The organism is Actinoplanes sp. NPDC049598, from assembly GCF_040675435.1.
Taxonomy (GTDB): Bacteria; Actinomycetota; Actinomycetes; order Mycobacteriales; family Micromonosporaceae; genus Actinoplanes.
In genome coordinates, this window is the sequence record NZ_JBFAOX010000036.1 from 1 (window position 1) to 93,826 (window position 93,826).

The following is a 93,826-nucleotide window of genomic DNA, read 5'->3' on the forward strand; positions in this document are numbered from 1 at the left end:
AGGAACGTCACCAGGAAGCCGATCGCGAACATCATCGGCGTCTCGAAGCTGATCTGGCCGCGCCACATCGTGCCGATCCACACGAAGAACTTCATGCCCGTGGGGACCGCGATGAGGAAGCTCAGGAAGCTGAAGAACGGCAGCAGGACCTGGCCGGTGACGAACATGTGGTGGGCCCACACGGACATCGACAGCGCGGCGATGAGCAGGGTGGCCGCGACGAGGCCCTTGTAGCCGAAGACCGGCTTGCGGCTGAAGACCGGGATGACCTCGGTGATGATGCCGAAGAACGGCAGCGCCACGATGTACACCTCGGGATGGCCGAAGAACCAGAACAGGTGCTGCCACAGCATCGGCCCACCGGTCTGCACGTCGAAGACGTGCGCCCCGAGGACGCGGTCGGCGGCGAGCGCGAACAGCGCGGCGGCCAGGAACGGGAACACCATCACCACCAGCAGGCTGGTGACCAGGATGTTCCACGTCATGATGGGCATCCGGAACATGGTCATGCCGGGCGCGCGCAGGGTCAGGATCGTGGTGATCAGGTTGACACCACCGAGGATGGTGCCCAGGCCGGACAGGGCCAGGCCGACCACCCACATGTTGCCGCCGACGCCCGGCGAGTGCAGCGAGTCGCTCAGCGGGGTGTAGGCGAACCAGCCGAAGTCGGCCGCGCCGCCCGGCGTGATGAAGCCGCTGATCGTGATCGTGCCGCCGAACAGGTACAGCCAGTAGGCGAACGCGTTCAGTCGCGGGAACGCCACGTCGGGGGCGCCGATCTGGATCGGGACCACGAAGTTGGCGAAGGCGAAGACGATCGGCGTCGCGAAGAACAGCAGCATGATCGTGCCGTGCATGGTGAACAGCTGGTTGTACTGCTCGGGCGAGAGCAGCTGCATGCCCGGGCGCGCCAGCTCGGTGCGCATCAGCAGGGCCATCAGGCCGCCGAGCATGTAGAACACGAAGGCCGTGATCATGTACATGATCCCGATCTGCTTCGCGTCCGTCGTGCGCAGGATTCTGGCGAGTGCCGAACCCTTCACCTGCCGCCGGACCGGGTAGGGCCGGGTCACGATCGGCTTGGGCGCAACGGTCGTCACGAATAGCCTCCGTTGTCTCGTACGTACCGCTCAGTGCGCCCATAGTCAAAGGCGTACCTCGCAGGCAGAATAGTCCCCCGCCGACCCCTCACGGGCGCGGGGTGACCAAAGAGGCCACCTAGATCACGCGGGCGACACCAGCGGGCGGTAGTGATCGGTGAAGATCCGCAGGCCGCGCCGACGCAGCATCGGGTCACGCAGTGCGGGCGGCACGTCACGGGTGCGGTCGCGCTCACGCGTACGGTCGCGGACGGCCTCGCAGCGGGGCCGGCGGCGGGTTTCGTACGCCGAGAGCGCGGTCGCCACGTCACCGGAGGACGCGCGCAGCTCCTCGCCGAGCACGACCGCGTCCTCGAACGACATGGCCGCGCCCTGGGCGAGCGTCGGGGCGGTGGCGTGCGCCGCGTCGCCGACGAGCAGGACGGGGCCACGTGACCAGCTTGGCAGAACAACCTCGTCGGTGCGGGCGACCTGGACCTTTTCGATGGCGTCGAGAATGGCCGGCACCGGGCCGCCGAAGGTGCCGAACAGCTCCCGCAGGTGGGCCTTGGGGTCCTCGGGGTTCGGGGCGTCGGGCGCGGTCTCGTCGGCGTAGCAGTAGATCTTGCGGCCGCCCATGGGCATGGCGACGAACGAGGACCGGCGGCCGAGCAGGGCGGTCCAGTCGCTCAGGGGCGGGCCGCCGGTGACCACCGAGCGGTAGACGATCTGGCCGGTGGGGTCGGCCGCGGCGCCGAGCCCGGCCTTGGCCCGGATCGTCGAGCGGCGGCCGTCGGCCCCGACGACCAGGTCGTACTCCGCGACGCGGCCGTCGCCGAACTCGACCTTGGCCGCGCCCTCGAAGATCTCCAGGTCGCGCACGGCCGTGTCGTAGCGCACCTCGCCGCCGACACCGGTGAGCAGCACCTGCTGCAGGTCGGCCCGGGACAGCGCCCGCGACTCGCCCACCCCGGCCCAGAGCCCGGCGACGTCCATCTCGAACAGCTCGCGGCCGCGGGCGTCCAGGAAGACCTGCCGGAAGATCAGATCGCCCAGCGGCCTCAGCGGCGCGTCCAGCCCCAGCTGGCGCAGCGCGCGGGAGGCGTTGCCGGGCAGATAGATGCCGGCGCCGGGCAGCATGGTCGCGGGCAGCTCCTCCACCACGTCGGGCCGGAAGCCGGCCAGGCGCAGGGCTCGAGCGGCGGCGAGCCCGGCGATTCCGGCGCCCACCACGAGGATGCGCAACGTCATCGCAGCACTGCCTCCCACCGGTCGGACACGCGTTGGAGCCAAGACACTACCCCGCGCCACCGATCGGGGAAACCCGCGATCATCGACGCGCCCGAATTGGTGGTGAGCCCGGCCATGCGGTTCACCCTCGCACGGGCGTATGACAAATTACATCCGTGTATTTCCGGTCACCGCGGGAAAAATCAGGGGCATGACGGATCGTCTGGCGCAGTACCGCAGCAAGCGGGACGCCCGGCGCACGCCGGAGCCCGTCCCGCGCCAGGTCAAGCGCGGGGGCAGGGACGGCAACCGCTTCGTCATCCAGCAGCACCACGCCCGCAGTCTGCACTGGGACGTCCGGCTCGAGCGCGACGGCGTGCTCGTCTCGTTCGCCGTCCCCCGTGGCCTGCCCAAGGAGCAGGCCCGCAACAACCTGGCCAAACACACCGAGGACCACCCGCTGGAATACCTCGACTTCCACGGCGAGATCCCGGCCGGTGAGTACGGCGGCGGCCGGATGACCATCTTCGACCACGGCACGTACGAGGCCGACAAGTGGCACGACGACGAGATAGGTGTGACGTTTCACGGCGACCGCACGAACGGGCGGTACGTGTTCTTCCAGACCGACGGCAACGACTGGATGGTCCGCCGGATGGACCCGCCCGAGCCGGGCTGGGAGTCCATGCCGGACGAGGTCGCGCCGATGCTGCCCGTCCCGGCGGCCCAGCTGCCCAGCGACGACGCCGACTGGGGCTACGAGCTCGCGTGGGGCGGCCGGCGCGTCCAGGCGTACGTCTCCGGAGGGCGCGTACGGCTGATGGCCGAGACCGATGTGACCAGCTGGTATCCGGAGGTCCGAGGCCTCGGGCCGGCGCTGGCGCCGGTCGAGGCGGTGCTGGACGGCGAGATCGTCGCCTTCGACGGGCCGCACCCCTCGCCCGAGCTGCTGGCCCGCCGCAAGGCGCCGAAGGACAGCGCGGCGGCCAAGCGGGCGGCGGAGCGGACGCCGGTTCACTTCCTGGCGTACGACCTCTTGTGGCTCGACGGGCACAGCACGCTCGAGCTCGTCCGCTACGCGGAGCGCCGGGAGCTGCTCGAGGGGCTGTCGATCGCCGGTGACCACTGGCAGACGCCGCCCTACTTCCCCGGCGGGGGCGAGTTCGCGCTGGAGACGGCCCTCGCGCAAGGGCTGCCCGGCGTGGTGGCCAAGCGGCTCGACTCGCCGTACCTCCCGGGGCGGCGCAGCCGGCTCTGGCTTTCTGTTATCGCCCGCTGAGCCGGCCGTCTCCCTGTCGTGGCGAACACGACGATCCCCCAGCACCGCCGCCGTTCCTCCCGGGCGGTGACCGCCCTCGGCGCCGGCATCGCGGTGGCCGCTGTCGCCGTCACGGTGACTATCGTCTCTCTGCGCGGCGGCGATCCCGCTCCCTCACAGGCGGTCGCGGCGACGGCTTCGGCGCCCGCCCCGGCGACCCCGTCGACCGCGGCGACGACCCCGGCGCGGCCGTCCCCATCCGCCTCCCCCACGGCCGCGGCCTCGGCGAAGCCCCGGGTCACCACGAAAGCACCCGCCCCACAGCAGGAACCGGCGAAGGCGGGCTGGATCCCGGTCGACGCCGCTACGTGGCAGGCGCAGGTCACCGCGTACGAGGCCCGCAAGATCGATCCCGTCCCGGCCGGCGTGGGGAACCTCCCCGAGTTCCGCGCCGACTGCCAGTACAGTCACCGGCTGGCCGACGACCCGATCGTCCTGCCCGGGCTGCCGGGGGCCTCGCACATGCACTCGTTCGTCGGCAACAAGGCCGTCGACGCGGACACCACCGCCGGCGACCTGACGAAGTTCACCGCCACCACCTGCAAGCCGGTGCAGGACCACTCCGCGTACTGGGTCCCGACGCTCTATGACAACGCGACCGGGAAACCCGTCGAGACCACCGGCTTCCGCGTGTACTACCGCTCGCTGCGCGCCGGCTCGCAGGACGTGATGCCGCTCCCCAACGGCCTGCGCATGGTGGCCGGCGACGCCAAGAAGAAGGTGCCCACCCCGCGCGGCGCGCAGGGACAGTTCTATTGCGCCTTCTACGGCCCGGGCGACCTCGACGGCGTCGCCCGCAGCACCAACGGCAACTGGCCCATCTGCGGCGGCGACGCCACCCTGCACTTCATGCTGCAGTTCCCCGACTGCTGGGACGGCCGGCACCTGGACAGCCCCAACCACAAGGACCACGTCGCCTTCGGCACCGGGCAGGGTTGCCCGGCCGGCCATCCGGTCCGCATCCCGGCCATCACCTTCGACATCCAGTACGGCGTGAAAGGCACCCCCGCCGGCTACTACCTCAGCTCCGACAAGGACCTGAAGAGCGCCTCCTCGATGCACGGCGACGCCTTCGTCATGTGGGACCAGGACGCGATGAACAAGCGCACCAAGGACTGCATCCAGCAGCGCCGCACCTGCGACAACTTCGGCTACCTGAAGTGAGGTCTCGCACCGCGGGTCCGTGAACCACGGGCGAACAGGGGGTTCCCTTCAGGGGTTTACCGGCGTCTGAAGCGGAAAGGTCTTCTGGTTAGATGCACCCCGACCCACCCCTGATCCCACCTGTGACTGAGATGTCTGCCGAACTCTGGAACTCCGCCGCCGGCGTCCTCGAGACGAACTGGGCCGGCGATCACATGGTGCCCTCCCGCCGCCTCTACCCTCACCAGTGGAGCTGGGACGCCGCCTTCATCGCGGTGGGTCTGGCCTACGTCAACCCGACCCGGGCCTGGCGTGACCTGCGCAGCCTGTTCGAGGCGCAGTGGCCGGACGGCCGGGTGCCGCACATCGTCTTCGACCCGGCCATGGCCGAGGCCGACTACTTCCCGGGGCCCGCGTTCTGGGGCGTTCCGGCGTACGGGAGCCGGCCCGCCCACGGCAGCACCGGCATCGTCCAGCCGCCGCTGCACGCGGTCGCGGCCTGGGAGGTCTACCGGCGGGCGGCCGGGCACGGGGCCCACGAGGCGCTGCGGGCCCGGACCGAGCTGGAGTGGCTCTACCCGCGGCTGGTCGCGCAGCAGGAGTACCTGGCCGACCGGCGCGACCTGGGTGGCGGCGGGCTGGCCAGCATCGTGCACCCCTGGGAGTCGGGTCTGGACAACAGCCCGGCCTGGGACGAGGCGATGGCCAACGTCCCGGCCGACCTCTCACTGCTCAACATCTACCGGCGCCGGGACCTGGCCGTCTCGGAGGCCGCGCACCGCCCCACCGACACCGACTACGCGCGGTACGTGGGCCTGGTGCTCAGCTACCGCGCCGCCGACTACTCGGACACCGGGCTGCTGGAGCGGCACGCGTTCGCGGTCGAGTGCCCGTCGTTCAACGCGATCCTGGGCGCGGCCGAGCTGGCCCTGGCCCAGATCGCCGGGGAACTGGGGCATGCCGCCGCGGCCGGCGCGCACCGTGAGCGCGCGCAGCGGATCACCTCGGCCATCGCGGCCCGGCTGTGGAACCCCGCGACGGGCATGTTCCACGCGCGGGACGTACGCACCGGCAAGCTCACCCCGGCCCGGTGCGTCAGCGGCCTGATCCCGCTGATGCTGCCCGACCTGCCCGCTGAGCAGGTCGAGGGGGTCCTGGCCGCGCGGCGCTCGGACCGGTTCGGCACACCGGTGCCGAGCTACGACCGGACGGCGGCCGACTTCGACACCATGCGGTACTGGCGCGGCCCGGTCTGGATCAACGTGAACTGGCTGCTGCGCCGGGGCCTGCTCGTGCACGGCCGCCGCGACGAGGCCGAGGACCTGCGGGCGGCCATGGTCCGGCTGGTGCACCGCAACGGGCACTACGAGTACTTCCACCCGGAGACCGGCGAGGGCCTGGGCGCGCCCACCTTCAGCTGGACCGCCGCCCTGGCCCTCGACCTGCTCGCCGACCGCTCCGTGCCGGCCTACGCCAAAGCGGCCTAGAACAGAACCACCGAGCGCAGCACGCCACCGGTGTGCATCTTCTCGAAGGCGGCCTCGACGTCGCCCAGGCCGATCTCCTCGGTCACGAAGGCGTCGAGGTCGAGCCGGCCCTGCAGGTACAGCTCGGTCAGCATGGGGAAGTCGCGGCTGGGCAGGCAGTCGCCGTACCAGCTGGACTTGAGCGCGCCCCCGCGCCCGAACACCTCGAGCAGCGGCAGCTCGATCTTCATCTCCGGGGTCGGCACGCCGACCAGGACCACCGTGCCGGCCAGGTCACGGGCATAGAAGGCCGTCTCGTACGTCTCGGGGCGGCCGACCGCCTCGATGACCACGTCGGCCCCGAACCCGCCGGTCAGCTCCTTCACTTTTTCGACGACGTCGGCGCCGCGGGCGTTGATCGTGTGGGTGGCCCCGAAGCCCTTGGCCCACTCGAGCTTCTGCTCGTCGGTGTCGATCGCGATGATCGTGGTGGCGCCGGCCAGGGCCGCCCCGGCCACCGCGCCGTCGCCGACCCCGCCGCAGCCGATCACCGCGACCGAGTCGCCGCGGGTCACCCCGCCGGTGTTCACGGCCGCGCCGATGCCGGCCATCACGCCACAGCCGAGCAGGCCGACCGCGGCCGGGCGGGCCCGCGGATCGACCTTTGTGCACTGTCCGGCCGCGACCAGGGTCTTCTCCACGAAGGCGCCGATGCCCAGCGCCGGGGAGAGCTCGGTGCCGTCCTCCAGGGTCATCTTCTGGGTGGCGTTGTGGGTGGCGAAGCAGTACCACGGCTTGCCCTTGCGGCAGGCCCGGCACTCGCCGCAGACGGCCCGCCAGTTGAGCACCACGAAGTCGCCCGGCGCGACCTCGGTGACGCCGGCCCCGACCGACTCGACCACGCCCGCGGCCTCGTGGCCGAGCAGGAACGGGAAGTCGTCGTTGATGCCGCCCTCGCGATAGTGCAGATCGGTATGGCAGACACCGCACGCCTGGATCTTCACCACGGCCTCGCCCGGACCGGGGTCGGGAACGACGATGGTGGTCAATTCGACCGGAGCACCCTTGCTGCGGGCGATGACGCCCTGCACTCGCTGACTCATCGGCCCAGCGTAGGACCCATCGGGCCGCCAGTCAGCGGTCGGCGGGAACCCGCACCTCGAGCGGCGCCTCGAGCAGCGCGGCGGCGACCTTGGCCAGCTGGCGCACCTGGGACGGGCTGAGGCGGTCGAAGACGAGCTGCTGGACGGCCTCGGCGTGTCCGGGGGCGGTCTCGGCCACCTTCGCGAACCCCTGATCGGTGAGCACGGCGATCTGCACCCGGCCGTCGTCGGAATCCCGCTCGCGGCGGACCCAGCCCTGACCCTCGAGGCGGGCCACGACGTGCGAGAGGCGGGAGAGGGAGGCGCTGACCGACTTGGCCAGGCGGCTCATGGCCAGCCGGTGGCCGGGCTGCTCGGACAGGTAGACCAGGACGATGTACCCCATGTGGGTCAGGCCGGCATCGCGCTGGAGCTGGGCCTCGAGCGCGGCGGGGACCCGGATCAGCACTTCGACGAAGCGGCGCCACGTCTGCTGCTGCTCGTCGCTCAACCACCGCGGCGCGGGCTCTGTCATGCAGGAAGGTTAGTAGCGTGCCCGGCAAAGGTCACGATCCGGGTCAGGAGATCGACGCTCGGCTCTGCCTTGGGTACGCTGCGCGGATACTTTGCCCTGATCGGCTCGGCGCCGGGGCCGGCTGGCTGGGGGGCCACGGCCGGTCCCGGTGCCGCGCCCTCCGCTACGACTGCGGCGGCTCGTCCTTGCCCTGCTCCTCGAGGCGGTCGGCCTCTTCCTTCGTCTTGTGCACGGCGCCGTCGGCGTGCTCCGGCGGGCCGTAGACGGTGTAGAGGACCATTGGGTTCGGGCCGGTGTTGAGGAAGTTGTGCTTGTGCCCGGCCGGGACCACGACGAGATCACCCTGGGCGACGTTGCGGGTCTGGCCCGACACGATGGCCTTGCCGGTGCCGCTGACGAAGGTGAGGATCTGGTCCACCTCGTGGACCTCCTCGCCGATCTCCCCGTCCGGCGGGATCGTCATGATCACGAGCTGGGTGTGCTTCCCGGTCCAGAGCACGCGGCGGAAGTCCGGGCTCTTCTCGGCGACAGTGGCGATGGTGAAGTGCTCCATGCACCGATCTATACCCCGGTCACGGCGTGTGCAATCGGCCGCCGACGACCGGGGCCGGGCGGCCGATCAGGTAGCCCTGCACGTAGTCGACGCCGAGCTCGCGCAGCAGCCGCAGGGTGGCCTCGTCCTGGACGAACTCGGCCACGGTGTGGATCCCGTACGCCTGGCAGACCTGGACCAGCGCCCTCACCAGGACCTGGTCCTGGGGGTTGTCGACCAGATCGACCACGTACTCGCCGTCGATCTTGACGAGGTCGATCGGGAAGATCCGCAGGTAGCGGAACGAGGCGTAGCCGGAGCCGAAGTCGTCGAGGGCGAGCCCGCAGCCGAGGTCGCGGATCCGGTCGGCGAACCGGCGGGCCTCGCTCAGGTTGCCGATCAGGGCGGTCTCGGTGATCTCGAAGGTGAGCTGCTCGGGTTTCACCCTGTACTGCCCGATGAGCCGCTCGACCTCGTCGGTCAGGCGCGGATCGCCGACCGAGCGGCCCGACAGGTTGATCTGCAGACAGGTCGAGGGCTGCTCGGCGGCGAGCTGCATGGCCTTCTCGACCACCCACAGGTCGATGTCGAAGACCGCGTCCAGGCGCTCGGCCGTGTCGAGCACCTGGATCGGCGACTGCGGGCCGTCCGCGTCGTCCAGGACCCGCAGCAGCAGCTCGTGCCGGGTCACCGTGTTGGTCTGCAGCTCCAGGATCGGCTGGGCGTAAAGGGTGAACCGGTCGGTGTCGAGGGCGTCGGCGACCCGGATGCGGTACGAGCCCTGGCGATCACGGGCCGGCACCGGATGGGCGACATGAGTGAGCGGCCGGTCGTTGTCGCGCGACTGCCGCCACGCCTGCTCGGCGTCGATCAGCAACTCGTGGCTGCCGGCGTCACCGTCCGGGGTGAACCGCACGAGCCCGCCCCACGCCTCGGCCCGCAGCCAGGTGTCGGTCAGCACGAAGGTCTGCGACCGCAGCGCCTGGACCAGCAGCTCGGCCTCGCGGCGGGCCATCGGCCAGGAGGTGCCGGCCAGCAACAGGGCGATCTCGTTGGGACCGACCCGGCCGAGCAGCGCGCCCGTCTCCACGACTCCTTCGAGGACGCGGGCGGCGCGGTGCAACAGGTCGGCGTTGCGCTCCGGGCGGCTGCCGCTTTCCGGCTGTACGCGGATGACCAGCACCGCTCCGCCACCCCGGCGCAACGCCCGGTCGATCTCGTCGGCGAACCGGGCCCGGGTCAGCAGGCCGGTTGCCGGGTCGGGCTCGATCAGCGAATCCTGCACCGTCTCGCCCCGGCGGGCCAGCCGGTCGAGCTCACGCCGGGCGCGCTCGCGGGCCGAGACATCGGTCACCGTGCCGCGGATGCCCCGGACCGTCCCGTCCGGGCTCTTGACCGGCTCGATCCGGCAGTCCACGTCGAACCAGCCGCCGTCGGCCCGCATGAGGCGCAGGGTGGTACGCACCGTGGCGCCGCTCGTCCACGCCTGAGTGATGGCGCCGAGCGCGGCCGCGTGGTCGTCCCGGTGCACATAGCGCACAAGGACCTTGCGGCTCACCTCGTCCTGGGCCGGCGGATGCCCGAGCATCGCGCGCAGCGCGGCCGACCAGACGATGCGGTCGCCGCTGGCCGTGTAGGAGAACCAGGCCGAGCGCTCACCCAGGTCGTCGTCGGCGGGTGTGCGCTGCTCCGGAAGCCTCGGCGGGACATGCCGGTGCTCGTCCGGTGCCACCATCGCGCACGCCACCTCCCCCGGACTCTCCCCAGCCCCCTGAACTATTACGACCCGTCACGGGGTCGATATAACAGTGGACGGCCGCCCCAATGTTTTCCGCGGCTTGCCAACAAAACCACGAGCTGCCGTTTCTCGCCCGATCAGAGTAGGGAATTAGCCGATCGGTTGACCACTGCGCTGCGTAATTGTTGCCGGGCAATACCGTCAGTTCCATGACAGACAGTCACTACGCGTGCCGATCGTGGAACCTACCGCTATTGCTACCCGTCTAGATGGATCGGCATGCACGCTGAGCACTCTGAGGGGAACGCCACGTAACCAGATCCGGAAAGGATGGATATGGTGGCGAACGGACCTGACGAGTGAGGGAAGAGGCAAAGGGCAGGGCATGGGCATCATTCGGAACATGCAGCGGGTGCACGCCACCCAGGCGGCGGCCGAGTACCGGTCGAACACCGCCGCGGCGCAGCAGCGCGATCTGATCCGGCGCAATGCCGACCTGGCCATAGCGGCCGCGCAGCAGGCCGCCGCCGACACCGACCGGCAGCGCGAACGCCGCCGGCTCTACATCGAGGCCCGCAACGCCGACGCGGCCGCGGCCAACGCCGAGATCCGGGCGCGGCTCAGTGACCTCGACGCGCTGCTGCTCTCCACGCTGGACGTCGACGACCACATCGACCTTCAGATCTTCAAGAAGCCGGTGGTCGTGCCGCCGTTCGACCCGGGGCCGCTGGGCCGCCCGGTGCCGGAGCCGCGCTGGGACAGCTACGTGCCGCCGCAGCCGCGCGGCGTCGGCAAGATCATCGGTGGGGACCGGCTGCGGCAGCAGCAGACGGCCAGCGCCCGGCGGGCGTACGAGGACGCGCGCGCCCGGTGGCAGGAGGCCGAGCAGCGGCGCCACCGCCAACTGCAGGCCCGCCGGCGCCAGTACGAGGAGAGCATCCGCAAGTACGAGGAGCAGATGGCCGCCTACAACGCCGAGGTGGACCGTTTCGCCAGCGCGGTGGCCGAGGCGGACCCGGCGTCGGTGGTCGAGTACTTCGCGATGGTGCTCGGCAACTCCGTCTACCCGGACGACTTCCCGCAGCACTTCCGGCTCGCGTTCCTGCCCAAGCAGAAGCACCTGCTGGTCGAGTACCACCTGCCGCCGATCGAAGTGGTGCCGATCGTGAAGGAGTACCGCTACGACCGCACCCGCGACGACCTGACCGCGGTGCCGCGCGACGAGGGCGAGATCCGCCGCCGGTACGTGGAGGTGATCGCCCGGGTGACCCTGCGCACCATCCACGAGATCATCGAGGCCGACCGCGGCGGGCTGATCCGCCAGGTGTCGTTCAACGGCATCGTGGACAGCATCGACCGGCGCACCGGCCAGTTCGTCCGGCCGTGCCTGGTCTCGGTCAAGACCGAGCGGGACAAGTTCGCCGCCATCAAGCTGCGCCGGGTCGACCCGGTGGCCTGCGTGAAGCACCTAGAAGGGGTGCTCTCCCCGAGCCCGGACGAGCTCGCCGGCATCTCCCCCAAGATCGATTTCGATCGGGACGCCGACCGGGACTACACCGAGGAGTTCAACGTCCTGGCCGAGATCGACGAGCGGCCCAACCTGGTCACCCTGCCCGACGCGGCCTGGGAGCACCAGCTGACGGACCTCTTCGGGGTGATGGGCCTGCAGATGGGCACCCCGGCCCGCACCGGCGCCGGCACCCGCTGGCTGGCCACCGACCCCCGCCCGATCTTCGGCGGCCCGGTGGTCGTCTTCGCCACGCGCGGCCCCGCCGTGGGCGCCGCCGCGGTGCACGCCCTGGCCGGCGCGGTCAGCGCGGCCGGCGCCACCAAGGGCATCCTGGTCTCGCTCGGCGGCATCGAGCCGGAGGCGTACGACGCCCTGGCCGGCCGCCCGCTCGAGCTGATCGACGGCCCGGCCCTGGTCACCCTGCTGGCCAACTACTGCCGGGTGAAGGCCCGCATCGAGTTGACCGAGACGGTCACCGCGTAGACGTCGCCGGCGTTCGCCTCGTGCGGGAGCCCGGCCAGATGGTCGCGCATCTGCCCGGCGGTGACCCACCGGCCGAGGCCGAGCGCCATGGTCTCGGCCAGTGAGAGGTCGAAACCGGTGAAGCCGAGCTCGGCCAGCCGGTCGAGGCAGCGCGCGGCCACGCCCCGGGCGATCGTGGTGAACTCGAACGACACCGCGGGCACGGCCCGGCCGAGCCCCGCCAGCACGGCGTCCTCGAACCCCTCGACGTCGATCTTGATGAAGGACGGCTCGCCGAACTGGCCGATGAGGGCGTCGAGGGTCACCGTGCGCACCGAGACCTCGGCGTCCCACGTCTGCCGCTCCCAGCCGCCGGCGCCGTCCGCGGCCCGCACGAAGCGCTCGGAGATGGTGGAGACGGTCGGATTGCCGGAGTTGACGTGCAGGGCGGCATGACCCGTCCGGTCCGAGCACGCCGCCTCGACGATCTCGACCTGATCGTGGCCGTAGAGGGCCCGCAACGCGCGCACGCAGGGCGGCTGAGGTTCCACGGCGACCACGCGGGCCCCCAGCCGGAGGAAGCTGGCAATCCGGTCGCCGACGTGCGCGCCGACGTCGAAGACGAGGTTGCCGGGGCGCACGAAGCGGCGGTAGAACCGGTCCATGGCGGCGGCCCGGTCCGCGTCGCCGTAGTAGTAGTCGAGCGAGGGCCCGAGCATGGCCAGGCTCGGGTCGGCTCGCAGCTCACCGAGCAGCCGAACGGTGTCGTCGATCATGGTGGCCTCCGGCCCGTGGACCCGCCGCATGCCCGCACCGGCCGACTTCATTCCCGGCATGTCCCGCGCCGCGGCGGGTAACGGACCGGGAATGGTCTTCCGCCGCCACTGGACCCTCGTGCGAGGGCTACGGATCCACGACATGACCGCGGCGGAGGCGACGGGCCTGCCGGTCGTCTTCGTGCACGGCCTGGCCGTCTCGCACCGTTACCTGCTGCCGGCGGGGCGGGCGCTGGCCGCCCGGCACCCCGTCTTCGTTCCCGACCTGCCCGGCTTCGGTCTCAGCGGCAAACCACCCCGGGCGTACGACGTGGGCGAGCACGCCGAGACGCTGGCCGTCTGGCTCGGCGAACGCGGCGTGGGCCCGTGCTGCCTGGTCGGCCACTCGTTCGGCGTCGAGGTCGCCGCCCGGCTCGCCGCCCGCCACCCGGCCGCGGTGGCGGCTCTGGTGCTGGCCGGCCCCACCACCGACCCGCGGGCCCGCAGCCGGCGCGGGCTGATCGGCCGCTGGCTGGCCGACACGCTGGTCGAGGCCCCCTGGCAGGCCCCGATCCTGGCCCGCGACATCGTCGACGCCAAACCGTGGCGCGTGCTGGCCACCGTCGGCCACTCCGTCCACAACGAGGTCGAGAAGGACCTGCTCCGCCTGCCCGCGCCGCCCCTGGTCCTCGGCGGCGAACTCGACACCGTCGCCCCACTGAGCTGGCGCACCGCCGTAGCCGAGATGACCGGCGGCACCTCCGTCACCATCCCCGGCGCCGCCCACAACGTGCTCACCACCTCACCCCGCCGCTCCGCCACCGCCATCGCGGCGTACTTGCGCTCCCACTGACCAACTCGCCCGCCGCGCCCCTCGGCGGGCGGCGGGCGGGGTCAGAGGATGGTGCGGATCAGGTCGGCGAGGACCTCCTGGTCGGCCGGGTCGTTCGGCTCGTACTCGGTGATGCCCAGGCCGGCCAGGGGGAAGCGCTCGATCAAGCCCCGGACCGCCGACCCGAGCTGCCGCGGCGTGACGCCACCGGGCGCCGGGCTGCCGACCGACGAGAAGGTGGACGGATCGAGCACGTCGAGGTCGATGTGGAGGTACAGGGCCCGCGCCCCGGCCACGGCGGACGGCAGATCGTCGAGCTCCGCCGACATTACGGAATTGTCGGCAATGTACTCGACCTCGGCCGGATCCAGCGCCCGCACGCCGGCCAGGACCACCTGGCTCGGCTTCAGGGTCCGCCGCGGCTTGAGCTCGGCCGGCCCTTCGCCGAGCAGGGCCCGCAGCACCATCCCGTGGAACGCGCCCGACGGCGACGACTCCGGCGTGTTGAGGTCGCCGTGCGCGTCGAACCACACCACCACGAGCCCGTCGCCGTACCGCTCCAGCGCCGCCTCGATCGGCGCCAGCTCGACCCCGCAGTCGCCGCCGGCGGTGACCGTCGGCGGGTCGGTGATCGCGGCCCGGACCGCGGCCAGGTTGTCCGCGAGCGACTCGGTCACCGGCACCCGGACGCGCCGATCGCCCGGGATCATCCGGGCCAGCGCCGCCGCCCCCTCGGCCAGCCGGGCCGCCGTCGCCGAGCCCGAACCCTGCCACTGCCCCACCTCGAGGACCGTGCGGCGCGGGGGCGGCACGATGCCGAGCTCGTCGACCCGCTGCCAGACCGGGCTCATCGCCGCCTCCGGCTCGCGGGCGAAGATGCTGCCCCGGATCCGCACGAAGACGCAGTTGCCGACCCGCTCCAGCACGGCCTGCCGGCGCATGTCGCTCTCCCACTGCTCCGGCCCGTGATAGGCGTCGCCGTCGCACTCGATGGCCAGCCGGCGCCCGTCCGGCGCGTTCAGCACGAAGTCGATGCGGTAGGCGCCGATGCGGAACTGCGGGATCGGCCGGTACCCGCGGGCCAGCAGGCGCTTGAGCACCTCGCGTTCGAAGTCGCTCTCGCAGCGCCCGGCCAGGTCGGCCGCCTCCTCGGCCGGGGTCAGATTCAGGGCGTACGTCAGCAGCAGCCCCCGCGCGTCGTCGGCCAGCAGCGAGCCCGGCCGCACCGAGTGGAAGATCCAGAGCTGGTCGCGCGCCCGGGACGCGGCCACGTTGATCCGGCGGTGGTACTCCCGCTTGGTGAAGGCCGCGATCCGCGGGTCGTTGTCGGAGACCACCATGGTCACGAGCACGACGTCACGCTCGTCGCCCTGGAAGGTGTACGCGTCGCCGACCCGCAGCCGCCGGGCCTGGATCTCGTCCTCCCCGATCGTGTCCCGCAGCAGACTCAGCAGATAGGAGGCCTGCCCGCTGGTGCTGAGCAGCGAGATCACCCCGAGGGTCCGGCCCGCGTAGGCCGGGTCGCGGACTATCGCCGCCACCTGGTCGACCAGCGCGTGCGCCTCGGCCGTGTTCACGTCGCCGAAGCCGGCGACCGGCTGGCGTACCCCGTCGGGCAGGAAGACCGTGCGGATCGGGGCCAGCGACGGCCGGTCCGCCCGCAGCGGCATGATCTTGCCGTCGTAGTAGTGACGCGACGAGAACTCGATGATCTGGGGCACGCACCGGAAGTGCTCGGTGAGCAGGATCCGCTCGGGTGACCGCCGCACCGCGTGGTCGTAGAGCGACGACTCCGGGTCGAAGTGCTCGGCCGACGGCACGTCGTCCAGGTGACTGTGGATCAGCCCGCTGACCGCCCCGACAAAGCCGAGCTGGGGACCGATCTGCTGGTCGTCGCCGACCACCACGGCCCGCTCGGCCAGCGACAGCACCGGCAGCGCGAACAGGTCGGCCTGCGAGGCCTCGTCGACGATCACCACGTCGAACCGGGCCCCGCCGGCGAACTGCTCGATCGCCCGGTCGACCGACATGACCCAGACCGGGACGGCGTCGACCGCCTGCTCCATGGCCCGCTGGGCGTGCGCCTGCCACGCGGCCGCCGTCCGGCCGGTGCCCTTGCCGATCTTGCGGAGGGCCGTGGTCCAGTCGGCCAGCGCGGCCCGCCGCCGGTCGTCCAGGCCGCGTGACACCTCGAGCCAGGCCGACGCCACGACCAGCTCCGCCGTCCGCCGCCGGATCTTCTCGCGGGCGTTCTCGACCCGTTTGGCCAGCACGGCCGGGTCGACGCTGCCGATCACCTCGTCGAACCAGGTCTGCGCGCGCCGCCACTGCCACGCGTCCAGGCAGGCCTTCCCGGAGACCGCCGGCACCCGGCCGGCCTCGATGGACGCCATCCACTCGGGAGTCACCGGGGCCAGCCGGTCCCGCAACGCCGCGTACCGCTGGACCTCCGGTCGCAGCCCCTCGAGCCGGCGGACCTCGGCCAGCTCCTCGTCCCAGCCGTCCAGGGCGGCCCACGCCGCGGCCAGGCGCGGCCAGGCCGCCACCCGCCCGGCGATCTCGTTGCGCCGCCGGTCGAGCGCGTCGAGCTCGGCCACCGCGCCGGCCGCGTCGAGCAACTCCGCGACCTCGGCCAGCCGGGCCGAGTCGAGCTCGAGGTCGTGCTGCGGAACGAGCCGGGCCAGCCGCTCGGCCAGCACCGGCCAGTGGCGCACGTCCCAGTCGAGGGACTGCCCGGCCTCGGCCAGCAGCGAGCCGGCCCAGATCTCCGGGTCGCCGGCCGGGGCCGGGACGGCCAGCCGGGTGATCCACTCCGACCAGTGGGCGCCGAGCCGCTGCCGGGCCCGGGCCCGGCGCACCCATGCGGCGGCGACGTCGACGTCCTCGACGGTGCGCAGCGGCTCACCGTCCACTCGCACCTCGTCGGCCAGCCGGAACAGCCCGGCCTGGAGCAACCGGCTCAGCCCGCGGCCGCTCGCGAACCGCTGGCGGATCTCGTCGAGCTGGGCGAGCAGCTTCTTCGGCTCCGCCGCCCAGGACGCGGGCACGGTCACCGCCTGGCCGGCCAGCGTCCGGGTCAGGGCGGCCAGCTCGGCCAGCAGCGCCTCGGTGGCGCCGACGTGATCGGCCCAGACCGTCCGCCAGTGCGGGTCGTTGAGCAGCCGGCCGAGCCGGTCGGTCCAGGCCCCCTCGCGGCGGCGCAGCCAGGTCAGCGCGTCGTGCAGGCCGGTCCGTACGGCCGTGAGGTCCTCACCCCGTACGGCCTGGAGGTCGAGACCGGCCGAGGCCAGGCCGGACACGCGCTCGGCGAGGGAGTCGCGCGAAGCTCGCGCCGAGGCCGCCTCGGCCGCCGCCGGAAGATCACCGGTCGCCGGAAGCGGCCGGAGGGCGGCGTCCCGGTCGGCCGGTGAGAGGCGCGCGGCGGTCGCCAGCAGGGTCTGGAACTCGGCGCCGTCGAGGGGCGGCGGCGTGTCGATGGGATCGGGAATGCCGCTGCGGGTGGCCGCCCGCTCCCGCAACCAGGCGCCGACCTCGACCGGAGTCAGCGGAGCGCCGTCGACCGGGTAGGTGACGGCCTCGTTCTCGGCGATCGCGCGCAGGCCGCCCAGGGCCGCCGCCAGTTCACGCTCGGCCTCCTCGAGCAGCCCGGTCAGCCGCTCGACCCGGCGGGCCTCGGCCTCGCGGTCCAGCGTGGCGGCCCGGTCGGCCAGCTCGCGGGCGGCCAGCTGGAGCTGGACGAGCTGGTCGGTGGTGCGGCCGAGCACGGCCAGGCAGAGCGCCTGGATCTCCGCGGGCAGACCGTCCCGGAGGACGCGCAGCGGGTCCTCCTTCTGGGCGACGACGAGCACCCGCTTGCCGTTGGCCATGAGATGGCAGATCAGGTTGCGGATGGTGTGGGTCTTGCCGGTGCCGGGCGGGCCCTGCACGGCGACGTTGCGGTGCTGGGCCAGGCGGCGGGCGATCGACTCCTGCGCCTCGTTGGTCGGCAGCGGCATGAGCAGGCGCTCGCCGACCCGCTGCCAGCTTTCCGGCCGGTCGTCGGGCATCCGCAGCTTGCTGGGCTCGTGGGCGACGATCGCGGCCAGCGCGCCGACGCTGGCGGTGTCGCCGGCCAGCAGCCGGTTGCGCAGATTTTCTAGGAAGCCCCGCAGCAGCCGCTGCTTGGGCCGCGCGAAGAGCACGCCGAGGTCGTTGACGTGCGGTTGCGAGGTCTGCTCGGCGGTGATCAGCCGGTCGTAGCCGAGCCGGCCCAGCGCCCGCTCGAACAGCTCGCGCCGCTCCAGGTCGTTCCAGAGGTCGACCTCGAGCGTGCCGGCCGGGCCGGCCAGGCCCAGGAGCTGACTCAGGTAGCGCTCGTCGAGCCCGGCCAGGGCGTCGGTCTGCAGCCGGGGCGGGCCGGCGGGCGAGACGGTGATCAGCGATCGGTCCGGCTCGTACTCGATCAGCACGGGCGTGGCGACCAGCGGATAGCGGACCCGTTCGCCGTTCACGACGGTCTCGAGCAGGCCGTGGCCCCAGACGAGCTCGGTGGTGGCGGCGGTCATGTCGATCTGGTGCATGAGGTCGAACAGCTGCCGGTGCAGCGCGCGGGTCTTCTCGGCCTCGGCCGTCGCGTGCGCCCACGGGCGCCAGACCTGGTCGCGCCAGATCTCGAAATCGTCCCCGGCCTCCTCGGACGACGGCTCCTCATCCGCCGTCACGTCGCCCCGCAGGCGCCGGCGCAGGGCCGCGGGCACCGTCACGGGAGGCGGCAGGGCGGGCAGCCCCACCCGCAGCCACGAGGTGCCGTCGGCGGCCGGCCCGGCCTGGCAGTCGGGGTGATCGGGCAGGGCGTCCAGGCGGTACGCGTCGGCGGGCAGGACCCGCGCCGGCCGATCCATCTGGGCCCGGACGGCGAGCAGATAGTCGGCGACCGCGACGGCCCTGTCCCGGATCGTCGTGGGCGACTCGAGCTGCTCGGACATCTTCCGAAGTCTAGGACGCCGCGTCCCGTCGCGGCCGGGCCACGCCCGCGCGCCGGAACCGCTAGGGTGACCGCCGCCGATCTTGGAGCGGAGCGTGGCAGCGTGACCGACATTCCCCCGGGCGACAACCGACCCGAACCTCATGATGATCTACCTCCGTCTTCTGACCCCTCTACTCAGAGGACGCCTCAAGACGGGCCATCCGCTTACCGTTCGGCGGGGAATGTCCGGCCCCCGATCCCGGCGGGCTCGCAGCCGCCGCCCGGCTACCCGCCGCCGCCCGGCTATCTCCCGCCACCCTGGACCCCCGGCGCCCGCGCCGCCGCTCACGCCGGCCCCTACGACCCGCTGGTCAGCGCCGACTACAGCGGCTGGTGGCAGCGCAGCATCGCCCTGCTCCGGGCCGCCTGGCGCCCGATGGCGGTGGTCCAGCTGATCGGCAGCGCCCCGCTGGTGGTCTTCGGCATCGTGACCGCGGTGCTGCTCCTCACGACCGACCTCGCCGACCGGCTCGACGAGCCCGCCGTCGCCGTGCCGGTCATCCTCCCCATCGGGCTGATCGCGGTCCTGCTCACGCTGATCACCCAGCTCGCCACGCTGGAGACCGCGGTTCAGCGAGCGACCGGCCGCCCGGTCTCGGCCGCCGCCGCGTTCCGGGCCGGCCTGCGCCGCTCGCCGGCCTACATCGGCTGGGGCATCCCGGCCGGTCTGCTCTTCCTGGTCGGCGTCATCTGCTGCATCCTGCCCGCCTTCTATGTCGGCGCGGTGATGACGATCCTGCCGGTGATCGTCCTGGTGGAACGCGGGGGCGTCCTCAAGCGCGCCTTCGCCCTGTTCCACGGCGACCTCGGCTCCTCGGTGGCCCGGGTCGCCACCCTGGCCGCCCTGCAGACCGTGGTCGGCGTCGCCGCGAATCTCGGCAGCATCCTGGTCTTCATCGACCCGACCGGGGTCAGCGCCGGGCTGCTGTCCGTCGTCTTCTCCATCGCCACCGGCGTCCTCGTGACGCCGTTCCTGCTCACCACCTACGCCGACATGCGGGCCCGCGTAGAGCCGTTCTCGACCGCCGACCTGGCCCGTTAAGCCTCTTCGGGGTCGCGTCCCACCGCGGACCGGCCGCCGTCGACCGGGATGACGGCGCCGTTGATGAAGGCGGCCTGATCGGAGAGGAGGAAGGCCGCGGCCTCGGCCACCTCCTCGGCCCGGCCCATCCGGCCGAGCGGCTGGAGCAGCCGGATCTCGTGGTCGAAGGCGTCGCGCTCCTCCGGCGACCGGGCGGCCAGGTAGGACGCCGAGCGCTCGGTGGCTATCGAGCCCAGGGCCAGCGCGTTCACACGTACCCCCGAAGGCCCGTAGTCGACCGCGAGCGCACGCGTCAGTCCTTCGACGGCGGCCTTGGCCGTCGCGTAAGCGAGGGCGCCCCGAACCGGGCGCTGGGCCTGGTGGGACGAGATGTTGACGATGGCGCCACCGTTGCGGAAGCCGCGGATCGCCGCCGCGCACCCCGTCAGGACCGGATCGAGGTTGCGGGCGATCCGGGCGCTCATCTCGGCCGCCGGTGTCTCGTGGAGCCAGGCGTCGGCGAAGATCGCGGCGTTGTTCACCCAGCCCCGCAACGGTCCGGCCGCCTCGGCCGCCTCCTGGGCCACCTTCTCGTCCCGGGCGTCGCCGATGATCGGCACGACCTGCTCGTCGGCGGCGGCCCAGCTCAGCGTGTCGGCCTCGAACTCGACGACCGCCACGGTCGCGCCCGTCGCCCGCAGGCGCTCGACGATCGCGCGGCCGATGCCGCGGCCGCCACCGGTGACCACATAGCTCATGGCCCCACGCTGCCAGAAAGAACGCCCCGGTGGTGACCGGGGCGTTCGCGTCAGGGGAACTGCATGCGACGTGGGCGGGGGATGACCGGGGGCGGCAGGGGCAGATCGTCGAGGTGGCTCCAGTTGAGCGAGCCGTTGTCGGTCGACTTGACCTCGCCCAGGCAGGCCCGCAACAGGCCCAGGTTGGGCGCGCCCGCGAAGCCCGCGATGATCACCTCGGGCTTGGGCTCGATCGTCGCGATGGCCGCGCAGATCTTGGCCACCTCACGCTCGTCGACCGCGTCGAGCGGGAGCGGGGCCTCGGCCTGCGAGCGCCGCCAGGGCGGGCCGAACCGGCGCAGAAGCTCACGGGCGAGCCGGCCGAAGGAGCGCCCGACCGCCGCGTCGCGCATCGAGTCGCGGGCCGACTGGCCGTAGCACCACGGCACGACGACGTGACCGTTGAGCACGACGAGCTGATAGACCGACTTCGGCACGCTGATGATCTCGGCACCGGGCAGCGTGCCCAGGAAGAGCACCAATTCCTCGTAGGGGAGCGGCCACCGCGGGTTGGCGAGCACTCGTTCCGTAGTCTGCGTCATGGCGGGGTGTGCGTGAACCTCGCGATCGATCGCGGTGCTCAACGCCTCGGGCACCCGGGTCCACAGCTCGCCGGCAACCTTGTCGCCGAACTGTTCGACCACCCACTCGCTCGGACCGACCAGAACGTCTGGGCGCATTCGTTACCACCACCGTCCGTGTCGCTGGCGTTACTGCTGGCTAGAAGAGTTCCACTTCCGGTGATCGACTGGAAGAGTCCGCTTTGCTAGATCCCAGAAACGCCCGTGAATGAAATCGGGAGCGACGATCAAAAGGGTGCCACGACGACGGAGCAGCAGGTCGGAACACTGCGAAACATGCAACTTGCACGGCGAACCGCTCATGCAAGTTGCATGCCGGCTTCGCAATTCGACCCGTGCGGACAGTCAATCACCCGGATATTTCAAAGCCATGACCAGCAGGCAAACATCCACTCACAGTGACGATCAACAATGCCGTCACCTGCACTACTACTGAGCCGCCGTAAGGGGCGCCGATCACCGCGCCGAAATTTGTGAACGCTCCCAATATCATCCGGCCGCCGGCCCTCATGATCAAGTCCGGCGCAACTCTCGACGGCCGGCCGATTACTAGACCATCGGCGACTGCCGCGCTGTCAGATTTCCGTCAGTGCCACCTTCGCCGCCGAGCCCAAAACCTAAGACCGATCGCGGATCCGGCCCTGCACTGTCCACATAGTGGTATGCCGCGGCCGCGATACGGTGCCCGGGTGACTTTGCTCAGCCCGGCCGCCGAGGCCGCCCGTGTCATCGACGCCGTCCTGCGTGACCTGCGCGAGGGCGACCACCGCGGCGTCGTGGTGGACTCGCCCCCGGGCGCCGGCAAGTCGACGCTCGTGGTGCGCGCGGCCGGCGAGCTGGCCGCGACGGGCGAGCCGCTGATGATCGTGGCGCAGACCAACGAGCAGGTCGACGACCTCATCGAACGGCTCGGGGCCCGCTCGCCCGAGGTCACGGTGGGCCGGCTCTCCGCCGTCGACTACGAGCCGAGCGAACGGGTCCGCGACCACCCGCAGTGCCGGGTCGGGGCCAAGGTGGCCGAGCTCAACTCCCCCGCCGTGACCATCGGCACCGCCGCCAAGTGGGCCACCGTGACCGAGGGCTCCTGGCCGTGGGCCATCGTCGACGAGGCCTACCAAATGCGCTCCGACGCGTTGCTGCGGGTGGCCCCCCGCTTCGTCAGGGCCTTGTTTGTGGGCGATCCGGGACAGCTCGACCCGTTCTCCACCGTGGAGACCGAGCGCTGGACCGGGCTGTCCTGGGATCCGATGAAGAGCGCCGTCGCCGTGCTGCTCGACCACAACCCCGGCCTCCCCGTGCACCGGCTTCCGGTCTCCTGGCGCCTGCCGTCGACGGCCGCCCCGATCATCGCCGAGGCCTTCTACCCGTTCACCGGCTTCCGCTCGGGCACCGGGCCGGGCGACCGCGCGCTGAGCTTCACCCGGGCCGCGAGCGCGCCGCTGGACGAGGTGCTCGACGTGGCCGCCGAGACCGGCTGGGGCCTGCACGAGCTGCCGGCCCGCTTCACGGTCCGTACCGACGCCGAGGCCGCCTCGGCCTGCGCCGCGCTGGCCGTACGGGCCCTGGAGCGGCACGCCGTGGCCTCCTCCGAGTCGGGCACCGGCCCGCTGACCGCCGACCGGATCGCCATCGGCGCCGCCCACCGCGACCAGGTCGCGGTCATCCGCTCGCTGCTGCCGCCCGCGGCCACCGGCGTCACCGTCGACACGGCCAACCGCCTCCAGGGCCGCGAGTACGACCTGACCATCGTGCTGCACCCGCTCTCCGGCCGGCAGGACGCGACCGCGTTCCACCTGGAGTCGGGCCGGCTGTGCGTGCTCACGTCACGCCATCGGCACGCCTGCGTAGTGGTGGCCCGGGCCGGCATCGACGAGCTGCTCGACGCGCACCCCTCGACCGAGCCGGTGCACCTCAACGTGCCCGTGAAATTTCCCGATGGATGGGAAGCGAATCAGGCGATTCTCGCCCATCTCCATCGAGAAATGTCTTACTTTAAGTGAATGGCGGTCCTCACCCCGGCGGCCGTGTACCGGCCCATCCTGCGCCCACGCCGCGGCGAACTGGCCGCGCTCGCCCACCTGGCCCCGGGCGACGCCACCCGGGTTCTGCCGATCCTCGAGCTCGACGACAGCCCCGCCCTCCTGCCGCTGCTCCGCGAGCTGCCACCACGCACCGGGGCCATCGCCGTCGACGGCCCGACTTCTGACCTCGCCGAACGGCTGGCCGAACTGGGCGTGGCCATGTTGCCGGTGCTGCGCGCCCACGAGAGCCGCCACCGGCTGGCCGCCCACGGCCGGGCCGCCCGCCTGCACCTGGGCCGGGCCGTGCTCCGCCTCCAGCCGCACGTCGACGCGGCCAACCCGGCCCAGGCCGACGAGGTCACCACCTGGATGCTGCGCGGCGCCGGCCTCCAGGCCGAGGACGTCGACCTGCTGATCGACCTCGCCGAGACCGCCTGCGCCGCCCACGCCGACCGGGTCGAGGAGCAGTGCCGCCGGGTGCTGCGCTGGTCCCGCGCGACGCCGTGGCGCTCGGTCAGCGTGGCCGCCGGCGCCATGCCGCCCAACCTCGACGACCTGCCCACCGACCAGCCGGTCACCGTGGGCCGGCTCGACGCCCGGGTCTGGCAGCGCCTGCGCCTCGCCGAGCCCGGCGTGGGCTACGCCGACTACGGCGTCACCTCCCCGGTCCGCCGTCACGGCGTCCAACGACACCGCCAACTGCCCACCCTGCGCTACACCGACGAGAACCACTGGTGGATCTACCGCTGGTCCCGCCGCGGCACCCGCAGCGACGACCGCTGCCACGACCTCTGCCGCACCGTGGTCACCTCCCCCCACTGGCCGGTCACCGGCGCCCGCTTCTCCTGGGGCGACGCCGAACTGGCCCGCCGCGCCCGCACCGCCCGCGGCGCCGGCAGCCCCGCCAGCTGGATCTCCTGGAGCACGTCCCACCACATCGCCCACGTCCTGCAGACCCTCGTCCACTAGACCCGCGGCTCCCTCCAGGCCGTCCTGGCTTACGCCTGGTGGAAGTACGGATGCACGATCGGCACCCGCTCCTCCGCCCGGCTCCGGCGTGGTCACCCTCCCTGCCGCCGCTACCGGGTTGTCCTGCCAGCCGCGCTGCCCTGCGCCCCGCCGCCCATCCGGCCTCGCCGGGCCGAAATATTGTCGTACGCTTGTTCTAATGTTGCTGACAGCCGCGTTGGCCTACGCCCGGCACGGGATTCCCGTCCTGCCGGTGCATACGGCTGGTCCCGACGGCTGTTCCTGCGACAGAGGAGTCCGATGCGAGCGCCCCGGCAAGCACCCCCACCTGCGGCACGGCCTGACCGACGCCACCACCGACCCGCACCAGATCGATCTCTGGTGGCATCACTGGCCGGCGGCCAACGTCGGCTTGCGCACCGGAGTCGTGATGGATGTGGCCGACGTCGACTCCGAGGAGGGCTGGCACGGCTTGTGTCATGTGCTCGGCGGCTCCTGGCCCGACGGCCCGGTGGTCCGCACGGGCAGCGGCGGCTGGCATTTCTGGTTCCGCCCGACCGGCTTCGGCAACCGGGTGCGCCTGCTCCCCGGCCTCGACTGGCGTGGCTCCGGCGGCTATGTGGTGGCCCCACCCTCCCGCCACGCGAGCGGCGGCGACTACCGCTGGGTCCGCCGCCCCGGCGACACCCTGCCGGCCGGCCCACCAGCCCTGCGCGAGCTCATCGACGGCCCGGTCCCCGGCGCGGGGAGCTCCGATCGCCGCGCCGGCCCGCCGCGCCCGATAGCCCATCCCGACCGATACGCGCAGGCTGCCCTGAGAGCCGAGACCGACCGGGTGGCGCGCGCCCCGGTCGGCACCCGCAACGACACTCTCAACCGCGCGGCCTTCGCGCTGGGCCGGCTCGTCGGCGCCGGCCTGCTCGGCACGGCCGAGGCGACACGCGAGCTCGAGGCGGCCGCCCGCTTCGCCGGCCTGGGCCGAGCCGAGATCCGCGGCACGATCCGCTCGGGCATGACCGCCGGCCGGCGCACCCCACTCACCTCCGACCCGGCCCGCCACGTGGCGTGACCGCCGCCCGGCGCAGCCCGTTCACCGCCGACCCGGTGCAGCGTGGCGTGATCGCGGCATAACGCGAAAGATGGGGTGATGACCGACGTGACTGCAGCCGGGGGCCCGGCATGACCGACCGGCGCCCGCTCAAGCCCTATGACGTGGAGATCGCCGTGCCGGTGGGGCGCGACCAGGTATGGGAGGCCATCACTCAGCCGGAGGTGCTCCATCAGTGGTTCGGGTGGGACTACGACGGGCTGGCCGCGGAGATCCGCCAGATCTTCGTCGACGAGGCGACGCTCTGGGCGCCGGAGCGGATGGGATGGGCCGACGGGTCCTCTTTGGAGGTCGACGGCGATGACGATCGGGCGCGCGTGCGGGTGGCCCGGGAGGGTTCCGGTCCGGGCGGGCCGGAGGTGTACGACGCGATCGAGGAGGGGTGGCGTGCTTTCCTGACCCAGCTTTCGTTCCTGCTGCGCGAGCGCCCCACGGGCCGGCGGCGCACGGTCTACCTGACCGGCGAGACCACCGGCCGTCAGGCGCTGACCCTGGCTCCCGGCGACTGGGAGCGCTTCGGCCCGCGGGTGGCGTCCACCGTCGACCCCGACGGTCATCTCGTCGTGGTCGCCGGCCATCTGCCGCTGGACAGCCCCGACGCGTCCCGCCTCGAAGTCACCGTCTCCACGTTCGGCCTGGACGACCCCGCCTTCGAGACCGTCCGCGAAACCTGGGCCAAACGCTGGGCTCCCCTGGCCGCCGACGCCAACCTGACCACCGCCGAGAACCCCGCCCCGACCGGCTGACCCCTTCCCGCCGGCCATACCGGCCCGCCGAGCCAGCCCGGCCAGCTCACCCGAACCGAGTGGGTGCGCCGGGCCGGTAGGTGCGCCGCGCAGGCGGATCGACCGGGCAGGCGGGTCGACCGGGCAGGCGGGTCGACCGGGCAGGCGGGCGGAGGGCCGGGCAGGCGGGCGGCAGCTCGGGCGAGCGGGCAGGCCCGGCCGAGCGGCGGCGCCGGCGAGACACAGGCCAACCCGGCGGCGCTGCGGGTTCCCGCGCGGAGTCGGTTCGGGTGGGCGGGTTGGTAAAGCCGGGATGGCGGATGGTGCGGGATGTGTGACGACGGGCTCGGAGGTCGTTGGGCGGGCCTGGGGCCGGTAGCCTGACAGGTCCGACCTGCTAGCAAGGCGGTCCTGGTTCGGGAGCGATGGTGCTGCGCGAAGAATTGGCCGCGGGCGCGCCGAACGGTGTGATCGGTGATCCCGCGCGGCTGCGGGCGGTTTCGCGGCTGGGGCTGGGCTCGGGGGCCGATCCGGCGTTCGATCGGATCGCGGCCATCGTCGAGCGGCTGATCGACGCGCCGGTGGCGCTGGTGACGGTGCTGACCGGGGATCGGCAGCGGCTGCCGGGGCAGGTCGGGCTGCCGGAGCCGTTCGCCGCGCGGCGGGAGATGGGGCTCGGGCATTCGTTCAGCCGGCATGTGGTCGAGGCCGGGGAGCCGATCATCGTGCCGGATGTTCGGCGCGATGACCGCATGCGGGGCAATCTGTCCATTCGCGACCTGGGGGCGATCGCCTACGCGGGGGTGCCGCTCACCGATTCGGGCGGGCTGGTGCTGGGCACGCTCGCCGTGATGGACCGGGAGCCGCGCCAGTGGACGGCCAGCGAGGTCGCCCTGCTGACCGAGCTGGGCGAGGTCTGCTCGTCGGAGCTGCGCCTGCGGATCGAGCGGGAGATCGCCGACGAGGCCCGCCGGCACGCCGAGTCGGCCCACGACCAGCTCATTCTGCTCGGCGAGCTGACCGCGGCGCTGGCCGCGACGATGGACATCGACGCCGCGCTGACGGAGCTCGGCCATCTGGTCGCCGGGCGCCTGGCCGACTGGTGTTTCATCACGCTCACCGACCCGGCCGGCGCCGTCCGGCACGTTTCCGCGGCCCACCACGATCCGCCCCGCGCCGAGCAGGCCGCCCGTCTGACCGGCCTGGCCCGCCGGACCGACCTGAGGTCGCTGCTCCGTTCGGCGCACGTGAAGGGCCGGCGCCACGACACCGGGGCCGGGCTGCTGAGCCGGCACGTCCCGGAGCTGGCCGAGGCCGCCGCCGCGCTGGGTGCCGCGTTCGTGCTGGTCGTGCCGATCACCGCGCCGGTCACCAACCGAGTCCTCGGCCTGGTCCTGCTGGGCAACGGCCGGGTCGCCTTCACCGCGCCCGAGGAGCAGACCGCGGCCGAGGTGGGCCGCCGGGCCGGCATGGCCGTCGACAACAGCCGTCTCTACGGTCGTCAGCGGCACATGGCCGAGGTTCTCCAGCAGAGCATGCTGACCGATCTGCCCCATGTGGAGGGTGTAGAGCTACATGGCCGTTATCTCCCGGCTCAGGCCGGGGCCGCGGTCGGCGGCGACTGGTATGACGCTTTCTCTCAGCCCGACGGCAGTCTGATGCTGGCGGTCGGTGACGTCTCGGGCCACGACATCGAGGCCGCCGCGACCATGGGGCAGGTCCGCAATCTGGTGCGCGGCGACGCGTACGGCCGGGAAGATGCTCCTGGTCCTTTACTGGCCCAACTGGACCGCGCGCTGCACGGCCTGCACGTCCCGGCCGCCGCGACCGCCGTCCTGGCCCGCCTGCGCCGCGACGGCGGCGACTACGTGGTGTCGTTCGCCAACGCCGGCCACCCCCCGCCGATCCTGCTGCGGCCCGACGGCGAGGTGGAGATCTGGTGGGAGACGCCCGAGCCTCTACTGGGCCTGCTCCCCCGCGACCAGCGGACCACCCATCGCCGCCGCGTCCCGGCCGGCTCCACGCTGCTGCTTTACACCGACGGCCTGGTCGAGGATCCCGCTCATCTCATCGACGAGGGCATCGCCCGCCTCCGCGCGGTCCTGCAGGGCGCCCCCACGGCCCCCGCCGACGAGCTCTGCACCAACCTCATCAAGACCGCCTCGCGCCGCGACGACGACATCGCGCTCCTACTGGCCCGACTTCGCTAAGACCCAAGACCCGGAGGTACGGATCCTCGGCCCGCACCCGCTTCGAAGGCCCGGCGCCGTCGTGGTCACCCTCCCTGCCGCGGCTGCCGGGTTGTCCTGCAACGTCCCAACGAAAGCCCCCGGCCCACCGAAGCGTGACAAAAGCACATACGGTGGCCTTCATGGACCTTCACAAGTTGCAGGAGCGGGCCCTGGCCGTCGCCGACCTCTACGACGAGAACCACCGCGCGTCCGGGCGGCCGCCGTGGGGCCCCGAGCAGTTCATGGCCGGCTTCGTCGGTGACGTGGGCGACCTGTCCAAGCTGGTGCTGGCCGCCGAGGGCCGGCTGGACCGGGGCGACGTCCGCGACAAGCTGGGCCACGAGCTGGCCGACTGCTTGTGGTCCGTGCTGGTGCTGGCCAAGCACTACGACATCGACCTGGTCACCGAGTTCGGCCGGATGACCGACGGCATCGAGGAGCACCTGGAGTCACTCCGGGCGTAGGTCTTCCAGGGCTCTTTCCAGATTGCGGCAGACGCGTTCGAAGTCGCCCTTGTCGGTTGTCGAGTAGAGCTCGACCGGCCGGTCGTGAAAATCGGCTCGGAGCGTGTAGACCGGGTTGGCCATCCGCAGCACGAACACGCTCGCGACGAGGACCGCGAACGCCACCGGCAATCCCCAGATGTTGCCGAGGGCGAGCGCCAGCGCGATCCCGGCCAGCACCACCGCGACCGCGGCCGCCAGCATCGCCACGAACCAGGGGCCGCGGCGGCGCACCCGCATGATGTTACGAAGGTCGTTCAGGTCGTACGCCGAGCCATCCGGAGAGTGCGTCACGAAGTGACTTTCCGTCACCGTGCCCGCCGGTCCGCGATAGTAGACCGTCATAAATCCACCGAGCCCGACACCGTTGTGGACCACACGGCGTCACCTTATCGACGCCACTCCATGATCGACACCGCCTGACGGGTGCGTGTTACGCGGATGTTACGGCTGCCTCCGGCGGCACGACCTCCGATGGCAGCGCGGCGGCCGGCGGCCCGCCATGTGTCCATGGGGTGTCGGCCGGGTCGGGGAAAGCCGCCCCCGGCCGGTAGGCCTCGCTCAAGGTGGTCAGCAACAACCGTTCGCCGACCGCGGGGACGCTGCCGGGCTCGGCCACGAGCTTGCGCCCCATCCCGCCGGAGAGCTCGAGCAGCACCTCGCACCCGTCGGCGGTCGGCGTCACCGAGATGACTTTCGCCTTCTGCGACGGCCGGGCCGGCGACGTGAGAGTGGCCCCCGCTTCGACGCGTACCGGCTCCGTGGTGGCCACCATGATGCGCGGGCGCAGGACCGGCCGCTTGCCGCTGTCGTCGATCCGGTCGGCCTTGGCCAGCGTGACCACCCCGCCGAAGGCGGCCCCGTTGAGCCGGTACTCGGCCATGACGAGCGGATCGTCGAACGCCTTCTGCACCGCGTACCGGGCCGCCGCGTTCTCCAGCCGCTGCAGCCGGGCCGCGGCCGACACCGCCCCGTCGCGGCGCGGCTGCGGGGCGCCGTCCTCGGCCAGGTGCTCGACGAACGCCGAGTAGGTGTCCCGGTCGCTGTCCCACCGGGAGGCGACCCGGCTGCCGGCCGGCAGCGCCTGCAACAGTCGCAGCGAGCCCCACATCCGCTCCCACGTCGGCCGCAGCAGTTCCTCGAGCACCCCCGGCAGATCCGGCGAGGAGTCGGCGATCAGCGGAGCCAGGATCTTGTTGTCGAACTCGGGGTCGGTCGCGGGCCCGGCCACCGGCCCGTTCTCGGCTTCGCGGGCCGCCGCCGCGCCCGCCGTGATCCAGGCGTACAGCGAGCCGAGCTGGGCGTCCTCGGCCGCGCTCTGCCCGGTCGCCCAGTGCATGCCGAGCGCCTGCACCGCGTTGGCCAGCAGCGCCGACCCGGGCATCTCGGCCGAGGCGGCGAGGAAGGTCAGCCACTGCCCGAGCAGCGGGACCGCCGGCGGCACCGGGTGCTCGCCGTCCGTACGGCGGAAGCGGGTCGACCGCCCGAGCAGGCGCAGAAAGTCCACGCCCCCGGGGTTGGGCACCCAGACCTGGGGCGCGTCGACGTAGCGGTACCGCACGTCGCGGCCCCGATCGACCGCCACCGCCTCGGTCTCGGTGGCGAAGGACTCGAGGTACGGCAGGAGCTGCTCGGCCAGGGCGGCCGTGAACGCGAACCGCTCGTCCCGGTTGCGCGGCTGCGCCACGAACAGCAGGCGCGGCGCGGCCGCCGAGGTGCCGATCATCGCCGCCAGCGGGGCGTTGGCCTCACCCGCCATCGCGAGCGGGATCAGCACCAGCGGATCGTCGTGCACATGCAGGTGGCGCACGGTGGCGATGGGTTGCGCCTTGCCGGCCGCGTAGGCCTGCGCCCGGGCCAGCGCGACAAGTGTGCTCACGAAAGGGCTTCGTTCCGCAGTCGTGCCGCCGCGGCCAGCAGGGCCGCCGCCTCGGTCTGCTCGACAGCGGGCACGACCGTCCCGGCGGCCAGCCCGAGGGCCTCGTCGACCGTGGCCACCCCGCCGAGGGCGTCGCGCACCGGCCGGCCCAGCGCGGCCGTCGACCCGGTCGCCTCGTGCCGGCAGTAGACCGACAGCTCGCAGGTCGACAAGCATTCCGGCGCGTACCGGGCGTCCACCGCGGCCAGCGACTGGAGCAGGGCCGGCACGGGCTGGGCCACGTCGAAGGTCACTCCCGCGGGCAGCGCGTCGATCAGCGACGACACCGACGACAGCCGGGAGAGCTGCCGCTTGAGCGTCGACAGCTGCTTGCGTACGTCCAGCACGACAGCCACCGGCTGGAGCGAGAAGTTCTCGGGGCAGACCAGGACCACCTCGTGGCTGACCCGGTCGTCGCCGAGCAGCCGGCGCAGCGCGAGCACGTAGACCGCGGCCTGGACGGCGGCCGAGGAGACGGCCGCGCTGTCGGCCTGCCCGTCCACGATCGCGAAGGACTTGATCTCGACGACCTGCAGGACGTCGCCGCGCTGGGCCGCGATCAGGTCGGGCTCCAGGAAGACGGTCTGCCCGGCCACCGAAAGAGTGAGCAGCGGATGGTCGAGCAGCCCGGCCTCGCCGGTCGCCAGCACGTCCCTCGTCCGGGTGTGCCGCGCGGTCAGCGTGTCGTCGCTGTCCTCGCCGAGATCCTCGTAAGCGCCCGCGCCGAGGGAGAGGACCTCCCGCAGCAGCGCGCAGTCGTCGGCCTTGAGCATCGCCTCGAACGCGTTGCCCCGGGCCAGCGCGAACCGCGACTGCCCGAAGCGGCCGGGGAAGCCGATCGTCTCGGCCAGCCGGGGCTTGTCGACCCCGGCCGCGTCGAGCACGGCCCGCCGGGTGCACCCGGGGTTGCCGGTCAGGGCGGCGATCGTACGGGCGTTGTGCCTCTTCCGCGGCCCGGAGCCACGCAGCTCGTCAACCCGGCTCACTAGTGTCCTCTCGCCAGGGGCAGATCTTCGTACACCACGTGGGCGATCTGCCGACAGATCGCCCACTTTCACTCCCAGTAGCGATAAACATCTGCGTATCGGACGACCGGCCTGGTCCGCGCTACGTTCGGACTATGCCTAAGGCCATCTGGAACGACGAAGTTATCGCCGAGAGCGACGACACCGTGGTTGTCGAGGGACATCACTACTTCCCGCGCACCTCGCTGCGCGAGGACGTGCTGACGCCCTCCGACACCCACACCGTCTGCCCTTGGAAGGGCAAGGCGTCCTATTACACGCTGAGCGCCAACGGGCACACCACCCCCGACGCGGTCTTCTTCTACCCGGAGCCCAAGCCCGACGCCAAGGCCGTGCGCGACCGCGTCGCCTTCTGGAAGGACGTCCGGGTCGAGGCCTGATCTTTCACCGGGGGCCCGCTCACGCTATGCGCGGGTGGGCCTCCTCGATCGTGGCCACCTCGAGATAATCCAGCATGTCCCGCTGCTCGGCCGGGTCGAGCGCGCCGAAGGCCTGGTAGGCCTCGTCCCGCGAGTGCTCGGTCTCGCCCGCGAGCAGCGCGATGATCCCCGACCAGGCCAGCGAGACCCGGTCGAAGAGCCGGGCCCGCCGCAGCGAGGTGAGCCGGCTGAGCATCGCGACCTTGGTCGCCGCGTCGTCGTCGAGCGCGATCCGGTCGCAGAGCTCGAACAGCGCCTTGCCGCGGTACGGATGTTCGGACTCGACCATCCGGGCCAGCTCGGCGTTGGTCATCCGGTCGACGGCCGGCGCCGGGCCGCGCTGCGGGAGCCGGGGCTTGTCAGCGGGCACGGCTGTCACGCCCGCTCTCGAACCCGTTGCCGGGCGCCTGGTGCGGCAGTGACGGCTTGTTCGCGAACGTGGGGAAGGGCGGCGCCGCGGGCATCACCGGCGCCGGCGGCTCTTGCTCTTCGGTCGAGAAGTCCTGCGTGTAGCTGTCCAACAGTGCCTTACCGTCCTCGGTCTCCACGCCAACCGTCTCCTCGACCGTGGCGGTCACCCGTTCCGCGAGCGCGGCCTGCGCCTGGCGCATGGTCCGCAGGATCTCCGTCGAGAGCGCCGCGCCACTGAGCTGCCGCACCCGGTCGTCGAGCCGCAGACCGGTCAGGACGCCGGGACCGGCGACCGTCACCGTGACGACACCGTCGTCGTCCGTCGCGGTCGCGCTGAGCGTGGCGAGCCGCTCCGCGAGATTTCCACTCGGCACAGTTTGTCCTCCGTTGCCGACATTCGTGCTGTTGGCGTTCTATGAGATCACGGTGACGCAACGTCGCGCCGCACACCCCTACCCCGCCTGTCCTGCGGTCACTCGACCTGACGACCACCGTAACGTGCACGCAACATATCGACCGCCATTGGTCGCACCGAAGGGTTACGTGACTCTGCTCAACTCCTCCGGCGGCCCGCCGATGGAACAGCCATGGTTCGTTCCAGCAAGGCTATGGACAGGGTGCGCCGCGGTGTCGACGACGCCCTGATCTTCGCTTCGCTCCTGGCGCTCGCCTGGCCGTTCGTCTTCGAACGGCTGACCGAGGACGACGCGAGCGTGGCCGGCTGGATCCTCCCGATCGTGGGAGTGGTCCTGGTCGGCGCCGCCATCGCGCGGTTGGCCGACGCCTGGCCGCTGGTGCAGTACGCGCCGGTCGCGGCCGCCGTCGTCACGGCCGGGGTGCAGCACGGCGCGCTCGGCGGGGCCGACCACGAGCTGACCTGGTTGATCATCCTCGTGGCCGGGATCATCCTGATCCGGCAGTTCCTCGGTTCGCACACGAACGAGGGCCTGATGCGCGACCTCACCCGGCAGCGCGCCATCCTGGCCCGGCAGGCCTTCCGCGATCCGCTGACCCAGCTCGGCAACCGGGCCATGTTCATGGACCACGCCCAGGACGCGCTGGCCGACGACGACCAGACGACGACGGCGGTCGTGCTCTTCGACCTCGACGGTTTCAAGGGCGTCAACGACACGTACGGCCACGCGGCCGGCGACGAGCTGCTCAAGGTGACGGCCGAACGGCTGAACGCGAACGTGCGCGCCAACGACACCGTGTCCCGCCTCGGCGGCGACGAGTTCGTGGTGCTGCTCCCCCGGCTGATCGACGACGGCATCGCCGACACGGTGGCCGGGCGCATCCTGCGCGACCTGGAGCAGCCGCTGGCCATCGGCGAGGTGGTGCTGACCATCCGGGCCAGCGCCGGCATCGCCATCACCAAGGGCGGCGAGCACGACGTCGACACCCTGCTGCGCGAGGCCGACGAGGCCCTCTATCAGGCGAAGGAGGATGGCAAGGGCGTCGTACGCCGCTTCGACCCGGCCCGGTTCGCCGAGATGGAGCAGCGCCGCCGGGACGAGGCCGACCTGCGCCGGGCGTTCCTGGAGGGCCAGTTCGAGGTCTTCTACCAGCCCATCGTCGACCTGGACGGCGAGCACACGGTCGGCGTCGAGGCGCTCATCCGCTGGCAGCACCCGAACCGCGGCCTGCTGCCGCCGGCCGCCTTCCTCGAGCTGGCCGAGACGATCGGCATGATGCCCAAGCTGGGCCTGTGGATCCTGCGCGAGGCCTGCCTGCGCGCGGTCGAGTGGCAGCGCGAGAACCCCGGCTTCGAGCTGAACGTCAACCTGTCGGCCTCGCAGCTGGCCAACCCGGAGCTGACCGACGAGATCCGGGCGGTCATCGAGGACACCGGCATCCCGTCCGGGCTGCTCGTGCTGGAGCTGACCGAGACGGTGGCGCTGACCGACCTCAAGGAGTCGGCCCGCGTGCTGGCCTCGCTCAAGACGCTGGGCGTGCGGATCGCGCTGGACGACTTCGGCACCGGCTTCTCCTCGCTGAGCCACCTGGGCGCCCTGCCGGTGGACGTGGTGAAGATCGACAAGTCGTTCGTGCAGGCGATGCACGACACTTCGACCGGCGCTTCGGTGGCCGAGGCGGTGCTGCAGATCGCCCGCACCTTCAACCTGTCCCCGGTGGCCGAGGGCGTCGAGGACCGGGAGCAGGCCGACCGCCTGCGCGAGCTGGACTGCGTGCACGCGCAGGGCTACCACTTCGCCCGCCCGATGCCGGCCGGCGAGCTGACCGGCCTGCTGTCCAAGCAGTCGGCCGCGGCCCGGCCGTGACCAAGCTCAGGCCTTGACCAAGCTCAGGCCTTGACCAAGCTCAGGCCTTGACCAAAGCTCAGGCCTTGACCAAGCTCAGGCCTTGACCAAAGCTCAGGCCTTGACCAAGCTCAGGCTTTGACCGGCGCCGCGGCCAGGCCGATCCCCGGGGCGATCGGCTTGAGCCGCTTCCCGGCGAACAGCATGAGGCTGAGCAGGCTGGCCAGCACGGCCAGCGCCCCGGCCCCGTACCAGGCCCAGGTGTAGGCCCCGAGCTGGTCACGGACCAGACCGGCGGCGGTGGCGGCGGCCGCCGCGCCGAACTGGTGCGAGGCGAAGACCCAGCCGAAGACCACCGCGCCCCGATCGCCGAAGTACTCCCGGCACAGCGTCACCGTGGGCGGCACGGTGGCCACCCAGTCGAGGCCGTAGAAGAGGATGAACAGCACCATGCTCGGGTGTGCAGTCGCCGCGAACAGCGACGGCAGCACCAGCAGCGACATCCCCCGCAGGAAGTAGTACCCACCGAGCAGGATCCGGCTGTCGACCCGGTCGGTCAGCCAGCCGGACGCGATCGTGCCGACGATGTCGAACAGGCCGACCAGCGCCAGCAGGCTCGCGGCGGTGGTCTCGGCCATCCCGTGGTCGTGCGCGGCCGGGATGAAGTGGGTGCCGACGAGCCCGTTGGTGGTCGCCCCGCAGATCGCGAAACCGCCCGCGAGCAGCCAGAACGGCCGGGTCTTGGCCGCGTCCCGCAGCGCCCGGAGGGCGATCCGGGCCGCGCCCTGAGGCGCGATCGGCTTGGGCTGTTCGTACGAGCCGCCCAGCGGCCCGATGCCGAGGGCGGCCGGATGGTCGCGCAGCCGCCACCAGACCAGCGGCACCACCAGCAGCGCGGCGCCGGTCACGGTCAGCGCGGCGGTCCGCCAGCCGTGGTTCTCGGTCAGGGTGGCCAGCACCGGCAGGAAGACCAGGTTGCCGGCCGCCCCGCCGGCGGTGAGGATGCCGGTGACCAGGCCCCGGTGCTTGACGAACCAGCGGCCGGTGATGGTGGCCACGAAGCCGAGCGCCATGGCGCCGGTGCCCAGGCCGACGAGCACACCCCAGAGCAGGATCAATTGCCAGGACGTACGCATGAAGACCGTCAGCCCGGACCCCGTGGCGACCAGCACGAGAGCCGCCATGATCACGCGCCGGATGCCGAAGCGCTCCATGAGAGCGGCCGCGAACGGCGCCGTGAGCCCGTAGAGCAGCAGGTTGACCGAGACCGCGGCCGAGATCGTGCCGAGCGACCAGCCGAACTCGTCGTGCAGCGGGCGGAGCATGACGGAGGGCGTGGCCCGGAAGCCGGCCGCGCCGACCAGGGCCACGAAGGCGACGACGGCGACGAACCAGGCCGGATGAATGCGGTACTTGGACACGTACACATTCTGCGAATCCGTGACCGAAGCAACGAGTGGCCGAGAGGCCATCATGCGCAAGAATCGAGCCATGCCCCGTCCGACCACCCCGCCAGCCGCCCTTGACTCGACTGAAGGCCTTCCCGACCGCCACCGAGTCGCCGTTCTCGTCCTCGACGGACTGGTCCCCTTCGATCTAGGCACCGCCGTCCAGGTTTTCCGCGCCGCCCGCGACGCGGACCTCCGGCGGTTCTACAAAGTGCTGGTCTGCGGGCCCGGCCCGGTGCGCAGCGCGGCCGGCTTCACCATCACGCCTGATCACGATCTGTCCGTGCTGGAAACGGCCGACACGATCGTCGTCCCGGGCGTCGACGCGGGCACCACCGTGACCGACGGGACGCTGCGGGAAGATGTGCGGACGGCGTTGAGAGCCGCCGCCGAGCGTGGTGCCCGGATCGTCTCGATCTGCACGGGGGCGTCGGTGCTGGCGGCGGCCGGCCTGCTCGACGGCCGCCCGGCGGCCACCCACTGGGCCTGGGGCGAGACCGTGGCCCGGCTCTACCCCCAGGTGCGCTGGAACCTCGACGTCCTTTTCGTCGACGACGGCGACGTCCTCACCTCGGCCGGCGTCGGGGCCGGGGTCGACCTGTGCCTGCACATCGTGCGCAGCGACCACGGCGCCGAGGTGGCCAACCGGGCCGCCCGCCGCTGCGTGCTCCCACCCTGGCGCGAGGGCGGCCAGGCCCAGTACATCGAGCGGCCGGTCCCGGCCGCCACCGACACCGGCACCGCCCCGACCCGGGCCTGGACCCTCGACCGCCTGGCCGAGCCGGTCAGCCTGGAGGAGATGGCCGCCCACGCCAGCATGAGCGTGCGCACCTTCACCCGCCGCTTCCGCGAGGAGACCGGCACGAGCCCGCGGCAGTGGCTGCTGCAGCAGCGGGTCGCCCACGCTCAGGTGCTGCTTGAATCGACCGATCTGGGCGTCGAGACGGTCGCCCGCCGGGCCGGCCTGGGCAGCGCCACCGCCCTGCGGCAGCACTTCCAGCAGACGATCGGGGTGGCGCCGACCGCGTACCGGCGAACCTTCCGGCAACCGGCGCCTAACCAGGTGGCGCTCAGCTAGGTCCGCGTACGTCCGATTTTGCAGAGGCAAGCACTTGTAAGCCGATGCAAAGGACCTCATGGACCAGACCTTCCGCCCGCTGCTGGACGCGCTCAAGCAGATCGGGATCGATCCGCGCGCCGTCGACGCGGCCGCCGAGGTCGCCCAGAGCAGCGGCCGGTCCGTCCGGGCCGTCCTGATCAACGACAACGTCGTCACCGAGGAGCAGCTCACCGCCGCGGCCGCCGCGGCCTTCGGCATCAACACGGTCGACCTGGTCAGCTTCACCCCCGACCCGGCCGCCCTCAAGCGCATCCCGCTGCCGGTCGTGCTCCGGCACCGCGTGATCGGCCTGTCGATGGCCAACGGCGAGCTCGTGGTCGGCGTGACCGACCCGGGTGACGTGGTCGCCCTGGACGACGTCCGGGCCGCCACCGGCATGACCGTACGCCCGGCCGTGGTCGCCCGCAGCGAGGTCCGCCGGATCATCGAGCGGCTCCAGCGCGAGAACAGCGACCTGGGCGACATGGTCGGCGAGCAGGACGACCAGTCGGCCATGGCGGCCCAGGCGACCAGCGCCGACGACGCCCCGATCGTGCGCTACGTGAACAGCCTGATCGAGCAGGCCGTCATGAACCGCGCCTCCGACCTGCACCTGGAGCCGACCGAGGACGACATGCGGGTGCGCTATCGCATCGACGGCGTCCTGCACGAGGTCGACCTGGTGCCGCGCGGCGTGATGGCCGCCCTGACCTCACGCATCAAGATCATGTCGGGCGTCGACATCACCGAGCGGCGGGTGCCGCAGAACGGCCGCATCACGGCGCTGATCCGCGACCGCACGGTCGATCTCCGCGTCGCCACGCTGCCCACGGTCTGGGGCGAGAAGATCGTCCTGCGGGTGCTCGACACCGGCGGCATCGACCTCGACATGGACAAGCTGGGCTTCACCAAGCACAACCTCGACCGCTTCGCCGGCTCGTTCACCAAGCCGCACGGCATGGTGCTGGTGACCGGCCCGACCGGTTCCGGCAAGTCGACCACGCTTTACGCCACCCTGGGCCGGATCAGCAAGCCCGAGGTCAACGTGATCACGGTCGAGGACCCGGTCGAGTACCGCCTCCGCGGGGTCAACCAGGTCCAGGTCAACGCCAAGGCCGGTCTGACCTTCGCCGCGGTGCTGCCGGCCATTCTGCGCTCCGACCCGGACGTGGTGCTGATCGGCGAGATCCGGGACGCGGACACCGCGCAGATCGCGGTCGAGGCGTCGCTCACCGGTCACCTCGTGCTCTCGACCCTGCACACCAACGACGCGCCGGGCGCGGTCACCCGCCTGACCGAGATGGGCATCGAGCCCTTCCTGGTCGGCTCGTCGCTGGACTGCGTGCTGGCCCAGCGGCTCGCGCGGCGGCTCTGCGACTGGTGCAAGGAGGCCTACAAGCCGACCGAGGCCGAGCTGATCGGCGCCCGCTGGCCGTTCGAGGACCTGGCCATGCCCGAGGTGCTGTACGCGCCCAAGGGCTGCCGCAACTGCGCCAACACGGGCTACCGGGGCCGGATCGCCGTGCACGAGGTCATGCCGATCAGCCCGGAGATCGAGTCGCTGACGATCCGCCGCGCCTCGGCCAACGAGATCCGCGAGGTCGCGCTCTACCAGGGGATGTACGACCTGCGGGCGGACGGCCTGGCCAAGGCGTCGGGCGGGTTGACCTCGATCCGCGAGGTCTCCCGGGTGGCCGTCTAGCTTAACCGGTTTTTGAGCACTTCACCCGAATAGCCGGAAAGAGCCCCTCAACCGGCCCCGCCGAGTGCCGAATACAGATGGCGCCACCCAACGAAAAGGATGCCGCAGCAGATGTACACGACCCAGCAGGTGCCGCAGCAGGCGGCGCCCATCGAGCCGGACGCTCCCGCGCCGGGCGACCTGGCCGTGCTCAACCAGATGCTCGTCACCCTGGTCGAGTCCCGCGGCTCCGATCTGCACCTGACCGTCGGCAGCCCGCCGATGATCCGGGTCAACGGCTCGCTGCGGCCGCTGCAGGGCTACGGCAACCTGAACTCCGCCGACACCGCCCTGCTGGCCCGCGCCTCGATCACGGGCGATCAGTGGCGGGAGTTCCAGGACAAGCAGGAGCTGGACTTCGCGCACAGCATCGCCGGCGTCTCCCGCTTCCGCGGCAACCTCTACGTGCAGCGCAACTCGTGCGGGGCGGTCTTCCGGGCCATCCCGCACGAGATCAAGCCGCTCGACGAGCTCGGCATGCCGGACTCGGTCGCCCGCTTCGCCCACCTGCCCCGCGGCCTGGTGCTGGTCACCGGCCCGACCGGCTCCGGCAAGACCACCACCCTGGCCTCGATTCTCGACCTGATCAACCGCACCCGGGCCGCGCACATCATCACCATCGAGGACCCGATCGAGTTCCTGCACCCGCACAAGCGCAGCGTGGTCAACCAGCGTGAGGTCGGCTCGGACACCGAGGACTTCTCGAGCGCGCTCAAGCACGCCCTGCGGCAGGACCCGGACGTCATCCTCGTCGGCGAGCTGCGCGACCTGGAGACCACGGCCACCGCGCTGACCGCGGCCGAGACCGGCCACCTGGTGCTGGCCACCCTGCACACGCAGAGCGCGACCCAGACCATCGACCGCGTCATCGACATCTTCCCGCCGCACCAGCAGCTGCAGATCCGGGCCCAGCTGGCCGCCTCGCTGCAGGGTGTGGTGACCCAGGCCCTGGCGCCCAAGGCCGACAACAAGGGCCGCGTGGTGGTGGCCGAGATCCTGACCGCCACCCCGGCCATCCGCAGCCTGATCCGCGAGGGCAAGTCGCACCAGATCCCCTCCTTCATGCAGGCCGGCGCCGGTGACGGCATGCTCGCCTTCGACCAGCACCTGGCCGAGAAGGTGCGCGAGCAGACCGTGACCATGGCGACGGCCCTCGAGCTCTGCCACTCCCAGGAAGAGCTCAAGCGGCTCGTGGGACGGATGTGATCACATGCCGGTCACCAAGGTCTTCCGGTACAGCAGCATCGACGCTGCCGGCCATCGGGGGAAGGGCACCGTCGAGGCGCCGGACGAGGCCGCCGCCGGGCACCTGCTCCGCCAGCGCGGCGAGACGCCGCTCGAGCTGAGCGAGGCCGGCAAGGGCCTCGACCGGGAGCTCAAGATCCCGGGCCTGGGCGGCCGGGTCAAGCTCAAGGACCTGGCGGTCTTCGCACGGCAGTTCGCCACGATGACCGCGTCCGGCATGTCGCTGCTGCGGTCGCTGGCCATCCTCGAGGAGCAGACCTCGTCCGCGCCGCTCAAGAAGGCGCTGGGCGACCTGCGCTCCGAGGTCTCGGCCGGCGCATCCCTGTCCGGCTCGATGGCCAAGCACGACCGGGTCTTCCCGCGCCTGATGATCGCCATGGTCCGGGCCGGTGAGACCGGCGGCATGATCGACCAGGCTCTCGAGCAGATCGCGGAGAGCCTGGAGAAGGACACCGCGCTCCGCGGCAAGATCAAAGGCGCGATGACCTATCCGGCCATCGTGCTGTCGTTCACCTTCATCATGATCGCCGCGGTGCTGATCTTCATCGTGCCGATCTTCGAGAACATGTTCGCCAGCCTCGGCGGCGAACTGCCGGCGCCCACGCAGTTCCTGGTCACGGCCAGCCACAACATGGTGTGGATCGGGCCGCTCGTGATCATCCTGGGCGTCGCCGGCAGCATCACCTACAAGCAGCAGATGCGTACCAGCGTGGACTTCCGCCTGAAGGTCGACAAGCTCAAGGTGCGGATGCCGGTCTTCGGGCCCCTGCTGCGCAAGCTCGCGATGAGCCGCTTCTCCCGCAACCTGGGTCTGCTGCTCAACGTCGGCGTGCCGGTGATGCAGGCGCTGACCGTGGTCGGCGAGACCACCGGCAACGAGGTCATCAACGCCGCCATGAAGGACGTGCAGGACGCCGTCCGGGACGGCAACACCATGTCCTCGGCCCTGCGCAACCACCCGATCTTCCCGCCCATGGTCACCCAGATGATCGAGGTCGGCGAAGAAAGCGGTCAAATCAGTCAGATGCTCGACAAGGTTGCCGATTTCTACGACAGAGAGGTCGACAGCGCCGCCGAGTCCCTGACCGCCTCGATCGAACCGATCATGGTCCTGGTCATGGGCACGGTCGTGGGCTCGATGGTGGTCTGTCTCTACCTCCCCATGTTCACCATCGGCCAGCAGATCCAGACGAATTGACGGACCCCGCCGTCACTACCCACCCCATCGCCATGGAGGCACCCCCTATGCACGAGGTCATCACCCGGCTCCGCTCCAAGAAGGCGGACGAGGGCTTCACCCTCATCGAGCTGCTCGTCGTCGTGGTCATCATCGGCATCCTGGTGGCCATCGCCGTGCCGGTGTACTTGAACTACCGCAAGGGCGCGGCCGACAAGTCGGCTCAGTCCGACGTCCGGGGTGCGGTGAGCACGATCGAGCAGTACTACACCGACAACAACAACTCGTACCCGACCACCGTGATCGCCAGCGTCAAGGCGAGCTTCAGCGTCAAGGACGGCACCACCACCGGCAGCGCCGGCACGGCCGGCTGGATCACGCTCTCCGACGGTACCGAGATGGCCTACAAGCCGGCCGTGACCGGCGCCGCCGGCTCCCAGACGGCCGCGTCGTACAAGGTCTGTGCCCGCAACAACAACGGCACCCAGAAGATCTACGCCTACGACAGCTCGGTCGGCGGCTCGGTCAAGGCCCTGGGCAGCAGCGCGGTCCTGGCCGACTGCGCCTGATCCGCACCTGTTCCACCGGCTGTGAGAGGAGGGCGACGACGATGCTGCTGATCGTGGTGGCCCTCCTCGGCCTGGCCGTCGGCTCGTTCCTCAACGTGGTCATCTACCGGGTGCCGCGGGACGAGTCGCTGATCCACCCGCGCTCACACTGCCCGGCCTGCGGCAACGAGGTCCGTAACCGGCACAACGTGCCGGTGCTGGGCTGGCTGATGCTGCGGGGCCGGTGCGCCGACTGCGACACGCCGATCAGCCCGCGCTACCCGTTCGTGGAGACGCTGACCGCCCTCCTGTTCGTGGCCGTGACCGCGAAGTTCGGGCTCAGCTGGGAACTGCCGGCGTATCTCTACCTGGCGGCGATCGCGATCGCCCTGGCCGTCATCGACCTCGACGTCATGCGGCTGCCCGACAAGATCGTCCTCCCCTCGTACGCGGTGGCCCTGGTCCTGATCGCGCCGGCCGTGATCGCCGACCACGGCTGGGGCCAGGCCGGTCGCGGCCTGATCGCGGCGGCCGTGCTCTACGCGATCTACTTCGTCTTCGCCCTGCTGCCCAGCGGGATGGGCGGCGGCGACGTCAAACTGGCCCCGCTGCTCGGCTTCTACCTGGGCTGGCTCGGCTGGAGCTCGGTGCTGATCGGCGCGTTTGCCGCGTTCCTGCTCGGCGGCGTGGTCGGCGCGGCGCTGATGGCGTTGCGCCGGGCCGGCCGCAAGTCCCGCATCCCCTTCGGGCCCTACATGCTGGCGGGCGCCTTCCTCGCGGTCTTCGCGGGGGCGCCGATCGCCGACTGGTACTCGTCCCTCCTCGTACCCTCCGCCTGAAAGGACTCTGATGGCAGGCGCACCCCCGATCGGGCTGGACATCGGCTCGTCCTCCATCCGGGCCGTCGAGGTCCGCCGCGGCAAGGACGACTACTCGCTGAACAACTTCGGCCAGGTGCCGCTGCCCCCGGGCGCGGTCAACGGCGGCGTGGTGCAGGACCCGATGATGGTCACCTCGGCCATCAAGCAGCTCTGGACGGCCTGCAAGTTCGGCTCCAAGAACGTCAGCATCGCGGTGACCAGCCCACAGCTGGTGGTCCGCGAGATGAGCCTGCAGAAGCTCCCGCCCAAGGAGATGAAGCTGGCCCTGCCGTTCCAGGTCAAGGACGCGCTGCCGCTGGCCGTCGAGCGCTCGCTGCTCGACTTCTACCCGCTCGAGGACCCGGGCGACAATCCGAACGTGCGCGGCCTGCTCATCGCCATGCCCAAGGACGCCGTGCTGAGCTCGGTGGCCGCCGTCGAGAAGGCCGGCCTGCACGTCAAGGCGGTCGACCTGGCCTCGTTCGCGATGCTGCGGGCCGCCTCCCGGCTGGACACCCAGGTCGAGGCGATCGTCGACGTCGGCTACGACGTGACCAGCGTGATCGTGCACGCCGACGGCGAGCCGCTGATCGTGCGGACCGTGCCCCGGGGCGGCCAGGAGATCACCGATGCCATGGCCACCCGGCTCGGCGTCCCGCCCGGCGAGGCCGAGATGATCAAGTGCCGCTACGGCCTGCACGGCGACGGCAGCCCGGAGTCGGTCGAGGCCGCCATCGAGGCGGTCCGTCCGCTGGTCAACGAGCTGCGCAGCTCGTTCACGTACCTGGCCTCGGGCGAGCGGCAGAAGCAGGTCACCCGCCTCGCCCTGTGCGGTGGCAGCGCCCTCATGCCGGGCCTGGCCGAGCACCTGCAGGACCAGCTGCGGATCACCGTGATGTACGCGGACAGCGCCAGCCGCCTCCGCGACACCCGCAAGGGCCGCGAGCGCGGCTTCGACAGTTTCGTGCCGTCGGCCGCCGTGTCGATCGGCCTGACGTTGGGAGCGGCAGCCTGATGGCGACCTCGACGACGACCCTGATGCCGATCGACACCGCGGTCTCCCCCGAGCAGGCGGCGCGGATCCTGCCGATCCGGGCCAACCTGCTGCCGGGCGAGCTGACCGCCGGCCGCAACGCCCGCCGCACCCGCTTCCTGCTGATCGCCGCCGTCGTCCTGGTCGTCGGCGTGATGGCCGCCTGGTATGTCTACGCCCGCCAGACCTGGAACGACGCCGACTTCAATTTGACCACGGCCAACGAGCAGGTCAGCGATCTCACCCGGACCAAGAACAAGACTTACGCCGAGGTGACCCAGTTGCTCAACGACCGGGACCGGGTCAAAGGCGAACTCAAGTCGCTGCTGGCGACCGACACGTCCTGGACGGCCGACTTCGGCTACGTCAGCACCGACGCCTTGACCTCCGGCGTCACCCTCCTGCAACTGGTGGGCACGCTCACCAAACAGGACACCGGGGCCAAGAGCGACGTCGTCGCCACGATCGCGGTCAGCGGCACCGGGCCGGACCGCCGGACGATCGCCGCGTTCATCGACAAGCTCGCGGCCCGGGAGCAGCTGACGCAGCCGTATGCCACCACCGTGACCTACAGCGAGGGCGACAAGAACTACGCCTTCAGCCTGACCGTCGGACTCACCAGCAAGGCCCTGTGCGGTCGTTACACCACCACCTGCGGGACGGGAGACTGATGGACGCGCGCCGCTTGAATCAGATCTGGATCGCCGGCGGGATCGCGGCCATCATCCTGCTCGTCGCGGGCACCTGGCTGCTGCTGATCTCCCCCAAGCTTTCCGACGCCGACTCGCTGCAGTCACAGGCCGACGACGTCAACATCCAGCTGCTGCGACTGCGCAAGGACGTGGCCACGCTCAAGGCCGAGGAGGCCAAGAAGAGCACCACCCAGGCCGAGGTCAACGACCTCGCCGACAACCTGCCGGAGACCTACGGCGAGCCCGACTTCCTGCGCATGCTGCACTCCGTCGGCGCCGTCACGAACGTCGCGGTGAGTGGCTTCACCATGGGCAGCCCGGCCGCGTCGGGCACTGTGACGACCGCCGCCGAGCTGCCGATCTCGCTGGTCGCCACCGGCACCGCGACCAACATCTACCTGTTCATCACCGCGCTCCAGAACGTGCAGGACCGCGCCGTGCTGGTCCAGTCGGTGAGTCTTTCCGGCGAGGCGGGGTCGGACAAAGCCACCGCCAACCTGACCATGAACGCGTTCTGCACGACGTCCACTATCACCGACAAGCCGGACAAGGCGAAGGGCCGCAACGACATGTGCAAGACCGGCAACTGACGTTCACAGTGGGTACAACGGGTGAACCCGGTGGGTAGGCCCGCCACCCTGTTGTCACCCTGAGTACCCTGCCCGTATGTCTTACGCGGTCCCGCCGACCCGCACCGCCGCAGTCGCCCGCCAGCTGCGCAACGAGATAGTCACCGGAGAGCTGTCCCCGGGCACCCTGATCAAGGATGCTGAGCTGGCCCAGCGCCTGGGCGTGAGCATCACGCCGGTGCGCGAGGCGATCGCCCAGCTCTCGGTCGAGGGCCTGATCGACATCGCCCCCAACCGGACCCGGCACGTCACCCGGGTCACCCAGAAGAACGCCCTCGAGCTGATCGACGTGATGAGCGTCCTCGCCTGCGCGGGCTTCGAGTGGGGCGTCGACAACCTGACCACCACCCACATCGAGCTGATGCGCCAGCGGCAGCGCGAGTTCGTGGAGGCGCTGCGGGCCGGCAACGTGCTCGCGGCCAGCGCGGCCGGTGGCGACTTCAGCAGCATCGTGATCCTGGCCAGCGGCAACCGCGAGCTGCAGTCCATGGTGGATCTGGTCGTGGCCCGCACGATGCGGATCCTCGCCATGACCGCCGAGAGCAACATCTGGGGCACCTGGATCGAGGGCCACGACGCGATCCTGGGCCGGCTCGAGGCCGGCGACCGCAAGGGCGCCCTGACCCGGTACCGCGAGATCTACGTCGAGTACCGGGCCCGGGTCGAGCGCGAGCTCTTCGACTAACCGCCGAAGACCTGGGCCGCCGCCGTCGTGCGTACGGCAAATCGCTTGATCCCCCACCGCCGCTCGATCTCCGCCAGCTTGGCGACGATCTCACTCTTGGTGCCGATCAGGGCGTACGGCGCCGCGATCAGTTCCGCCTCGTCCATCTCCACCTCTTTGGCGTACGCGGCATAGCCTGCCCCGGCGTCGTCGGTGATCTCGAAGCGCTGGACCAGGGCCTCGGTCGGCGTGTCACCGCAGAGCTCGATCTGCGCGTCGATCTCCGGGCCGGTCCACCGGGTCTCGTGCGAGTGACCGTCGGCCAGCGTGCGGCCCAGGCCGGAGAGGCCGATCAGGTCGGCGTGCCCGGCGGCCCACTTCAGCAATCGGCTGTTGCCGCCGCCGATCAGCAGCGGCACCTCCTCCTGCACCGGTCGCGGCTTGGTCAGACCGTCCCCGGCCAGGATGCGTCGAGTCGCCTCGGCCACGGCGATGCAGTGGTCGACCCGCTCCCGCACGCCGGGACGCACCTTCCCGACCGCCTCCCACTCGGCCGGCGTGTGCCCGGCGCCGAGACCGAGGACGGCCCGGCCGCCCGAGACGACGTCGAGGGTCGCGACATCCGTGGCGAGCAGGATCGGCTCGCGGACGCCGGCGTTGGAGACGTAGGAGCCCAGCCGCAACCGCGAGGTGACCGCGGCGGCCGCGGCCAGCGCGACGAACGGCGCCGCGCAGACGCCCGGATGGTCGGCGACATAGAGGGATTCGAAGCCGAGTCGCTCGGCCTCGCGGGCCAGCTCCGGCCATTGGGTCGCGGAGGTGGGCTGGGCCTGAAGGGAAAAGGTCGCCATGGCTCCGACCCTGCTGGTTGATCTTGGGTGCTGGGAAGGCTTTTTCGCGATCGGCGAAGGCGCTACCGGTCTGCAACCCGGTTCTCCCTGGAGGTCACCCCGGCCCGGCCGATGAGGCGGGTGTCCGGAGAGAAAGGCCTCCCCCCATGGCCCAGCGTCAAGACCTCATCCTCATCGCCGAGGACGACCCCGACACCCGCGACCTGCTCACGGTCACGTTGGAAGCGGCCGGATTCCGGTCCGTGGCCGCCAAGGACGGCAACACGGCGGCCCGGATCCTCAAGGTGGCCCGGCCGATCGGCCTGATCACGGACGTACGGATGCCCGCCCTCAACGGAATGGAGCTCGCACAGATCGCCCGGCTCGACCCGGCGAGCCGCCACACCGCGATCCTCATGATCTCGGCCAGCACCCACCCGCACGACATCGATGCCGGCCTCGGCGCCGGCGCCGACCGCTACCTGCCCAAACCGCTCCAGCCGCTCCGGGTCGTCGCCGAACTGCGCGACCTGATCGCGTCCCGCTTCTAGGAGGAATTGACCATGACCGCGCTTCTCGACCGCCCCACGGACCTCGACGCGTTCACCCTGGCGATGACCTCCCGGCCGATCACCATGCCGGCCGCCCCCAGCATCCTCATCGCGGACGACGACGACGAGGTCCGCGACGTCATCGAGTACCGCCTGCAGGTGGCCGGCTTCCGCACGCTCACCGCCGACAACGGCCTTACGGCCCTGACCCTGGCCGTCGAGCGCCGCCCCCAGGTGATCATCCTCGACGTGACGATGCCCCAGCTCGACGGTCTGACGGTCTGCTCCGAGCTGCACGCCACGGCCGCCACGGCCGAGATCCCGGTCCTCATGATCAGCGGCCACGCCGACCAGGCCCGCCTGCTCGCCGCCGGCGCCGACGACTTCCTGCCCAAGCCGTTCAGCTCCCGCGAGATGATGCGCCGCGTCAACTGGCTGCTTTTGTCTTCATAACTTTCGGTCCACGTTTGCGGGTGTTCTCCGGGGGTAGGCGCAGGACCAGCCCTATAGTTTCCGCTCGTGCCCCCGGAACTGCGCACCGCAGAGGCCGACGACCCCCCTGGAGAGCAGGAGGGGCTCGTCATGCCCGCAGTAGGGACGTGGCTACGCCGCGTGCGGCGCCGGGACGGCGTCCGGCTCCGGCCGGAGGACTTCGGCGCCGTCGCATATGTCGCCGCAATCGACCGCTTCGTCGCCCTCGATCACGCGGCCGCGGCCTTCGTGGCCGGGCTCGGCCCGCGCGGAACGGCGGTGGATCACGCTCGGGAGCCGATGGCGGCCCGGCTCGCCGCCGCCGGCCTGATCGAGCCGGTGGCCGACCGCCCGCTGGCCGGCCGCTCCTTGATCGGCGACTTCACCGAGATGCCCCCGCTCGGGGACCCCCTGGTGGTGAACGTCTTCGCCACGGCCTGGTGCCCGCTGCGCTGCCGCTACTGCCACGCCGACGACCTCATGCAGCCCTTCCGCGCCGACCCCGGTGACATCGAGCGGGTGGCGGCGACAGCCGCCGCCGTGCCGGCCATGGTCGCGGTGGTGACCGGCGGCGACCCGATCCTCGACCCGGCGCGCACCCAGCGGCTGATCGCCCGGCTGGCCGAGACGAAGGCGATCGTCGTCGACACGTCCGGCGCGGGTGACATCACGCCCCTGATCCCGCTGCTCAAGCAGGTTCAGGGCCACCTTCGGGTGTCGCTCGACAGCGCCGGGGCCGCCCTGCACGACCGGCTGCGCCCGATCAATCCGCGCCTGCTCCCCCGCGGGACCAGCTCCCACGAGCAGGCCTGGGCCACGATCCAGCACGCCGTCACGGCCGACATCGGCACCACCGTGCAAACGGTCGTGTCGCGGGCCAACCAGCGGGAGGACGAGCTGATCGCACTGGCCCGGAAACTCGTCGGCGCCGGCGTCCGGAACTGGGTGTTGCACCTGGCCGTGGCCGCCGGAAAAGCGGCGCAGGGCCCCGGCCGTCAGCTGCTGCCCACCGACGACGCCCGCGCGGTGGTCGACCGGCTGGTCGCCCGGCTCGAGACCGAGGACGAGTTCCGCCCGCTACGGGTCCGGGTGACGGCCACCAACGCGAGACCGAACGCGGTCCTGCTGGTCGGCAGCCAGGGCGAGCTCTACGTCGAGCGAGGCCCCACCGGCAAGGTCCAGCTGGCGTCCGCGGCCCACGACACCGACGAGGTGCGGCGCCTCTTCCGCACCAACGTCGACCTGCAGGCACACGCCGACCGCTACTTGGGCGGCACCGCACCCATCTGAGCGGCCCTCATCGAGGCGGCTCAGGCGACGGCGGGCGCCCGGCCGGCTGAGGCGTGGCGCAGGGCCAACTGGTTGAGCCGCGGGCGGATCGCGGTCGTGGTGGACAAGTGCAGGGCGGTCGCGGGCGAAATGTCGCCCAGCTCGGGGCGGGGGTCGCGGAACCACGCGGCCATCTGCTCGCGGGCCAGGGCGGGCTTGAGCAGAGCGATGATGTGGCAGGCGGCCTGCAGCCGCTCCCGGGCCAGCAGGCTCGACCCGTCCCACTCGGCAGCCCATCGCTCCAGGTCGTGGACGCGCTGGGCCCCACCGACATACGCGGTGAGCTCGCGCCCGATCGACGTGGCGCACTCGAACACGAGCAGGCCGATCTCCTCAGCCCACTTCTTGGCCTCGGTTGTCCCGTGCGGCATGCCTTCAATCTAACCCGCCGCGACCAGGACGGCGACCGGCCGACAGGTCAGTCGTGCTCGGCCAGGAACCAGGCCGAGATCCGCTGGGCCAGCGGATCGGCCAGCGCGGGGTCGTCGGCCAGGGCGGCCACCACGTCCGGCCACACGGTGAAGTTGCGCCCGGCGAGCTCGGCCCCGCCGCCGAAGCGCAGGTAGGCGGGGAGCAGGAAGGCGTTCTCGACCAGCCACGGCAGGTAGCGGCCGCGCCGGCGCCAGTGTTCGCGGGTCATGACCCGCTCGATGGCCCGGTGCAGGTCCTGGTGGTGGTCCCAGCGGATCAGCCCGGAGTCCTGTGTCAGATTGTCGATCCGGGGGTGGTAGAGGTGCCGGGTCTGCTCCCCGCTCACCTTCTGCCGGTGCTGCCAGAAGAACAGCTCGTCCACGCCGGCCAGCGTCATCACCTCGCCGATCCGCCGGTCGAGCAGTTTCGCGTGGTAGAGGGACCAGATGGCGGGCGCGGTGAGCAGCCGCCGGGCGCTGCGGGTGCGCAGCAGGTCGAGGATCTGCGTGGCGTCCTGGGGGCGGTTCTCCAGCTCCTCGTCGGGCAGGATCTTGGCCGCCCGCAGGGTGTCGTAGACGCTGGGCTTGCGCTGGCCGTAGTACTCCTGCAGCACCGGCCAGGGCCGGGTCGGCCGTTCGCGCAGCGGCCGCTGGCGGGTCTCCTCCTCCTCGATCCAGGATCGCAGCGGCACGATCTCCGGGCGCTGCGCCTGCGGGATGAGGCCGAACCAGGCGTTCACCCGCTCCTCGAACAGGTCCTGAATCGCCGGCTGGTAGTCGCCGAAGTCGTCCAGCGCCAGCACCACGTGCACGCCGTGGGCGGACAGGGCGGCCGCGGCCAGGGCCTGCACCATGTGGATGACCGAGGGCTCGCGCAGCCGGACCGGCCAGAACAGCAGTGTCGGCGGCGGCGAGGCCGGCCGCTCGAGCCGCCACTGGAACCGCTTGTCGAGCTGGCGGAGCAGATCGACGGTGCTCTCGGCGGGGGCCCGCAGCGGCACCGCGCCCAGCACGCGCAGCAGGGCGGGCTGCTCGTGGAACCGGGGCTGGGGCACCGGCGGCGGCGCCCCGGGCTCGCCCGGCACGAGCGCGAGCTGGACGGCCAGCTTCTGCAGCAGCAGATCACTGTCCACTCCGGAGTAGACGGTGACCGAGTCGCCGCCGCCGATCCGCTCGCCGAGGTTGCGGATCCGCGGTTCGCGGTTGCCGTGCTCGTCGGGCACGGCCCACAGGACCCGGGCCCCGTCCAGCACGGCCGCCTGCAGGGCCCGCACGATGATCGGATCGCCGTCGCGCACCCCGAGCACGCAGACGGTGCTCTCGGCGAGCAGCTGCCGGAGCCGCTCGGCCGCCACGGCGGGCAGGCGCGCGTCGCGGTAGTCCACGATCTGCGGCCGTCGCTGCGCCCGGTCGAGCGGCCGCCAGAAGCCGAGCACGTGCAGGACCCGTACGCCTCCGTTGCGTGTCGGCCCTCCCGGGCCGAGAAGGGCCGGTTCGGCGTCCTTGCCGAGCTGTCCCAGCGCCACCTCGACCGCCGGGTCGAGCCGCGTGGTCAGCAGGCCGTCGCCGAAGCGCTCGGGAAAGTGGGCGACGAGCCGCCCCAGGGCCTGAAGGCCCGCGTCGATCCGCCAGGACTCCCGGTCCAGCTCCAGGATCCGGCCCGACTCCACATTGATCGCGCCGCTCGGCTCGGCGTCGGCCGGCTGCCCGTCGCCGGGCGAGTGGTACGACTCCAGCACCGCCCGCTGGAAGACGACGTCGAACTCGCGCGGGCCGAGAAAATCGTCGAAGGCCGCGCGGTACGCCACGTAGCGGTCGGCCGGGTCGGTGATGGTGCGCCGGACGCGGGTGATCTCGTCCTGCAGCTCGTCGTTGCGCAGGCGCCGGACATGCTCCTCGGCCGCCCGCAGGACCCGGGTCAGCCAGGGCGGCGACGCCCGCGGGAGATCGGGACCGATGATCAGCCGGAGTGGGCGGGCAGGCTCGCGCAGTTCGCGACTCAGCCGTTCGAGCAGTTCGCTCTCGCCGGCGAACCGGGCCACCGCTACTCCCTACTCTCGACAGAACTCCCGGTAAGCATGCTTACACCATTTGTTCATACCCGAGCGCGCCGGGCGTCACGGGTCCACGATCGACGAGTCGGCCATCCGACAGCTCGGCCTCCAACTGACCCGGCCCCCACCCGAAGTACCCGACGAACAGCCGCAGCCGGACCCCGCCGGTCCGGGCGTGCCGCGGGTTCGCCACCAGGTTGAGCACCCCGACCCGGCCGGCCACCGGGCGGAACTCGGGTGGGGCGCTGCCACTGTCCTCGGGCACGACGGCGACCCCGATCGCCTCGAGTTTGCTGAGCGGGCCGCCGTCGTACAGCACCCGGGGTTCGGTCGTGGTGTCCGCCCACTCCTCGAGGAAGCGGTGCACCGGGCGGTCGGTGGGGGCGTTGATGCGTACGGCCACCGCCCCGACGTCGATCTGGTGCTCGAGCACCAGCAGTACCGCCGGGGCCTCGGCGTCGGAGTCGATCGAGCCGTCCGTGCTGTGCAGGAGGTGACCGACCAGCCCGTGACTGGTCCGATGGGCCGCGTTGCGCACCAGGTACAAGCCGGCGTTGTGCTCACGGAACTCCGGGGCCGGCCGGTTGCGGGCGGCGAGCGCCTCCCGCAGGGCGAGCATGACGGTCCGCAGGTCGAGCGGGTTGGGCCCGTCCGGCAGACCGGCCCGGATGGTACGGATCAGCTCGCCGGTGAAGGCCGTGTACTCCTCGTCGGCCGGGGCGAAGGCGGTGCTGGTGCGCGAGGTCGCGGCGACCACGGCCGCCTGGTCGATGCGGAGCAGCACGCCGTCGCCGCCGGCCATGACCTCCAGCGCGCGGGCGGCGTAGCAGCAGTCGAGGATCACCATCCGGCGCGGGGCCGAGCTCTCGGCCAGCCGGCGGCGGACCAGGGAGTACGGAAAAGAGGTCGTGCTGAGCAGCGACTCGTCGGTGGCCCGCAACGCGAGCTGGAGCGTGCCGTCGTCGTGGACGATCCCGTGCCCGGCGAAATAGATCAGCAGCTGGCCGTCCGGCCCGACCGCGCCGGCCGCGTCGCGCAGGGCGATGTCCACGTCGCTGGGCTGCCCCGGGTTGAGCAGCACCTGGCAGCGCTCCTCGGGCAGTCCCCAGTAGATCTCGTCGGTCAGCAGCTTGCGGAGCTCACGCAGATTACGCTCGACGGAGGGCAGATCGGCCAGCTGATCGTTGTCGTAGACGGCCGAGCCGATCAGTACGGCGTACGACTCACCGGGGTCCGGCATGGACGGGGCCGTCACGGGAGTGCCCACCATCCCGTCAGGGTAAGCCCCACCCGCGCCGTCACGACTCGTCCGACTGACCGTCCGGCTCCAACTGCCGGCGCAGCCAGACCGCGAGCTCGTCCGGGTCGCGGAAGCGGGCGGTGTCCACCTCGGCCTCCCGGTCGCCGTACTTGATCTTCAGGCGGGTCCGGCGCATGGACAGGCGCGCGGTGGCCCAGCCGCCGATCAGCGAGACGATCGCCGTCAGCGTCGCCTTGTCGGTGGCCACCGCGACCAGGGCCTCGACGGCGCCGCTGCCCGGCATGGTGCCCGGCTCGGGCTGCGCCCGCTCGACCGTCACGGGCACGCCCCGCAGCTGACCCGACTCGGTGATCCATTTCCGCAGCGCGAGGAGGTCTTCACCGTCCGCGGCCGTCACCCGCAATTCGCCCATACCGTCAGCTTACGAGCGCCGCGCCACACTATCTTGGCGGCGGCGTCAACTTGCGTTACGTTCTTGACCATGGAGTCAAGTAACGCCGAGCCGGTCGCCTCAGACCCTCCTCCCCCCACGCCGGCCCCCGCCGGCGCGTCTCTCCCCACGCCGGCCCCCGCCGGCTTGGTCATGTTGGAGCCGGTGGAGGACGCCGGCGCCTGTTCCGTGGATGGATGGTGCGACTGATGAGCAGCAGCGTGTTCGGCCGGACGGCCGAGCCGATCGTGATCGATGTCTGGAGCGACGTCGTCTGCCCGTTCTGCTACCTCGGCCACGCCGTTCTCGCGGAGGCCATCGAGCAGTTCCCGCACGGCTCCACGGTGCAGGTCCGCTACCACAGCTTCCAGCTCAACCCGGGCTTCAAGCCGGGCGAGGCGATGCTGGCCGACGAGTACCTGGCCGCCCACCACCACCTGCCCAAGGCCCAGCTGGAGGCCTCGCACGCCCAGCTGGCCGCGCGCGGCGCCGCCGCCGGCCTGCACTACAAGTTCGAGACCGCGCACATGGTCAACACCCTGGACGCCCACCGCATGATCCACCTGGCCCGGGCCCACGGCCGCGAGACCGAGATGGTCGAGCGCCTGTTCAAGGCGGAGTTCACCGACGGCCTCAACCTGGCCGACCACGAGGTCCTGGCCGACCTCGCGGCCGAGCTGGGCCTCGACCGCGACGAGGCGGTCAAGACCTTGCAGACCCAGGGGTACGAGGAGGACATCCGCACCGATCTGACCCAGGCGAGCCAGCTCGGCATCAGCGGCGTCCCGTTCTTCGTCTTCGACAACAAGCGCGCCGTCTCCGGCGCCCAGCCGGTCGAGCTGTTCCGCCGCGCCCTCGACCTCTCCTGGCAGGACCGGGAGACCCAGCCGGCATGACCCGGCTCCGCGCCGACGCGGCCCGCAACGTCGAGGGCATCCGCCGCGCTGCCCTCGACGTCTTCCGCGCCTCCGGCCTGACCACCCCCCTGGACGAGGTCGCCAAGGCCGCCGGCGTCAGCAAGGGCACCATCTACCACCGCTTCGGCAGCCGCCAGGCCCTCATCGACGCCGTCGTCGACGACCTCGTGGCCGAACGCCTCCGCGCCATCATCGAGGCCGTCTCGTCCTTCGACGACCCGCGGACCCGCTTCGAGGAATACCTGATGCGGATCTGGCTCCTGCAGTACGACGAGCCCGCCGCCAACGACGTCCTGGTCCGCGCCCTCCCCGACTCGGTCCAGCTGACCACCCTGTGCGACAAGGCCAACCGCTTCGGCCGCCAGCTCCTGGAGGCCGCCCAGTCCGCCGGCGCCATCCGCCCCGACCTGACCCCGACCGACCTGACCTATCTGCTCCTGGAACGCGGCGCCGCCCTACGCGCCTGCCCCGAACAGTCCCGCCCCGACTACACCCGCCGCCTGACCTTCTTACTGCACGGCCTCCGCACCTGAGCGTTCGGTTTCGGGCGCTGTTCAGTTTTTCTGAACGGTCGCCAAAACTGAACGCCGCGCCCTCTGTCACCGTCCTTGCTGCGGTCAGCCGAGCCCCAGTCCTCGCTCCAGGGCCCGGAGTAACGTATGCCGCCGATTCGGGGAGGCCGGCCAGTCGGGCGCGTTCGTCACCGTCATGTGGTGAACGAGTAGGTCTCGGGCGGAACCGGGCCAGCGTCTGGCGATCTCGGACAGGCGCTCGGGACCGACGATGCCGGAGATGTCCTCTCCGAGCACGCGGGCGGCCGCAGCCGCATCATCCAGGTCCTCCTCGATCAGCAGGGCTTGGCCACGCTCGGTCTCGTAGACGAATATTTCGACAGCTGCAGATTTCGTGTACCAGTAGATGACCGTGGCGATGTCGACGGCGTCCTTGTATTCGCCGTAGTCACTCCGGTCCAGCCACGCGGCGACCTTCAGCGCGGCGTAACCGGCTGCCCCAGGGATCCGGATACTTCCCACGGTGGGCAGCTCAAGCGGGTGGGCCGCCGCGTAGACCTCCGCGAAACCCCAGACGTTGATCGGTTCGCGGCGCGTCGCCGGGGTGACGGTTCCCGGTGGGTTCTCCACCGGCCCGAACGGCATGAGGTCGGCGGTCGTCTCCGCGATCCGGAAGCGAATCCCGGTTTTGCCCGCCGAGGGAAACCGGGTGACCAATTCGTCGTAGGCTGCCCAGTTGGCCACCGCCAGCCCGAGGTCGATGTCGGACGTGACGCGCAGAGCAAACTCATGCCCGAGAGCGCTCTGCAGGATGTCACGGCAGCGCGCGCCCACGAGCATCACTTCGGCGGGAACCAGGAGGGTCGACTTCGCCATGATCTCGCCCGCTACCCGGTCGACCAGGTGGAGCAGCGACGGATCGGCTCTATGCGGGTCGAGCATGATCAGCCCGCCACGTTCGGGCCACCTCGGCCAATCGGGGGTCACCGGTGACCATCAGGTCCGCGTACACCAGGGGCCAGGGAGCATTCTGAGTCTTGATGGCGGGATCCTCCTCGGCTGGGCGCGGCGAGGTCCAGAACTTCCGCCGGACGAAGATGTTGCGAACCCGATCAGGGTTGGTGCTCCATCGATTCACGATGGCGAGTTTCGGCTCCAGCGAGCTTACGTAGACGGTCATCGCCGCCGGACGCGCGATGTCGACTCCGGCGGCCGTCTCGCCGCTGAGATAGACGGGATGCTCACTCTTCAGCTGCAGGCTCGGATCGCCGTGGAATTCCGCGACCTCCAGACGCGGGCCGAGACCGGTCGGGTAGGCGGCGGTCCAGTAGTCGACAAGTTCGTCGATTCGAGTGAGACCCAGTGAGGAAGGCAGCAGAAAGCCGGCCTTCTCCAACTGGCTCATGGCATCTTGCGTCTGCCCCAGCGAGGCTCCCGAGGCGTTCGCGATCTTCCGCCGTCCCGCCCCGACCAGCTCCGGCCAGGCGAGCAGCGCCACAATGACCTGCGCCCGGCCTCGGCTGAACAGGTTCACCGGTTGCCCGGCGCTGCGGCCGGACGGAAGGGACGAGGCCTGATCGTTTCGCTCGGCGCGTCCTCGTATGTCGATGAAGACGTCGCCGAAGGAGATGAACGCGTTACCCAGGGCATCGATGAACTGGATGTTAGCCGCCCGGAATGCGTCGGCGCTCCGGCGGCTGATCCGATCGCCGATCACCAGCAGTGGATACGTTCGGGTGCGGCTTTCCCGATGGGCGACGGCGGTCAGGGTGGTCGCTTTCGCCTGCACCAGATATCCGGCTCTGGCGCTGCCACGCGACAAAACGACGACCGCATCCGCCCCCCCGTCTGCGGCCGGCGGCTCTTGCTCAAGGGCTATGCCGAATCCGCCCAGGCGCTCACGGGCCATCGCCAGGAACCGCTCCGTACTGCCCGAGCCGGTCGCCGTTCGGTTTTGCACACCGTTCAGTTTATTTGAACGACGCCTAAAACTGAACGGCTCCTCGCCCCGAACACAAAAACGCCCGGACCAATGTCCGGGCGTCTCCTCAAGGGTGGAGCTGAGGGGACTCGAACCCCTGACCCCCACACTGCCAGTGTGGTGCGCTACCAGCTGCGCCACAGCCCCTTGCCGTCCCCGGTTCACCCGGGCACGGAGGAAATACTACACACCTTCCGCGGGGGTCTGCCGGGACCCCCTCCCCTCCGGGGAAGCCTCAGTTCATCGCCGGGTCGGGTGGGAAGTGGGCCACCGCCGCCAGGATGTCGCCCTGGCGGCGTAGGACCATGGCCCACAGGTCGTCGGGGCGGTTGATGAAGGGGTCGCCGGGGAGGGCGTCCAGCAGGAACCAGGAGCCGGAGGCGATCTCCTCCTCGAGCTGGCCGGCCGACCAGCCCGAGTAGCCGGCGAAGACGCGGACGCCGGCCACGCTGTCGCGGAGACGTTCGGGGTCGGTGGAGAGGTCGACCGTGCCCAGCGAGCCCGACACCTGGTGGAAGCCGGAGACCCGTCTTTTCACCTCGGGGCGGGTGCGGGCCAGGCAGATCGCCGATTCGGGCTGGACCGGGCCGCCCTCGAACAGGACCGCCGGGTCGCCCGCGAGCTCGCCCCAGGTGCCGAGGACGTCCGCGACGGGGACCTCGGTGGCGCGGTTGAGCACCACGCCCAGGGCGCCGCCCGTCTCGTGGGCGACGAGCAGCACGACCGTACGGTCGAAGTTGGGGTCTTTGAGGGTGGGTGTGGCCACCAGGAGCCGGCCGGTCATCGACTCCATCGACCGGCCTCCGATCCGCTGACCCTCGCTATACACGGGCAGTCCGCAGCGTCACGCACAACGCTTCCACCAACGCCATGCATCGCACATTAGCCCGAGATTCCGGCCCCCGATAAGGTCTGGCCATGAACCCAGCGGCGGAGATCGGCGTCATCGGTGGCTCGGGGCTCTACGCCCTCCTGGACGGAGCGTCGGAGCACGTCGTGTCCACGCCCTACGGTGCACCCTCCGATCCGATCACTGTCGCCCGGGTGGGTGACCGCCGGGTGGCGTTCCTGCCGCGGCACGGGCGCGATCACCGCTACCCACCGCACAAGATCCCTTACCAGGCCAACCTCTGGGCGCTTCGCGCCTTGGGGGTACGCCAGATCGTCGCGCCCTGTGCCGTCGGTGGGCTGCGGCCCGAGCTGGGGCCGGGCACCTTCGTGGTTCCCGACCAGCTCATCGACCGGACGAGCGGGCGGGCGCAGACGTTCTACGACTCCGGCGCGATCCACGTGAACTTCGCCGATCCGTACTGCCCGGACGGCCGGGCCGCGGTGCTGGCGGCGGCCCGGCCGGTCCATCCGGTCGACGGCGGCACGATGGTGGTGGTCGAGGGGCCTCGGTTCTCCACCCGGGCCGAGTCGCGCTGGTTCACCTCGATCGGCGGCACGATCGTCAACATGACCGGCCATCCGGAGGCGGTCCTGGCCCGCGAGCTGGGTCTTTGTTACACGTCGATCGCGCTGGTCACCGATCTGGACGCCGGGGTGGAGGGCGAGCACGGGGTCACCCAGGAGGAGGTGTTCCGGGTGTTCGCCGACAACACGGCGCGCCTGCGATCCGTACTGCTGGAGGCCGTGACCAAGCTCCCGGCGGAACGGACCTGCCCGTGCGCGTCGGCCCTGGAGGGCCTGAAGTTGCCGATCGAGCTGCCGTAGGTAATTCGGCGGCGGCCGGCCGGGCGCCCGGGCTATGGTCCGGCAATGACCGACGCCGATGGCTTCTTCGGGGAGGACGTCGCCGAGACGTACGACATCCCGAACGACGCGCAGTTCCAGCCCGAGGTCATCGCCGAGACGGTGGACGTGCTGGCCGATCTGGCCGGTGGGGGCCGGGCGCTCGAGTTCGCGATCGGCACCGGCCGGGTCGCGGTGCCGCTGGCCCGGCGCGGCGTCGAGGTGCACGGCATCGACATGTCCCGCGCGATGCTGGCCCGGCTGGGCCCCAAACCGGGGGCCGAGAAGATCGGCGTCACCGTCGGCGATTTCACCACCACCCGGGTCGAGGGCGAGTTCGACCTGGTCTACCTCGTGTTCAACACGATCATGAATGTGACCACGCAGCAGGGTCAGGTGGCGGCCTTCCGCAACGCAGCCGCGCATCTGCGCCCCGGCGGCCGCTTCCTGGTCGAGGTGATGGTCCCGGAGCTGCGCAAGCTGCCGCCGGGCCAGACCGCCGTCCCGTTCACGGTGACGCCGGCCCGGCTCGGCTTCGACACCTATGAGCCCGCGACGCAGGCGATGAGCTCGGTCCACGTGGTCGACGGCAGGGTCAGCTCCATTCCTTTCCGGTATGTCTGGCCGGCCGAGCTCGACCTCATGGCCCAGTTGGCCGGCATGACCCCGGAGCACCGCTGGGAGTCGTGGGCGCGCACCCCGTTCGGCAACGAGAGCAACTCCCACATCTCCACGTGGATCTTGCCTCAGCTGTGACTCACGTCACATACGGGTTCAGCTGTTTCGCGGACAGGGTCCGATGCGTGATGGTATTCGCCGTTGATCCTCGGCGAAGGGACCTCTCGTGGAACGGCGTCTGGGCCGCCTCGGCGTCCGCGCGGCATCGGTCGGCCTGCTCCTGGCCGGGCTGGCCGGCGGCGTCTACCTGAGCAAGGATCGCGTGATCCCCTCCCCGGTGTCGGCCTCCACCGTCGTCGACCTGCAGGTCGAGTCGCAGGATCTGAGCCTGCTCAAGCAGCGCCAGGGCGAGCACGCCGCCGCCCGCGCCTGGCAGCGCGAGGCCGAGGGCGCGGCCGCGGCCAAGGCGGCCGCCGCCGCCAAGCTGACCGCGGCCCGCGCCCACGACCTCGAGGAGCAGGTCGTGGCCGACAAGAAGAAGGCCGAGGAGAAGAAGAAAGCCCTGGAGAACGGCGGTCCGGTCCCCTACGACGGCCCGATCCCCGGCTCCTGCAACGAGTTCAGCGGGAGCCGCAAGATCGGCTGTGCCCTGATGATCGACTACGGCTTCGGCATCGATCAGTTCCCCTGCCTGAACAACCTGTGGACCAGAGAGAGCGGCTGGAACTACAAGGCCGAGAACAAGGGCTCCGGAGCGTACGGCATCCCGCAGTCGCTGCCCGGCAGCAAGATGGCCTCGGCCGGCGCCGACTGGAAGACCAACCCCGCCACCCAGATCAAGTGGGGCCTGGGCTACGTCAAGGGGCGTTACAAGACCCCCTGCGGCGCCTGGAACAACTTCCAGAACAACGGCAACTACTAGATCTGGAAGCCGGCCACCAGCACCCGCAGCTCCTCGCTGGTCCGGGCCAGATCGTCGGTGCTGCGGCGGGAGTGGGTGACGGCCGTCGCCGTGGAAGCGGCCGCCGTCGCCACCCCGGCGATGTTCGTCGCGATCTCGGAGCTGCTGCCGGCCACCTCGGCCACGTTGCGCCCCATCTCGCTGGCCGTCGCGGTCTGCTCCTCGACCGCGGCAGCGATCACCGTCTGCAGGTCGCTGATCCGCCGGACCACGTCGCCGATCCCGTCGATGGCGCCGACGGCCGCGCCGGTGTCGCCCTGGATCTGATCGACCAGCCGGGAGATCTCCGTCGTCGCCTTCGCGGTCTCCTGGGCGAGCTCCTTGACCTCGCCCGCGACCACCGCGAACCCCTTGCCCGACTCACCGGCCCGGGCCGCCTCGATCGTCGCGTTGAGCGCCAGCAGGTTGGTCTGCTCGGCGATTGAGGTGATCAGCGCGATCACCTTGCTGATCTCGGCCGACGAGACGCCCAGCTGGCCGACGGTCACAGTCGTACGCTCGACCGCGCTGACCGCCTCGGCCGCCACCCGGGCCGCCTCACCGGCGCCCTTGGCGATCTCCTCGATGGCCAGCGCCATCTCGGCGCTGCCGGCTTCCAGGACCCGTACATTGCCGGACACGTGACCGGCGGCCTGAGCGACCACCTCGGCCTGCGCGTCGGTCTCGGTGCTGGACGCGTCGATCTGGCTCGACACGGCCGCCAGCTCCTGAGCGGCCTCGGCCAGCGTCACGGCGTGCCCGTTGATCGCCGACACGGTGCCACCCAGCGAGGCGGCGGTGCGGTCGAGGGCCTCGCCCAGCTCCCCCAGCTCGTCCTTGCGCTGCAGCCCGGCCCGGGCCTTGAGGTCGCCGCCGGCCAGCCGGTTCAGCGCGCCCACGACCACGGCGAGCGGCCGGACCACGGAACGGGTGGCCGCCACCCCCATCACCACGGCCAGGAGCAGGGCGAGAAGCAAAGTGCCACCCAGGACGCGTACGCCCGTCTCCCGCACCCGCTCGACGTCGGCCTGCAGCGCCCCGACCCGCCCGTCGACCGACTTCTCCAGCGTGCTGGTGATGTCCAGGACGACGCCGTACGACGTCGCCGCGTCACCGCCGTTGACACTGGTCATCGCCTTGGCCCGGGCGGCCCGGGTGTCCTGCTTGAGCCAGCCCATGACGGTGTCGTCCCACTGGAAGAAGTCGTCCCAGGCCGGCTGCAGCTTGGCGAACTCGGCCTTCTCGCCGTCCGTCATGAGGCTCGTGTCGACGGCCTTGAGGTCGGCGTAGGTGCGGTCCTTGGCCGCCAGCTCGCCCTTGCGGTTGTAGTTGGCCGCGTTGATCGCGTACGCGTTGCCGAACGCGCCCGCGTCGGCCAGCACGAGCCCCTGCCACCCCGTGACATCGGCCGCGTCGTAGGCGACGGTCTGCACGTCGTCGCGCAACGTCTGCAACGCGGCCAGCTCCCGCTGCTTGTCGGACTGCTGCCCCAGACTCCACCAGCCGGCCCCGGCCGCCGTGACGATCAATGCGGTGAGTACCAAATAAGAAGCGCCGAGCCTGGTGCCGACGCTGACATCCCCGATGCGCATGAAAGCTCCAAGTGATCGGGCACTAACCGCCCGCTATAAGGGCTATCGGTAATCCGCCACCCATCGGTAAGACGTTTAGCCGTGACCCTCGCCACGGCCAGGCGGTAAAAGGCGTAGTACGAAGGCCGGCCCTTCTGGCACCATCGGTCCATGCAGCCGCGCGCCGAGAAGATGATGCGCCCCTCATCGGGGTTCCTCGGCGTGCGCTAGCAACACCACCGACCAGGCCCCTGTCGCGCGGGGCCGGTCGCATCGTCTCTCCCCCGCTCCCGGCAGGTCGAGCGAAAGAGGCAGACGATGAGCTTCTACATCACCACAGCCATCCCGTACGTCAACGCCGCTCCCCACCTCGGGCACGCGCTGGAGCTGGTGCAGGCGGACGTCCTCGCGCGCCACCGCCGGCTCCGGGGCCAACCGGTCCGCTTCCTGACCGGAACCGACGACAACGCGTTCAAGAACGTCACCGCCGCCCGCGCCGCCGGCGTGGACGTACGCTCCTTCGTGGACAGCAACGCGGCCAGGTTCGCCGCCCTGCGCGAACCGCTGGCGCTGTCGTTCGACGATTTCATCCGTACCAGCGCCGACCCGCGCCACGCCGCCGGAGTGACCCGGCTGTGGCAGCAGTGCGCCGCCGCCGGCGACTTCTACCGCCGCCGGTACGAGGGCCTGTACTGCGCCGGCTGCGAGCAGTTCTACGCCGAGGCGGAGCTGACCGACGGCGTCTGTCCCGAGCATCTGACGCCACCCGAGCCCGTGGCCGAGGAGAACTGGTTCTTCCGCTTGTCCCGCTACACCGACCGGCTGCTGGCGCTCTTAGAGACCGGAGAGGTACGCATAAAGCCGGCTGCCCGCCGCAACGAGGTGCTCGCCTTCATTCGCGCCGGCCTCAGCGACCTCAGCGTCTCCCGCCCAGCGGCGCGGGCCGCCGGCTGGGGCATCAGTCGGCCGAGCGGGTCCACGTCATCGGCAAGGGCATCGTCCGGTTCCACGCCGTCTACTGGCTGGCCCTGCTCCTCTCGGCCGGCCTGCCGCTACCCACCACCATCTTCGTGCACGACTACCTGACCGTGGACGGCGCGAAGCTCTCCAAGAGCGCCGGTGATGCCGTCGACCCGGCAACCCTGACCGACCTGTACGGCTCGGACGCCGTCCGCTGGTGGCTGCTGCGCGACGTGGCCCCGCTCGGCGACACCGACTTCACCATCGACCGCCTGATCCACCGGGCCAACCTCGACCTTGCCAACGGCTTCGGCAACCTGACCCACCGCACCCTGACCCTGATCCACAAACTTCAAGCCGGCGAGGTCCGCCCGCTCCACACCGGGGAGGCGGCTCACCTGACGAACGCCTGCGCCACGCTGCCCGCCCGCATCGACCAGGCCCTGGACGACTTCGACTTCCGAGCCGCGACCACGGCCCTGACCGCAGTCGTGACCGAGGCCAACCGCTTCATCGAAACCAGCCGCCCCTGGGAACGGGCTCCCGATGCCGACGCCGTCCTCTCCACATTGGTCCACGTCTGCCGCCTGCTGGCCCATGAGCTCCAGCCCTTCCTCCCGGCCGCCGCCGACCGGCTGCGAACTCAACTGACGCCGGGCGCTCGGCCCGAGCCGGCCTTCCCCCGCTTGATCTGACGGTCAGGGAACGAGAGCCACGAAGCGGAGACCGGTCGTTCGCTCCGCCAGGTCGAGCGCGGCCGCCGGGTCGTCCAAGCCGACCGTCAGCGGTTCGATCACGGACAGGTCCAGAAGACCGGCCCGGATCAGGTTCCACACCGTGGTCACCGTCTCGTCGTCGCTCATCCAGGAGCCGCGCAGGGTGAGCCGGCGGTGCATCAGGTCGCCGTACGGGATGGTCAGGTCCTGGCGTACGCCGCCGATGAGCACCAGAGTGCCGTGCCCGCGGAGGCTGTCGTACGCGGCCATCGTCGCGTCCGCCGTCGGTGTGGCGCCGAGGGCGTCGAGGGCCACATCGACCGGCCCGATACCGGCCGCGTCGGTTGCTCGGTCACCGGTCAGCCGATGGGTCCGGACCCGGGGGCCGAGTTCGGCCAGCCGATCGAGAACCTCGGTGTTACGGCCCACCGCGGTGACCGATGCGGCCCCCTCGGCCAGCGCCGTCACCACCGCCGCGCCGCCCAGCTGGCCCGTCGCACCGATCACGGCGACGTCGCGGCCGGCCAGCGGGCCCGCCGCGTGCAGGCCGGCCGCGGCGATGCAGAGCCACGGCAGGAACGACAGGCGAGCGAGATCCGGGTATTTCTCCGCGCCGGGCAGCTTGACGAGCGTCTCCTTCGCGCACAGCGCCTTCTCGGCGAAGACCCCGTCGTGCCATTGGGCGCGCATGCGGGCCGTACGCTCACTGCCGGCGCCGGAGCCGCCCAGACCGACCCATCCCACCAGAATCTCGTCGCCGTCACCGGCGTCGAGCAGCGCCGTGTCCACCACGATGTCGCCCGGGGCCACGTGGAACACGTCGGGGGCCACGTCGATCACCCGGCCGATGCAGGCCGGGCCGAGGGTGAGCGGCGGCGTGGGGAGACCGCCACGGTTACCCGTCACCACCATTTTCGTGTACGCCGGCAGATGCGCGGCGAGCACCTCCACGAGCACCCCACCGCCGGTGAGGGCCGGTTCGGGAACCTCGCTGAGGCGTACGTCTTCGTTCGGGGAAGCAATCGTCCAAGCATGCATGAGCCAAGCTTCGGGCGGCTTTAAGCTGGTATCCAGAGCCGCTTTATTCTGGTATTGGAGGTTCCAGGGTGAGCACCGAACTCGGCGCCTTTCTCCGCAGCCGCCGCGAACGGCTGAGCCCGGCCGGCCTGGGCCTGCCGACGACCGGCCGCCGGCGCACACCCGGCCTGCGCCGCGAGGAGCTGGCCCTGCTGGCCGGCATCAGCGCCACCTGGCTCACCTACCTCGAGCAGGGCCGCGACGTGCAGCCCTCCGCCCAGGTGCTCGACGCGCTGGCCCGGGCCCTCCGGCTGACCGGCGCCGAACAGGAGCACCTGCGCCACCTGGCCGACGGCGGGGGGGGGGGAAGCGGGCAGGGCGCCCCGGAGGAGGCGGCGGCCGAGATCGCGGGCGTTCCGGCGCTCCTGGGCGACAACCCGGCGTACGTCACCGGTCTCTGCTACGACGTTCTCGCCGCCAACGACGCCGCGGCGGAGCTGTTCCGGGGGATGGCGCCGGGCGGCAACGTCGTCCGCTGGATGTTCACCGAACCGGCCGCCCGCGACATCCTGGTCGACTGGGAGCCGGAGGCGCGCCACATCCTGGCCCGGCTGAGGGCGATCGCGGGCCGGCACCCGGGTCACCCGCGAGTGACCCGGCTGGTGGCTGAGCTGACCGAGGCGAGCCCCGAGGCCCGCGACTGGTGGCAGCGGTACGACATCCAGTTCAGCCACGCGGGCAGCAAACGGCTCCGCCACCCCCGGCTGGGCGTGATCACCGTCCCCCACGCCGCGTTCCACGTGGCCGAGCAACCCGAACAGACGCTGGTCGTCTACCACCTACCCCCCTTGTGACGACAGTTCGCCGGCTCGGGTCAGCCGACGTCCCGGAGCACGTCACCCGAGGCGGGGCAGACCCGGTGTGCTTCCGGGGTCGGCCGGATCCAGTCCCGCGATCATGCCCAGATCCGCTGACGGCAGGTCCAGCGCTCGAGCGACCTCCTCGATCAGGGCGCGTTCGGGGACAAGGCGGCCGTCGCGGAGCTTCCTGATCGTCGTCATTGCCCGCCCGGTCCGCCGGGCCATCTCGTCCGACGACAGACCACGCATCTCGACCAACAGCCGGAACACGGCGCCGAAGGGATGCGGGTCGGTTTCCCCCGCCGGGGCGAGCGCCGGCCCGACGACCTTGTCCCCGACCTTCATCTGCCACCGTAGGAGCCGGTCCTCAAGCAGCCTGACCTGCGCCACAAACAACTGCGCTTCACCCGCGCCCAGGCTCAACGAACCAGGCACGACAACCTCAACCACCTGCACAGCTCCAGGCGCCAGCCCCAGGGACGAGGAGCACCGGCGCGGCATGCCGACGTCAGACACCCGCCAGCCCCGATCCCACCACGGCAGCTCATCCAGCAGCGAATCAAGAAACGCCGCCAACCCCGCCTGATCCGTCACACCCTCGCCCGGCCGACTCAGCGCCTCGACCACGCCCTTGCTCAGCAGCCGCTCCCCCGTTCGCCATGGCCGCATGCTAGGTCGTCGATGACTTGACCGAACAGCGGCGACGGTTCTAATCCTGGCTTCAGGTTGATCGGCGAGGATGAGCGGAGAAGCACCCACTGAGAGGACGGGCCGGCGTGCGGATCATGATCGCGGATGACGAGGCGGCCATCCGTGAGTCGCTGGAGCGGGTGCTGCAGGTCGAGGGTTATGAGACCAGCACCGTCGCCAACGGTCTCGCCGTGCTCGAGGGGGTCGGTGGCGACGCGCCGGATCTGCTGATCCTCGACGTGATGATGCCCCGCCTCGGCGGGTTGGAGACCTGCCGGCGGCTGCGGGCGGCGGGCCGGGACCTGCCGGTGCTCATGCTGACCGCCCGGGATCAGGTCGCCGACCGGGTCGCGGGGCTGGACGCCGGGGCCGACGACTATCTGCCCAAGCCGTTCGCCACCGAGGAGTTGCTGGCCCGGGTGCGGGCCCTGCTGCGCCGGCGCGGGCCGGGCGACGACGAGTCGCAGGTCCTGTCGTTCGCCGACGTCCGGCTCGATCCCGACCGGTTCGAGGCGTGGCGGGGAGGGCGGCCGCTGCGCCTGACCCGCACCGAGTTCTCCCTCCTGCAAGTCCTCGTGCGCAACGCGACCCGGGTGCTGACCCGCGATGCGCTGTTCGAGGCGATCTGGGGCTTCGACATGAGCACCACCGCCAACAACCTCCAGGTCTACGTGAGCTACCTGCGCCGCAAGATGGAGGCCGAGGGCGAGCCGCGATTGCTCTACACGTTGCGCGGTTTGGGCTACACGTTGCGGGAGACTCCTCCGTGACCAGGTCCGGGGGCCGGTGGATCCGGTGGTGGCGCCGGCAGTCCTTGCGGAGGAGGATGACGGTGATCGCGGCGACCGCGATCGCGGTCAGCGTGTTCGTGTCCTTCCAGGTGGCCAGCGAGCTGATGGACCGCAAGCTCCGGGCCACCGCCGCGGATCAGCTGCACGCCGACTCCCGCGTCCTGGCCACCAACGCGGAGCGCGCCGGTCTGGCGCAGGTCCCGCTGCCGCCGTACCCGGGAGCCGGTCGGCTGATGCGGGTCATCCTGCCCGACGGCTCGACGCGGACGCCGGCCGGCCAGCCGGCGCTGCCCCCGGTCAGCGAGGACGCACGGCGCGTGGCGCAAGGCGCGGCTACCGACCTGCTGGAGTCGACCGACTGGAACGACGGCTACCGCGTCTACACGCGGCGGGTGGGCGGCGGCGCGGTTCAGGTGGCCGACCTTGCCGACGACAGCCCGATCAACGAGTTCGGGTTCGGCATGCTGTTGATCGGGCTGCTCTGCGTGGCCGGGGGCGCCCTGGTCGGGCGAACCGTGGCGCGGGCCGGGCTGGCACCGATCGACCGGCTGACCGCCGCCGCGGTCCGCGTCGCGCACACCAGGGACCTCGACGCCGACATCCCGGACGAGGGCGGTGGCGAGATCCGGCGGCTGATCCAGTCGATCAATGACATGCTCGCCGCGCTCCGGGATTCCCGGCGGGCCCAGCGGCTGCTCGCCGAGGACGCCGCCCACGAGCTCAAGACCCCGTTGACCAGCCTGCGCCTCAATGTCGAGCTGCTGATCCGGCTCGATCGGCGCGGCACCCTGGACAGCGCGCTGCCGGCGGGGAGCCGGACCCGGCTGCTCAACGATCTCGGCGCCCAGGTGGCCGAGTTGAGCACCCTGGCCGCCGAGTTGACCGACCTGGCGCGTGGTGACGTCAACGACGAGAGCACCGAGCTGATCGACTTCGCCGACGTGGTGGTGGCGGCCGCGACCCGGGCCCGTTCCCGCATGCCCGACATCGAGATCACGCTCGACGTCATGTCCGTGTGGGTGAGCGGCCGGCCCGCCGCCCTCCAGCGGGCGGTGCTCAACCTCATCGACAACGCCGGCAAATGGTCCCCCGCCGGCCGGCCGATCCTCCTCCGGCTCTTCGCCGAGGGCACGTCGGCGGTGCTCGAGGTGGACGACGCCGGACCGGGTATCGACGCCGCCGACGTGCCGCGGGTGTTCGACCGGTTCTACCGGGCCGACAGCGCCCGGGCGCTGCCGGGATCCGGTCTGGGACTGTCGATCGTGCAGCGGGTCGTCGACGCCCACAGCGGCCGGGTCACCGTCGCCCGCTCCGCCCGCGGTGGTGCGCTGCTGCGGGTCGTCCTTCCGGCTGCGGCCTCGCCCGGTCATTGAGGATCTCGTTCCTGCCGCCCGCTCACCGTTGCAGCACGGGCTCCTCCTCGTCGGCGGCCGACGCCCGTCGCTCAACGGGGCGGGCTTGACCGTGTGCCGGGAACACCCTCTGCACTGGATCCATGAATCGAAGAAATGGCATACGGCGAGGACTGGCTCTGGCCGTCGCGATCGGACTCTGCGGGTCACTGGCGGCGGCGCCGGCCGCAGCCGCCGGCGGCAGCACCGGGCAGGTGGAGTGGGGCGCCTGCCCGGCCCCGATCGCGGCGGCCGCCCCGGCGGTACAGTGCGGGACAGTGACGGTACCGCTCGACTACCGGGATCCGGACGGGACGCAGATCGACCTGATGCTGTCGCGGATCGCCAGCGCGAACCCGCAGAAGCGGCGCGGCGTGCTGCTGCTCAACCCGGGCGGGCCGGGCGGCTCGGGGCTGACGATGCCGAACGACCTGCTCGACCTGGGCGTTCCGGCGAGCGTCACCGACGCGTACGACCTGATCGGCATGGACCCCCGGGGTGTCGGCTACTCGGCCCGGGTCGACTGCGGATTCACCGACGACCAGGACTACCCGGGCAACGTGCCGCCGTGGGCCGAGAACGACGCCGCGGTCCTCGAGCAGGCCGCCGCCGCCCGGGCGGTCGCCGAGCAGTGCGCGGCCCACGACGCCGAGGGGCGGATGGCGCACATCTCGACGGCCAACACGGCACGCGACCTGGACCGGATCCGGGCCGCGCTGGGCGAGCGGAAAGCCAGCTTCCTCGGCTACTCGTACGGGTCGGCGCTCGGCGCCGCGTACGCCTCGATGTTCCCGGACACCACCGACCGGGTCGTCATCGACAGCAACCCCGGCGACACCGCGCTGACCCGCGCCGGCGTGCGCCGCTTCGGGCTGGGCTTCGAGCAGGCGTTCCCGGACTTCGCCCGGTGGGCGGCGGCCCGGCACAGCTCGTACGGCCTGGGCCGCACGCCCGGGCAGGTCCGCGCCACCTACTTCGCGCTGGCCGAGCGGCTCGACGAGCAACCGCTGCCCTTCATGGACGGCGGCGACTTCCGGGTCAACACCTTCGCCTCGCTGTACAACGAGTCCAGCTATCCGGCGCTGGCCCGCAACTGGCAGGAGGTCAAGGCGGCCGGTGCGGTGACGGCCGGCGTACGGCCCGCGGCCGCGCCCAGCCCGTACTCCAACTTCTTCTCCGCTTTCCTGGCCGTGACCTGCAACGACAGTGACTGGCCAAGCAACGTCGGGGTGTACCGGCGCAGTGTCGCCGAGGACCGCGAGAAATATCCGATGTTCGGCGCGGCGTCGGCCAACATCAACCCGTGTGCCTTCTGGTCCCGCGGGCCGACCGAGCCGCAGGTCGCCGTCGACGACGACGGTCCGGCCAACATCCTGATCCTGCAGAACCGCCGGGACGCCGCCACGCCGCTGCGGGGCGGGCAGATCATCCGGGCCAAGTTCGCCCACCGGTCCCGCCTGGTCACCGTCGACGAGAACCAGCACGGCGTCTACGTCTTCGACGACAACCCGTGCGCCCTCAACATCGGCACCGCCTGGCTGGTCGACGGCGTCCTCCCACCCGACACGAGCTGCTCAGCCTCCACCCGCTCCGGCCTGAACCTCGACCGCGCGGGCGAGCAGCGCCGCTCCGAGACCTTGCGCAAACACCCGCTCACCGTGAACTGGCTGAGCTGAAACGAGAGAGCGGCGCCACCCATCCGGGCGGCGCCGCTCTCTGTGAGCGATGCTGATCCAACACTGCCGCCTCACCCCAGGCAACCGCGAGAGGTCCTCGAGGAGTCGTGCACGCCTCCCACCGATCGTCGATGCTTGGTCGGCCTGTGAGTCCGGTTAGGCGGCGGCGAGGGCGTCGCGAACGACCTGCGCGCTCGCCGGCGTGCCGGGAAGCACTCCGTACTGGCCGTAGGGAACGACGTAGACCGGGGTGTCCCGCTGGGTGCGCCGGTTCTCGGCCAGCGGCCCGGCGTCGACGGTGTCGTAGCCGAGGCTGTCGAGCAGCTCAGCGACCACCTTCTTGGCCGCGGCATCGTCACCGGCGATCGGCAGCGCCGATCGGTCCGGGCTGCCGGCCGGCCGCGCGAGGGTCCGCAGGTGATCGAACCAGATGTTGTTGAATCCCTTCACCACGCGGGCTTCCGGAAGGTGCTTCTGCAACAGCTCACCGGTGGTGGTGGAACCGTCCTCCAGCTCGTCGAACACGCCGTCACGGTCCGGGTAGTAGTTGTTGGTGTCGATGACGACCTTGCCTGCCAGCGGCTCGACCGGGACGTCCCGGTACGCCTTGAGCGGCACGGTTACGACCACGACATCGCCGGCTGCCGCCGCTTCCGCCGCCGTCGCGGCCCGCGCCTTGGGTCCGAGCTCGGCCACCAGATCCTGGAGGGTCTCCGGGCCCCGCGAGTTACTCAGTACCACGTCGTGACCGGCGGAGACGGCCAGCCGAGCCACGGTGCTTCCGATGTTGCCACTACCGATGATTCCAAGCGTCGTCATAACGGCACAAACCTCGCCGACCGACCCTGGATTCCACTCGGCGCCCCGCCGTGACAGGCGCCACATCAAGCCAAACCGGAGCACTTCGAGCAGCCGCGAGACACAGCCGCTCCACCGAAAGGCGCCACTCCCCCACCGCGAGCGCCCACCTAGCGCAACCACCGCACCGTGGGGGTCTGGGGGGTCGCCCCCCAGGTAGATATGACGAGGCGACCCGGTCCGCGCTCTCTGCGGACAAGGGTCGCCATCGACTCGTGGAGGTGCCGGGAATCGAACCCGGGTCCTTCGTTGCTTTGTCAGGGCTTCTCCGAGCGCAGCTCACTATGCCTCTACTCGGCCCTCCGGCTCACGTGAGCAAGTCCGGATGGCGGGCCCAGTCGTGTTTGATCTCGCCGCACAGTCCTCACGACTGGGACTGTTTGGCCAGCCTTCTAGCTGATGCCGGTGAACTGAGTCGAAGGCGATCTCAGACCGACAGACTTAGCTACTTACCTCAGGCGGCAAGAGCGAAGTCAGCGCGGGAGTTATCCTTGGCGCTTATAGTTTTCCGACGACCGATTCTCGAGACGACGTCGGCTTCCTCGGCTCGCTTCCCCTGTCTCCACGTACGAAGTCGAAACCAGTCACCCCCTAGTAGGGCCGCACGAATGCGGCACCCAAAAGTTTACCTCACGCTGCAAGATCCGCCCACGGCGCTGCAGCCGGCGGGGCGGGCGTTGCCGCGGCCGCTCTTGGTGATCTGGTATCCGAAGGTGGCGGACTTGCCGGGGGCCAGCGGGTCGCCGCTGAAGCTCAGGCTGCTGCCGCTCTGGCTGCCGGAGGCGTTCCAGGTGCCGCGCAGCTCCATGTCGTTCAACCCGGAGTGGGTGACGGTCACGCGCCACTGGGCGGCGGCGTCCCCCTCGTTCACGACGCGTACGAACGCGACATAGCCCCCGTCCCAGCTGGCGGTGACCGACAGCTGGGCCTCGATGTCGGTCTGAGGCGCCGGCTTGGTGGTGGTCTTGGGCGTGGGCGCCGTGGTGACCGGCTTGAGAGTCGGTTTCGAGGCCGAGGACGAGGGCGAAGGGCTGGAGGTACGCGGAGCAACCGACCGGCTGCGTGCGGCGGACGGCGAGGGCGAGGAGGCGGCCGGCGACGGCGAGGACTTAGCCGACGTCGGTGCGGCCGAGGACGGGGCCGGCGAGTCGGAGACGACGAGCGGCACCTGCGGCATCGACGGCAGGACCACCGAGGGCTGGCGGGCCGCCTCGGCCGGGCCGACCGCGCGGACCGCGACCCAGACGACCAGCAGGACGAGGATCGCGACCGAGAAGCTCAGGACGACCCGGGCGGGGGCGAACAGGCGCACGGAGTGCTTGGATGGCAACGGTCGTTCCCCCCGCGAAGATCAAAGAAGCGGGCGGAGCATACCTCAGGCGATGCCTTTCGCACGTCGTCCGACCGCCCGGTTGATTTCCTTCTGGGCGTCTCGTGCCGCCAAGTCCTGCCGCTTGTCGTAGCTCTTCTTGCCCTTGGCGAGACCGATCTCGACCTTGGCGTACCCGTTGTTGAAGTAGACCTGGAGCGGGACCAGGGTGACGCCGTCGTCGCGGAGCTTGCCGCGGATCTTGGCGATCTCCTCGCGGTGCAGCAGCAGCTTGCGGGTGCGGCGGGGCTCGTGGTTGGTCCACGTGCCCTGCGTGTACTCCGGGATGTGCATGCCGTGCAGGAAGAGCTCACCGTACGTTTCCTGACCGAACGCGTCGACCAGGGAGGCCCGCCCGGCCCGCAGCGACTTGACCTCGGTGCCGGTGAGCTGGAGGCCGGCCTCGTACGTGTCGAGGATGCTGTAGTCGTGGCGGGCCTTGCGGTTGGAGGCGACGACTTTGCGCCCCTGTTCGCGTGGCATGACCCACCGACCCCCTATGAAGAGCTGAAACCAACCCGTCAATGTTACAGGGGTCAGCAGAGGCAGCCGGGCAGGTAGGGCAGCGGGTTGCGGGGTACGCCGTCGAAGCGGGTCTCGAAGTGCAGATGGTTGCCGGTGGAGGCGCCGGTGGTGCCGACCCGCCCGATGATCTCGCCGCGGCGTACGTACTCGCCGATGTGCACGAGCATCGCCGACTGGTGGCCGTAGCAGGTGGTGAAGCCGACTCCGCTGATCTTCCCGTGGTCGATGCAGGTGTAGCGGCCGTAGCCACCGGCCCAGCCCGCCCTGATCACCCGCCCGTCGGCCGCGGCGTGGATCGGTGTGCCGCCGCCGGCCGCGAAGTCCGCCCCGGCATGCAATTGCCACACACGGTAGTACGGGTCGTATCGCTGTCCGTAGTCACTGGATTTCCAGCCGTTGACCGGCATGTAGAGCCGGCCGCCCTCGTACCGTCGCTGCCCCGACTTGACCGAGTAGCCGCGCAGCGCTTGCTGGATGCGCGCTTCCTCGGCCTTGGCCGCGCGGTAGCGGGCGAGCACGGCGGCCCGCTGCGAGTTCGCCACCCGCAGCGCCTGGGCCCGGCTCGCGGCGAGGGCGGCCAGCGCCTTCCGGGCCCGCTCGGCGGCGGCCTGGGCCGCCTGGGCGGCGACCAGCTTGGCGCGCGCGGCCGCCTCGGCCTCTTCCGACTCACGCTTGGCGAGTCCGGCGCGGTCTTGTTCGGTACGGGCTTCGCGTCGCGCCCCGACCAGCGTGTCCACCTCACGCTGCTGGGTGCGCATGATCTGCTGGACCATGCTCAGCCGGTCCATCATGTCGGCCGGCCCGGTCGCCTCGACCAGCAGGTTGATCCGGGCGATGTTGCCACCCATGTAGCTGGCCTGGGCGATCTCGTCGACCCGGGACCGGGACTCGGCGACCTTGTCCTGCGCCTGCTGGAACCGGGTGGCGACCCGGTCGTAGGCGGCCCGGGCGGCGTCGGCCCGGCGCGAGGCGGTGTTGGCCGCGGTGATGGCGGCGGCCACGGCACCTCGCGAGGTGGCGACCCGCTGCTGAGCCGAGGGCATGGCCGCGGTGGCGGCCTCCAGCCGGCGGGCCGCGGCGCGGGCGGTGTCGGTCGCCTCTTCGAGCACGGCCTCGGCCTGGTGGACGGCGCGGGCGGCCTGGTCGGGGCTGTTCGGGTCGGCGCGGGCCGGGCTTGGCGCGGCGAGCAGACTCGCACAAATCACCAAGAAGGCAAAAATCCGGCTATAAGACCCCACGGAATGCCACCGTACTCCGGCACGGGCATTTGATCGGCTAAAACGCCCAACGGCCGCGTCCCCCATCGAGGGGGGATGCGGCCGTCAGAACAGTGCGTCAGCTCGAATCAAGGGCGGTGGCGGGGTGGTTGGACGGGCAGCGTTTTCGGTGACTTAGACCTTGAGGTAGAAGCGCAGCGTGATCCACGCGGTGACCGCGCTGACCACGGCCCCCACGCCCGCCAGTAGCGGAAGCATGAGCCAGACGTTGCCGTTGTCGATGGGCGTCAGGATGTTCGTCAGCGCCTGCAACTTGTTGTCGAACAGCACGACCTTGCTGACGAACAGCGCGATGAAGCCCAGGATGGCGCCGATCAGGCCGGCCACCACCGCCTCGAGCACGAACGGGGCCTGGATGAACCAGTTCGAGGCGCCGACCAGCTTCATCACGGCGACTTCGCGCCGCTTGCTGTACGCCGCGACCTGGATCGTGTTTCCCACGAGGAGCAGCGCGGCCAACGCCATCACCCCCGCGACCACCAGCGCACCCACCTGGATGGCGTTGAAGATGTTGAAGACCTTCTCGAGCAGCGTGCGCTGGTCGATGACGTCCTGGATGCCCTGAAGCCCCTGGATCTGGTCGGCGAAGGTCTTGTACTGCTCCGGGTCCTTGAGCTTGACCCGGAACGACTCGGGCAGGCTGTTCGGGCCGACCGACTTGACGAACTCGGGCGAGTCCTTCCAGAGCTCCTGGAAGCGCTTGAGGGCCTCTTCGCGCGTCTCGTACGTGCGCTCGGCGACCAGCGGGTTCGAGGAGATCGCCTGGTCGATCGCCTGGCGCTGAGCCTCGGTGACGTCCGACCGCAGGAAGATCGAGACCTCGATGTTCCCGTAGTAGTAGTTCTTCATCTGGTCGACCTGCAAGTACAGCAGAACGCTAGCGCCCAGCATGGTCAGCGAGACCGACATGGTGATGATCATGGCGACCGTCATCGTGACGTTTCGCCACAGGCCCACCAGGACCTCGTTGAGGACGTACTTCAAGCGCATCGGGGGGTTCCTTCCGGGACTCCGCGCATTTTCCTATTTCTAGGTCGGGGATGTTGTTAGGCGGAGGCCGGCTCAGCCGTAGACGCCACGTGCCTGGTCACGAACGATGCGGCCGCTCTCGATCTCGATGACGCGGCGGCGCATCTGGTTGACGATGTTCGAGTCGTGCGTGACCATCACGACCGTCGTGCCGGTTCGGTTGATCCGGTCCAGCAGGCGCATGATCTCGATCGACGTGTCCGGGTCGAGGTTTCCGGTGGGCTCGTCGGCGAGCAGGATGAGCGGCCGGTTGACGAACGCCCGGGCCACCGCGACACGCTGCTGCTCACCACCGGAGAGCTCGTGCGGGTAGCGGTGCTCCTTGCCGCCGAGACCCACCAGCTCGAGGACCTCGGGCACGACCCGCCGGGACACGGCCTTGGTCTTGCCGATCACCTCGAGGGCGAACGCCACGTTCTCGTACGCGGTGCGGTTGGGCAGCAGGCGGAAGTCCTGGAACACACAGCCGATGGAGCGGCGGAAGTGCGGGATCTTCCACGAGCGGATGGAGGTCACGTCCTTGGCGTTGACCATCACCTTGCCCTGGGTCGGTGCGACCTCGTGCAGCAGGAGCTTGATGATCGTCGACTTGCCGGAACCGGAGGGGCCGATGAAGAAGACGAACTCACCCTTCTCGATACCGACGCTGACATCGTCCAACGACGGCCGAGACGCCTTGGGGTACGTCTTCGTCACGTTCTCGAGCTGAATCACGGGAACGCAGTCTACGCGGTGTAACGAAAACGCCAACCCCGCCGGGTCCGTCAATCTGCACCCGTAGTGGCAAAAATTTCAGACGCCCGGACAGTGCGTCCGGACGTCGTCGCGATGCGTACGGAGATCATCGGAGCCCGCGGGTCAGCTGGCCTTCTCGGACGTCTTGCGCCACTTGATGCCGGCCTCGATGAACTCGTCGATCTCGCCGTCGAAGACCGAGCTCGGGTTGCCCGTCTCCTGCTCAGTGCGCAGATCCTTGACCATCTGGTACGGGTGTAGGACGTACGACCGCATCTGGTCGCCCCATGATCCAGTGGTGTCCTGCTTGAGGCCGGCGAGCTCGGCCTGCTCCTCCTGGCGCTTGCGCTCGAGGAGCCGCGCCTGGAGCACGCGCAGGGCCGAGGCCTTGTTCTGAAGCTGCGATTTTTCGTTCTGGCACGTCACGACGATGCCCGTCGGAATGTGCGTCAGGCGCACCGCGGAGTCCGTCGTGTTAACGCTCTGTCCACCAGGACCCGACGAACGGTAGACGTCCACCCGGAGCTCGTTCTCCGGGATCTCGATGTGGTCGGTGGTCTCCACCACGGGCATCACCTCGACCCCGGCGAAGCTGGTCTGGCGCCGGCCCTGGTTGTCGAACGGGCTGATCCGGACCAGGCGGTGGGTGCCGGACTCGACGCTGAGCGTGCCGAAGGCGTACGGCACCTTGACGGCGAAGGTGGCCGACTTGAGGCCGGCCTCCTCGGCGTACGACGTGTCGTACACCTCGGTGGGGTAGCCGTGGCGCTCGGCCCAGCGCAGGTACATCCGCAGGAGCATCTCGGCGAAGTCGGCCGCGTCGACGCCACCGGCGCCGGCCCGGATCGACACGACCGCCTCACGGGCGTCGTAGTCGCCGGAGAGCAGCGTGCGGACCTCCATCTCCTCGATGGCCTTGCTGAGGCCGACCAGTTCCTGGCCGACCTCGTCGACGGAGGCGGCGTCACCCTCGGCCTCGGCCATCTCGAGAAGAAGGCCGGCGTCGTCGAGCCGCGAGCGGAGCCGCTCGAGCTTGCTGATCTCACCGGAGACGTACGAGAGGCGGCTGTTGACGTCCTGCGCCCGGGCCTGGTCGTCCCACAGGTCGGGTGCGGAGGCCTGGTCCTCGAGATCCGCCTTGTCCCGGCGCAGCTTGTCGACGTCCAGGACGTTCTCGATGTTGCGCAGGGTGGCGTCGAGGGCCTTGAGTTGCTCGGGATAGTCGGCAGCAGTCACGACAGTCAAGACTACGCTGCCCCGGCCAGATCGTGGCCGGGGCAACGCCTTGTCAGTTGGCCGGGGCGACCTTGAGCCAGCTGAGCGCGGCCTTGTGATAGGCGACGGCGAACTCCAGCGCGGCCGCGCCGTACGCGTCCCCCGCCTTCTTCGCCTCCTTCGCCTGCTCCTTGGCCATGGCGAGCGCCTCGGCGTGGTACTCGCTGGCGCCGGTGTAGAGGGTCTGCAACTGATTGCCGCTGTGCTGCTCCCCGAAGGCGACACGGAGAGCGACCGGGTTGCGCAGCGCGTCCCGGCCCGGGGACTCGGCCAGCCACCGGCTGAAGGCACGCTTGCCGGAGGCGGTGATGGCGTAGGGCTGGCTGGATCTGGGGCCGGGCTTACCGAGACGGACGTAGCCCATTTCGGCTAGAACCGGCAATTCGCGGTAGACCTGGCTCCGCGTCATCGACCAGTATGGCCCGAGACGGCGTTCGGCAGCCGCCATGAGCTGTCCGCCGGTCATGGGCCCCTCGTGAAGCAGGCCGAGCAAAGCGGCAGCCGTGGGATTGATTTGAGAGTCGGGCATGGCTTCTAAGCTGCCACTTTGTCGCGCCGACGTCCAGGATTTCGCCCGATCCGTCCATTTTGCGTCTCCACAAACGACTGTCCCGCACAGACAGTCCGACTTCGAGTGTCGGCGCGGCGCGTTCCGCCGCTAATTGTGCTCTTGACCAGGTAAAATGGCGCGACCTAAACGGTCAGACGGCGATGCCGGGCAGCAAACGGACGAAAAGGTACGTACGCGTTCCCGAATTCGGCGTGGCGGCCCCCAAAAGCGGCAATCCCCCGCAAGCCGGGCTGTGGACGCGCGCCCGGCTCTCCCAGCTCCGGCGGTTACTCTGAGGCCCATGAGTGAGCAGGACACCCCAGCGGCGCCGAAAGCGGACGCCGGCGCCGAGCAACCCTCGTCGACGGGTCTTCTGCTCGCGCTCGCCACCCTCGTCTGGATGGGCGCCATGCTCTGGTCGGCCCGCGCGACGATCACGGGCCGTGAGGACGCCGAGATGGAGGTGACCTCCACGGCCTATGCGCTTCCCGGCGCCATTTCGGCCGCGCTCGTCACCGGCGCCGCCACCGGCCTGGCCGTCCTCGCCCTGATCGCCCGGCGCCGCACGCTCGGCGCCACCGCCCGTTTCGCGGTCGCGACCGGCACGGGTCTGCTCGTCGGCCTGATCGGCGCGCTCACCGTGGTGACGATCAACACCGAGGGCTGGATGTACGCGGTGGTCGGCGGCACGATCGCCGCCGCGGCCACGATCGGCGGGGCCCTGGCCGGGTTCCGCGTCCCCCGGGTGGTCAACGCGATCGGCTGGGGCGCCGTCACCGTCTTCGTGGTCGGCTTCGTGCTCAACCTATTCCAGAGCCCGCTGCTGTCGGCGCTCGGCTCGGGGGACTCACAGTCCTCACAGGCCAATGCCGCCCAGTGGTTCTCGTACGGTCAGTCGTTCCTCAGTGGTCTCGCGGCCGGTCTCGTGGCGTACAAGTTGCTCCGGCGGGCCCGCCGGCTCAGCGGCGAGCTGGACGTGCCGTGGGGCTTCTACGCGGTCGCGGGCGGTGGCCCCGGCCTGCTGCTGGTGATTGCCGAGGTGCTGACCCGGACGGCCGGCTCGCGGGTGCTCGACCTGGCCGGCAAGGTGAGCGACCTGGAGCTGGTGGTGCAGCGGATGCTGAGCGGGGCCCGGCTCGACAGCGCGCTGGTCGTCCTGTTCGTGGGCGCCCTCAGCGCGATGTTCGCCGTGGGCCGCACGATCCGCCCCGCCGAGGACGACGAGGACGACGCCGGCGAGGAGGCACCGGTGGTCTCCCGCTCGGGCCGCGTCCGCCGCGCGCCCGAGACGGCCCGGAGCGACGAGCCGGCCGCGTGGCCCGAGACCGGGGAGGACGAGACCGACGACGAGAGGGTCGTCAGCTCGAAATCCGACAAGAACGCCGACTAGAGCAGTTCGTCGAGCTCGGAGACGGCGTACCACTCCAGCTCGTGGTCCTCGGCGCTGTCGACCGTGAACTGCGCGTCGGGATCGCCGGCCAGGGCCTCGTCGACCACTTCGGCCGCGGCGGCCACCGACTCGGCGGCGTCGGCGCTGTCCACGTGGATCGACGCCACCTCCTTGAGCGACAGCGGCTGACGCAGCTCGACCGTGCTCGAGCCGAGCTCGATCTCCTGCGCCACCAGCGCCGAGGCCGGCACGTCGGCCGAGACCACAACCCGGCGGCGGGGCGCGGCATGGTCATGCCGCAACAGCTGCAGGGCGGCCTGCGCGGCCCGGGTGAAGGCCACGTACTCGAGCTCCTCCTCGTCGCCCTCCGCATACCACTCGCGCAGCGCGGGGGTCACCGCATGCGCCTCCAGCGGCCCGGCGCCCAATTGCCCTGAGGCGCGCAGGACCCCGAGCAAAGGCACAGTGGCCGGCACGTAGACCCGGACCAGCTCGGTGATCGGCACGTCTCCTCCTGCGGTTGGACCCTCCCCGAAATACCCGGGTAGGCCCATTCCACCAGTCGTGTCCCGATCGTGGCGGGCGGGGTGTCTCAGCAGCCGCAGGCCACCGGTCCGACGGGCGCGGTCAGCGGGTCCGGCTCGGCGGCGACCTCGCCCTCGGGCGTACGCAACGGGAAGCCCTCCCGGATCCAGTACTCGACCCCGCCGATCATCTCCTTGACCGAGTAGCCGGCCAGCGCCAGGGCCAGAGCCGCCCGGGTGGCCCCGTTGCAACCCGGCCCCCAGCAGTAGGTGACCACCGGCACCGCCGGGTCGAGCAGCTCGGCCGCCCGGGTGGCGATCTCCGCCGTCGGCAGGTGGACCGCGCCCGGGATGTGCCCCTGATCCCAGGCGGCCCGCGACCGCGAGTCGATCAGGACGAAGCCGTCGCCGAGCCCCGCGTGCACGTCCGACACGTCGGTCTGGAACTCGAGCCGGGCCGCGAAGAAGTCGACCGCCGGGGCGTTGATCAGGGATGTTGTCGTCATGCCACCAAGCTAGGGGCGCGCGGGATCTCCCTCCAGACCACTTCGACGGTACGGCTGGCGTACCGCCGGAGAAACGCGCTTAGATGGCCGCCATGACCACGGAAATCGCGCTCGACCGCACGGATTGGCGTCTGCTGGCCGAGCTGCAGGCCGACGGCCGTTCCTCGTACGCCGAACTGGCCCGGGCCGTGGCCATGTCACCCAGCGCCGTGGCCGAACGGATCCGCCGCCTCGAGGAGGCCGGCGTGATCGCCGGTTACCGCGCCCGGATCGAGCCCGAGCGGGTCGGCCTGCAGGTGATGGCCTTCGTCCGGCTGCGCTATCCGACCGGCAACTACCGGCCGTTCCACGCCCTGCTCGACTCCACCCCGGAGATCGTCGAGGCGCATCACGTGACCGGCGAGGACTGCTTCTTCCTCAAGGTGCTGACCCGCTCGATGCGCCACCTGGAGGAGGTGACCGGCCGGATCGCCGGGCTGGGCTCGGTCACCACCAGCGTCGTCTACTCGAGCCCGTTGCCGGACCGGTCGATCGCGGCGCCGCCGGAGCTTTCGTAGGCCATCGATGGCAAACTGAAGCAGATGGAGCCCCGATTCCTGCTGCTGGCCGACGTCGCCGCCGAGCTGAACGTCTCCGATTCGCAGGTCTATCACATGGTCCGCAGCGGTGAGCTGCCCGCCATCAAGATCGGTGGCCGCGGTCAGTGGCGCGTCGAGCGGGCCAAACTCGAGGAATACATCGAGGCGAAGTACGCCGAGACGGCGGCCTGGGTGGCCGAGAATCCGCTGACCGAGTAGTCCCTTTTGGCGGTCTTCCCGCATTGGACAAGCCCGTTGATTCGATCTCGCCTGCCCGGCCAGAATGGTCATCGAAAGCAAACGGAGGCAAACGTAACCATTGGGGGTTCAGAATGCGCGAGACGCTCGCACGAAGACCGGTGATCAACCTGCGCCCCAGCCCTCGCTGCGAGCCCCCGTTTGACGACGAGCTCGACCCCACCCGCTGGTCCGCCACCCGGCAGCAGCTGGCTCTCGACCTGCCCCGCGCCCGGTCAACCACCCGGCCCAGGTCCGCCCCCGCCCCGGCCGGGCTCGTCCCGCCGGCTGGGCTCGTCCCGCCGGCCGGGCTCGTCCCGCCGGCTGGGCTCGTCCCGCCGGCCGGGCTCGTCCCGCCGGCCCGGCTCGTCCCGCCGATGCGGATGGCGTCCCACGACGCCCGGATGGCGGTCGACCGCTTCCTGCACGCCTGCGCCGAGGTGCTCAACGGCTACCGCCCGGCCGCCCATCTGCGCCGCCTGGCCGTGCCCTCCGAGGCGGCCGAGGTGGTCAACGAGGGCCTGACCGGCACCCGGGAGCTGGCCGCCCTGCGCCGGCGCACGGGCCGCCGCCCCTCCCGCAAGCCGGTGCCCGTGGCCATTCGGCGCCCGGTGCTGTGCGAGCCCCGCCCCGGCGTCGTCGAGGCGGCCGCCCCGGTCCTGCTCGGCGAGTTCACCTGGGGCATGGCGCTGCGGATGGAGCTGCACCACCAGTCCTGGGCCGCCACAGCGCTGCGGCTGATCCACCAGCAGCCGCGCTGCTCCACCGGCAGCGGCCCCGAGACAGCGCCAGCCGCGCCGAGACAGCGCCAGCCACGCTGAGAGCGGCAGCCGGGCCGAGACAGCGCCAGCCACGCCGAAGGCGCCAGCCGGGCTTAGACAGCGCCAGCTGCGCTGAGGGGCGCCAGCTGCGCTGAGGGGCGGCAGCTGCGCTGAGGGGAGGCAGCTGCGCTGAGGGCGAGCAGCCCCACCGAGACAGCGCGAAAGGGCCCGCCGGCGGAATCACACCGCCGGCGGGCCCTCTGCGTGCTGGGTCAGACTGCCCCGGGGGCTCCGTGGCAGCGCTTGTACTTCTTGCCCGAGCCGCAGTAGCAGGGGGCGTTACGGGACGGCCCGTTCGACTCGGACTGGCCCGTGCCTGCCACCGACGAGCCGCGGCGCTGCGGGGCCGGGGTGTGGGCCGGGCTGGCCGGCACCGGGGAGCCGCCGGGGCCGATGCCCAGGGCCGGCGCCTGCTGCTGTTGCTGCTGCGGCTGGATCACCGGCGAGCCCTCGCCGGCCTCGCCGTCGATGGCGGGCGCCGTGTACTGGAGGTTCTGCGGGCGGCGGGAGCCGCCGAGGCCCTTGGCGCGGACCTCGACACGGTCGGAGTCGGTCTCGTTGGCGCTCTCGTCGGCCATGACACCACCGGCCGGCAGGGGCACCGCCTTGCTCGGGTCGACCGTGACCGTCGGCTGCTCCTCGACCTGGACCTCCAGGTTGAACAGGTAGCCGACCGCCTCCTCCTTGATGCCCTCCATCATCTGGTTGAACATGTCGAAGCCCTCGCGCTGGTACTCGACCACCGGGTCGCGCTGGGCGTACGCCCGCAGGCTGATGCCTTCCTGCAGGTAGTCCATCTCGTAGAGGTGCTCGCGCCACTTGCGGTCGATGACGTTCAGCAGGACCTGGCGCTCGAGCTCGCGCAGCGCGTCGGCGCCCAGCTCCTCCTCGCGGGCCTCGTACGCCTTCTGGGCGTCGTCCTTCAGCTGCGCGATCAGGAAGTCCTGGTCGATCGTCTGCCGCTCGCCGCCGGACTCGTCGACGATGTCCTCGATCGTCAGGGACACCGGGTAGAGACGCTTGAGGTTGACCCAGAGCTGGTCGAGATCCCAGTCCTCGGCGTAGCCCTCGGAGGTGGCCGCCATGACGTAGTCGGTGATCACGTCGTCGATCATGTGCTGGGACTGCTCGTGCATGTCCTCGCCGTGCAGCACCCGGCGGCGCTCGGCGTAGATCACCTGGCGCTGCTTGTTGAGCACCTCGTCGTACTTGAGGACGTTCTTGCGGATCTCCGCGTTCTGGCCCTCGATCTGGGTCTGGGCGCTGCGGATCTGCCGGGTCACCATCTTGGACTCGATCGGCACGTCCTCGGGGATGTTGAAGCGCTCCATGACCGCCTCGACGGCGCCGGCCCGGAACCGCTTCATCAGGTCGTCCTGCAGCGACAGGTAGAACCGGGACTCGCCCGGGTCGCCCTGCCGGCCGGAGCGGCCGCGCAGCTGGTTGTCGATGCGGCGGGAGTCGTGGCGCTCGGTGCCGAGCACGTAGAGACCGCCCGCGGCCTGCACCTCGGCCGCCTCGTCCTCGCAGGCCTGCTTCCAGGTCGGCAGGACCTCCTCGAGCGCCTTCGCGTACTCCTCGGGGCTCTCGACCGGGTCGAGGCCGCGCTGGTGCAGGTCGTTCGCGGCGAGGAACTCGGGGTTGCCGCCGAGCAGGATGTCGGTGCCACGGCCGGCCATGTTCGTCGCGACCGTGACGCCACCCTTGCGGCCGGCCTGCGCGATGATCGTCGCCTCCTGGGCGTGGAACTTCGCGTTCAGCACGCTGTGCGGGATGCCGCGGCGGCGCAGGAGCGTGGAGAGGATCTCGGAGTTCTCCACCGAGACCGTGCCGACCAGGACCGGCTGGCCGGTCGCGTGGCGCTCGGCGATGTCCTCGATGACCGCGTTGAACTTGGCCTTCTCGGTCTTGTAGATCACGTCCGGGTGGTCGATGCGGATCATCGGCCGGTGGGTCGGGATGGACACGACGCCGACCTTGTAGACGCTGTTGAACTCGCCGGCCTCGGTCTGCGCCGTACCGGTCATGCCGCCGAGCTTGTCGTAGAGCCGGAAGTAGTTCTGCAGGGTGATGGTGGCCAGCGTCTGGTTCTCCTGCTTGACCTCCACCCCCTCCTTGGCCTCGATGGCCTGGTGCATGCCCTCGTTGTAGCGGCGCCCGTGCAGGATGCGGCCGGTGAACTCGTCGACGATCAGGACCTCGCCGCTCTCGTCGACGATGTAGTCCTTGTCCCGCTTGTACAGCTCCTTGGCCTTGATGGCGTTGTTCAGGTAGCCGACCAGCGGGGTGTTCACCGACTCGTACAGGTTGTCGATGCCGAGACGGTCCTCGACCTTGGCCACGCCGCGCTCGGTGATCGCGATGGTGCGCTTGGACTCGTCGACGTCGTAGTCGCCGTCGCCGTCCTTGCCCCGCTGCAGACGGTTGACCAGGGCCGCGAACTCGCCGTACCACCGGGCCGAGTGCTCGGCCGGGCCGGAGATGATCAGCGGGGTCCGGGCTTCGTCGATCAGGATGGAGTCGACCTCGTCGACGATCGCGAAGTTGTGGCCGCGCTGCACGAGCTCTTCCTGCGACCACGCCATGTTGTCACGCAGGTAGTCGAAGCCGAACTCGTTGTTCGTGCCGTACGTGATGTCGCACAGGTAGGCCTCGCGGTGATCCGCGGCGGGCCGGTTGGGCAGGATCACGCCGACGGTGAGGCCGAGGAAGACGTGCACCCGGCCGACCCACTCGGCGTCACGCTGGGCGAGGTAGTCGTTCACCGTGATGATGTGCACGCCCTTGCCGCTCAACGCGTTGAGGTAGGCCGGGAACACACCGGTCAGGGTCTTGCCCTCACCGGTTTTCATCTCGGGGATGTTGCCGAAGTGCAGGGCGGCGCCACCCATGAGCTGGACGTCGTACGCCCGCTGGCCGAGCACCCGCTTGGCGCCCTCCCGGGCCACCGCGAACGCCTCGGGAAGCAGGGAGTCGAGGGACTCGCCGTCCGCGACGCGCTCCTGGAACTGCTGGGTGCACTCGCGCAACTCGTCGTCCGTGAGATCGACGTAGTCTTCCTCGATCGAATTGACCGCTTCCGCGATCGCCTTGAGCCGGCGCACCATGCGGCCTTCGCCGGCGCGTAGGACCTTTTCCAAAATCGACACGGGTCAGCGCTCCCCTAGACAGTCTGCGGAACCATGGTAGGCACCCTTCCGCCGAAGCTGTGACCCGAGCCTCCGGTTAACCGCACAAATGGGGCGAAACGTCGCATCAAGTTCGCTTAGAGCGCAGTCCTTCGGGCAGGATGGGCCGGGTGCGAAGCGCGGAGATCAACGGTGAAGGGGTGCGTCTGCGAGCTTTCCGGCCGGAGGACGCGGAAGCACTCGCCGAGGGCTACAACGATCCGGTGTCCCAGCGGTTCCTGACCGTGGTCCCGGCGCCGTTCACCGTGGCCCACGCCGAGACCTTCATCGCCGAGCGGATCGGCGAGCTGTTCGCCGAGGGCGGCGCCTTCTACGCCGTGGCCGACCTGGAGACCGACGAGCTGCTCGGCGGGGTCGGCTTCGACAAGGTGGTGCCGAGCCGGGGCCAGGCCGAGATCGGCTACTGGGTCGGCCCGTGGGCCCGCGGCCGGGGTGTCGCCACCGCGGCCGTACGGACGTTGAGCGCCCACGCCCTCAGGCACGGCCTGCAGCGGCTCGAGCTGCTGACCCACTGGGACAACCCGGCCAGCCAGCGGGTCGCGCTCGCGGCGGGCTTCCAGCGCGAGGGGGTACGCCGCGGCGCCCAGCCCGCCCGCGACGGCGTCCGCGACGACATGCTGGCCTTCGCCCGGCTCGCGAGCGACGACGGCGAGCCGGTGCCGCGCCTGCTGCCCGACCTGCCCGGCGGCGAGCTGACCGACGGCGTGGTGCGGCTGCGCCCGCTCGGCCCGGGCGACGAGCCGTTCCTGGCCGGGCTGCTGGGGCTGCCCGACGTGGTGGCGACCAGCGTGCCGCCGGTGCCGCCGACCCCGGAGAAGATCCATCAGCGGTGTTTCTGGGCCGAGGCCCACTGGCTCGCCGGCCACCGGGCCGACCTCGTCATCGAGGACGTGGCCACCGGCGCCCCGGCCGGCGACATCGGCCTGTTCAACGACGAGCCGGTCACCGGCCAGGCGATGATCGGCTACAGCATGCTGCCGGCGTTCCGCGGGCGCGGCCTGGCCACCCGGGCCGCCCAGCTGCTCTCGCTCTGGGTGTTCGCCGAGACCAGCGTGGCCCGTCTCATCGCGGGCGCGGTGCCGACGAACCTCGGGTCGCAGCGCGTGCTGGAGAAGGCCGGGTTCCACCGGGAGGCGTACCTGCGCGCCCGCCTGCCCGGCCCGGACGGCGGCCGGGTCGACGACGTGCAGTTCGTCCTCCTGGCCGAGGACCTCCTGACCGAAGGCCCCCGGCTTGATGGGTGACTAACCCGTGGTCTCCAGCGACAGGATGCCGTAGTCGTAGCCACGCCGGCGGTACACCACGCTCGGGCGGCCGCTGTCCTTGTCGAGGAAGAGATAGAAGTCGTGGCCGACGAGCTCCATCTGGAAGAGAGCGTCGTCGACGGTCATCGGGTCGGCGGGGTGTTCCTTCTCCCGCACGATGCGCCAGGGCTGGTCCTCATCGTGTTCGGCCAGGGCGGTGGCGACGGATGAGCCCTCGGCCGTTTGGGCCAGGCTGAGATCGGTGGGCAGGCTCGCGGTGGCGGCCGCTACCGAGACGGGCGAGCGACGCCCGCGGTGGACGCGACGGCGGTCGGCCGAGCGGCGCAACCTGCCGTCGAGTTTCGTGATGGCGCAGTCCAGGGCTGCGTAGAAGTCCTTGGCGCAGGCCTCGGCCCGGATGACCGGACCCTTGCCCATGACGGTGATCTCGACTCGCTGGCAATTGTCCGACTGGCGCGGGTTGCGCTCGTGGAACAGCTCGACGTCGGCTCTCATCAGCTTCTGGTCGTAACGCTCGACCTTGCTCAGCTTGTCGGCGACGTGCTCCCGATAGTGATCGGGAACCTCTACGTTGCGGCCCTTGACGACAATGTCCACTCGTGACCTCCCCCAACGTTCATGTTTCGTGGGCGCCCCGTCTGACCGCCCCACCACCGCCCTTAGATCGGCTAAAGACAGTCCTATGGGGTGCCGGGGGCGCCAAAACTGCGACGCGGTGGTGCTTGATGTGGCGACGCCGGGATTCAGATCACCGGGCGTAACCGTTTCGAGTGAGACGACTCCTTTCCGGTGCGGCGGTTCGCGGAACGCTGCGCCTTGCCGGCGGTCTGGGTAGGCGGAAGCTCATACCCTCGTCACCAAGACGCTAACGTGCCGATGCTCTCCCGTCACCCCTCGTTCGGGATACCAGATGCCGGACGTTCCACCTTTTCAGTGCCTCCGGCTGACAATCCCGGAGATACCGCCGCCCGGCCTTCGCCGCAATTGGGTCGCGGCCAGGACGGCAGCGCCTGTGACCTGCATCTCCGCCTCCTCGAGCCGACCCGTCACGGCGGCCAGGGTGGCCCCGGTCGTGACGATGTCGTCCACTACGACCAGCGTGCCTTTCCGGGGCGTCGCGCGTCGCGGAAACCCGATTCGAGGACGGCGGATTCGCAGCGAACTCTCAGCCGCGGCGAGGCGCCCGGACACACCGAGTGACGTTGAGTCAGGGCGGGGTAACGCTTCGAGAGGGTGACTGACGACAGCGTCCCACCCGCCCGCGCGCAGCCGCCGCACCGCGTGTGCGGCGAGCCGCGTCATGTGATCGCCGTGCCGCTCCCGGGCCGCGGCGGCGGTCGACGGCACCGGGATCAGCACCACCGGGCCGCGGCGGGGCGCCAGACCCGCCACCGCGGTCGCCAGCAGCGCCCCGAGGGGCCGGGCCAGCCGATGCCGGCCCTTCTCCTTGTAGGCCAGCAGCGCACCTCTCAGCGGGCCCGCGTACGGCCCCGCGGCGACGCAGGGCGGCATGCCCGGTGGAGGCGGCGACGGCGCCGTGGCGTACGGCCGCAGTGCCTCCAGCCGAGCCACGCAGGCCGCGCAAGCGCCGAAGCGCAGCGGAACCCGGTCCGTGGCGCAACCGGCGCAGGGGCTCGGCAGGACCAGATCGGCGAGATCGGCCAGGAGGCTCAATTGAGGAACAGCGGCGCGGTCGGCTTGACCGTGGCCGGCGCGTTGACCGCCGGCCCGGCCAGGTTGGCCCGGGTGATCGGGGTGGCCTCGCTGAACACGTCCCACGCCTCGCCGCCGGCCACGTACGACTCCGAGTCGGAGGTCTCGGTCCCGGAGATCGGATTCTCCGGGTACGCCGCCAGGTAGCTCACCGGCTCGGCCCCGATGTCGCCGAGCTTGGTCGAGGAGATGGCGCCGTCGACCGTCATGTCGATCACCGAGACGCGGTCGTTGTCGGTCCGGATGCCGGCCACCGCCAGGTAGGTCTGGCTGCTCCAGGCGACCGCCGTGACCGATTTCAGGTTGGCCGGCAGCACCTGCTCGGGCTTGCTCATGGCGACACCGTCGGCGCTGCTGTTGAGCACCGTGCGGTAGAGCCGGCCGCCGCTGATCAGGACGACCCGGCGGCCGTCGGGGGCCACCGAGATCGCGGTGATCTGACCCGGGTCGCCCTGCCACTCGACCTGCTGGGCCGGCTTGCCGTCGGCGCCGAAGCTGTAGAGCCGCCCGCCCGCGGTGATCAGGCCGACCGCGCCGGTGGCGTCCTTGCCCACGCCCACCTGGGCCCAGACCGGCTGACCGAGCGAGCCCTTGGGCCCGTTGACCACCTTGAGGTCGGCCTGCTGCCCGGCCGGGGCCGAGGCGACCCGCAGGCGCTGGTTGGCGCCGGAGCCGGTGACCGCGGCCGCGAACGTGTGGGTCGGCGAGGCGCTGAACGCCACCGTGCCGATCCCCCGGTTGGCCGCGTCCTTGAGCACCGGGATGGGGTCGTCGGCGTGCGGCGTCTCCTTCAGCCGGCGGACGGTGCCGCCGAAGACGACGAAGCGCTCCGGCGCGTCGGCCAGCCGGAAGGCCAGGTTGCTGTCCTTGTAGTCGCCGTCCTTGACGCTGACCGGGTCCTGCCGGCCGATCTTGATCTCCAGTGTGCGCGGCGCGAGCGGGTAGAGCGACCACTGCAACTGCCGCCGGAGCCGGTCCATCGCCCCGGCGTCGCTGCCGGCCGGGATGGTCTGCGCGGTCAGGTTGATCTGCAGGGTCTCGTTGCTGATGGCCGGGATGTTGTCGGCCACGGCCGTGCCCTGCGGCAGCGACGACACGGCGTCGCGCAGCCAGTCCGACGGGCCGGCGGCCAGCCACTGCAGGATCGTCGTCGGCTGCTGCACGGCCGGCGTGCTGCGCGGCATGTACCGCAGGTCCGGCACCAGGCTGGTGTTGTCCTTGTTCCAGAAGTAGATCGCCCGGCGCGTGTAGAACGCGTTCAGAGCGTCGACGCTCAGCAGCATCGGCTGCGGCGCGGCGAGGATCCAGTAGCCGGGCTTGCCGTCCAGCTGGCCGACCCGGAAGTTGTACGGCTGCGGGTCCGCCGGGCCGTCCACCGGCTCCAGCTCGCCGTTGCTGGTCAGCGTGCCGACCTGCTGCTCGGTGATGGTGACGTCGGGCCTGGTGGGCGAGTAGAGGATCGACACCGACTCGCGCACCACGCGTACCTCGTCGCTGTTGAACTCGGCCGCCGCGTCCGGCGCCAGGAACGCCTTGACCCGGGCCAGCGCGGTCTCCGGGTCGCCCGCGGCCGCCTGCAGGTAGTACTGGATGAGCTCTTTCGGGTTGTCGGCGTCCTCGCGGGTGTACTGCGGCGGGGGCGAGCCCTCGTCGCCGACCGAGACCCCGGCCGACCGGCCGTCACCGATCACCGTGACCTCGCTGCGGTCGGGAATGCCGCAACCGCCGGGCACCAGCACGGCCAGCGCCACGACCCCCAGCAGCAAGCGGCGCATCACAACACCTCCGGAGCGGCCTCGAGGGCCGGGACGCGGTCACGCGGGATCAGCGGGAGCGGGGCCGCCAGCAGCCGGTCACCCGAGCGCACCGGCAGGGTCAGCCGGAACTGGGCCCCCTCGCCGGGCGCGCCCCACGCCTCGAGCCAGCCGCCGTGCAGCCGGGCGTCCTCGGCGCTGATCGACAGGCCGAGGCCGGTGCCGCCGGTCTGCCGGGCCCGGGACGGGTCGGCCCGCCAGAACCGGTTGAAGACCAGCCGCTCCTCGCCCGGCTTGAGGCCGATGCCGTGGTCGCGCACGGTCACCGCGACCGCCGCCTCGTCGGCGGCCAGGGTGACCACCACCGGCCGGCCCTCGCCGTGCTCGACCGCGTTGCCGACCAGGTTGCGCAGCACCCGCTCGACCCGGCGCGGGTCGACCTCGGCGATCACCGGCGTCTCGGGCAGGCGCAGCTCGATGGTGACCCCGACCCGCTCGGCCAGGCCGGTCAGCCGCTCGGCGACCCGCTCCACGATCGGCACCAGGTCGCTGTGCTCGGCGTCGAGGGCGGCGAAGCCGGCGTCGAACCGGCTGATCTCCAGCAGGTCGGTCAGCAGGCTCTCGAACCGGTCGAGCTCGGCCTGCAGCAGCTCGGCGCTGCGGGCCACGGCCGGGTCGAACTCGTCGCGCTCGGCGAAGATCAGGTCGGCCGCCATCCGGACCGTGGTCAGCGGCGTGCGCAGCTCGTGCGACACGTCGGAGGTGAACCGGCGCTGCAGGCGGGACAGCTCCTCGAGGCGGACGATCTGCCGCTGCAGGTTGGCCGCCATCTGGTTGAACGAGGCGGCCAGCAGGGCCAGGTCGTCCTCGCCGTCGACCTTCATCCGCTGGTCGAGCAGGCCGGCCGAGAGCCGCTGGGCGGTGCGGGCGGCGATCCGTACCGGCGTGACCACCAGCCGGGTGACCAGGCCGGCCACCACCCCGAGCAGGATGACCAACGCGATGCCCGTGGCCAGCACGGTGGTCCGGATCTGGTTGGCCGCGCTGTCCTCGGTGGTCAGCGGCATCATGTAGTACAGCTCGACGTGACCGAAACTGGTCGGCACCGGAGCTCCGTACGCCAGGTATTTGGTGGTCCGGCCGTTGATCGTGGCCGTCACGACCTGGCTGGCCTCCTTGCCGTCGGTGGAGACGGCCCGGGCCAGATCGGGCGTGATCAGATCGGCGGTGTCGACGTTGTTGGGCAGGGTCGCCGCGCGCAGCTCGGGATATTCGCCGGCCCGCATCGAGATCACCGAGCCGCCCGACTCGGCCGGGTCACCGTCGGCGAGCTGGCTGACCACCAGCTCGAACGAGTTCGGCAGCTTGGGGTCCCGCACCGACGGGTTGACCGTGAGCTGCTGCTCGGCGTAGTCGACCTTGTTGCGCATGGAGACCTTGGCCTCCTCCTGCGCGCGGGTCAGCAGGATGGTGGCGCTGCGGGCGGCGATGAACCAGCCGAACACCCCGACCAGCACGCTGGAGGCGATCAGGGTCAGGGTGACGACCCGCAGCTGCAGCGAACGCCGCCACGCCCGGCGGGCCGGTGCGGAGTGGACCTCGAGCCGGCGTGCGGCCACACGCCACCACCGCCGCACCACGCGAAGGGTGCGGCGGATGGGCATCGGAAGCCATGAGGGTGCGCGCATTACGCGCGCAAGGGTAGCTCTTTAACCCGTGCCGGCCTTGTAGCCGACCCCCCGCACGGTCAGGATGATCTCGGGGCGCTCCGGATCCGGCTCGATCTTGGCGCGCAGCCGCTGCACGTGGACGTTGACCAGCCGGGTGTCGGCCGCGTGCCGGTAGCCCCACACCTGCTCGAGCAGCACCTCACGGGTGAACACCTGGCGCGGCTTGCGGGCCAGGGCGACCAGCAGGTCGAACTCGAGCGGGGTCAGCTTGACCTCCTCGCCGTCGCGCGACACTGTGTGGGCCGGGACGTCGATGGTGATCTGGTTGCCGGGCGGGCCGATGGTCAGCATCTCGGGCGCCGCGTCCTCGCCCCGGCGCAGCCGCGCCCGCATGCGGGCCACCAGCTCCTTGGGCTTGAACGGCTTGACCACGTAGTCGTCGGCGCCCGACTCGAGACCGAGCACCACGTCGACGGTGTCGCTCTTGGCCGTGAGCATGACGATCGGGATGCCCGACTCGCCGCGGATCGCGCGGGCCACGTCGATGCCGCTCATGCCCGGAAGCATGAGGTCGAGCAGGACGATGTCGGGCCTGTTCTCCCGGAAGGCGGCCAGGGCGCGCTCACCGTCGGCGACGAACGAGGGCAGGAATCCCTCGCTGCGCAGGACGATGCCGAGCATCTCGGCCAACGCTGGGTCGTCATCGACGACGAGTACCCGGGCTCTCATGCGGTCCAATATTGCACTGTCCTCCCGAAGCCCACCCACACCGGGGGCGATCTTGCCGGAATGCACAGGTCAGCTTAGGCGAAACCGGCAAGAAGGGGCGACCCCGGCAGGGCCGCCCCGCGCACTCGGGAGTCAGGCGGTGGGCCGGTCGAACTCCCCGGCCCGCACGCCGGCGATGAAGCCGGACCAGTCCGGGTCGCTGAAGGCGAGGACCGGGCCGGCCGTGTTCTTCGAGTCACGGACCAGCACGGTCGACGGAACGTTGGCAACCTCGACGCAGTGCCCGGCGGCTCCGCTTCGAGTGCTCTTACGCCAGGTGAGATTGGCGTCCTGCATCGTGGGGTCCCCTTCCAATGGATTCGGCTCCATTTCAGCTCACGAAGCGGCCACCCGGCGCAGCGCTTCCTCCCTCTCAGCGATAACCGTTCGGCTCAACTCTTCCGACATTGCGCGTTCCCGCAGGTCGGAGAGGGCGTCGCGATAGACGTCGACCTCGGTCGGCTTCACCCGGAAGAGACCACCGGTGAGCCCCTCGATGTGCACGACCGGCGACCGCGTCCCCGGCGCGAACTCCACAACCATGAACGATTCGGTCATCCCGGCGTGGGCGCCGGCCGAGAACGGCAGCACCAGCAACTCCACCCCCGGCCGCTCGCTCGCCTCGACCAGCCGGCCCAACTGCCGGCGCAACACCTCCGGCCCGCCGACCTCCCGGTGCAGCACCGCCTCGTCGAGCACGATCCGCAACAGCGGCGGCGGCTCCCGGGTCAGCACGGCCTGCCGGGCCATCCGCAGGGCCAGCCGCCGCTGAATGGTCTCGGTGTCACCCACATCGGCGCCGACCTCGATGACAGCCCGCGCATACTCGTCGGTCTGCAGCAGACCCGGCACGATCTGCGACTCCCACTCGCTGATCAGGACGGCCTCGGCCTCCAGGGCCACGTACTCGTCGTACGGATCCGGCACGGACGACCGGTACGGCGTCCACCAGGCCCGCGCCCGGCCCCGGCGAGCCAGCTCACTAAGGCGGTCACGGTCCTCCACCCGTACGCCATAGGCCGTCAGCAGCCGATCCAGATCCTCCTCGCTGATCCCCGTATGCGCCGTCTCGATCCGCGACAGCTTGGACTCCGACCACCCCAGAGCCGTCGCCACGTCGACCGCCCGGCGCTCCCCCCGCAGGCGGCGAAGTTCATTGCCCAGCTCATGCCGCGCCGTCGATGTCGCCCTAGCCACGCTGACACCATAACGTCGAGCCGGTCGCTGTCTGCAACTTGCATCCCACGCTCTGCACTTGCACGCAGGTCAGAGGCCGTGAAGTAATAAAGGCACGAACGACGGGACCGGCCGTGGCGGCAAACTCAGCCGGCCCCGAAGAGATCGAGCCCCGTCCGGCGGGCGGGCGGGGCTCGGCTCTTTCATCGCCGCGGCTCGACCCTCTCACCTGATCCGGCTCGGCTACATCGCCCACTCCGGCTTCGCGCATCCCTTACGCCTGCGCCGTCACCGAGGCTGTACGGATCCGCGGCAACCCAACCGCAAGCGCGAGCCGCCCGATCCACGTGCCGCGAGGCCCGTAGGACTCAAGGTCACCAGGGCGACTCGAGCCCCTTGCCACAGCGGCCGCACCCAGCACATAGCGAACGGGACGGCAGGCCTAAGCCCGCCGCCCCGTTCATCCCCCCGGTTTGGTACCGCGCGCGTCCGTGGGACCCCCCGATCACCAATGACGCTGCGTGGTTATAGATTCACACTCCGCACATGCCCGTGTCAAGCAAATCTGGAAATTTCCTATTTTTCCGGTCAGCAGGAGTGACAGACGGTGCTCGCTGGGAGCAGACCCGGAGTTTTCCACAGCTTGTCCAGGACCGCGGAGCAAACCGCATACGACGCCCGAATTTATCCACAAGCCCCGATGCGCACCCGAGCGATTTCCGCGAGGCTGGCCTTGTTGGACGGGGGCCCCCTTGGGAGGGCGGGCTCCGGCGGCGGCCAGGCGTGCTTGCGCGGTGGGCCACCCGTCGGCCGGGCCTGCGCGGTGGGCCACCCGTCGGCCGGGCCTGCGCGGTGGGCCAAAAGGTACTCTCAGGCCGCGCTCGACGCCTGGGGCTAAGCCCGAACCCGGGCAAGGGCCGCCATCGCGCGAGGCCGCTACGCACATGAGTCCGGCGCGCAAGCCGGGCCTGTCACGCACGCGGCTCCGCATCAAGCCGAGGGTCACGTCCGCTGGCGTGGTGTATGAGTCGCCATCGCTGATCCGTGTGGGTTGATGTTATGCGGCGATTCCGGCGGGCTGGTCGGGTTCGGTGT

86 protein-coding genes, 1 tRNA gene, 1 other RNA gene and 1 pseudogene are annotated in these 93,826 nt (G+C 70.9%); 42 read left to right on the forward strand and 47 right to left on the reverse strand.

Annotated features, from left to right (window positions below; all coding sequences use genetic code 11):
* On the reverse strand, window positions 1-1,100 hold a 1,100-nt coding region (locus tag AB0J66_RS44740; protein ID WP_364674126.1), incomplete at its 3' end, for a cbb3-type cytochrome c oxidase subunit I.
* 123 nt (window positions 1,101-1,223) lie between these two features.
* Window positions 1,224-2,330: an FAD-dependent monooxygenase gene (locus AB0J66_RS44745; RefSeq protein WP_364674129.1), complete on the reverse strand. Its 1,107-nt coding sequence runs from the start codon at window positions 2,328-2,330 to the stop codon at window positions 1,224-1,226.
* Window positions 2,331-2,520: 190 nt separating this feature from the next.
* Between AB0J66_RS44745 and AB0J66_RS44750 the strand changes: the two genes are divergently transcribed.
* The 3 genes from AB0J66_RS44750 (at window position 2,521) to AB0J66_RS44760 (ending at window position 6,257) form a co-directional block, all read left to right on the forward strand.
* Entirely contained in the window at window positions 2,521-3,588 is a 1,068-nt protein-coding gene (locus AB0J66_RS44750) for a DNA polymerase ligase N-terminal domain-containing protein (protein WP_364674132.1), read from the forward strand.
* Window positions 3,589-3,606: 18 nt separating this feature from the next.
* Entirely contained in the window at window positions 3,607-4,791 is a 1,185-nt protein-coding gene (locus AB0J66_RS44755; RefSeq protein WP_364674134.1) for a DUF1996 domain-containing protein, read from the forward strand.
* A gap of 131 nt (window positions 4,792-4,922) precedes the next feature.
* Complete coding sequence (locus tag AB0J66_RS44760) at window positions 4,923-6,257, forward strand: trehalase family glycosidase (RefSeq protein WP_364674325.1); 1,335 nt, start codon at window positions 4,923-4,925, stop codon at window positions 6,255-6,257.
* Here the strand turns inward: AB0J66_RS44760 and AB0J66_RS44765 are convergent.
* The 4 genes from AB0J66_RS44765 to AB0J66_RS44780 form a co-directional block, all read right to left on the reverse strand.
* Window positions 6,254-7,339 carry an S-(hydroxymethyl)mycothiol dehydrogenase gene (locus AB0J66_RS44765; protein WP_364674136.1) on the reverse strand — a complete coding sequence of 362 codons (1,086 nt, stop codon included), beginning with the start codon at window positions 7,337-7,339 and terminating at the stop codon, window positions 6,254-6,256. The genes AB0J66_RS44760 and AB0J66_RS44765 overlap by 4 nt on opposite strands.
* Window positions 7,340-7,370: 31 nt before the next feature.
* Window positions 7,371-7,853, reverse strand: a complete 483-nt coding sequence (locus tag AB0J66_RS44770; protein ID WP_364674139.1) for a MarR family transcriptional regulator — start codon at window positions 7,851-7,853, stop codon at window positions 7,371-7,373.
* Window positions 7,854-8,016: 163 nt separating this feature from the next.
* Window positions 8,017-8,406, reverse strand: coding sequence for a cupin domain-containing protein (locus AB0J66_RS44775; RefSeq protein ID WP_364674141.1), 390 nt, complete (start codon window positions 8,404-8,406; stop codon window positions 8,017-8,019).
* A 19-nt stretch (window positions 8,407-8,425) separates the two neighbouring features.
* The gene (locus tag AB0J66_RS44780; protein WP_364674144.1) at window positions 8,426-10,120 is read right to left on the reverse strand and encodes an EAL domain-containing protein; all 1,695 of its coding nucleotides are present in this window, start codon (window positions 10,118-10,120) and stop codon (window positions 8,426-8,428) included.
* Window positions 10,121-10,508: 388 nt separating this feature from the next.
* On the opposite strand from AB0J66_RS44780, the gene AB0J66_RS44785 reads away from it, so the two are divergent.
* The gene (locus tag AB0J66_RS44785) at window positions 10,509-12,116 is read left to right on the forward strand and encodes a restriction endonuclease (protein ID WP_364674147.1); all 1,608 of its coding nucleotides are present in this window, start codon (window positions 10,509-10,511) and stop codon (window positions 12,114-12,116) included.
* Here the strand turns inward: AB0J66_RS44785 and AB0J66_RS44790 are convergent.
* The gene (locus tag AB0J66_RS44790) at window positions 12,065-12,871 is read right to left on the reverse strand and encodes an FkbM family methyltransferase (protein ID WP_364674150.1); all 807 of its coding nucleotides are present in this window, start codon (window positions 12,869-12,871) and stop codon (window positions 12,065-12,067) included. The genes AB0J66_RS44785 and AB0J66_RS44790 overlap by 52 nt on opposite strands.
* Here AB0J66_RS44790 and AB0J66_RS44795 point away from each other — a divergent pair.
* The gene (locus AB0J66_RS44795) at window positions 12,858-13,703 is read left to right on the forward strand and encodes an alpha/beta hydrolase (RefSeq protein WP_364674151.1); all 846 of its coding nucleotides are present in this window, start codon (window positions 12,858-12,860) and stop codon (window positions 13,701-13,703) included. The two genes, AB0J66_RS44790 and AB0J66_RS44795, sit on opposite strands and share 14 nt — an antisense overlap.
* A gap of 41 nt (window positions 13,704-13,744) precedes the next feature.
* Here the strand turns inward: AB0J66_RS44795 and AB0J66_RS44800 are convergent, their stop codons facing one another.
* Window positions 13,745-18,646, reverse strand: coding sequence for an arginase family protein (locus tag AB0J66_RS44800; protein ID WP_364674153.1), 4,902 nt, complete (start codon window positions 18,644-18,646; stop codon window positions 13,745-13,747).
* Between the two features lie 102 nt (window positions 18,647-18,748).
* Here AB0J66_RS44800 and AB0J66_RS44805 point away from each other — a divergent pair, with 102 nt between their 5' ends.
* A complete protein-coding gene (locus AB0J66_RS44805) occupies window positions 18,749-19,729 on the forward strand; it encodes a hypothetical protein (protein WP_364674156.1) in 981 nt (326 codons plus the stop codon).
* On the opposite strand, the gene AB0J66_RS44810 is transcribed toward AB0J66_RS44805, so the two are convergent.
* The gene (locus AB0J66_RS44810) at window positions 19,726-20,466 is read right to left on the reverse strand and encodes an SDR family oxidoreductase (protein ID WP_364674159.1); all 741 of its coding nucleotides are present in this window, start codon (window positions 20,464-20,466) and stop codon (window positions 19,726-19,728) included. The two genes, AB0J66_RS44805 and AB0J66_RS44810, sit on opposite strands and share 4 nt — an antisense overlap.
* Before the next feature lie 50 nt (window positions 20,467-20,516).
* A complete protein-coding gene (locus tag AB0J66_RS44815; RefSeq protein ID WP_364674161.1) occupies window positions 20,517-21,185 on the reverse strand; it encodes a hypothetical protein in 669 nt (222 codons plus the stop codon).
* Window positions 21,186-21,775: 590 nt separating this feature from the next.
* Between AB0J66_RS44815 and AB0J66_RS44820 the strand changes: the two genes are divergently transcribed.
* The 6 genes from AB0J66_RS44820 to AB0J66_RS44845 all read left to right on the forward strand — a co-directional run bounded on the left by AB0J66_RS44820 (window position 21,776) and on the right by AB0J66_RS44845 (window position 28,604).
* Complete coding sequence (locus AB0J66_RS44820; protein ID WP_364674163.1) at window positions 21,776-23,086, forward strand: AAA family ATPase; 1,311 nt, start codon at window positions 21,776-21,778, stop codon at window positions 23,084-23,086.
* Window positions 23,087-24,076 carry a beta family protein gene (locus AB0J66_RS44825; RefSeq protein WP_364674165.1) on the forward strand — a complete coding sequence of 330 codons (990 nt, stop codon included), beginning with the start codon at window positions 23,087-23,089 and terminating at the stop codon, window positions 24,074-24,076.
* 199 nt (window positions 24,077-24,275) lie between these two features.
* Window positions 24,276-25,145 carry a bifunctional DNA primase/polymerase gene (locus tag AB0J66_RS44830; protein WP_364674168.1) on the forward strand — a complete coding sequence of 290 codons (870 nt, stop codon included), beginning with the start codon at window positions 24,276-24,278 and terminating at the stop codon, window positions 25,143-25,145.
* 110 nt (window positions 25,146-25,255) lie between these two features.
* Entirely contained in the window at window positions 25,256-25,930 is a 675-nt protein-coding gene (locus AB0J66_RS44835; protein WP_364674171.1) for an activator of HSP90 ATPase, read from the forward strand.
* A gap of 404 nt (window positions 25,931-26,334) precedes the next feature.
* Window positions 26,335-28,119 (forward strand): SpoIIE family protein phosphatase, encoded by a 1,785-nt coding sequence (locus AB0J66_RS44840; protein ID WP_364674173.1) that lies wholly within the window; start codon window positions 26,335-26,337, stop codon window positions 28,117-28,119.
* Window positions 28,120-28,280: 161 nt separating this feature from the next.
* Window positions 28,281-28,604 carry a nucleotide pyrophosphohydrolase gene (locus AB0J66_RS44845; protein WP_364674175.1) on the forward strand — a complete coding sequence of 108 codons (324 nt, stop codon included), beginning with the start codon at window positions 28,281-28,283 and terminating at the stop codon, window positions 28,602-28,604.
* Here AB0J66_RS44845 and AB0J66_RS44850 read toward each other — a convergent pair.
* From AB0J66_RS44850 to AB0J66_RS44860, 3 genes are all read right to left on the reverse strand, one after another.
* Window positions 28,590-28,988, reverse strand: a complete 399-nt coding sequence (locus tag AB0J66_RS44850) for a DUF6232 family protein (protein ID WP_364674178.1) — start codon at window positions 28,986-28,988, stop codon at window positions 28,590-28,592. The genes AB0J66_RS44845 and AB0J66_RS44850 overlap by 15 nt on opposite strands.
* A gap of 88 nt (window positions 28,989-29,076) precedes the next feature.
* Window positions 29,077-30,522 (reverse strand): hypothetical protein, encoded by a 1,446-nt coding sequence (locus AB0J66_RS44855; protein ID WP_364674181.1) that lies wholly within the window; start codon window positions 30,520-30,522, stop codon window positions 29,077-29,079.
* Window positions 30,519-31,547: a hypothetical protein gene (locus tag AB0J66_RS44860; protein WP_364674184.1), complete on the reverse strand. Its 1,029-nt coding sequence runs from the start codon at window positions 31,545-31,547 to the stop codon at window positions 30,519-30,521. The genes AB0J66_RS44855 and AB0J66_RS44860 overlap by 4 nt, the downstream gene beginning before the upstream one ends.
* Window positions 31,548-31,681: 134 nt before the next feature.
* Here AB0J66_RS44860 and AB0J66_RS44865 point away from each other — a divergent pair, with 134 nt between their 5' ends.
* A complete protein-coding gene (locus AB0J66_RS44865; RefSeq protein WP_364674187.1) occupies window positions 31,682-31,966 on the forward strand; it encodes a DUF427 domain-containing protein in 285 nt (94 codons plus the stop codon).
* 19 nt (window positions 31,967-31,985) lie between these two features.
* Here AB0J66_RS44865 and AB0J66_RS44870 read toward each other — a convergent pair whose 3' ends face one another.
* Both AB0J66_RS44870 and AB0J66_RS44875 read right to left on the reverse strand, forming a co-directional pair.
* Window positions 31,986-32,375 carry a hypothetical protein gene (locus AB0J66_RS44870; protein WP_364674189.1) on the reverse strand — a complete coding sequence of 130 codons (390 nt, stop codon included), beginning with the start codon at window positions 32,373-32,375 and terminating at the stop codon, window positions 31,986-31,988.
* Window positions 32,365-32,790, reverse strand: coding sequence for a YbaB/EbfC family nucleoid-associated protein (locus AB0J66_RS44875; RefSeq protein WP_364674191.1), 426 nt, complete (start codon window positions 32,788-32,790; stop codon window positions 32,365-32,367). Before AB0J66_RS44875 ends, AB0J66_RS44870 begins: the two co-directional genes overlap by 11 nt.
* Window positions 32,791-33,003: 213 nt before the next feature.
* Here AB0J66_RS44875 and AB0J66_RS44880 point away from each other — a divergent pair, with 213 nt between their 5' ends.
* Window positions 33,004-34,698 (forward strand): EAL domain-containing protein, encoded by a 1,695-nt coding sequence (locus AB0J66_RS44880; protein ID WP_364674194.1) that lies wholly within the window; start codon window positions 33,004-33,006, stop codon window positions 34,696-34,698.
* A gap of 110 nt (window positions 34,699-34,808) precedes the next feature.
* Here AB0J66_RS44880 and AB0J66_RS44885 read toward each other — a convergent pair whose 3' ends face one another.
* Complete coding sequence (locus AB0J66_RS44885; protein WP_364674196.1) at window positions 34,809-36,098, reverse strand: MFS transporter; 1,290 nt, start codon at window positions 36,096-36,098, stop codon at window positions 34,809-34,811.
* 70 nt (window positions 36,099-36,168) lie between these two features.
* Here AB0J66_RS44885 and AB0J66_RS44890 point away from each other — a divergent pair, with 70 nt between their 5' ends.
* From AB0J66_RS44890 to AB0J66_RS44935, 10 genes are all read left to right on the forward strand, one after another.
* Window positions 36,169-37,203, forward strand: coding sequence for a helix-turn-helix domain-containing protein (locus AB0J66_RS44890; RefSeq protein WP_364674199.1), 1,035 nt, complete (start codon window positions 36,169-36,171; stop codon window positions 37,201-37,203).
* Between the two features lie 58 nt (window positions 37,204-37,261).
* Window positions 37,262-38,926 (forward strand): ATPase, T2SS/T4P/T4SS family, encoded by a 1,665-nt coding sequence (locus AB0J66_RS44895; protein ID WP_364674202.1) that lies wholly within the window; start codon window positions 37,262-37,264, stop codon window positions 38,924-38,926.
* A 111-nt stretch (window positions 38,927-39,037) separates the two neighbouring features.
* Window positions 39,038-40,171 (forward strand): type IV pilus twitching motility protein PilT, encoded by a 1,134-nt coding sequence (locus AB0J66_RS44900; RefSeq protein ID WP_364674204.1) that lies wholly within the window; start codon window positions 39,038-39,040, stop codon window positions 40,169-40,171.
* A gap of 4 nt (window positions 40,172-40,175) precedes the next feature.
* Window positions 40,176-41,408: a type II secretion system F family protein gene (locus AB0J66_RS44905; protein WP_364674207.1), complete on the forward strand. Its 1,233-nt coding sequence runs from the start codon at window positions 40,176-40,178 to the stop codon at window positions 41,406-41,408.
* Window positions 41,409-41,455: 47 nt separating this feature from the next.
* Window positions 41,456-41,956, forward strand: a complete 501-nt coding sequence (locus AB0J66_RS44910) for a prepilin-type N-terminal cleavage/methylation domain-containing protein (RefSeq protein WP_364674209.1) — start codon at window positions 41,456-41,458, stop codon at window positions 41,954-41,956.
* Window positions 41,957-41,997: 41 nt separating this feature from the next.
* A complete protein-coding gene (locus AB0J66_RS44915) occupies window positions 41,998-42,774 on the forward strand; it encodes a prepilin peptidase (protein ID WP_364674211.1) in 777 nt (258 codons plus the stop codon).
* A 10-nt stretch (window positions 42,775-42,784) separates the two neighbouring features.
* Window positions 42,785-43,810 (forward strand): type IV pilus assembly protein PilM, encoded by a 1,026-nt coding sequence (pilM, locus tag AB0J66_RS44920; RefSeq protein ID WP_364674214.1) that lies wholly within the window; start codon window positions 42,785-42,787, stop codon window positions 43,808-43,810.
* The gene (locus tag AB0J66_RS44925; protein ID WP_364674216.1) at window positions 43,810-44,499 is read left to right on the forward strand and encodes a hypothetical protein; all 690 of its coding nucleotides are present in this window, start codon (window positions 43,810-43,812) and stop codon (window positions 44,497-44,499) included. The genes pilM and AB0J66_RS44925 overlap by 1 nt, the downstream gene beginning before the upstream one ends.
* A 14-nt stretch (window positions 44,500-44,513) precedes the next feature.
* On the forward strand, window positions 44,514-45,110 hold the full coding sequence (gene pilO / locus AB0J66_RS44930; protein WP_364674219.1) for a type 4a pilus biogenesis protein PilO: 597 nt from the start codon (window positions 44,514-44,516) through the stop codon (window positions 45,108-45,110).
* A gap of 76 nt (window positions 45,111-45,186) precedes the next feature.
* Window positions 45,187-45,834, forward strand: coding sequence for a GntR family transcriptional regulator (locus tag AB0J66_RS44935; protein WP_364674221.1), 648 nt, complete (start codon window positions 45,187-45,189; stop codon window positions 45,832-45,834).
* Here the strand turns inward: AB0J66_RS44935 and AB0J66_RS44940 are convergent.
* Window positions 45,831-46,664, reverse strand: coding sequence for an LLM class flavin-dependent oxidoreductase (locus AB0J66_RS44940; RefSeq protein ID WP_364674224.1), 834 nt, complete (start codon window positions 46,662-46,664; stop codon window positions 45,831-45,833). The genes AB0J66_RS44935 and AB0J66_RS44940 overlap by 4 nt on opposite strands.
* Before the next feature lie 146 nt (window positions 46,665-46,810).
* Between AB0J66_RS44940 and AB0J66_RS44945 the strand changes: the two genes are divergently transcribed.
* From AB0J66_RS44945 to AB0J66_RS44955, 3 genes are all read left to right on the forward strand, one after another.
* Window positions 46,811-47,194 (forward strand): response regulator, encoded by a 384-nt coding sequence (locus tag AB0J66_RS44945; RefSeq protein ID WP_364674226.1) that lies wholly within the window; start codon window positions 46,811-46,813, stop codon window positions 47,192-47,194.
* 12 nt (window positions 47,195-47,206) lie between these two features.
* On the forward strand, window positions 47,207-47,647 hold the full coding sequence (locus AB0J66_RS44950) for a response regulator (RefSeq protein WP_364674229.1): 441 nt from the start codon (window positions 47,207-47,209) through the stop codon (window positions 47,645-47,647).
* 129 nt (window positions 47,648-47,776) lie between these two features.
* Window positions 47,777-48,955 (forward strand): radical SAM protein, encoded by a 1,179-nt coding sequence (locus tag AB0J66_RS44955; protein WP_364674232.1) that lies wholly within the window; start codon window positions 47,777-47,779, stop codon window positions 48,953-48,955.
* Between the two features lie 20 nt (window positions 48,956-48,975).
* Here AB0J66_RS44955 and AB0J66_RS44960 read toward each other — a convergent pair whose 3' ends face one another.
* Genes AB0J66_RS44960 through AB0J66_RS44975 form a run of 4 tightly spaced genes read right to left on the reverse strand, consistent with a single transcriptional unit; the run spans window position 48,976 to window position 53,131 of the window.
* Complete coding sequence (locus AB0J66_RS44960) at window positions 48,976-49,365, reverse strand: hypothetical protein (RefSeq protein WP_364674234.1); 390 nt, start codon at window positions 49,363-49,365, stop codon at window positions 48,976-48,978.
* 47 nt (window positions 49,366-49,412) lie between these two features.
* Window positions 49,413-51,446, reverse strand: a complete 2,034-nt coding sequence (locus AB0J66_RS44965) for a hypothetical protein (protein ID WP_364674236.1) — start codon at window positions 51,444-51,446, stop codon at window positions 49,413-49,415.
* Window positions 51,447-51,486: 40 nt separating this feature from the next.
* Window positions 51,487-52,728, reverse strand: coding sequence for a YqgE/AlgH family protein (locus AB0J66_RS44970; RefSeq protein ID WP_364674237.1), 1,242 nt, complete (start codon window positions 52,726-52,728; stop codon window positions 51,487-51,489).
* Between the two features lie 28 nt (window positions 52,729-52,756).
* Window positions 52,757-53,131, reverse strand: coding sequence for a hypothetical protein (locus AB0J66_RS44975; RefSeq protein ID WP_364674242.1), 375 nt, complete (start codon window positions 53,129-53,131; stop codon window positions 52,757-52,759).
* Between the two features lie 227 nt (window positions 53,132-53,358).
* Between AB0J66_RS44975 and AB0J66_RS44980 the strand changes: the two genes are divergently transcribed.
* The gene (locus AB0J66_RS44980; protein WP_364674245.1) at window positions 53,359-54,045 is read left to right on the forward strand and encodes a DsbA family oxidoreductase; all 687 of its coding nucleotides are present in this window, start codon (window positions 53,359-53,361) and stop codon (window positions 54,043-54,045) included.
* Window positions 54,042-54,599 carry a TetR/AcrR family transcriptional regulator gene (locus AB0J66_RS44985; RefSeq protein WP_364674246.1) on the forward strand — a complete coding sequence of 186 codons (558 nt, stop codon included), beginning with the start codon at window positions 54,042-54,044 and terminating at the stop codon, window positions 54,597-54,599. The genes AB0J66_RS44980 and AB0J66_RS44985 overlap by 4 nt, the downstream gene beginning before the upstream one ends.
* A gap of 84 nt (window positions 54,600-54,683) precedes the next feature.
* Here the strand turns inward: AB0J66_RS44985 and AB0J66_RS44990 are convergent, their stop codons facing one another.
* The 4 genes from AB0J66_RS44990 to AB0J66_RS45005 all read right to left on the reverse strand — a co-directional run bounded on the left by AB0J66_RS44990 (window position 54,684) and on the right by AB0J66_RS45005 (window position 57,352).
* Complete coding sequence (locus AB0J66_RS44990; protein ID WP_364674249.1) at window positions 54,684-55,520, reverse strand: hypothetical protein; 837 nt, start codon at window positions 55,518-55,520, stop codon at window positions 54,684-54,686.
* On the reverse strand, window positions 55,504-56,538 hold the full coding sequence (locus AB0J66_RS44995; RefSeq protein ID WP_364674250.1) for a type IV toxin-antitoxin system AbiEi family antitoxin: 1,035 nt from the start codon (window positions 56,536-56,538) through the stop codon (window positions 55,504-55,506). Before AB0J66_RS44995 ends, AB0J66_RS44990 begins: the two co-directional genes overlap by 17 nt.
* 95 nt (window positions 56,539-56,633) lie before the next feature.
* Window positions 56,634-56,706: transfer RNA gene (locus tag AB0J66_RS45000), tRNA-Ala, on the reverse strand.
* A gap of 88 nt (window positions 56,707-56,794) precedes the next feature.
* The gene (locus AB0J66_RS45005; RefSeq protein ID WP_364674253.1) at window positions 56,795-57,352 is read right to left on the reverse strand and encodes a YqgE/AlgH family protein; all 558 of its coding nucleotides are present in this window, start codon (window positions 57,350-57,352) and stop codon (window positions 56,795-56,797) included.
* 125 nt (window positions 57,353-57,477) lie between these two features.
* Between AB0J66_RS45005 and AB0J66_RS45010 the strand changes: the two genes are divergently transcribed.
* The 3 genes from AB0J66_RS45010 to AB0J66_RS45020 all read left to right on the forward strand — a co-directional run bounded on the left by AB0J66_RS45010 (window position 57,478) and on the right by AB0J66_RS45020 (window position 59,833).
* Window positions 57,478-58,275 (forward strand): S-methyl-5'-thioadenosine phosphorylase, encoded by a 798-nt coding sequence (locus AB0J66_RS45010; RefSeq protein WP_364674255.1) that lies wholly within the window; start codon window positions 57,478-57,480, stop codon window positions 58,273-58,275.
* 45 nt (window positions 58,276-58,320) lie between these two features.
* Window positions 58,321-59,049, forward strand: coding sequence for a class I SAM-dependent methyltransferase (locus AB0J66_RS45015; protein WP_364674257.1), 729 nt, complete (start codon window positions 58,321-58,323; stop codon window positions 59,047-59,049).
* Between the two features lie 88 nt (window positions 59,050-59,137).
* Window positions 59,138-59,833, forward strand: a complete 696-nt coding sequence (locus AB0J66_RS45020) for a lytic transglycosylase domain-containing protein (RefSeq protein ID WP_364674259.1) — start codon at window positions 59,138-59,140, stop codon at window positions 59,831-59,833.
* Here the strand turns inward: AB0J66_RS45020 and AB0J66_RS45025 are convergent.
* Complete coding sequence (locus tag AB0J66_RS45025; RefSeq protein WP_364674261.1) at window positions 59,830-61,443, reverse strand: methyl-accepting chemotaxis protein; 1,614 nt, start codon at window positions 61,441-61,443, stop codon at window positions 59,830-59,832. The two genes, AB0J66_RS45020 and AB0J66_RS45025, sit on opposite strands and share 4 nt — an antisense overlap.
* Window positions 61,444-61,694: 251 nt before the next feature.
* On the opposite strand from AB0J66_RS45025, the pseudogene AB0J66_RS45030 reads away from it, so the two are divergent.
* Window positions 61,695-63,077, forward strand: a pseudogene (locus AB0J66_RS45030) (methionine--tRNA ligase); the annotation flags it as partial.
* 3 nt (window positions 63,078-63,080) lie between these two features.
* On the opposite strand, the gene AB0J66_RS45035 reads toward AB0J66_RS45030, so the two are convergent.
* Complete coding sequence (locus AB0J66_RS45035; protein ID WP_364674263.1) at window positions 63,081-64,136, reverse strand: zinc-binding dehydrogenase; 1,056 nt, start codon at window positions 64,134-64,136, stop codon at window positions 63,081-63,083.
* Between the two features lie 68 nt (window positions 64,137-64,204).
* On the opposite strand from AB0J66_RS45035, the gene AB0J66_RS45040 reads away from it, so the two are divergent.
* Entirely contained in the window at window positions 64,205-64,969 is a 765-nt protein-coding gene (locus AB0J66_RS45040; RefSeq protein WP_364674266.1) for a helix-turn-helix transcriptional regulator, read from the forward strand.
* Between the two features lie 42 nt (window positions 64,970-65,011).
* Here the strand turns inward: AB0J66_RS45040 and AB0J66_RS45045 are convergent, their stop codons facing one another.
* Window positions 65,012-65,602: a helix-turn-helix domain-containing protein gene (locus AB0J66_RS45045; RefSeq protein WP_364674269.1), complete on the reverse strand. Its 591-nt coding sequence runs from the start codon at window positions 65,600-65,602 to the stop codon at window positions 65,012-65,014.
* Between the two features lie 158 nt (window positions 65,603-65,760).
* Between AB0J66_RS45045 and AB0J66_RS45050 the strand changes: the two genes are divergently transcribed.
* From AB0J66_RS45050 to AB0J66_RS45060, 3 genes are all read left to right on the forward strand, one after another.
* Window positions 65,761-66,435, forward strand: coding sequence for a response regulator transcription factor (locus AB0J66_RS45050; protein ID WP_364674328.1), 675 nt, complete (start codon window positions 65,761-65,763; stop codon window positions 66,433-66,435).
* A gap of 56 nt (window positions 66,436-66,491) precedes the next feature.
* The gene (locus AB0J66_RS45055) at window positions 66,492-67,829 is read left to right on the forward strand and encodes a HAMP domain-containing sensor histidine kinase (RefSeq protein WP_364674271.1); all 1,338 of its coding nucleotides are present in this window, start codon (window positions 66,492-66,494) and stop codon (window positions 67,827-67,829) included.
* 122 nt (window positions 67,830-67,951) lie between these two features.
* Entirely contained in the window at window positions 67,952-69,523 is a 1,572-nt protein-coding gene (locus AB0J66_RS45060) for an alpha/beta fold hydrolase (protein WP_364674273.1), read from the forward strand.
* A 156-nt stretch (window positions 69,524-69,679) separates the two neighbouring features.
* On the opposite strand, the gene AB0J66_RS45065 is transcribed toward AB0J66_RS45060, so the two are convergent.
* From AB0J66_RS45065 to AB0J66_RS45105, 9 genes are all read right to left on the reverse strand, one after another.
* Window positions 69,680-70,408 (reverse strand): NAD(P)-binding domain-containing protein, encoded by a 729-nt coding sequence (locus AB0J66_RS45065; protein ID WP_364674275.1) that lies wholly within the window; start codon window positions 70,406-70,408, stop codon window positions 69,680-69,682.
* A gap of 186 nt (window positions 70,409-70,594) precedes the next feature.
* Window positions 70,595-70,973: a transfer-messenger RNA gene (ssrA, locus tag AB0J66_RS45070) on the reverse strand.
* 33 nt (window positions 70,974-71,006) lie between these two features.
* A complete protein-coding gene (locus AB0J66_RS45075; RefSeq protein ID WP_364674278.1) occupies window positions 71,007-71,711 on the reverse strand; it encodes a cellulose binding domain-containing protein in 705 nt (234 codons plus the stop codon).
* A 45-nt stretch (window positions 71,712-71,756) separates the two neighbouring features.
* Window positions 71,757-72,233, reverse strand: coding sequence for an SsrA-binding protein SmpB (gene smpB, locus AB0J66_RS45080; protein WP_364674280.1), 477 nt, complete (start codon window positions 72,231-72,233; stop codon window positions 71,757-71,759).
* A 53-nt stretch (window positions 72,234-72,286) separates the two neighbouring features.
* Complete coding sequence (locus AB0J66_RS45085; RefSeq protein ID WP_364674330.1) at window positions 72,287-73,480, reverse strand: M23 family metallopeptidase; 1,194 nt, start codon at window positions 73,478-73,480, stop codon at window positions 72,287-72,289.
* A gap of 186 nt (window positions 73,481-73,666) precedes the next feature.
* Complete coding sequence (gene ftsX, locus AB0J66_RS45090; RefSeq protein ID WP_364674283.1) at window positions 73,667-74,542, reverse strand: permease-like cell division protein FtsX; 876 nt, start codon at window positions 74,540-74,542, stop codon at window positions 73,667-73,669.
* A gap of 72 nt (window positions 74,543-74,614) precedes the next feature.
* A complete protein-coding gene (ftsE, locus tag AB0J66_RS45095) occupies window positions 74,615-75,295 on the reverse strand; it encodes a cell division ATP-binding protein FtsE (RefSeq protein WP_097319361.1) in 681 nt (226 codons plus the stop codon).
* A 144-nt stretch (window positions 75,296-75,439) separates the two neighbouring features.
* On the reverse strand, window positions 75,440-76,552 hold the full coding sequence (gene prfB, locus AB0J66_RS45100; protein WP_364674285.1) for a peptide chain release factor 2: 1,113 nt from the start codon (window positions 76,550-76,552) through the stop codon (window positions 75,440-75,442).
* A 52-nt stretch (window positions 76,553-76,604) separates the two neighbouring features.
* On the reverse strand, window positions 76,605-77,120 hold the full coding sequence (locus AB0J66_RS45105) for a PadR family transcriptional regulator (RefSeq protein ID WP_364674287.1): 516 nt from the start codon (window positions 77,118-77,120) through the stop codon (window positions 76,605-76,607).
* Between the two features lie 322 nt (window positions 77,121-77,442).
* On the opposite strand from AB0J66_RS45105, the gene AB0J66_RS45110 reads away from it, so the two are divergent.
* A complete protein-coding gene (locus AB0J66_RS45110; RefSeq protein ID WP_364674290.1) occupies window positions 77,443-78,531 on the forward strand; it encodes a hypothetical protein in 1,089 nt (362 codons plus the stop codon).
* Here the strand turns inward: AB0J66_RS45110 and AB0J66_RS45115 are convergent.
* Complete coding sequence (locus tag AB0J66_RS45115; protein ID WP_364674293.1) at window positions 78,528-79,085, reverse strand: hypothetical protein; 558 nt, start codon at window positions 79,083-79,085, stop codon at window positions 78,528-78,530. The two genes, AB0J66_RS45110 and AB0J66_RS45115, sit on opposite strands and share 4 nt — an antisense overlap.
* A 38-nt stretch (window positions 79,086-79,123) precedes the next feature.
* Window positions 79,124-79,561 carry a rhodanese-like domain-containing protein gene (locus AB0J66_RS45120; RefSeq protein WP_364674294.1) on the reverse strand — a complete coding sequence of 146 codons (438 nt, stop codon included), beginning with the start codon at window positions 79,559-79,561 and terminating at the stop codon, window positions 79,124-79,126.
* Window positions 79,562-79,653: 92 nt separating this feature from the next.
* Here AB0J66_RS45120 and AB0J66_RS45125 point away from each other — a divergent pair, with 92 nt between their 5' ends.
* The 3 genes from AB0J66_RS45125 to AB0J66_RS45135 all read left to right on the forward strand — a co-directional run bounded on the left by AB0J66_RS45125 (window position 79,654) and on the right by AB0J66_RS45135 (window position 81,197).
* Window positions 79,654-80,118, forward strand: a complete 465-nt coding sequence (locus AB0J66_RS45125) for an Lrp/AsnC family transcriptional regulator (RefSeq protein ID WP_364674297.1) — start codon at window positions 79,654-79,656, stop codon at window positions 80,116-80,118.
* Between the two features lie 24 nt (window positions 80,119-80,142).
* Entirely contained in the window at window positions 80,143-80,358 is a 216-nt protein-coding gene (locus tag AB0J66_RS45130; RefSeq protein WP_364674299.1) for a helix-turn-helix domain-containing protein, read from the forward strand.
* A 113-nt stretch (window positions 80,359-80,471) separates the two neighbouring features.
* Entirely contained in the window at window positions 80,472-81,197 is a 726-nt protein-coding gene (locus AB0J66_RS45135; RefSeq protein WP_364674301.1) for an Rv3235 family protein, read from the forward strand.
* Between the two features lie 212 nt (window positions 81,198-81,409).
* Here AB0J66_RS45135 and secA read toward each other — a convergent pair whose 3' ends face one another.
* Complete coding sequence (secA, locus tag AB0J66_RS45140; protein ID WP_364674304.1) at window positions 81,410-84,346, reverse strand: preprotein translocase subunit SecA; 2,937 nt, start codon at window positions 84,344-84,346, stop codon at window positions 81,410-81,412.
* Between the two features lie 179 nt (window positions 84,347-84,525).
* Between secA and AB0J66_RS45145 the strand changes: the two genes are divergently transcribed.
* Complete coding sequence (locus AB0J66_RS45145) at window positions 84,526-85,629, forward strand: GNAT family N-acetyltransferase (RefSeq protein WP_364674307.1); 1,104 nt, start codon at window positions 84,526-84,528, stop codon at window positions 85,627-85,629.
* Here the strand turns inward: AB0J66_RS45145 and raiA are convergent, their stop codons facing one another.
* The 7 genes from raiA to AB0J66_RS45180 all read right to left on the reverse strand — a co-directional run bounded on the left by raiA (window position 85,630) and on the right by AB0J66_RS45180 (window position 92,752).
* Complete coding sequence (gene raiA / locus AB0J66_RS45150; protein ID WP_364674309.1) at window positions 85,630-86,247, reverse strand: ribosome-associated translation inhibitor RaiA; 618 nt, start codon at window positions 86,245-86,247, stop codon at window positions 85,630-85,632.
* Window positions 86,248-86,580: 333 nt separating this feature from the next.
* Window positions 86,581-87,324 carry a phosphoribosyltransferase family protein gene (locus AB0J66_RS45155; RefSeq protein WP_364674311.1) on the reverse strand — a complete coding sequence of 248 codons (744 nt, stop codon included), beginning with the start codon at window positions 87,322-87,324 and terminating at the stop codon, window positions 86,581-86,583.
* The gene (locus AB0J66_RS45160; protein WP_364674313.1) at window positions 87,321-89,138 is read right to left on the reverse strand and encodes an LpqB family beta-propeller domain-containing protein; all 1,818 of its coding nucleotides are present in this window, start codon (window positions 89,136-89,138) and stop codon (window positions 87,321-87,323) included. The genes AB0J66_RS45155 and AB0J66_RS45160 overlap by 4 nt, the downstream gene beginning before the upstream one ends.
* The gene (gene mtrB / locus AB0J66_RS45165; RefSeq protein WP_364674316.1) at window positions 89,138-90,781 is read right to left on the reverse strand and encodes an MtrAB system histidine kinase MtrB; all 1,644 of its coding nucleotides are present in this window, start codon (window positions 90,779-90,781) and stop codon (window positions 89,138-89,140) included. The genes AB0J66_RS45160 and mtrB overlap by 1 nt, the downstream gene beginning before the upstream one ends.
* Before the next feature lie 45 nt (window positions 90,782-90,826).
* Complete coding sequence (mtrA, locus tag AB0J66_RS45170; protein WP_360244843.1) at window positions 90,827-91,516, reverse strand: MtrAB system response regulator MtrA; 690 nt, start codon at window positions 91,514-91,516, stop codon at window positions 90,827-90,829.
* A 132-nt stretch (window positions 91,517-91,648) separates the two neighbouring features.
* A complete protein-coding gene (locus AB0J66_RS45175) occupies window positions 91,649-91,852 on the reverse strand; it encodes a DUF397 domain-containing protein (RefSeq protein WP_364674320.1) in 204 nt (67 codons plus the stop codon).
* A gap of 39 nt (window positions 91,853-91,891) precedes the next feature.
* A complete protein-coding gene (locus AB0J66_RS45180) occupies window positions 91,892-92,752 on the reverse strand; it encodes a helix-turn-helix transcriptional regulator (protein ID WP_364674322.1) in 861 nt (286 codons plus the stop codon).
* Between the last annotated feature and the right edge of the window lie 1,074 nt (window positions 92,753-93,826).

What these genes read in the sequence shown, in the direction of transcription:
- AB0J66_RS44900 (WP_364674204.1), top strand. Translation starts at nt 39,038, where the DNA reads ATGTACACGACCCAGCAGGTGCCGCAGCAGGCGGCGCCCATCGAGCCG.
- AB0J66_RS44940 (WP_364674224.1), bottom strand. Translation starts at nt 46,664, where the DNA reads ATGGCGACCTTTTCCCTTCAGGCCCAGCCCACCTCCGCGACCCAATGG.
- AB0J66_RS45015 (WP_364674257.1), top strand. Translation starts at nt 58,321, where the DNA reads ATGACCGACGCCGATGGCTTCTTCGGGGAGGACGTCGCCGAGACGTAC.
- AB0J66_RS44790 (WP_364674150.1), bottom strand. Translation starts at nt 12,871, where the DNA reads ATGATCGACGACACCGTTCGGCTGCTCGGTGAGCTGCGAGCCGACCCG.
- AB0J66_RS44770 (WP_364674139.1), bottom strand. Translation starts at nt 7,853, where the DNA reads ATGACAGAGCCCGCGCCGCGGTGGTTGAGCGACGAGCAGCAGCAGACG.
- AB0J66_RS44780 (WP_364674144.1), bottom strand. Translation starts at nt 10,120, where the DNA reads ATGGTGGCACCGGACGAGCACCGGCATGTCCCGCCGAGGCTTCCGGAG.
- AB0J66_RS45035 (WP_364674263.1), bottom strand. Translation starts at nt 64,136, where the DNA reads ATGCATGCTTGGACGATTGCTTCCCCGAACGAAGACGTACGCCTCAGC.
- AB0J66_RS45135 (WP_364674301.1), top strand. Translation starts at nt 80,472, where the DNA reads ATGCGCGAGACGCTCGCACGAAGACCGGTGATCAACCTGCGCCCCAGC.
- AB0J66_RS44830 (WP_364674168.1), top strand. Translation starts at nt 24,276, where the DNA reads ATGTTGCTGACAGCCGCGTTGGCCTACGCCCGGCACGGGATTCCCGTC.
- AB0J66_RS44890 (WP_364674199.1), top strand. Translation starts at nt 36,169, where the DNA reads ATGCCCCGTCCGACCACCCCGCCAGCCGCCCTTGACTCGACTGAAGGC.
- AB0J66_RS44975 (WP_364674242.1), bottom strand. Translation starts at nt 53,131, where the DNA reads ATGGGCGAATTGCGGGTGACGGCCGCGGACGGTGAAGACCTCCTCGCG.
- AB0J66_RS44850 (WP_364674178.1), bottom strand. Translation starts at nt 28,988, where the DNA reads ATGACGGTCTACTATCGCGGACCGGCGGGCACGGTGACGGAAAGTCAC.
- AB0J66_RS44765 (WP_364674136.1), bottom strand. Translation starts at nt 7,339, where the DNA reads ATGAGTCAGCGAGTGCAGGGCGTCATCGCCCGCAGCAAGGGTGCTCCG.
- AB0J66_RS44845 (WP_364674175.1), top strand. Translation starts at nt 28,281, where the DNA reads ATGGACCTTCACAAGTTGCAGGAGCGGGCCCTGGCCGTCGCCGACCTC.
- AB0J66_RS44910 (WP_364674209.1), top strand. Translation starts at nt 41,456, where the DNA reads ATGCACGAGGTCATCACCCGGCTCCGCTCCAAGAAGGCGGACGAGGGC.
- AB0J66_RS44840 (WP_364674173.1), top strand. Translation starts at nt 26,335, where the DNA reads ATGGTGCTGCGCGAAGAATTGGCCGCGGGCGCGCCGAACGGTGTGATC.
- AB0J66_RS45125 (WP_364674297.1), top strand. Translation starts at nt 79,654, where the DNA reads ATGACCACGGAAATCGCGCTCGACCGCACGGATTGGCGTCTGCTGGCC.
- AB0J66_RS45010 (WP_364674255.1), top strand. Translation starts at nt 57,478, where the DNA reads ATGAACCCAGCGGCGGAGATCGGCGTCATCGGTGGCTCGGGGCTCTAC.
- AB0J66_RS45055 (WP_364674271.1), top strand. Translation starts at nt 66,492, where the DNA reads ATGACGGTGATCGCGGCGACCGCGATCGCGGTCAGCGTGTTCGTGTCC.
- AB0J66_RS44945 (WP_364674226.1), top strand. Translation starts at nt 46,811, where the DNA reads ATGGCCCAGCGTCAAGACCTCATCCTCATCGCCGAGGACGACCCCGAC.
- AB0J66_RS45110 (WP_364674290.1), top strand. Translation starts at nt 77,443, where the DNA reads ATGAGTGAGCAGGACACCCCAGCGGCGCCGAAAGCGGACGCCGGCGCC.
- AB0J66_RS44880 (WP_364674194.1), top strand. Translation starts at nt 33,004, where the DNA reads ATGGTTCGTTCCAGCAAGGCTATGGACAGGGTGCGCCGCGGTGTCGAC.
- AB0J66_RS45120 (WP_364674294.1), bottom strand. Translation starts at nt 79,561, where the DNA reads ATGACGACAACATCCCTGATCAACGCCCCGGCGGTCGACTTCTTCGCG.
- AB0J66_RS44925 (WP_364674216.1), top strand. Translation starts at nt 43,810, where the DNA reads ATGGCGACCTCGACGACGACCCTGATGCCGATCGACACCGCGGTCTCC.
- AB0J66_RS44745 (WP_364674129.1), bottom strand. Translation starts at nt 2,330, where the DNA reads ATGACGTTGCGCATCCTCGTGGTGGGCGCCGGAATCGCCGGGCTCGCC.
- ftsX (WP_364674283.1), bottom strand. Translation starts at nt 74,542, where the DNA reads ATGCGCTTGAAGTACGTCCTCAACGAGGTCCTGGTGGGCCTGTGGCGA.
- AB0J66_RS44990 (WP_364674249.1), bottom strand. Translation starts at nt 55,520, where the DNA reads ATGCTCGACCCGCATAGAGCCGATCCGTCGCTGCTCCACCTGGTCGAC.
- AB0J66_RS44815 (WP_364674161.1), bottom strand. Translation starts at nt 21,185, where the DNA reads ATGCGCCCAGACGTTCTGGTCGGTCCGAGCGAGTGGGTGGTCGAACAG.
- AB0J66_RS44960 (WP_364674234.1), bottom strand. Translation starts at nt 49,365, where the DNA reads ATGCCGCACGGGACAACCGAGGCCAAGAAGTGGGCTGAGGAGATCGGC.
- AB0J66_RS44835 (WP_364674171.1), top strand. Translation starts at nt 25,256, where the DNA reads ATGACCGACCGGCGCCCGCTCAAGCCCTATGACGTGGAGATCGCCGTG.
- AB0J66_RS45005 (WP_364674253.1), bottom strand. Translation starts at nt 57,352, where the DNA reads ATGGAGTCGATGACCGGCCGGCTCCTGGTGGCCACACCCACCCTCAAA.
- AB0J66_RS44985 (WP_364674246.1), top strand. Translation starts at nt 54,042, where the DNA reads ATGACCCGGCTCCGCGCCGACGCGGCCCGCAACGTCGAGGGCATCCGC.
- AB0J66_RS45050 (WP_364674328.1), top strand. Translation starts at nt 65,761, where the DNA reads ATGATCGCGGATGACGAGGCGGCCATCCGTGAGTCGCTGGAGCGGGTG.
- mtrA (WP_360244843.1), bottom strand. Translation starts at nt 91,516, where the DNA reads ATGAGAGCCCGGGTACTCGTCGTCGATGACGACCCAGCGTTGGCCGAG.
- AB0J66_RS45025 (WP_364674261.1), bottom strand. Translation starts at nt 61,443, where the DNA reads ATGCGCATCGGGGATGTCAGCGTCGGCACCAGGCTCGGCGCTTCTTAT.
- AB0J66_RS44865 (WP_364674187.1), top strand. Translation starts at nt 31,682, where the DNA reads ATGCCTAAGGCCATCTGGAACGACGAAGTTATCGCCGAGAGCGACGAC.
- AB0J66_RS44825 (WP_364674165.1), top strand. Translation starts at nt 23,087, where the DNA reads ATGGCGGTCCTCACCCCGGCGGCCGTGTACCGGCCCATCCTGCGCCCA.
- AB0J66_RS44895 (WP_364674202.1), top strand. Translation starts at nt 37,262, where the DNA reads ATGGACCAGACCTTCCGCCCGCTGCTGGACGCGCTCAAGCAGATCGGG.
- AB0J66_RS45060 (WP_364674273.1), top strand. Translation starts at nt 67,952, where the DNA reads ATGAATCGAAGAAATGGCATACGGCGAGGACTGGCTCTGGCCGTCGCG.
- AB0J66_RS45175 (WP_364674320.1), bottom strand. Translation starts at nt 91,852, where the DNA reads ATGCAGGACGCCAATCTCACCTGGCGTAAGAGCACTCGAAGCGGAGCC.
- smpB (WP_364674280.1), bottom strand. Translation starts at nt 72,233, where the DNA reads ATGCCACGCGAACAGGGGCGCAAAGTCGTCGCCTCCAACCGCAAGGCC.
- AB0J66_RS44915 (WP_364674211.1), top strand. Translation starts at nt 41,998, where the DNA reads ATGCTGCTGATCGTGGTGGCCCTCCTCGGCCTGGCCGTCGGCTCGTTC.
- mtrB (WP_364674316.1), bottom strand. Translation starts at nt 90,781, where the DNA reads ATGCCCATCCGCCGCACCCTTCGCGTGGTGCGGCGGTGGTGGCGTGTG.
- AB0J66_RS44750 (WP_364674132.1), top strand. Translation starts at nt 2,521, where the DNA reads ATGACGGATCGTCTGGCGCAGTACCGCAGCAAGCGGGACGCCCGGCGC.
- AB0J66_RS44935 (WP_364674221.1), top strand. Translation starts at nt 45,187, where the DNA reads ATGTCTTACGCGGTCCCGCCGACCCGCACCGCCGCAGTCGCCCGCCAG.
- AB0J66_RS44800 (WP_364674153.1), bottom strand. Translation starts at nt 18,646, where the DNA reads ATGTCCGAGCAGCTCGAGTCGCCCACGACGATCCGGGACAGGGCCGTC.
- AB0J66_RS45160 (WP_364674313.1), bottom strand. Translation starts at nt 89,138, where the DNA reads ATGCGCCGCTTGCTGCTGGGGGTCGTGGCGCTGGCCGTGCTGGTGCCC.
- AB0J66_RS44760 (WP_364674325.1), top strand. Translation starts at nt 4,923, where the DNA reads ATGTCTGCCGAACTCTGGAACTCCGCCGCCGGCGTCCTCGAGACGAAC.
- AB0J66_RS45115 (WP_364674293.1), bottom strand. Translation starts at nt 79,085, where the DNA reads ATGGGCCTACCCGGGTATTTCGGGGAGGGTCCAACCGCAGGAGGAGAC.
- pilM (WP_364674214.1), top strand. Translation starts at nt 42,785, where the DNA reads ATGGCAGGCGCACCCCCGATCGGGCTGGACATCGGCTCGTCCTCCATC.
- AB0J66_RS44775 (WP_364674141.1), bottom strand. Translation starts at nt 8,406, where the DNA reads ATGGAGCACTTCACCATCGCCACTGTCGCCGAGAAGAGCCCGGACTTC.
- AB0J66_RS44970 (WP_364674237.1), bottom strand. Translation starts at nt 52,728, where the DNA reads ATGGTGGGCACTCCCGTGACGGCCCCGTCCATGCCGGACCCCGGTGAG.
- AB0J66_RS45130 (WP_364674299.1), top strand. Translation starts at nt 80,143, where the DNA reads ATGGAGCCCCGATTCCTGCTGCTGGCCGACGTCGCCGCCGAGCTGAAC.
- AB0J66_RS44810 (WP_364674159.1), bottom strand. Translation starts at nt 20,466, where the DNA reads ATGAGCTATGTGGTCACCGGTGGCGGCCGCGGCATCGGCCGCGCGATC.
- AB0J66_RS44905 (WP_364674207.1), top strand. Translation starts at nt 40,176, where the DNA reads ATGCCGGTCACCAAGGTCTTCCGGTACAGCAGCATCGACGCTGCCGGC.
- AB0J66_RS44785 (WP_364674147.1), top strand. Translation starts at nt 10,509, where the DNA reads ATGGGCATCATTCGGAACATGCAGCGGGTGCACGCCACCCAGGCGGCG.
- AB0J66_RS44980 (WP_364674245.1), top strand. Translation starts at nt 53,359, where the DNA reads ATGAGCAGCAGCGTGTTCGGCCGGACGGCCGAGCCGATCGTGATCGAT.
- AB0J66_RS44955 (WP_364674232.1), top strand. Translation starts at nt 47,777, where the DNA reads ATGCCCGCAGTAGGGACGTGGCTACGCCGCGTGCGGCGCCGGGACGGC.
- AB0J66_RS45105 (WP_364674287.1), bottom strand. Translation starts at nt 77,120, where the DNA reads ATGCCCGACTCTCAAATCAATCCCACGGCTGCCGCTTTGCTCGGCCTG.
- AB0J66_RS44950 (WP_364674229.1), top strand. Translation starts at nt 47,207, where the DNA reads ATGACCGCGCTTCTCGACCGCCCCACGGACCTCGACGCGTTCACCCTG.
- AB0J66_RS45065 (WP_364674275.1), bottom strand. Translation starts at nt 70,408, where the DNA reads ATGTGGCGCCTGTCACGGCGGGGCGCCGAGTGGAATCCAGGGTCGGTC.